Annotated in this window: 85 protein-coding genes, 2 rRNA genes and 1 pseudogene (1 of these 88 running past the window's edge); 43 read left to right on the top strand and 45 right to left on the bottom strand. The window is 32.8% G+C overall.

Annotated features, from left to right (window positions below; all coding sequences use genetic code 11):
* The 16 genes from ACFX5D_RS05780 to ACFX5D_RS05705 all read right to left on the bottom strand — a co-directional run.
* Nucleotides 1-605: the 5' portion of a glycosyltransferase family 2 protein gene (locus ACFX5D_RS05780; RefSeq protein ID WP_379857296.1), read on the bottom strand. The gene continues 559 nt to the left of window position 1, outside the view; only the first 605 of its 1,164 coding nucleotides appear in the window; the start codon lies at nt 603-605; its stop codon lies off the left edge, out of view.
* A gap of 326 nt (nt 606-931) precedes the next feature.
* Entirely contained in the window at nt 932-1,210 is a 279-nt protein-coding gene (locus ACFX5D_RS05775) for a hypothetical protein (RefSeq protein WP_379857295.1), read from the bottom strand.
* Between the two features lie 1,030 nt (nt 1,211-2,240).
* Entirely contained in the window at nt 2,241-3,317 is a 1,077-nt protein-coding gene (locus ACFX5D_RS05770; protein WP_379857294.1) for a glycosyltransferase family 4 protein, read from the bottom strand.
* Between the two features lie 2 nt (nt 3,318-3,319).
* Nucleotides 3,320-4,531, bottom strand: coding sequence for a DUF1972 domain-containing protein (locus ACFX5D_RS05765; protein WP_379857293.1), 1,212 nt, complete (start codon nt 4,529-4,531; stop codon nt 3,320-3,322).
* Nucleotides 4,532-4,651: 120 nt separating this feature from the next.
* A complete protein-coding gene (locus ACFX5D_RS05760; protein ID WP_379857292.1) occupies nt 4,652-5,722 on the bottom strand; it encodes a glycosyltransferase family 4 protein in 1,071 nt (356 codons plus the stop codon).
* 2 nt (nt 5,723-5,724) lie between these two features.
* Nucleotides 5,725-6,951 carry a glycosyltransferase gene (locus ACFX5D_RS05755; protein WP_379857291.1) on the bottom strand — a complete coding sequence of 409 codons (1,227 nt, stop codon included), beginning with the start codon at nt 6,949-6,951 and terminating at the stop codon, nt 5,725-5,727.
* Nucleotides 6,944-7,639: an acyltransferase gene (locus ACFX5D_RS05750; RefSeq protein ID WP_379857290.1), complete on the bottom strand. Its 696-nt coding sequence runs from the start codon at nt 7,637-7,639 to the stop codon at nt 6,944-6,946. The genes ACFX5D_RS05755 and ACFX5D_RS05750 overlap by 8 nt, the downstream gene beginning before the upstream one ends.
* Nucleotides 7,639-10,020, bottom strand: a complete 2,382-nt coding sequence (locus tag ACFX5D_RS05745; RefSeq protein WP_379857289.1) for a nucleoside/nucleotide kinase family protein — start codon at nt 10,018-10,020, stop codon at nt 7,639-7,641. Before ACFX5D_RS05745 ends, ACFX5D_RS05750 begins: the two co-directional genes overlap by 1 nt.
* A gap of 137 nt (nt 10,021-10,157) precedes the next feature.
* Nucleotides 10,158-11,447, bottom strand: coding sequence for an O-antigen ligase family protein (locus ACFX5D_RS05740; RefSeq protein WP_379857288.1), 1,290 nt, complete (start codon nt 11,445-11,447; stop codon nt 10,158-10,160).
* A complete protein-coding gene (locus tag ACFX5D_RS05735; RefSeq protein WP_379857287.1) occupies nt 11,447-12,562 on the bottom strand; it encodes a glycosyltransferase family 4 protein in 1,116 nt (371 codons plus the stop codon). The genes ACFX5D_RS05740 and ACFX5D_RS05735 overlap by 1 nt, the downstream gene beginning before the upstream one ends.
* Nucleotides 12,553-13,785 (bottom strand): MATE family efflux transporter, encoded by a 1,233-nt coding sequence (locus ACFX5D_RS05730; RefSeq protein WP_379857286.1) that lies wholly within the window; start codon nt 13,783-13,785, stop codon nt 12,553-12,555. The genes ACFX5D_RS05735 and ACFX5D_RS05730 overlap by 10 nt, the downstream gene beginning before the upstream one ends.
* 3 nt (nt 13,786-13,788) lie before the next feature.
* Nucleotides 13,789-15,948: a GumC family protein gene (locus ACFX5D_RS05725; protein WP_379857285.1), complete on the bottom strand. Its 2,160-nt coding sequence runs from the start codon at nt 15,946-15,948 to the stop codon at nt 13,789-13,791.
* A gap of 12 nt (nt 15,949-15,960) precedes the next feature.
* Complete coding sequence (locus tag ACFX5D_RS05720; protein ID WP_379857284.1) at nt 15,961-16,689, bottom strand: polysaccharide biosynthesis/export family protein; 729 nt, start codon at nt 16,687-16,689, stop codon at nt 15,961-15,963.
* A gap of 28 nt (nt 16,690-16,717) precedes the next feature.
* Complete coding sequence (locus tag ACFX5D_RS05715; RefSeq protein WP_379857283.1) at nt 16,718-17,152, bottom strand: response regulator; 435 nt, start codon at nt 17,150-17,152, stop codon at nt 16,718-16,720.
* A 136-nt stretch (nt 17,153-17,288) separates the two neighbouring features.
* Entirely contained in the window at nt 17,289-20,336 is a 3,048-nt protein-coding gene (locus ACFX5D_RS05710) for a PAS domain S-box protein (protein ID WP_379857282.1), read from the bottom strand.
* A 369-nt stretch (nt 20,337-20,705) separates the two neighbouring features.
* The gene (locus ACFX5D_RS05705) at nt 20,706-22,139 is read right to left on the bottom strand and encodes a sigma-54-dependent transcriptional regulator (protein WP_379857281.1); all 1,434 of its coding nucleotides are present in this window, start codon (nt 22,137-22,139) and stop codon (nt 20,706-20,708) included.
* Between the two features lie 618 nt (nt 22,140-22,757).
* Here ACFX5D_RS05705 and ACFX5D_RS05700 point away from each other — a divergent pair.
* On the top strand, nt 22,758-24,620 hold the full coding sequence (locus ACFX5D_RS05700; protein ID WP_379857662.1) for an ABC-F family ATP-binding cassette domain-containing protein: 1,863 nt from the start codon (nt 22,758-22,760) through the stop codon (nt 24,618-24,620).
* Between the two features lie 926 nt (nt 24,621-25,546).
* Here the strand turns inward: ACFX5D_RS05700 and ACFX5D_RS05695 are convergent.
* A complete protein-coding gene (locus tag ACFX5D_RS05695) occupies nt 25,547-25,852 on the bottom strand; it encodes a hypothetical protein (RefSeq protein ID WP_379857280.1) in 306 nt (101 codons plus the stop codon).
* A gap of 291 nt (nt 25,853-26,143) precedes the next feature.
* Between ACFX5D_RS05695 and ACFX5D_RS05690 the strand changes: the two genes are divergently transcribed.
* Complete coding sequence (locus ACFX5D_RS05690; protein WP_379857279.1) at nt 26,144-26,917, top strand: O-methyltransferase; 774 nt, start codon at nt 26,144-26,146, stop codon at nt 26,915-26,917.
* A gap of 51 nt (nt 26,918-26,968) precedes the next feature.
* Here ACFX5D_RS05690 and ACFX5D_RS05685 read toward each other — a convergent pair whose 3' ends face one another.
* Complete coding sequence (locus tag ACFX5D_RS05685; protein ID WP_379857278.1) at nt 26,969-27,652, bottom strand: hypothetical protein; 684 nt, start codon at nt 27,650-27,652, stop codon at nt 26,969-26,971.
* A 351-nt stretch (nt 27,653-28,003) separates the two neighbouring features.
* Between ACFX5D_RS05685 and ACFX5D_RS05680 the strand changes: the two genes are divergently transcribed.
* From ACFX5D_RS05680 to ACFX5D_RS05645, 8 genes are all read left to right on the top strand, one after another.
* On the top strand, nt 28,004-28,690 hold the full coding sequence (locus ACFX5D_RS05680) for an ABC transporter ATP-binding protein (RefSeq protein ID WP_379857277.1): 687 nt from the start codon (nt 28,004-28,006) through the stop codon (nt 28,688-28,690).
* A gap of 154 nt (nt 28,691-28,844) precedes the next feature.
* A complete protein-coding gene (locus ACFX5D_RS05675; RefSeq protein ID WP_379857276.1) occupies nt 28,845-29,702 on the top strand; it encodes an ATP-grasp domain-containing protein in 858 nt (285 codons plus the stop codon).
* Between the two features lie 54 nt (nt 29,703-29,756).
* Nucleotides 29,757-30,326 (top strand): cob(I)yrinic acid a,c-diamide adenosyltransferase, encoded by a 570-nt coding sequence (locus ACFX5D_RS05670; protein ID WP_379857275.1) that lies wholly within the window; start codon nt 29,757-29,759, stop codon nt 30,324-30,326.
* 161 nt (nt 30,327-30,487) lie between these two features.
* Nucleotides 30,488-30,709: a DUF2795 domain-containing protein gene (locus tag ACFX5D_RS05665; protein WP_007138072.1), complete on the top strand. Its 222-nt coding sequence runs from the start codon at nt 30,488-30,490 to the stop codon at nt 30,707-30,709.
* Nucleotides 30,710-30,793: 84 nt separating this feature from the next.
* Entirely contained in the window at nt 30,794-34,171 is a 3,378-nt protein-coding gene (gene secA / locus ACFX5D_RS05660) for a preprotein translocase subunit SecA (RefSeq protein WP_379857274.1), read from the top strand.
* A 312-nt stretch (nt 34,172-34,483) separates the two neighbouring features.
* The gene (locus ACFX5D_RS05655) at nt 34,484-34,738 is read left to right on the top strand and encodes a hypothetical protein (RefSeq protein WP_379857273.1); all 255 of its coding nucleotides are present in this window, start codon (nt 34,484-34,486) and stop codon (nt 34,736-34,738) included.
* A 1,180-nt stretch (nt 34,739-35,918) separates the two neighbouring features.
* Entirely contained in the window at nt 35,919-36,761 is an 843-nt protein-coding gene (locus ACFX5D_RS05650; protein ID WP_379857272.1) for a DUF4440 domain-containing protein, read from the top strand.
* 120 nt (nt 36,762-36,881) lie between these two features.
* Nucleotides 36,882-38,072 carry a BaiN/RdsA family NAD(P)/FAD-dependent oxidoreductase gene (locus ACFX5D_RS05645; RefSeq protein ID WP_379857271.1) on the top strand — a complete coding sequence of 397 codons (1,191 nt, stop codon included), beginning with the start codon at nt 36,882-36,884 and terminating at the stop codon, nt 38,070-38,072.
* Between the two features lie 336 nt (nt 38,073-38,408).
* Here the strand turns inward: ACFX5D_RS05645 and ACFX5D_RS05640 are convergent, their stop codons facing one another.
* On the bottom strand, nt 38,409-40,142 hold the full coding sequence (locus ACFX5D_RS05640) for an adenylate/guanylate cyclase domain-containing protein (RefSeq protein ID WP_379857270.1): 1,734 nt from the start codon (nt 40,140-40,142) through the stop codon (nt 38,409-38,411).
* An 86-nt stretch (nt 40,143-40,228) separates the two neighbouring features.
* Nucleotides 40,229-40,627: a hypothetical protein gene (locus ACFX5D_RS05635; protein ID WP_379857269.1), complete on the bottom strand. Its 399-nt coding sequence runs from the start codon at nt 40,625-40,627 to the stop codon at nt 40,229-40,231.
* A 176-nt stretch (nt 40,628-40,803) separates the two neighbouring features.
* Between ACFX5D_RS05635 and ACFX5D_RS05630 the strand changes: the two genes are divergently transcribed.
* The 8 genes from ACFX5D_RS05630 (at nt 40,804) to ACFX5D_RS05595 (ending at nt 52,589) form a co-directional block, all read left to right on the top strand.
* On the top strand, nt 40,804-41,694 hold the full coding sequence (locus ACFX5D_RS05630) for a YitT family protein (RefSeq protein WP_379857268.1): 891 nt from the start codon (nt 40,804-40,806) through the stop codon (nt 41,692-41,694).
* An 82-nt stretch (nt 41,695-41,776) separates the two neighbouring features.
* Nucleotides 41,777-42,376: an HD domain-containing protein gene (locus ACFX5D_RS05625; RefSeq protein WP_379857267.1), complete on the top strand. Its 600-nt coding sequence runs from the start codon at nt 41,777-41,779 to the stop codon at nt 42,374-42,376.
* Nucleotides 42,377-43,271: 895 nt separating this feature from the next.
* Entirely contained in the window at nt 43,272-45,047 is a 1,776-nt protein-coding gene (locus ACFX5D_RS05620) for an AMP-dependent synthetase/ligase (protein ID WP_379857266.1), read from the top strand.
* Nucleotides 45,048-45,069: 22 nt separating this feature from the next.
* On the top strand, nt 45,070-46,122 hold the full coding sequence (locus ACFX5D_RS05615; RefSeq protein ID WP_379857265.1) for a proline iminopeptidase-family hydrolase: 1,053 nt from the start codon (nt 45,070-45,072) through the stop codon (nt 46,120-46,122).
* Nucleotides 46,123-46,574: 452 nt separating this feature from the next.
* Complete coding sequence (locus ACFX5D_RS05610) at nt 46,575-47,066, top strand: MarR family winged helix-turn-helix transcriptional regulator (protein ID WP_379857264.1); 492 nt, start codon at nt 46,575-46,577, stop codon at nt 47,064-47,066.
* Complete coding sequence (locus tag ACFX5D_RS05605) at nt 47,063-49,453, top strand: 3-hydroxyacyl-CoA dehydrogenase/enoyl-CoA hydratase family protein (protein WP_379857263.1); 2,391 nt, start codon at nt 47,063-47,065, stop codon at nt 49,451-49,453. The genes ACFX5D_RS05610 and ACFX5D_RS05605 overlap by 4 nt, the downstream gene beginning before the upstream one ends.
* A gap of 4 nt (nt 49,454-49,457) precedes the next feature.
* Nucleotides 49,458-50,639 carry an acetyl-CoA C-acyltransferase gene (locus ACFX5D_RS05600; protein WP_379857262.1) on the top strand — a complete coding sequence of 394 codons (1,182 nt, stop codon included), beginning with the start codon at nt 49,458-49,460 and terminating at the stop codon, nt 50,637-50,639.
* 144 nt (nt 50,640-50,783) lie between these two features.
* Entirely contained in the window at nt 50,784-52,589 is a 1,806-nt protein-coding gene (locus tag ACFX5D_RS05595; RefSeq protein ID WP_379857261.1) for an acyl-CoA dehydrogenase family protein, read from the top strand.
* Between the two features lie 96 nt (nt 52,590-52,685).
* On the opposite strand, the gene ACFX5D_RS05590 is transcribed toward ACFX5D_RS05595, so the two are convergent.
* The 3 genes from ACFX5D_RS05590 to ACFX5D_RS05580 all read right to left on the bottom strand — a co-directional run bounded on the left by ACFX5D_RS05590 (nt 52,686) and on the right by ACFX5D_RS05580 (nt 54,788).
* On the bottom strand, nt 52,686-53,201 hold the full coding sequence (locus ACFX5D_RS05590; protein ID WP_379857260.1) for a DUF4251 domain-containing protein: 516 nt from the start codon (nt 53,199-53,201) through the stop codon (nt 52,686-52,688).
* A gap of 89 nt (nt 53,202-53,290) precedes the next feature.
* Nucleotides 53,291-53,722 carry an META domain-containing protein gene (locus tag ACFX5D_RS05585; protein ID WP_379857259.1) on the bottom strand — a complete coding sequence of 144 codons (432 nt, stop codon included), beginning with the start codon at nt 53,720-53,722 and terminating at the stop codon, nt 53,291-53,293.
* A gap of 151 nt (nt 53,723-53,873) precedes the next feature.
* Nucleotides 53,874-54,788 (bottom strand): YihY/virulence factor BrkB family protein, encoded by a 915-nt coding sequence (locus ACFX5D_RS05580; protein ID WP_379857258.1) that lies wholly within the window; start codon nt 54,786-54,788, stop codon nt 53,874-53,876.
* 299 nt (nt 54,789-55,087) lie between these two features.
* On the opposite strand from ACFX5D_RS05580, the gene ACFX5D_RS05575 reads away from it, so the two are divergent.
* The 3 genes and pseudogenes from ACFX5D_RS05575 to ACFX5D_RS05565 all read left to right on the top strand — a co-directional run bounded on the left by ACFX5D_RS05575 (nt 55,088) and on the right by ACFX5D_RS05565 (nt 57,470).
* Entirely contained in the window at nt 55,088-55,615 is a 528-nt protein-coding gene (locus ACFX5D_RS05575) for a superoxide dismutase family protein (protein WP_379857257.1), read from the top strand.
* Between the two features lie 458 nt (nt 55,616-56,073).
* Nucleotides 56,074-56,166, top strand: a pseudogene (locus ACFX5D_RS05570) (YdeI/OmpD-associated family protein); the annotation flags it as partial.
* A gap of 101 nt (nt 56,167-56,267) precedes the next feature.
* Nucleotides 56,268-57,470 carry an LETM1-related biofilm-associated protein gene (locus ACFX5D_RS05565; protein ID WP_379857256.1) on the top strand — a complete coding sequence of 401 codons (1,203 nt, stop codon included), beginning with the start codon at nt 56,268-56,270 and terminating at the stop codon, nt 57,468-57,470.
* Nucleotides 57,471-57,499: 29 nt separating this feature from the next.
* On the opposite strand, the gene can is transcribed toward ACFX5D_RS05565, so the two are convergent.
* The 4 genes from can to ACFX5D_RS05545 form a co-directional block, all read right to left on the bottom strand.
* Entirely contained in the window at nt 57,500-58,135 is a 636-nt protein-coding gene (can, locus tag ACFX5D_RS05560) for a carbonate dehydratase (RefSeq protein WP_379857255.1), read from the bottom strand.
* Nucleotides 58,136-58,232: 97 nt separating this feature from the next.
* Nucleotides 58,233-59,888 (bottom strand): SulP family inorganic anion transporter, encoded by a 1,656-nt coding sequence (locus ACFX5D_RS05555; RefSeq protein WP_379857254.1) that lies wholly within the window; start codon nt 59,886-59,888, stop codon nt 58,233-58,235.
* Between the two features lie 83 nt (nt 59,889-59,971).
* On the bottom strand, nt 59,972-60,253 hold the full coding sequence (locus ACFX5D_RS05550) for a hypothetical protein (RefSeq protein WP_379857253.1): 282 nt from the start codon (nt 60,251-60,253) through the stop codon (nt 59,972-59,974).
* 123 nt (nt 60,254-60,376) lie between these two features.
* The gene (locus tag ACFX5D_RS05545) at nt 60,377-60,856 is read right to left on the bottom strand and encodes a Dps family protein (protein ID WP_379857252.1); all 480 of its coding nucleotides are present in this window, start codon (nt 60,854-60,856) and stop codon (nt 60,377-60,379) included.
* A 95-nt stretch (nt 60,857-60,951) separates the two neighbouring features.
* Here ACFX5D_RS05545 and ACFX5D_RS05540 point away from each other — a divergent pair, with 95 nt between their 5' ends.
* Nucleotides 60,952-61,893, top strand: a complete 942-nt coding sequence (locus ACFX5D_RS05540; RefSeq protein ID WP_379857251.1) for a LysR substrate-binding domain-containing protein — start codon at nt 60,952-60,954, stop codon at nt 61,891-61,893.
* Between the two features lie 31 nt (nt 61,894-61,924).
* On the opposite strand, the gene ACFX5D_RS05535 is transcribed toward ACFX5D_RS05540, so the two are convergent.
* Together ACFX5D_RS05535 and mnmC2 are read right to left on the bottom strand one after the other, a co-directional pair.
* Nucleotides 61,925-62,122, bottom strand: coding sequence for a hypothetical protein (locus ACFX5D_RS05535; RefSeq protein WP_073208151.1), 198 nt, complete (start codon nt 62,120-62,122; stop codon nt 61,925-61,927).
* A 145-nt stretch (nt 62,123-62,267) separates the two neighbouring features.
* Nucleotides 62,268-62,930, bottom strand: a complete 663-nt coding sequence (gene mnmC2, locus ACFX5D_RS05530; protein WP_379857250.1) for a tRNA (5-methylaminomethyl-2-thiouridine)(34)-methyltransferase MnmC2 — start codon at nt 62,928-62,930, stop codon at nt 62,268-62,270.
* Nucleotides 62,931-63,232: 302 nt separating this feature from the next.
* On the opposite strand from mnmC2, the gene ACFX5D_RS05525 reads away from it, so the two are divergent.
* Nucleotides 63,233-64,300 (top strand): branched-chain amino acid aminotransferase, encoded by a 1,068-nt coding sequence (locus ACFX5D_RS05525; RefSeq protein ID WP_379857249.1) that lies wholly within the window; start codon nt 63,233-63,235, stop codon nt 64,298-64,300.
* 130 nt (nt 64,301-64,430) lie between these two features.
* On the opposite strand, the gene ACFX5D_RS05520 is transcribed toward ACFX5D_RS05525, so the two are convergent.
* Nucleotides 64,431-64,817, bottom strand: a complete 387-nt coding sequence (locus ACFX5D_RS05520; RefSeq protein WP_379857248.1) for a pyrophosphohydrolase domain-containing protein — start codon at nt 64,815-64,817, stop codon at nt 64,431-64,433.
* Between the two features lie 639 nt (nt 64,818-65,456).
* Between ACFX5D_RS05520 and ACFX5D_RS05515 the strand changes: the two genes are divergently transcribed.
* From ACFX5D_RS05515 to ACFX5D_RS05500, 4 genes are read left to right on the top strand one after another with little or no spacing between them, the layout of a single operon-like run.
* A complete protein-coding gene (locus ACFX5D_RS05515) occupies nt 65,457-66,707 on the top strand; it encodes an SRPBCC family protein (RefSeq protein ID WP_379857247.1) in 1,251 nt (416 codons plus the stop codon).
* Nucleotides 66,708-66,767: 60 nt separating this feature from the next.
* Nucleotides 66,768-67,310 carry an RNA polymerase sigma factor gene (locus tag ACFX5D_RS05510; RefSeq protein WP_379857661.1) on the top strand — a complete coding sequence of 181 codons (543 nt, stop codon included), beginning with the start codon at nt 66,768-66,770 and terminating at the stop codon, nt 67,308-67,310.
* Nucleotides 67,311-67,343: 33 nt separating this feature from the next.
* Nucleotides 67,344-67,757: a hypothetical protein gene (locus ACFX5D_RS05505; protein ID WP_379857246.1), complete on the top strand. Its 414-nt coding sequence runs from the start codon at nt 67,344-67,346 to the stop codon at nt 67,755-67,757.
* 30 nt (nt 67,758-67,787) lie between these two features.
* Complete coding sequence (locus ACFX5D_RS05500; RefSeq protein WP_379857245.1) at nt 67,788-68,249, top strand: sensor of ECF-type sigma factor; 462 nt, start codon at nt 67,788-67,790, stop codon at nt 68,247-68,249.
* An 8-nt stretch (nt 68,250-68,257) separates the two neighbouring features.
* Here the strand turns inward: ACFX5D_RS05500 and ACFX5D_RS05495 are convergent, their stop codons facing one another.
* Complete coding sequence (locus ACFX5D_RS05495; protein WP_379857244.1) at nt 68,258-69,322, bottom strand: WD40/YVTN/BNR-like repeat-containing protein; 1,065 nt, start codon at nt 69,320-69,322, stop codon at nt 68,258-68,260.
* A 115-nt stretch (nt 69,323-69,437) separates the two neighbouring features.
* Between ACFX5D_RS05495 and ACFX5D_RS05490 the strand changes: the two genes are divergently transcribed.
* The 3 genes from ACFX5D_RS05490 to ACFX5D_RS05480 all read left to right on the top strand — a co-directional run bounded on the left by ACFX5D_RS05490 (nt 69,438) and on the right by ACFX5D_RS05480 (nt 74,330).
* Nucleotides 69,438-70,844: a hypothetical protein gene (locus ACFX5D_RS05490; protein ID WP_379857243.1), complete on the top strand. Its 1,407-nt coding sequence runs from the start codon at nt 69,438-69,440 to the stop codon at nt 70,842-70,844.
* 125 nt (nt 70,845-70,969) lie between these two features.
* Nucleotides 70,970-72,931: a KUP/HAK/KT family potassium transporter gene (locus tag ACFX5D_RS05485; protein WP_379857242.1), complete on the top strand. Its 1,962-nt coding sequence runs from the start codon at nt 70,970-70,972 to the stop codon at nt 72,929-72,931.
* A gap of 142 nt (nt 72,932-73,073) precedes the next feature.
* Nucleotides 73,074-74,330, top strand: a complete 1,257-nt coding sequence (locus tag ACFX5D_RS05480; RefSeq protein ID WP_379857241.1) for an RsmB/NOP family class I SAM-dependent RNA methyltransferase — start codon at nt 73,074-73,076, stop codon at nt 74,328-74,330.
* An 80-nt stretch (nt 74,331-74,410) separates the two neighbouring features.
* Here the strand turns inward: ACFX5D_RS05480 and ACFX5D_RS05475 are convergent, their stop codons facing one another.
* Together ACFX5D_RS05475 and rho are read right to left on the bottom strand one after the other, a co-directional pair.
* Nucleotides 74,411-74,671: a hypothetical protein gene (locus ACFX5D_RS05475; RefSeq protein WP_379857240.1), complete on the bottom strand. Its 261-nt coding sequence runs from the start codon at nt 74,669-74,671 to the stop codon at nt 74,411-74,413.
* Nucleotides 74,672-74,729: 58 nt separating this feature from the next.
* A complete protein-coding gene (gene rho, locus ACFX5D_RS05470) occupies nt 74,730-76,532 on the bottom strand; it encodes a transcription termination factor Rho (RefSeq protein ID WP_379857239.1) in 1,803 nt (600 codons plus the stop codon).
* A 181-nt stretch (nt 76,533-76,713) separates the two neighbouring features.
* Between rho and ACFX5D_RS05465 the strand changes: the two genes are divergently transcribed.
* The 3 genes from ACFX5D_RS05465 to ACFX5D_RS05455 all read left to right on the top strand — a co-directional run bounded on the left by ACFX5D_RS05465 (nt 76,714) and on the right by ACFX5D_RS05455 (nt 79,821).
* On the top strand, nt 76,714-77,127 hold the full coding sequence (locus ACFX5D_RS05465; RefSeq protein ID WP_379857238.1) for a DUF4293 domain-containing protein: 414 nt from the start codon (nt 76,714-76,716) through the stop codon (nt 77,125-77,127).
* 158 nt (nt 77,128-77,285) lie between these two features.
* Nucleotides 77,286-77,948, top strand: a complete 663-nt coding sequence (locus ACFX5D_RS05460) for a response regulator (protein WP_379857237.1) — start codon at nt 77,286-77,288, stop codon at nt 77,946-77,948.
* Between the two features lie 166 nt (nt 77,949-78,114).
* Nucleotides 78,115-79,821, top strand: coding sequence for a tetratricopeptide repeat-containing sensor histidine kinase (locus ACFX5D_RS05455; protein WP_379857236.1), 1,707 nt, complete (start codon nt 78,115-78,117; stop codon nt 79,819-79,821).
* A 6-nt stretch (nt 79,822-79,827) separates the two neighbouring features.
* Here the strand turns inward: ACFX5D_RS05455 and ACFX5D_RS05450 are convergent, their stop codons facing one another.
* Entirely contained in the window at nt 79,828-80,325 is a 498-nt protein-coding gene (locus tag ACFX5D_RS05450) for a metallophosphoesterase family protein (protein ID WP_379857235.1), read from the bottom strand.
* 221 nt (nt 80,326-80,546) lie between these two features.
* On the opposite strand from ACFX5D_RS05450, the gene truA reads away from it, so the two are divergent.
* The 4 genes from truA (at nt 80,547) to ACFX5D_RS05430 (ending at nt 85,385) form a co-directional block, all read left to right on the top strand.
* On the top strand, nt 80,547-81,317 hold the full coding sequence (truA, locus tag ACFX5D_RS05445) for a tRNA pseudouridine(38-40) synthase TruA (protein WP_379857234.1): 771 nt from the start codon (nt 80,547-80,549) through the stop codon (nt 81,315-81,317).
* Nucleotides 81,318-81,403: 86 nt separating this feature from the next.
* On the top strand, nt 81,404-83,158 hold the full coding sequence (locus ACFX5D_RS05440) for an ABC transporter ATP-binding protein (protein ID WP_379857233.1): 1,755 nt from the start codon (nt 81,404-81,406) through the stop codon (nt 83,156-83,158).
* Between the two features lie 264 nt (nt 83,159-83,422).
* The gene (gene lpdA, locus ACFX5D_RS05435) at nt 83,423-84,811 is read left to right on the top strand and encodes a dihydrolipoyl dehydrogenase (RefSeq protein WP_379857232.1); all 1,389 of its coding nucleotides are present in this window, start codon (nt 83,423-83,425) and stop codon (nt 84,809-84,811) included.
* A gap of 283 nt (nt 84,812-85,094) precedes the next feature.
* Nucleotides 85,095-85,385 carry a hypothetical protein gene (locus tag ACFX5D_RS05430; RefSeq protein WP_379857231.1) on the top strand — a complete coding sequence of 97 codons (291 nt, stop codon included), beginning with the start codon at nt 85,095-85,097 and terminating at the stop codon, nt 85,383-85,385.
* Nucleotides 85,386-85,681: 296 nt separating this feature from the next.
* Here the strand turns inward: ACFX5D_RS05430 and ACFX5D_RS05425 are convergent, their stop codons facing one another.
* Both ACFX5D_RS05425 and sucC read right to left on the bottom strand, forming a co-directional pair.
* The gene (locus tag ACFX5D_RS05425; protein ID WP_379857230.1) at nt 85,682-87,247 is read right to left on the bottom strand and encodes a protein adenylyltransferase SelO; all 1,566 of its coding nucleotides are present in this window, start codon (nt 87,245-87,247) and stop codon (nt 85,682-85,684) included.
* 232 nt (nt 87,248-87,479) lie between these two features.
* Nucleotides 87,480-88,673 carry an ADP-forming succinate--CoA ligase subunit beta gene (gene sucC / locus ACFX5D_RS05420; protein ID WP_143388717.1) on the bottom strand — a complete coding sequence of 398 codons (1,194 nt, stop codon included), beginning with the start codon at nt 88,671-88,673 and terminating at the stop codon, nt 87,480-87,482.
* Nucleotides 88,674-89,070: 397 nt separating this feature from the next.
* On the opposite strand from sucC, the gene gltB reads away from it, so the two are divergent.
* From gltB to lysA, 3 genes are all read left to right on the top strand, one after another.
* Complete coding sequence (gltB, locus tag ACFX5D_RS05415; RefSeq protein ID WP_379857229.1) at nt 89,071-93,588, top strand: glutamate synthase large subunit; 4,518 nt, start codon at nt 89,071-89,073, stop codon at nt 93,586-93,588.
* 2 nt (nt 93,589-93,590) lie between these two features.
* Nucleotides 93,591-95,045, top strand: a complete 1,455-nt coding sequence (locus tag ACFX5D_RS05410; protein WP_379857228.1) for a glutamate synthase subunit beta — start codon at nt 93,591-93,593, stop codon at nt 95,043-95,045.
* Nucleotides 95,046-95,229: 184 nt separating this feature from the next.
* A complete protein-coding gene (gene lysA, locus ACFX5D_RS05405; RefSeq protein WP_379857660.1) occupies nt 95,230-96,456 on the top strand; it encodes a diaminopimelate decarboxylase in 1,227 nt (408 codons plus the stop codon).
* 70 nt (nt 96,457-96,526) lie between these two features.
* On the opposite strand, the gene pafA is transcribed toward lysA, so the two are convergent.
* The 7 genes from pafA to ACFX5D_RS05370 all read right to left on the bottom strand — a co-directional run bounded on the left by pafA (nt 96,527) and on the right by ACFX5D_RS05370 (nt 108,435).
* On the bottom strand, nt 96,527-98,140 hold the full coding sequence (pafA, locus tag ACFX5D_RS05400; protein WP_379857227.1) for an alkaline phosphatase PafA: 1,614 nt from the start codon (nt 98,138-98,140) through the stop codon (nt 96,527-96,529).
* 137 nt (nt 98,141-98,277) lie between these two features.
* Entirely contained in the window at nt 98,278-99,417 is a 1,140-nt protein-coding gene (locus ACFX5D_RS05395) for an aldose epimerase family protein (RefSeq protein WP_379857226.1), read from the bottom strand.
* Nucleotides 99,418-99,481: 64 nt separating this feature from the next.
* Complete coding sequence (locus ACFX5D_RS05390) at nt 99,482-101,218, bottom strand: family 43 glycosylhydrolase (protein ID WP_379857225.1); 1,737 nt, start codon at nt 101,216-101,218, stop codon at nt 99,482-99,484.
* Between the two features lie 218 nt (nt 101,219-101,436).
* On the bottom strand, nt 101,437-102,507 hold the full coding sequence (locus tag ACFX5D_RS05385; protein ID WP_379857224.1) for a glycoside hydrolase family 2 TIM barrel-domain containing protein: 1,071 nt from the start codon (nt 102,505-102,507) through the stop codon (nt 101,437-101,439).
* Nucleotides 102,508-102,648: 141 nt separating this feature from the next.
* Nucleotides 102,649-103,734 (bottom strand): glycoside hydrolase family 43 protein, encoded by a 1,086-nt coding sequence (locus ACFX5D_RS05380; RefSeq protein WP_379857223.1) that lies wholly within the window; start codon nt 103,732-103,734, stop codon nt 102,649-102,651.
* 89 nt (nt 103,735-103,823) lie between these two features.
* Nucleotides 103,824-105,335, bottom strand: coding sequence for a RagB/SusD family nutrient uptake outer membrane protein (locus ACFX5D_RS05375; protein ID WP_379857222.1), 1,512 nt, complete (start codon nt 105,333-105,335; stop codon nt 103,824-103,826).
* A gap of 25 nt (nt 105,336-105,360) precedes the next feature.
* Complete coding sequence (locus tag ACFX5D_RS05370) at nt 105,361-108,435, bottom strand: SusC/RagA family TonB-linked outer membrane protein (protein ID WP_379857221.1); 3,075 nt, start codon at nt 108,433-108,435, stop codon at nt 105,361-105,363.
* Nucleotides 108,436-108,658: 223 nt separating this feature from the next.
* Between ACFX5D_RS05370 and ACFX5D_RS05365 the strand changes: the two genes are divergently transcribed.
* The 3 genes from ACFX5D_RS05365 to ACFX5D_RS05355 all read left to right on the top strand — a co-directional run bounded on the left by ACFX5D_RS05365 (nt 108,659) and on the right by ACFX5D_RS05355 (nt 114,478).
* Nucleotides 108,659-112,624: a hybrid sensor histidine kinase/response regulator gene (locus tag ACFX5D_RS05365; RefSeq protein ID WP_379857220.1), complete on the top strand. Its 3,966-nt coding sequence runs from the start codon at nt 108,659-108,661 to the stop codon at nt 112,622-112,624.
* A 515-nt stretch (nt 112,625-113,139) separates the two neighbouring features.
* Nucleotides 113,140-113,526 carry an ISAon1 family transposase N-terminal region protein gene (locus ACFX5D_RS05360; RefSeq protein WP_379857219.1) on the top strand — a complete coding sequence of 129 codons (387 nt, stop codon included), beginning with the start codon at nt 113,140-113,142 and terminating at the stop codon, nt 113,524-113,526.
* Nucleotides 113,527-113,560: 34 nt separating this feature from the next.
* Nucleotides 113,561-114,478, top strand: coding sequence for an ISAon1 family transposase (locus ACFX5D_RS05355; RefSeq protein WP_379857218.1), 918 nt, complete (start codon nt 113,561-113,563; stop codon nt 114,476-114,478).
* Nucleotides 114,479-114,885: 407 nt separating this feature from the next.
* Here the strand turns inward: ACFX5D_RS05355 and rrf are convergent.
* Together rrf and ACFX5D_RS05345 are read right to left on the bottom strand one after the other, a co-directional pair.
* Nucleotides 114,886-114,995, bottom strand: a 5S ribosomal RNA gene (gene rrf, locus ACFX5D_RS05350).
* 146 nt (nt 114,996-115,141) lie between these two features.
* Nucleotides 115,142-115,343, bottom strand: a 23S ribosomal RNA gene (locus tag ACFX5D_RS05345); the annotation flags it as partial.

The raw sequence follows: 115,343 nt of genomic DNA, 5'->3' as shown, positions 1-115,343 counted from the left end.
TCGTCTGAATACATGAAACAATCTTCATCAAATCCGCCTATTTCCTGATATAAATCTCTTTTCATCAACATAAAAGCACCAACAAGAATGTCTATTTTCCCCGTTTCGTTTTCGCTTAAATGTTGGGCGTAATATTTCCCAAATGTTCTTGACTTGGGAAACAATTTGTACAAGGCTGTGATTTTGGTAAAAGCTACCCAAGGTGTTGGAACTCCGCGCTTACTTTCTGGCAGGAAATTTCCGATTCCATCAATAAGTTTACACCCTACAATTCCTAAGTCTTTTTGCTTATTGGCGAAGTTTAACACTTTAATGAATGTATCTTCGGCGACAACCGTATCGGGATTCAGAATGCAAACATATTCTCCTTGCGCTTGCGCTACACCGATATTATTCCCTTTTGGGAAACCTAAATTGTCTTTGTTTTGAATGAGTCTTATGTTAGGAAAACGCTGTTTCATCATTACACAACTGTCATCAGACGAATTATTATCGATTACAATAATTTCGCCGTCAATGGCTTCTAAAGCACTTTGAACGCTTAAAACACAGAGCTCCAGAAAATACCGAACGTTGTAATTGAGGATGATGACGGATAGCTGCATGAAACAAATATAAACATTAGAAATTCCAATCCCAAAGTCTCGGGACAAATACCTAATCACAATAGTTTTCGAAGTTTTTTGGGATTTTTCTTTTTGCTCCAAAAAAGAAGCAAGTCAATTTGATTTTTATTCTCCCCAATTTTATAATTGAGAGTTGTTCGCTTAGAAATTACTTTCGAGAAAAATTTAAACTTTTTATTATATATACCAATAGTTGGCTTTCTAGAAATACTTTCTATAAAGTCATAAGATCGCGAGATAAATTTTTCAACCCTTTTATATTCCTTTTTTTGATGATAAATTCAATTTCTTCAGCATAAGAAATTTCAACAGAAGTAGTCCAATGAATGCGATATTCCACTTACTATTTTTCTTTTTACTTCTTCGCTTGAATAGGTTTCTAATTTTCCATCCGCAAGTAAATTCAGTACATTATGATTAGCTGAAACATATTCTTTTTCAGTAATTAGGTTTCCATTTGCGTCATAACCAACACTGTTTACTACATCCAGAAGTTTCGCTATTTTACTAAGAATTTTATTGTCGTTACTATTTAAGATTCTTGCGTGATGTTGATTTTTAAGGTTTCTGTTTTCATAAGACAAATTTTTAACTACTTAAATTAACATTATTTACCGAAAATCAAAAAACATGTTTCTCCTTAGCCCCGATAATAGTGAAAATCCTTTGAGAGGAACGAACAAAGATTGCAACGAAAAGCGGGAACGATGTCTCCAAATAAAACCCAAATCATTCGCTCCCAATTCTGATTTTAATTCTTATAATCAATTACTTTTGACACATAAAAGCTACTAACGATTCTAATTTTAATTCCTTGAAAAAGATATTCTTATTATTATTCGTGATTTCACACGACTATTTTTGCTGTAGATACCAAAGGTATTATTCAAAATAAAATTCAACTTAAAAACGTAATTAATACCGACTGGGAATTCATTTCGTAAGACAGCGGCTACTTTTAAATTGGCGATTTTGGGAATAAAGTTTCCGTAAACAAGAAAGACCTTCATATATTACGAATTGAAAAACAATCGCTATTACAAAGCAACCCAAAAATTGACACCTTTACGTTTTCATATTCAAATCAAACGGATTTTACAAAAATGCGCTCCAATTCGACCAACTTTAATTGTGAGGCATTTAATGTTTCCACTGACAGTATTTACGTGTTCACCAAACAATGGAAAGAAAAAAGAACCAGAGGACCCCAGATGGACTTCTCTATTATTTAACCAATGAAAATTTCGTTAAAAACCAATTACAAATATCCGTCAAAAGTTACATCAATTCGATTTACGCAAATTTCTAACCAATTTATCTGAAACAATAATTGTTAATGAAAACTTAGAATCAACTAACATTCGCCGAGTATTACAATTCAAGATTTAATACCAACGGGCTAAATTTGTAGTATTAGAACTGTGTTACTGAAATTTTCAGTTTTGCTGTTAGCAGTTAAAAAGCAACAAAAATTGAGTTAAAATTATCTTTTAATTTTAACTAGTTCTCTACAAGAAATTTGTGTTTGATGCTCTAAGGATTTTCAAACTGTAACTTCCTAAAGCAAAATCAATATCAACATCAATAATGTTATTACGTGTTAAAATATACATCTTATCGTTGCTCCAACTTTTTTATAATTTCTTTCCATTTATGTAAATTATTAATCACTAATAATAACCGAACAACAATCCAAAACACAATCATAATTAACAAAATTATTATTGATATAGATTGGTAAGAGATTAATCCAAAACCTATAAAAAACAATATCATACTCAATGAAACTACTGAAACGGCTACTTTTTTATGGGTTAATCCTACACTTAATAACAAATGATGTAAATGCGAGTTGTCTGCTTTAAAAGGTGAATTTCCTTGTTTTACTCTACCCAAATAGACCCGTAATGAATCTAAAACAGGAATAGAAAATAAGGAAACCAATAACAAAAAACCATAGGCATAATTTGTATGAGCGAAACTTTGTTTTTCCATAAATTTGATTCCTAAAGTAACCAATATAAATCCTAAAAACAAAGAACCTGAATCACCCATAAAAATTTTATTTTTTGACAAATTGAATCTTAAAAAACCAATAATTGCACCTATAAAAATGATACTTATTTTACCCAAAAAATAATCGTTAAAATATATAGAATTTAAAAAAAACATTGTAAATCCTAATAAGGATAATCCTCCAACTAAGCCATCGACGCCATCCATTAAATTAAATGCATTCACAACACCAGTAATTACTATCATTGTTAGTAAATATTGAGTCCAAACTGCAATTTCATAGATACCTAATAAGCCATAAAGTGAGGAAATACGAACACCAGCTAATGCAACAATAAATGACAATAATAGTTGAATAACTAATTTATATTTGGCACTTACATCATTCTTATCATCAATAATCCCAACAATTAATAATACAAATCCAGATGAAATAATGGATAAGTATTCTATTAAAAAAGGAAGCCTGTTTCCTGAAATTAATATTAACAGCAATACAGAAAAAGCAATTGAAATACCTCCAACCAGTGGTACTGGCGTGCTATGAACTTTTCGATAATTAGGATTGTCAACCAGTTTTACTTTTACGGCATTTTTTTTAATGATTGGAATGAATATAAGGGTTAATACTAAAGACAAGATTCCAAATACAAGAAATTCTATTGTTGTTTTCATAACTATCTGTGTTCGTGAAATAAAGTGTTATTTTGTAAATGGGATAACTGATGATCTTCTAAAAATGTAGGACTAAGCTTTTTTGTCTCGGCAAAAACGCTAGTTTTATTTGCGGTCGAAAGGGCTTCTTCTATTAATAATTCATATTGTCTAGATATAGAACTCCAAGTATATCGACGCATTGCTACGGATTTCATCTCTTTGCGTAAATTTTTTAAAACATTTTCAGATATTGTATCTAAATGGTTTAGTAGCTCTTCTGTGTTAAAAAAATAGATTGCTTTGCTTTCGGTTGTAGTTTTATTATAAGAAACTCCATAAGAAATAATGGGAAGTCCTAAATACATTGCTTCAACCAGCGATGGATTTGTTCCTCCAGCGGAATGTCCGTGAATATACAAAGAAGCATTTCCTCTAATTAAATCTATTTCTCTTTGGTTGTAAATAGGGTCAAAAAGGAAAATATTTTTAATATTAGCGTACTTCTCTTTTAGTTGTTTTCCATAAACACTATTGTTCCAGTTTCCAACTAAAACTAAATTCATTCCATTTGATTTTTCAAAGGCATCCAACACTAAATGCACATTGTTTTCGGGTTCTATTCTGCATACTTTTACTGCATATTTTTGTTTCAAAAAAGGATATTTTATATAATCATTCTCTTCTGGTTTTACTTCCAAAGTGTGGTCAGCACCATATTCAATTACTCTGCTTAATGTTTCATAACGAAGTGCAGTATAATCCTGAATAGACTCATTGTCAGAAATATCTATGTGCGAATATTTAACGGCTAATTTTTCGGCCCACCATAAATATAGTTTTGCAAAGAGTGGCCATTTGTCTCTTTTCCATTCGATACCATCTATAGAAATGATTATTTTTTTATTGGTAAAAAACTTTATAAAAGGTAAAATCCAAGCACCCGCAACTCCTAGAATTAACAATACATCATTTTTTGTTATAGCGTGAAGTATTGAAAGTGTATCATAAGGAATACTTTGTACGCCGTTTGCATCTAACGGAATATATGTCAGCGAAGCACCTTTGTATGTTGAAATTCGCTCTTCCTTACTGTATTTTTTTTTTGAACAGTAAACCGTGAAATTATATTTATCGGATAAATGTGTCACCAAGTGATCTGCAAGAGTTTCAAATCCACCGTATTTTGCAGGTAAACCTACAGTGCCAATGATGGCTATTTTTTTCTTTTCCATATTTTTATATTTATTTTTAATGACTATGCCAAAAACAATGCTGAAAAATAAAAACACTGATAATCATCACTATATGTTTGTTTCAATACTGAAAATGTTCCGTATTTTGGAATATTCTCATTAGTTGGAAAGAATTCTGGTGGATTCATTTTCAAAATAATCTTCACAAAAGAATTTGCTTTTCTCCAAAGCATCTTTGCTCATTTGATTGTAAATTTTTTCGTTTTGGAGTAAAAAATTCAATTTTTCAGAAATTAGATTGATGTTTTTACTGTCTATTAAAAATCCGTTTTCCCCTTCTTTAACTATTTCAACTACACCGCCAACTGGTGGGACAATTGTAGGTAAACCATACGCCATCGCTTCAAGAATGGTCAATCCAAAAGTTTCTACCCAGAGTTTAGTGTCTGATAAATTTAAAACCATACTGGCTTCTTGATAAAAGAGATCCGTATTTTTTTGAGTTGGATATACTATTAAATTTGATGGTAGGATTTCACTTTTGAAATAGTCATCAATTTCATTTTGAGAAGCATTCACAACGAGTTTAAAAGTAAATTCCGAATTCATTTGTGCCAGTTTTACAAATTGGTTTACTCCTTTGTAGGCTTTTAAGGAGCATATCATCAGAACAATTTTTTCGTTTTTTTCTTTATTTAAATGCAAACGAGACTGTTTCACAAATCTTTCTTCGAGAACATTATAAATAACATTTTTTCTACTATTTAAAGGTTCTTGAGCGGCTAAAAAATTGGAAACATAAACCACTTCTGATGCGGACCATTTTCCTACTCCAAAAAGAAATTGTTTTAAAATTTTTGGTTTCATTGAGGTTTCGTGTATGTGATAAATCACCTTGCATCCTTTTAATTTTCCAATAATTCCGGCACCAAAAGGCAAAACGGTATTTACATATAAAACATCCTCTTTTTTTAAAATAAATAATAATTGAATGGCTAAAAGAAACTGACTTGTGAATAAAAAAATCAATCTTGCAAACCTATTTTCCATAAAACGATACCAGTAATAATGATTGTGTACTTTAGGAATATTCGATAAAAAACCATCTCTTCCGCTGCAAGTATATAAATGGGTTTCGATGTTTTTTTTAGTCCAGCCTTTAAGTAATTGCATTAAAACTTTCGGGCTTCCGCTATAATCGTTTAATAAATGTATGGCTATAACTCTCATAATTACAGTTGGTTGTAAATAAATTTTAAATGTTCGCCACGGCTATTCCAGGTAAACTTATCTTCATATTGTTTTCGGGCTCCAATGCTCATTTGATTCAAAAGATTGCGATCAGAATGTAGTTTTATGAGCGCTTCACTCAATAGAGAGATAGTGTTTTCATAATCTATTTGAGAAATCGCAAACCCACAATGGGAGTTTATGAATTCTCCCGGACCTTCGTTATTTAGACATATAACCGGCAATCCAAAAGACAAAGCTTCTGCAACCACCATTCCTGCACCTTCGTGAGATGGAAAGAGAAAAACTGACGAATTTTCATAAAGTTCCATTAACTCTTTTCGGTCAATCCATTCTATAACTTCGACATAAGATTCTACGTTATAGTTATTAATTATTTGTTTATAAAATTCCTTTTCTGGACCAGAACCTACAAGAGTTAGTTTGCAGTTTTTCCTTTCGAGAACTGGTACTGAATTGATGAATTTTAGAAAAGAAAGTAATGTCAAATCGAATCCTTTTAACGGAACAAATCGTCCAACACTTATGATGTTAAAATTTTTATTTTCTGCTCTGGTGCTTATTGAAAAATCCTCTGTCGCAACCGATGGTAAAACTGAAAATGATTGCTCCTTTAGTTTCAATATTGTGGGAACTCCGGAATTCATACACCAAATATGAGCTGCATTTTTTACGGTTTTTTTCAAAGAAAAAGAACATTTCCAAAAATAATTTTTCACCATCCATGTTACTCTATCTTTCAATAAATATTTCATAGAATAGGGTTTTAAATACTGTTTTGGTATTAACGGATGATGACCAATAGGTCCCCAAACCATAGGTTTATTTAGTTTCCATAAAAAACTTGGTGTCCAATCATTATGGAAATTTACGTTGTGGGTAATATCAAAATTCAGGTTTTGTTTTCGAATAAAATTTACAATTCCTCTTTGCCACATATAATAATATAGCATTGCACCACGGCCTCCTTTTTTCCAAAAACGCATCCAATATGGCAAATCAAAATATAAAAATGTAATATTATCATAAACACAATTGGGGTTCTCGTTCATATATTTTTCAATAGCCGTTTTGTTATTTTCTCTTGTTATTGCATACACTTTATTGAACCGTGCGATTTGATTTATAAAATTCCAACCCATTGCATCTTCCGAACCTTTGTATGGGTTTACGGCGTAACAAGTTGCTAAAATAGTTTTGTTAGTCATTTTTTCTGTTTTTTAAGAGTTTGGCGGGAACACCACCAATAATACTATTTTTAGCAAATGATTTTGTAACAACGCATCCTGCGGCAATGATACATCCATTGCCTATTGTAACTCCATCAAGGATTGTAACTTTACTTCCAATCCAGCAGTTTTTACCAATTATGATTCCTTTTCTGGAAACACCTTGATGTCTGATGGCAATTTCTAAAACCTCATAATTATGGTTTTCAGGATGACAACTCAAATATTGTCCAACGATACATTCATCTCCAATTTCTAAACCACCGGCTCCTCCCAAATAGGCAAATTCACCTATGCCAACATTGTTGCCTATCACGATTTTATTTCCAATATTGTTTAGCGAAGTTGATACAACAATTCGGCTAAAAGCTCCAATGCTAACATTATCGCCAAAATGAATTCCGTTTTTGCTCAATGCAGAAACAGAAACCTGATTGCCTAAGCGGAGAAATTTCCCCCATTTTATTTTAGATAAATTAAAAAATGAAACTCCTTTTCCAAGCATCATCCCTTTTGGTTTTCTAAAACAAAAAAAAACTCTAAAACCACGAATCAAATAGATGATTTGAATCAAAACAAACTGAAATAAGGCAGCTGTATTCAGTGCTTCATCCAATTTAAAAGCAGGATTTCGTAGTTGAATTATTTTTATAATTAATTTTTTCATTATTTTGAAAGTACTACGATTTTTATGACTTGATTTAGGGTTACTTCAATATCAATATTATTTATTGATTGATAAACCGAAGCTTTACTTTTAGATTGAAGCGATTCAAATAAACCGTAATAATCGGCTGTTAATTTTTCGATTGTAGCTTTGCTAAGTTCTTTTTTTCTTTTTAAAATGACATCAGCATCGGCAAAAAGAAAGAAATTAAATTTAGGTTTCAGAAGAAATCGGTATAAAAAAGAAGTAAATTTTTTTGGCAAAACGATATTACTTCTCCTACTATCATTGATAAAATCAAAATAGTAACGGTCATATATAACCACTTTGCCTCTGAAAACATATTTGAAATATATTACAAACTGACCAAATAAATAATCGAAATAGTAATAGGAAAACCGAATGAACGAGGATAAAGAACTTTTGTTTTTTCCTTGTCTTGGCAGACCTTCAATGACATCGCGATGTGCTTGTTCTTTTCCTTTTGACCATACACTTAATATGGGCAAAATCGAAGGTCTATGTCTTAAAACCACAACAGGTTTTCTAAGTTGTTTATCTATTCTTAAAGCGATATTTTCAATTACTGTCGATTTTCCTGCACCGTCAACTCCACTGAAAGTGATAATAAACCCCTTGTTGTTAAGGCCATTTTTCATACTATCCGCATAATAATTTAAAATATTTTTAAGACGTGAAATACTCTTGTTATTTTTGTGGTCTTTTATGAAATTAAGTAAGTTTTGCTTGTTTTTTTTTGTTTTTCCAAAATGGTCTTTAAGGATCAAATCTAATTTTTGATTTGAGTTTTGAATGTCAAGCTCATAATCTAAATATTTATCGGGGATTTCTGAATTGTTAAGGTTGTAAAATAGCACAATGTATCTGGCGGTATCAATTGGAGAAACATTTTTAACGCCATAAATATTTTCGAAACTATCGGTTATAATTTTTTTTGCATCCAGAATTTCAAGGTTTTTTATTTTTAATTGCCAAATCAAATCCAAAGACAATAACGTTCCATCGTTTAGAAATACTTGAACAGTATTCATAAATGATTTTTTATTGGTTGTAATTTTCGAAACCAAAGCGTGATTTTTTAAAAATGGAACAATCAATTGGTTCGATTTTTTATGGATTACCATATCAATATCAGAATCAACACTTAATTGTTCCGGAAATTGATTTTGGAATTTTAATGCAGCATAATCTTGGTTTTGCAATAAATCAAATACATCCATTATGACCAATTCTCTCGATGATTTCTCATCGACCATAAAAATATTTAAGGCTTCGTTCCAAACCTGTAAAAGCCAATCTATTTGAACGTGCCATTTTCCTTGATCAGAATATATTTTTAAATAATGCATACAATTAATGATTAAATACCATTTTAGATATTCATTTAATTTTTCTAAATCATTATTAAACAGCTGTTTTCCAAAGTCATTAATACATTCTCTTTTTATATCCCTGTAAATTGTTGCCCAAGATTTATGATCTACCAAAACACCTTGTTGAATTATAAAATGGAAATAATCAAATCCTTTTGATCTTTCGAAACTTGCTAATTCCCAGTCGTATAGTGCAATTTTTCCGTTTCTTTCATACATATTCCATTGGGTGAAATCGCCGTGTGAAAGTGAAAGTGTCACTTTTTCGTCTTCGTTAGTTTTTTGAATTATCGAATTGATTTTCCGAACCATATTGTTTGGAATTCTTAAATCTTCAATATTTTTAAAATCTTTTTTTAGAGAGTTTAGCAATCCCCATTCGCTCAATTTTACGGTATGAGGCTTAATAATACTCATTTCTAAAAGAGTATTCAAATGGCTAGAAGTTATTTCTTTTTGTCTTGTCCCATTTTCTGAAACATTCGATAACTGAATAATTTCATTCGAAATTTGTATTGATTTTGGAATAATGAATAAATTAGTTTGACTATTTATTTTCTCTAAAATAGTGTGTTCTCTGTTAATTAATTCTTGAGCATTTAATGTAGTTGCAATTTTATAAAAAGAATTATTGGCATATAAAATTACTTTATTATTCGGACCAATAGTTCCAGTAAATAATGCCCAATTTTTTGTATAATCTAAGATTGGATTATTATTTTGTATGGCGAAAAATGTTTTTTTGCTAAATGCAATTTTTTGCAATTTTAAAACAAAAACAGTTTTTATTGCCGTAGCAAACAACCAAGCTCTAAAACTTCCAATATTATAGAATTTTAAAAATAAGGGTTTGTCACAATTGGTATTCCAAATCCATCTTGGAGAACCGTCAGGATTTTTGATAAATAGAATATCAAAAACAATATCATTCGAATTGTTTCTTGTTGAAGATAGAGAATAGCCTATTCTGACGAAAATCTTTTCCATTGTAAAATATTTTATTTTCTTTTCCTATTTACAGAATCGTGCCAAATTAAAAAACAAACTGATCTTCAGTAAGTTACAGTATTTTTGAATTGTAATTTTTTCCAAATTTTAGAACAATGCTATTTTTTGGAACAATTTTAAAACGAGAGTTCAGGTCTTCGCTTCTTTAAGTGAAGTTTTTGTACAGACGTTAAAAGAGCTTTATTCTTGAAGGAGACAGAGAAAATAATCATTTGATAGAACAAAATCCCATAATTACTCTCGCCAAAAATGCCAAATTCAGTAAAAGAATTAATTAAAACCGGAATGAATATCCCAATCAACATTAACCGACTTTCCTTATTCTCCGTAAAAAAAGCATGCAAAGTAAAAAACAGCTGAAAAATAACAATGCACAATCCTATAAAACCCAAATTCATTAAGACTTGTATAAAGGTATTGTGAGTCATTTTACCAGGATAAGTATGAACGCTTTGAAAAAATTCTTTGTAATCAATTCTCATATATCCAAAACCTAGAAGAGGTTCCCTTGGTAATCCTTCAGTGATGAGTGCTTTCCAAAAAGGTAATCTTCCGGTCAAAGTCAAAATTTCTTCCATTCTTTCTTTATCGCCACCTTTAAGGATAATTTGGTTAATGGCAAAAGGAATGACCAATAAAACCCCTCCCATAATGGCCATTTTTAAGCCTCGTTTTTTGGTTTGATTAATATGGAAAAAGATAATTATAAAGACTCCAATCAAGGAAGATCGAGAACCCGTCATAAATAAGGCATAAAAAATAATCAGAATTTTGATAATGGTCCAAGTTTTGTTTTGCTTCCTGTATAAATCAAAAATTAAGCAAGCCACACCAACGCCAGCGAGCATTCCCAGTTCATTTGGGTTCATCATCACGCCACCTAACCGGGCTTCTTCACCACCATTTGTCAACCGGAAAAAAGTATCTGGGTCAATCCACATTCCAATTACAAATATCAACTGCAATACAAAAACGGAATTGCCCAACAAATGATACAATCGAATGTTGTGTCCTTCAAAGAAACTGTCTAAAACTTTGATGCTTTTGATGAAAAAATAGGCAAAGACTAAACTTTGAAAAGTCATAAACCATTGCAAAATACTGAATCCTGGATTAGTACTCCACGTAAAAGATAAAAATCCCAATCCCATATAAGCTAAATAAAACAAGGGTGAAAAGATGTTTTTGTAGCCCATTGTATTTGCTGATCCATAGCGAATTATTTTGTAATAAATCCCAATTGAAGAGAGCATTAAACCCATTCGGCCCACGACTTTAATCGCTCTTGTGATGTGGATGTTTTCGCTCCAGGTAAAAAAACAAGCAACCATCAATAACAAGACAATAAACATATATTTGTCTGTTTTTTTTAAAAACACTTCGTGATTAGTTGTAGTTGAATTCATTATATGGTGTATAGATCGGTGTTGAATTGTGTAATTAATTTTTTCCAATTGTAATTTTCTTCCACCATTTTAATTGCATTTTCTTGCATTTTTTTAAATTCAACAGGATTTTTCCAAACTGAAAACAACTTTTTCATTGCTTCATAAAGTTGGGTACTGCTTTGGGAATAAATGGTAATTCCTACTTGACAATTAAGTATTTGAGTGCCTATATTTGTTGCATCCGTTACAATACACGGTTTGCCAAAACTGGCAGCTTCGATAACAGATAATGGCAAGCCTTCGTTTCTTGACGGATGAACAAAAACATCCATTTTTTGTAATAATCCCTCTTTTTCAGCTCCAAATTTACTTCCGTAAAGGATAATATTTTTATCGAGGGATTTTGCTTTAATCTTTTTTTCTAAAAGTATTTTTTCGCTACTGTCTCCAACAATCCAAAGCTGTGCTTCGGGTTGATTTTTTTTAAATTTTGCAAATGCATTTATTAAAGTGTCAAGTCCTTTTGTATAAATATCTAATCGTCCAATAAATCCAAAAACTATATTTTTATTAGCGGTATTCCCGATAGTTACCGTTTTATCGTTTTCATATCCGTAAGGCAATAAAATAGATTTTTTGTTTTCGAATATCTTCATTAATCCATTAACTTCACTTTTTCCGATACAATGAATTTTTGAAGTTCTATTGAGTAATTTTTTTTCAAAAAGCGAAAAATAGAATTTCTTGCTCCAAGAACTTCTCTTCATTGCAATGATGTTGTATGCTCCGTGAGGTGTTAAAACAAACTTGATCTGATGTTTATCCAGCAATTTTGCCAAGGAATAATACACTGGAATCCAGCCTCCATGAAGGTGAAAAATTGCGGTATCATTTTTTTCTAATATTGCCTGCTTCAATTCCTTGGAAATAGCAAAAGGATTACGCTGTTTCAAAAACAATTGCGTTTCAAAATTGCGCTCCCCATAATTATTTTCTTTATCTTTTGTAATACCCCAAACAGATGCTTTCACACCGAAATTCACTTGTTTTGTGGCCAATTGATACACTACTTTATTCACGCCATTCATTCTTTCAGGATTGGCTTTTCCTAGAACAATATGAATTATTTCCATAATTGAAATTGATTTTTTTTAAGTTGATTTTGCCAATACAAAATCATAATTATTTGATTGATGACAAGCCCGGAAACAGCTCCGTAAAGTCCTGAATATTTTAGTAAAAAATGAAAAGAAATTATGGAAAATGCAAATGAAAGTAAATACCCAATAAAGAAAATTTTATTCAGAACCAGCACTCTCACGGCAATTCTAATAGGGTAACTCAAGAATATAAAGAAATACAAAATTGCAATTATTTTTACTACATAGGCGTAGTTTTGATATTTTTCGCCTCCTGCCAAAACAATAATTTTTGTTGAAAAAACGAATAATATGGAAAGGAAAATCCCGCAAAATATTGCTCCAAATAAGGTTATTTCTAGAAGGTATTTTTTGGCTTTAGCCGCACTTTCATTATAAAGCAATGCTACTTTTGGTAAAAAATAATTCTCAACTGTAGCTAATGCAATATTGATGACTCCAAAAAAAGATTGAACTAATCGTAAAGCGCCAAGCGCTTCAATGCCTAAATAGACTCCTGAAACCAAAACAAAAAAATTGCTCGAAGACCATTGTAAAACGGCTGTACTTAACAACCATTTTCCTTGAATAATATGCTTTTCTGCAAATGATTTCCAAGAAGCTGGCTTTTCATAATTTTTTATAATAAAATACAAACCAGGAATAGAGGATATTAGATTTGATATGCCAATTATCCAAAGTGTAGTTGTTAAGGTGATCTCATTTTTAAGGAAATAAAATAATGCTATAACTAATATCAAAAAAGCTATGTCCACAATAATTACATATAGTATTAGACCAATTCCTAAAAGTAATTTTCTAAAAAAATCTTGTACCAGATATCCAATTGTAAAGCATAAAAAAGTGTTTGTTAGTATTTTATAAACTATTGGAATAGGGATAAAAAAAACAATTGTTTTAATCAATAGAATTAAAATAAATAGCAAAGACATTTGTCCAAGGAATAAAAACACGTAGTATTCTTTTTTTTGTAAAATTTTACCAATAGAAACCTGAAATGGTTGAATGATTAAGGCATTAGTAATACTCATTCCTAAATAAGTGATAAGAATGATAGTAGAAAACAAGCCAAAGCTTTTTATATCCAGTTTTTGAGCTATAAACAATGTTAATATAAAATTTGTTCCACTAAAAACGGCTTGGTCAAACAGAACCAAAACAGAAGGTGAAAACACTATTTTTTTTAGAAAATTCATTAACTAACGAATTGTTTTTTGGAAGTATTTATTCCAAAGTTTTTTGATTTCAACTAAAACACTTGGATTATAACCTGCTTTATTTAGTACGAACCAAACATTAGGCAATTGGAATTCGTCTTTCAATAATTCCATTTTTATGATTGTTTTTTCGGCTGTTTTTCTACTGTCTAAAACAATCAGATTTTGGGTTGCCAAACTCATAAAAAGCAATGCCAACTTGTCTTCTTTTATGGATTGATTGTGAATGACACATAAATCGTAGTTTTTCATTTTTTCCTGGATTTCTTTTTGAAAAACGGATTGAGTATGACTTAGATATTTTGAATCTGAAAAATTGAGATAATCGTTATTGTCAAATTTATTTTCCAGTTGTCCGGTGGCATCAATAATCAGTACTTTTCTTCCTTGATTTTTGAAAGCATCAGCCACGTTTTTAGAATGAAACAGATGGTCTTTAGACTTGTCATTTGAGCTAATAACTAAAACACATTCATCTTGTATCATCCCTTTTATCTCCATTTGTATGGCTTCTTTTAAAAAATTATCTTTTATGCTTTCAGTTGATTTTATAAATGGAGTTGTAATAGCTACTGGAATTGTACTGTTTTTTTCGATTGTGTATATATCATTAACCTTTGCTTTTGCAAAGTGAACCGCATAAATAAGTAGAATAGATCCAAGCATTGCTAAAACCGCTGCGACCACAATTATGATAGAACGAATAGGGGAAACCGGAGTTTTTGAAATTTCTGCGGGTGTAATTATTTTGTGAAAAGAAATTTTTGCCGCTTTGGCTATTTCTGCATCAATTCTTTTTTCGTTCAAAAAGTTGTAATTTGTTTCATAGAGATTAAACTCCCTATTTAAAACAGTTAATTCTTTTTCTTTTTCGGGTAGACCAATAAACACTTTCTCGGCCTCGGTAATGTCATAAGAAAGTTGATCGTATTTTACTTGTAAATTTTTCTCTGTATTTTTTATACTTTCAATTTGATAATCCTCGTAATCTTTTAATTTAGCATCAACGATTTTTACCTTTTCATTTTCGGGTGTATATATTAATAATAAGTCTTTTTTATCAGTCTGTAATCTTTTAACATTTTTCACCATTTCGGTGGAAAGCAGATCAGTAAATGCTTCAAAATTAGGTGCTAATTCAAGATATTTCCCTTTTCCGGAAGCCATATATTTATTTAAGCTTTTTATTGCATCCAGATTCATTTTTATATTGGTTTGCTGAATTTTGAGCTCGGAAATTTTACGTAAATCGGTTTCAGTTTCTTGTGTTATGTTGATAATATTTTTCTTATCCCTGAAATTTTGAATGTTATTTTCTGAGGCTGAAAGTTTTTTACTGGAATTGTTAATTTCTTCTTTTAAAAAATCAACGGTTGTATTTGCTGCTCTAAATTTACTTTCGATATAATCTTTAATGTACACTTCGGCAAGTTTATTTACAAAAAGAGCCGCTTTTTCTGGCACATTGCTTTTAAAATTTATACGTATTACGGGAACATCTTTATCAACTGGAACGATGTCAATATTTTTATCAATTTTGTCCCTTAATTTTTGAGTGCTTAGAAACTCAAATTCGTAGGTGTCAATGATTTTTGCGTCTTTTTTGGATTGAATATAAAGTTCGTTTAGACCTATTAATAGTGTTCCTCCCTTAATTTTTATTGGTTTTCCGAATTTTCCCTGAATTCCGTTTTTAGAATCCGGATAAAAAAATTGGTATTCATTTTTCGAAATGACATTCAAACCATAGCGTTTGTCTAATGCTTTTTCTGATTGGAAACTGCCTTCAACAGTAATTGGGGAATTCCTGAATAATTCAACCGCTAACACATCGCCTTTTCTGTATATTTCTTTGTTGAAAGACAATTCAGTAAGCGTTTTGTTTATTAAATTGGATGATTTCAAAACTTCGATTTCAGTGGTTATTTTATTTGCAGAGGCAAACACATCTAAATCTTTAAACAAATTAGCGCTTGTAACACCTTTATCTGTATCTGCCAATTTTAGTTTTGCTGTGCTTTCATACATTGGAGTGACATAATTCAGGTATTTTTTAGCTGATAAAACTGCCAAAACCATTACCAAAATAATTATGGGAAATCCTCTGAAAAAGGTTTTAATTAATCTAACGTTTTCATTCATAACTAAATTTATTTAGAATAATCCAATTATAATTGCTGCAGCAGTAATTGCCGTGGTGAAAGGAATTATTATAGATATCCTCTTGTCGAACTCTTTGTTCTTTTTGGATGGAACTATTACAACATCCCCAGGATGGAGCTGAATAGTTGCGTTAAAAATAGTACTGTCTGTTGTTAAGTCAAGATTGGTAACCTTAACATTTGCGCCTTCTTGCCGTAATATTTTTACGTATTTTATATTTGCATAAGCATCAAAGCCACCTGCTTTACTAATTATATGTAGAAGATTGACGTTGTCAACATCAACTTTAATGGCACTTGGAGTTCTTACTTCGCCCAAAACAGTAATTTCTTTATTAAGCACCTTAATATCAAGTACGGGGTTTACTAACCATTTTTTTAGTTCAATTTTAATTTCCTCTTTTAGTTCTGCAACGGTTTTATTTAACACGTTTTTTGTACCTATTTTTGGAATTTCAATATTTCCATAAGCATCGACCAGGAGCCATTTTCCATAGACTTCGTTAGAGTTATAAATTCCATAAATAGAACCTACACTCAGATCATCTTCACCCCAAACTGAAATTGATATTTTATCATCTTTTCTTATTTTGTATTGATAATTAGCATCATATAAAAAAGCTGATTTATCATTTGTTCCTTTTTTACTTTCAAAAATATTTTGTGTTTTACACGAAGTAATAAGAAGAGATATCAATAGTAATTTTAAAAATAATTTCATATTTTTATGTTTGGGGGATTTTAAAAGATTAAAAAAAGTGCAGTAATCGTTTAATTATGGTTGGTTTCGATTTTTTAAGTTCTTCTTTTACCATATTAATTTTATTGATAATAAGTTCCATCTTATCAATCACTGTATTGTCTTTAATTATGTAATCAAAAGCACCATATTTAAGCGCATCAACAGCTGTTTTAATATTTTCTTGTCCTGAAACCATAACTACATAGATGTTCGGGTTATAGCGTTTTATTTTTTTTAAAACTTCGAATCCTGTTATATCTTCCATATTGTGATCTAAGAAAATGATATCTGGTTTTTGATCTAGATTACTTAAACAGTCAGTGCCATTATTAAAATATGTAATGTCGTTGAATCCCAAGTTTTTTAGATCCTGTCCATACATCTTGGCACAAAAAACATCGTCATCAACGATAAAAAATTTGAATTGATTTTGATTTTCCATAATAAATATATTTATTTTTGAAAAGGAGATACCAAAGTCGAGCCAAAAAATTAAAATGTTTATCTACAGTAACTTGTATTATTTACTCGGTTTTATTTTTCCGGATTTTGGAAAAAAACCCCATATAAAAATGGAATTATAGATTCAATTCATTCTTTTGAAGTTGAAAAATCACTTCTTCTAAAGTCTTTTTGACTCTGGAATAAACAATTATAATTTGATCTTTGTCATTGTAATTTAATTCAGTTGCTTTTTCGAGGTATTTAATATCCGGAACTATAGAGACTATGGCTAAATTTTCGACACTAGGTTTAATTTTGTGCATCAATCTACCCAATTCATTAAAATTATTTCCAATAATTGCTTTATCTATTATTGCTAAGCTTGCAACTATTTGTTCAACAAAAATAGTAACCATCCTTGTTACAAAATCTTTATTTCCTCTACTCATAGTGTGTAGCGAGTGCAAATTATAAAGTTGATTAGCAACAGAATTATCCGTTTTGCTGGCAGTTTTTGTTTTATTAATTGTGTGTCTGGCAATTGTTTTTATTAGTATTAAATCGTCAAATGGTTTCGTTACATAATCATTCATACCTGCATTTTGGCATTTGTCGATTTCAGTTTTAAAGGCATTAGCGGTTAGTGCAATTATTGGAGTAGTAAGTTTTAGTTTGTCTCTTATAATTTTAGTAGTTTCTATACCATCCATATCTGGCATTTGAATATCCATAAGAATAACATCAAATGTTTCCTTTTTTAGTATTTTCAATGCTTCCATTCCATTTTCGGCTTCAGTTACTTTACAATTGAAATCTGACAGCGAATTTTGAGCAACTATTCTGTTCATCTCATTATCTTCTACCAACAGGATGGATAAGTTGTCGATCTGAATTAATTTTTTCCCTATTTGTAAGTTTTTCAAATTCTTTGAATCACCTTTTTTTAAATTAAGATTAATATGAATTGTCGTTCCTTCATTCTTTTCACTTTCTACTTCAATTTCTCCATTCAAAAGTACAATCAATTCCTTGGTTATGGCCATTCCCAAACCAGTTCCTCCAAACTTTCGGGTTATAGCTTTATCTTCTTGAGAAAACTTTTTAAAGATGGAATCCAAGAAAATTTTATCCATTCCTATACCCGTATCTGAAATTGAAATACGTAATTTTTGAGAAAAAATATCATCAAATACAACTTCACAGTCTATAGCTACCTGTCCTTTATGGGTAAACTTCAATGCATTTCCAATAAGATTAAATAATATTTGTTCTATTTTTAAGGTGTCTCCTATCAATACTTTATGAATTTTATTTGAAATAGTTGTACTAAGAGTTAACCCTTTTTGTTCAGCTTTTGTTTTAAGTACTGTAATAACATTTTTCAATGAATTTTCAAAAACAAAATCTCTATTTTCAATCGGCATTTCACCGGACTCTATTTTAGAAATATCTAGAATATTATTGATAACAGCTAATAAGTGTTTGGAGGCTATTGAGCTGTTTTCTAAATATTTTTGTTGTAACTCTGTATGTTCTCGTTTTTGTAATTCTCTCAAAAATCCAATTATAGCATTTAGGGGCGTACGTATTTCATGACTCATATTGGCTAAGAAAGCTTCTTTAGCTATTGAGGCGTTTTCTGCTTTGGTTTTTTCGTTTTCAAGCTCAATTTCTAACTGTTTTTGATTGGTTATATCCAAATGAGTTTCTATTGAGCCTACCAACTTTCCGTTATCATCAAAATTTAGCGCACGACTTATTGCCCACCATCTTAATTCTCCACTTTTATTAGTTATCGGAAATTGAAATAGTTCTGAAACGGTCTTGTTTTTTACATTAACCCTTGATTTCATGACATCAAAGTCTTTACCGAAATCAAAAAAATCAGTTGTCTTTTTTCCTAATAATTCCTCAATTTCATAACCTGACATCAATACAAACGTATGATTGACATACCGTATGATATCGTTAGTGTCAATTTCAATCAACCCCAAATTTACATTTGCAATAATGTTTCGGTATTTTTCTTCTTGATGTTTTAGACTTAACTCTGAATTTTTTCTTTCGGAAATATCTTGAATAAAGGAACAAAAAAATATTTCGTCACCCTGTTTTATTGGAATTACAGCAATTTCTATAGGAAATTCTTCTCCAAATCTATTCAATGCAGACAGCTCAATTTGCTTGTTTAATGCAGAAATATCTCCTGTTTCCAAATATTTTTCAATTGCATTGACATGAAAATCGATATCCTGATTTGAAAATATTGTTTTGGATAAATTTTTACCTAAAACGTCTTCTTTTTTCCATCCGAAAATAATTTCTGCCTGACTATTCCAAAATATAATTTTTCCATGACTATTAACATTTATTATGCTATGTAAGGATGAGTTCATGATTAGATTGCTTCTAATTTCACTTTGTTCTAAAAGGTTTTGTGTTTTTATTCTTTGAGTTACATCAGTATATTTCCAAAGGTGTCCTTTGTGTTCAGAATTGATAAAAATTGGAATGTAGTCTCTTTCTAAAAAACGATTATCAACAGTTTCTAGAAGTTCATTAGTCACTATAACTCGATTCTCTATTATTTTTTTTATTCTGTTTTTAAATGACACAGGATTTTTAAATAAATCCCCTGAAACTTCTGATAAATTTGAAAGACCACTGTTAACGACTGTTTCGGGTTGATAAAAAAGTAAAAATGTATTGCAATATAATTGGTTGGTAAATATTGGTTTTTGATTTTCATTTTCTACTAAAATTGAAGATTGTAAATTGCTTAATAATGTTTTTAATAATTCAATATTTCGAGAGAAATTCTTTTTTATTTTTTTTCCTTTTGATATTTTTTTTTTCAAATAGTTAGAAATTAAAAACATATCGTCATTATCTCCTTTATTCTTTATTCCTTCATAACTGGTGTCTAATTCTTGAAGACTTTTGTCTAGATTTTTAATGGATTCCTTTTTTTGATCAAGCTCTGTTTTTAATTTTTGATATGCTAATTCATATTCATTTTTTCTTTCATTAAATGTATTACGCAATATTTTTTTCTCCTTTTCAAAATTTGAATAGGTTTCATTAACGGCTTGAAAAAAATTTGTAAAGGAAGGAGTCTTTATACAATCAACTGTTAAGTGGGTATGTATTTGTTTTTGTAAAAGTTCATGAAAGTTATTCATTCATCGTATTTATTAAAAAATATTATTAACAATTAATCGTTTTTTTTGTAAATCAATTGTTTAAACTGTATGTGCTGAATTTTATTTGTTTATGTCTGGAGGAATTTCATTTTATACATAAGGAGGGAGCTATTATTTGTTTTTTTAAGTAATATGAAATCGTTATTTTTCATTCAAGCTTTATATCATAATATATAAATATCTTGAATAGGAATAAAATTTCACTTTTTAGGAACACGGATGGTAATGATTCCTTACTTATTAGCTATAAAGATTTTTATTTATTTAAAGTTGGATAGAGTAAATAAAGTGGTTTTGTTACTGGGAAATGATGGCACGCCCAATGTCTACTTTAACAGTTTTATCTCTTTAAATTACTTTAGATTGAATTAGATTATAAATAGTAGATTTTCCTATATCTAATTTTTTTGCCGTTTTAACGACATCATTATTATTTATTTTTAGGTAATGTAAAACTATTTCATTTGTATACTCTTTTAATGTTTTTTCTTCCGAAAGAAAAAAATCAGTATTATTTATACTTATAAAGGTAAGATCATCTAATAGAATTTCATTTCCTTCACACATAACACATGCCAAATCAATCACAGATTTTAGCTCTCTAATATTTCCATAAAAAGGATATTTTATTAGTTTTTGTTTGGCATCTTTTGATATAACGATGGGCTTGGTTTTATTATCTTTTACAAATAAATCGATAAAGTGTTTTGCTAATAATAACGTATCATTTCCTCTGTCTCGAAGGGGGGGTAAGACTATTGGTAAACCAATTATTCTATAAAATAAATCTTCCCTAAAATTTCCTTTCTTTACTTCCTGAGATAAATCTTTATGAGTTGCTATGATTAATCGCGTATTAAATTTTATAGCATTTGTACCCCCCAAGCGAACTACTTCTCTTTCTTGAAGAACACGTAATAACTTACTTTGAAGATTTAAATCTAATTCAGCAATCTCATCTAAAAAAATAGTTCCGCCATCAGCTTGTTCAAACTTTCCGATGCTCCTTTCGGTTGCTCCGGTAAATGCTCCTTTTTCGTGTCCAAAAAATTCACTTTCAATCAAATATTTAGGGATAGCAGCCATATTTACAGCTATAAAAGGTTTGTTTTTTCTATCAGAGTTATAATGAATAGCTTTGGCAACAACTTCCTTGCCTGTTCCTGTTTCTCCACTAATCGAAACATTTATATTAGTATTGATGGCTTTATTAATTTTATTAAAAACACCTTTAATTCCATCACTTTGACCAATTATTATTTTTTCAAAACTAAATTTTTGTTCTAATTTTTCTTTTAATTCTTCAACTTCTTGAACTAATTTTAGGTTTTCTTTAATTTTAATTATCGAATTCCAAAGTAAATCTTTGGTATGTGAATTTTTGACTATGTAATCAAGAACACCAGATTTCAAAAAATTCACGGCGACTTCAATCTCTTCCTGTCCACTAATTATAATAATTGGAATTTTATCATTAGTTTCTTGAATTTGTTTTAATAGTATATCTCCAGTTATATCAGGCAATCCGATATCTAAGCAAATCACATCTGGTTTTTGATATAAATTACTAATGCATTGTTTTCCTGTTTGAAATAGATTTACATCAAAATCAGGATTTAATTTTAGATGGTATTTTAGTGTTTCTCCAAAAAAAAGATCGTCTTCAACGATAAAAATTTTTAGTATGGACATTGGTTTTATTTGAATAAAATTATTATTCAAATAAACACTAAAAATAATACATGAAGTTTTTTTTTTATTTTTTTTTATTATAAATTTCATAAAATTAGTTAAATTTCTTACTATAAAATATTTTTTTATGTTAAATATTTTTTATTTAAATATAATTTTCTGCCGGTTTAATAGTTCTAAGTTTGTCTCCATTATTTTTACTACTGCAAAACATTATGATAACCAGTTGTATTAAATTTATTTAAAATAATAAACAAGTGTATATACTATTCCAAAAATTCCCGGCAACTGTATTGCACAGCTGAAAGAATCCTAATTATGTGAAGGAATGAATACCTCAGCAACCCACTTACCTCAAAAAAAACTACTAGTTCTTGCTGGCTACAGTAAATGTTTATCTTCATTTATCTATTTTACCATTATCAGAATTCCGGTTTCTTTTCCGGAAATAAGAGAAAAATTAATATTGCACTTCCATTTCATCAGATGGAAGGCATCAGGACCCCAGCCGGACTTCTCTATTATTTGACCAATGAAAATTTAGTAAGAAAACCAATTATAAATATCCGTCAAAAGTTGCATCAATTCGATTTAAGCACATTTCTAACCAATTTATCTGAAACAATAATTGTTAATGAAAACTTAGAATCAACTAAACAATTGGCGAATGGACATTTAATAGCTTACTTTTGCAAAAAATTTAGCCCTGTGAATTACTTATCTGTTGAAAATATCTCGAAATCTTTTGGTGAGAGAACGCTTTTTGAAAATATTTCTTTTGGAATTAATAAAGACCAAAAAATAGCTTTTATAGCCAAAAATGGCTCTGGAAAAACCACTATTATGAGTATCATTAATGGTTTAGAAGAGTCCGATACCGGTCAAGTTGTTTTGAGAAAAGGCATCAAAATGGCATTCTTGTCGCAAAATAATAATTTGCAGGAAGAATTGACAATTGAAGAAAGCATTTTCGCTTCGGATAATGAGACTTTGAAAGTGATTGAAGCGTATGAAAAAGCATTAGAAAATCCGGAGGATGAAGAAGCTTACCAAAAAGCTTTTGACGGAATGGATCAGCACAATGCGTGGGATTTTGAAACGCAGTACAAGCAAATTTTGTTCAAATTGAAGTTGGAAGATTTCAAATTGAAAGTAAAAAATCTTTCTGGTGGACAGAAAAAACGTTTGTCGCTAGCTATCATTTTGATTAATCGTCCTGATTTATTGATTTTGGATGAACCTACGAATCACTTGGATTTAGAGATGATTGAATGGCTGGAAAGCTATTTTGCCAAAGAAAACATTACGTTGTTTATGGTGACGCACGACCGTTTCTTCCTGGAGCGTGTTTGTAATGAAATCATTGAATTAGACAACGGAAAATTATACCAATACAAAGGAAATTACTCCTATTATTTAGAGAAAAAAGAAGAACGCATCGCATCTGAAAATTCGAGTGTGGATAAAGCGCAAAATCTTTTTGTAAAAGAATTGGAGTGGATGCGCCGTCAGCCAAAAGCGAGAACGACAAAATCGAAATCGCGTCAGGATGATTTTTATGATATAAAAGAAAAAGCGCAAAGCCGCCGTCGCGAAAACAAAGTAGAACTGGAAATTAATATGGAACGCATGGGAAGCAAGATTATCGAGCTTCACAAAATCTCCAAAAAATTCAAGGATCATGTGATCATGGATAATTTCAGTTTTGATTTTCAACGTGGTGAGCGTATTGGAATCATTGGGAAAAATGGAACCGGAAAATCTACTTTCTTAAATTTATTGACCGGAACTATTCCACTTGATGGTGGAAAAGTGGTGATTGGTGAAACGATAAAAGTAGGTTACTATACACAAAGCGGAATCAACCCAAAACCAGGTCAACGTGTTATTGATGTGATTAAGGAATACGGAGAATTTATTCCGTTGATGAAAGGAAAATTGATTTCGGCTTCGCAATTGTTAGAGCGTTTCTTGTTTGATGCTAAAAAACAATACGATTTTGTGGATAGATTGAGCGGAGGAGAATTGAAACGCTTGTACTTGTGTACGGTTTTGATTCAAAATCCAAACTTTTTGATTCTGGATGAGCCAACGAATGATTTAGATATTGTAACGCTGAATGTTTTAGAAAGCTTCCTTTTGGATTATCCAGGTTGTTTGGTAGTGGTTTCACATGACCGATATTTCATGGATAAAATTGTAGATCATTTATTCATTTTTAGAGGTGATGGTGTGGTGGAAGATTTTCCAGGAAACTATTCTGATTTTAGAGCCTATGAAGACAGTGTTGACGTTGCTCAAAAAGAGGACAACAAAGCGGACAAAAAAGACTGGAAACAAAATAATCCAACAGGAAACCTGACTTTCAACGAGCAAAAAGAATTCCAGAAAACGGAAAGAGAAATCAAGGATTTAGAAATTCAAAAAATAGCCATTGAGCAATTATTCTCAGAAGGAAAAATTGGGGAAAGTGACATTGAAAAGAAAGCAAATGAATTGAAAAATATCATCAATAAAATCGAAGATAAAGAGGAAAGATGGTTTGAGCTGAGTGCGAAAATAGAAGGATAGAGTTTCATTGTGACTAGCTTGTCATTTCGACGAAGGAGAAATCACATTAGTTGCTCTCGTTATGTAATTTCTCCTTCGTCGAAATGACATAAGCGCTACGAATTATTTTATTGAACAGCCCTAACATTTTTAGCGTTACCGCTAAAAATGTTAGGGCTGTTTTAGGAACTTAAACTGTTTACCAAGAAATAGTACAGCAATATTTTAAACAATTTTGTAAACTACTATTTTGTAGTTTTATTATTTTTTTTACTCCCAAAAAGACAAGCAAATATTAGGATGTACGGATTCTTGTCATTAATTTGAATTAATAATCAATAGTATCTTTATTATTCTAAAAAACCTACCTGCTAAACAATACTTAATAATTTGATAAAACAACAATAGGAATAATCAATTCTCAGTAAATTTTAATAGCTTCACTTGATAATTTTTAAATTAATAAAAATGTTAAAAAAATTTACATTATCTGATAAGCTGCTATTTGTAGCAGCCTTTCTTTCATTGATTTTCTCAGAAATTTTATACTTTCAGGGAAATAAAGAGCAAGCCATCTTTATTGGAATTTGGGTTCCTTCCATATTAGCGTTCGGCATTTATTTAAAACTGATACAAAACAATAAAGATGTCTGACTTAATCCCATATTTCGCAGGACTTATAACATTGTTGTTTGGCCTTGGATTTGCATATGCACTTCAGTCCCCTAAAAAGGGAAAATAATACTTATTATTCTTTAGCGTAAGCATGGACGCTTATTGATTAATTAAACTAAAGTCAGATTTTATTCTTATTAAAAGTTTAAAATTGACATATTTACTAAAACTGAATTCCAAAAATTAAAATTTAGTTGTAAAAGCAAACAAAAACCACAACAAAATCTAATTCTGTTGTGGCTTTTTTTATAAACTTGTCCTTTACATATGGCTTATGCCATAAACAAGGTATGTTTGTGGTAGTTGTATAAAATCGAATCGTAAATTGTTAATTTTGGCGCTACTTTTTCAGTAGTAGCGTCAAACTTGATACCGTTATGTTTACGAAACAAGTACACTTCTTTCAAACAGTTTGACAACCTCTTATGAATTAAGGTCTTAAAAGTTGGCAATTGCTTGTCTCCTACCAGAAAATCAATTTGGTAATTAGAACTCGTTTTCGATAGATTATTCCCGATGATTCTTATAGTAAATTTTGTCTGAATTCCGTTTTGTTCCCCTTGATACTCTATTACCATCGTATTTAAAATTAAAATGTGATTAAATTAAAATTTATGCTCAACTTTTATAGTTGCTGAATTCAAAATTAAAGATAACAAAAAAAAAGAAAACTGCAGAATAACAGCCCTTAAATTATTAATTACTGGCAAAATTAATTAGTATAATGATACCAAGGCCCCTCCTATTTCTTTTAAGTTTAAATAAAAAAGAAGCAAAATACCGTTTTAAATATATAATTATAATTCCTCTTTTGTAAAATCGCTTTGTATCTTCGTGCCCACTTTGTGTAACACTGTCTCCTAAACGCTATGCTATTCCAGATCAAAACGTACCTACAATTTCTTTGGCATTCTAAAAACGAACATGCAGTGCACTCCCCTTTTGTATTCACCTTGATTACAAAATGTTTTTATGACACAAAAACAAAACCGGAATATCCTATTCTAAAAAAGTATCGAAATTCACTGTTAAAAAAACACAATACAATTGAAGTCACTGATTTCGGTGCAGGATCAAAAGTTTTTAAATCTAGTACAAGAGAAATTTCCAAGATTGCAAAAACTGCTGGAATTAGCCTGAAACGAGCTGAATTGCTGTTTAGAATTGTCAATTATTTCCAGCCTGAAAATATTTTAGAAATTGGAACTTCATTAGGGTTGGCCACTTCCGCGCTTTCTCTAGGAAATTTAAATGCAAAAATAACTACTTTAGAAGGTTGTCCGGAGACGGCAAAAATAGCTCAAACCCAATTTATACAATTTGCTTTAACTAATATAAATTCGGAAGTAACATCATTCAACGCTTATTTCCGTAAATGTCAAACTTTAAACTTTAAGCTCATTTACTTCGACGGCAACCATCAAAAACAAGCCACTTTAGACTATTTTAAATTTTTATTGCCCACAATTACGAACGAAACCGTTTGGATTTTCGATGACATTCATTGGTCGTCAGAAATGGAAGAATCGTGGGAAATCATAAAAAAACATCCGGCAGTTACCGTTACCATCGATACATTTCAATGGGGATTAGTATTTTTTAGAAAAGAGCAGCCAAAAGAGCATTTTACAATTCGGGTATAAAAAAATGATCGCCATTACTGACAATCATTTCTTACTTAAACCAACAATTATTTATTGTTTTGCTTCTTTCATTTCTTCAGATTTTGCTCCCATTCTATTTACTTTTAACATTGGAGCAAATTTAAATTTCAAACCAGCAATTTTTCTATTGTCTTCAGAAGAAAGTCCTTCTTTTTCAACTGTATTTTTTCTACTGTCTAACGCTTCATACATTAATTTTATCTCGTCCCAATCCTCACGAGAATAACTGTCTTTATTGTCTTCAGCAGTATGAATAAACTGTTGGTAAACACTATGAATATTGTCTTTATTTACCCAATTAAAATTCATATCATCTCCAATTTTTCCTTGTCCAAACAAAGCATTTCTCAATTTTTGTTTTGAGTTAACTGGAGCAGGTGTTGAAGAAACTTCTTCTTTTACTTCCATATCAGCTTGCATTTTAGCTCTTAACACAGCATACTTAGCTTTACTTGCATCTATTCTTTCCTGCGCTTTTTCTTTATCTTTTAAATTTTCTAAAGCAGCTTCTGCATCATTAATTCTCATTTGGTATGAAGCATCAATTGCTTCCCAATTTGTTTTAGCATCGGCTTCAGCAACATTTCCAATTGAATCGACATAAACAACATAGGTATCAACTTTTTTCTCTGCTTCTGTTGCTTTTTCGTCTTTACATGATGTAAATCCTAATGCGATTACTGCTGCTCCTAATAATAAATTTCTACTTTTCATAATTTAGTGATTTAATTAAAAATATTTCTTGTACAAATGTATTGCAATTTACAAAAAACTCAATAATTAACCAAAAATTATGAAAATAATAAAATAAATTATGAAATAAACAAAAATATAGTGATAATTATATAACTTTTTAATAAAATTATATAAAACATTAAATTGTCATTATACTTATTAAAATTAAACAAAAACTTAAAAAAATAATTTAAGCACATATTAAACCCATTTTGAATTCCAATTTTTAAGCAATACTGTAACAAATTAAAAAAACAACTACTTATTTGTAATCCAAAAGTCTTTTGTACTTTTAAAATCTCAACAGCATCCATAAAATCTAAAACCACAATGGCCAATCCATTAATTAAAATATCCAATATAAAACGGGATTTTGTTCTCGGAAACGAAATCGTTTATGTCCTCAAGGGCATTGATTTAGAAATAAACAAAGGGGAATATGTTGCGTTAATGGGACCTTCCGGTTCCGGAAAATCAACTTTGATGAATCTTTTGGGTTGTTTGGACACGCCAACTTCAGGAACGTATGTTTTGAACGGAAAAGATGTCAGCAAAATGAAAGATGACGAATTAGCCGAAATCCGTAACAAAGAAATAGGCTTCGTTTTCCAGACTTTCAATCTTTTACCCAGAACAACAGCACTGGATAATGTGGCTTTACCGATGATCTACGCAGGATTTTCTAAATCAGAGAGAAATAAACGAGCTTCCGAAGTATTAGACCAAGTAAATCTTGCCGATAGAATGGATCACCAACCCAATCAACTTTCGGGTGGACAACGCCAGCGCGTGGCAATTGCACGTGCTTTGGTCAACAAACCGTCAATTATCCTTGCCGATGAGCCTACAGGAAATCTAGACAGCAAAACATCGCTTGAAATCATGAAACTTTTTGGCGATATACACGCTAACGGAAACACCGTGATTTTAGTAACTCACGAAGAAGAGATTGCCGCTTACGCACACCGAATTATCCGTTTAAGAGATGGCATAATCGAAAGCGATACTGTTAAATAGTTTTTTTAGGAGCTATTTCCGGCTATACGTTACAATCTTTTTCTTGTAATTCTTTCTTCGCAAGAATTACAAGAAAAAGGATTTCCACTTCTATCCGGGCTAAACAATCCAAATCACAACAACAATTAAAATTCAAAATAATACATCTCTTAAAATGAAAATCGCTTTATTAACCTGCGAAAAACTTCCTGAATTAACTGCTGCAGACCAACTTTTAATTCCAGAATTAGCCAAACATAATATTGTGGCAAAACCTGTAATTTGGAGTGACAAAACCATCAATTGGAGCAATTTTGACTATCTAATTTTTCGTAATACCTGGGATTATTTCGAAAAAGAAACCGAGTTCAATCTTTGGCTTGACCATATAGAAAAATTAGGAATTAAAACCCTTAATCCAATTGAAATAATCAAGCAAAACAAACATAAATTTTATTTGCGTGAAATGGAAAAGCAGGGAATCCCAATCCTTCCTACTGTTTTCATCGACAAAACAAATTCGCTTAATCTTGCTGAACTCATCCCTTCACATTGGAAAAAAGCGGTTATAAAACCAGCTTTTTCCGCCGGTTCCTATCTCACCGAAGTCTTTGAAGTAGCCGATATTCAAAAAATAAACGCTGATTACAAAAATTTAGCACAAGAAAAAGAATTGCTTTTGCAGGAATTCATGCCAGAAATTCAAACATTGGGTGAAACTTCCTTTATCTTTTTTAATAAAAAATTCTCTCATTGCGTTAATAAAAAACCGGTAGATGGCGATTTTAGGGTGCAATCACAATTTGGCGGAAAATACAGTTTGGTTCTACCTAGCCAGGAATTAATTGAAAAAGCACAAAATATCGTGAATACCTTCGCTGAAAAATTATTATATGCCAGAGTCGACGGAATTATAATAAACAACGAATTATACTTAATGGAAATTGAATGTATCGAGCCCGATTTATATTTTGATATCGCTGACGGTGCACTGGAACGATTTGTATCTTCTATAGTCGAATTAATAGCCTAAATTTGTTGTTTACATTTTATAAGTTGATCTAAAGAATAAACTGATATCGCATAAATGAAAGTATATACAAAAACGGGAGATAAAGGGACAACGTCACTTTTTGGAGGAACTCGAGTTCCAAAAGACCACGCTCGAATAGAAAGTTACGGAACTGTTGACGAATTAAATTCGCATATTGGATTAATTCGGGATCAGGAAATGAATATTCATTACAAAGAAATTTTAATTGAAATTCAAGATCGGTTATTTACCGTTGGAGCAATTCTTGCAACACCTCCTGAAAAAGAAGTACTGAAAAACGGGGAACTTCGTTTAAAAAAATTAGGTATTGTTGAAACTGATATTGAGTTGCTGGAAAACGAAATCGATGCCATGGAAAATGAGTTACCACAAATGACTCATTTTGTCTTACCTGGCGGACACACTACTGTGTCATATTGTCATATAGCACGTTGTGTTTGTCGTCGAGCTGAGCGGTTAGCAGTGCATTTAAGCCATAACGAACCCGTTGCCGAGATTGCAATCAAGTACCTCAACCGACTTTCTGACTATCTTTTTGTGTTGGCACGAAAGTTGTCCCGTGATTTGGATGCGGAGGAAGTTCAATGGATTCCGAGAAAATAATATACAGTTTTCAGTCGCAGTTTTCAAGTCTGAAACCTGAAAAGTGAAACCTGAAACATTAAACAAAAAAAACGTTCTTAACTTTTTATTAAAATAAATGATTTTTTACTTGTCTTTTTCAGTAAAAAATTTATTTTTGCACAAAACTAAATCGACAAAAGATGTATTGGACATTAGAATTAGCCTCCTATTTAAGTGATGCACCATGGCCTGCTAACAAAGACGAACTTATTGATTACGCTATTAGAGCGGGAGCTCCATTAGAAGTAGTAGAAAACCTTCAATCTATAGAGGATGAAGGCGAGATATATGAATCAATGGAAGAAATTTGGCCCGATTATCCTACAGACGAAGATTATCTTTGGAATGAGGATGAATATTAAAAAGTAAACCAAGAAAAAGTCTCAAAAGAGGCTTTTTTTTTGGTTAAATTTACACAACTTTACAAACAGAAATAAAATCATATCATGAGTTTCATAAACAGTATCATTAAAGTCTTTGTTGGAGATAAATCGCAAAAAGATGTCAAAGCTTTACAACCGTATCTAAACAAAATTAAAACTTTTGAAACGAGCTTAATGTCATTGTCTAATGATGACTTAAGAGCGCGTACCACTTTTTTTAAAGATAGAATAAAAGAAGCTCGCGTTGATAAAGATGCGAAAATAGCTTTATTAAAACAAGAAGTTGAAAGCATTGAAGATATTGACAAAAGAGAAGATATCTATGTTGCTATTGACACTCTTGAAAAAGAAGCATACGATATTTCGGAAAAAACGTTGATGGAAATTCTTCCTGAAGCTTTTGCCGTTGTAAAAGAAACAGCAAGACGATTTAAAGACAACACTCAAATAGAAGTAACTGCAACTTCTCAAGACCGTGAACTTTCTGCTACAAAAAGTTATATAACCCTTGATGGTGATAAAGCGATTTGGGCTAATTCATGGAGTGCTGCGGGTAAAGAAATTACTTGGGACATGATTCACTATGATGTTCAATTAATTGGTGGAATGGTTTTGCATGAAGGAAAAGTAGCCGAAATGCAGACGGGTGAGGGAAAAACGTTGGTGGCAACTTTACCTCTTTATTTAAATGCCTTGACTGGAAACGGTGTGCACTTAGTTACTGTAAATGATTATTTGGCTAAACGTGATAGCACATGGAAAGCGCCATTATTCGAATTTCATGGTATGACAGTAGAATGTATAGATAATTACCAACCAAGTTCTGAAGGACGAAAAAAAGCATATAATGCTGACATTACTTACGGAACAAATAACGAGTTTGGTTTTGACTACTTAAGAGATAATATGGCGCACACGCCAGATGAATTAGTTCAAAGAAAACATAATTATGCCATTGTTGATGAGGTCGATTCTGTTTTGATTGACGATGCCCGTACACCATTGATTATTTCAGGTCCGGTTCCACAAGGAGATCGTCATGAATTCATGGAAATGAAACCAAAAATTGAAAACTTGGTTAGTTTACAAAGACAATTGGCTAACGGTTTCTTATCTGAAGCTAAAAAATTAATCAAGGAAGGAAACACTAAAGAAGGTGGATTCAACTTATTAAGAGCGTACAGAGCATTGCCGAAAAACAAAGCACTTATCAAATTTTTAAGTGAAGAAGGAATTAAACAATTACTTCAAAAAACCGAAAATCAATACATGCAGGATAACAATCGTGAAATGCACAAAATTGATGAAGGTATGTACTTTGTAATTGAGGAAAAAAATAATCAAGTTGAATTGACTGACAACGGAATTAAATACTTGTCCTCTGATTCTGATGATACCAACTTTTTTGTTCTTCCAGATATTGGAACTGAAATTGCAGCAATCGAAAAGAAAAAACTAGACAAAGATACTGAGGCAGAAGAAAAAGAAAGATTATTTCAGGATTTTGGTGTAAAAAGTGAACGTATTCATACATTAACACAACTTTTGAAAGCTTATGCTTTATTTGAGAAAGATGTAGAATATGTAATCATGGATAATAAAATCATGATTGTAGATGAACAAACGGGTCGTATCATGGACGGTCGTCGTTACTCTGACGGATTACATCAAGCAATTGAGGCCAAAGAAAACGTAAAAATCGAAGCAGCTACACAAACATTTGCTACGGTAACTTTACAGAATTATTTCAGAATGTACAACAAACTGGGCGGTATGACTGGAACAGCGTCAACTGAAGCTGGTGAATTATGGCAAATTTACAAACTGGATGTGGTAGAAATTCCTACTAACAGAGGAATGGCCAGATTAGATAAAGAAGATTTCATTTATAAAACGACTCGGGAAAAATTCAATGCGGTAATTGAGGATGTAACTCAATTATCAAATGCAGGAAGACCTGTACTTATTGGAACAACTTCTGTGGAGATTTCGGAATTATTAAGCCGAATGCTTAAAATGAGAGGTGTTACGCATAATGTATTAAATGCAAAAATGCACAAACAAGAAGCTCAGATTGTTGAAGAAGCGGGGAAACCAGGTGTTGTAACAATTGCTACGAACATGGCTGGTCGTGGTACTGATATCAAATTATCTGCCGAAGTAAAAGCGGCAGGTGGATTAGCGATTGTAGGTACGGAACGTCATGATTCACGTCGTGTTGACCGTCAGTTACGTGGACGTGCCGGTCGTCAAGGTGATCCGGGAAGTTCTCAGTTTTACGTTTCTCTTGAAGACAACCTAATGCGTTTGTTTGGTTCTGAAAGAGTGGCTAAAGTAATGGACAGAATGGGATTGCAAGAAGGTGAAGTGATTCAACATTCGATGATGACAAAATCTATCGAACGTGCTCAGAAAAAAGTAGAAGAAAATAATTTTGGTGTTCGTAAACGTTTATTGGAATACGATGATGTTATGAATGCACAACGTGAAGTAGTTTACAAACGTCGTCGTCATGCTTTATTTGGAGAGCGTTTAAAATTGGATATTGCCAATATGCTATATGATACTTGCGAATTAATCGTAGATGAAAATAAAGCGACAAACGATTTTAAAAATTTCGAATTCGAATTGATACGTTATTTCTCTATTACTTCTCCGGTTACTCAAGCAGAGTTTAGTAAATTGACAGAAATAGAATTGACAGGTAAAATTTACAAAGCGACGCTGGAATTTTATACAGAAAAAACAGAAAGAAGCGCCAGAGAAGCATTTCCTATAATAAAAGATGTTTACGAAGATAAAAACAATCAGTTTGAACGTATTGTAGTTCCATTTACGGATGGCATCAAAACCTTGAATGTGGTTACTGATTTGAAGAAAGCATACGATACAAAAGGAAATCAATTAGTTGCTGATTTCGAAAAAAACATCACTTTGTCTATTGTTGATGAAGCCTGGAAAAAACATTTACGTAAAATGGACGAGTTGAAACAATCGGTTCAACTTGCCGTTCACGAACAAAAAGATCCATTACTTATTTACAAATTGGAAGCATTCAATTTGTTTAGAGGAATGCTTGACAATGTAAATAAAGAAGTGATTTCATTCTTATTTAAAGGTGATTTACCGGCTCAACAAAATCAACAAATTCAGGAAGCGAAAGAAGTTCGTCAAAAAGAAGACTATAAATTGAGTAAAGATGAAATTGCTTCGCCTGATCGGTCTTCAACTTCGGGTCCAAATAGCGAAAATGAAAATCGTAACGCTGGAGAAACGCAACAACGACAAGTAACAGAAACTATCGTAAGAGATATGCCAAAAATCAATCGCAATGATAATGTTACCATTCAAAACGTGGCTAACGGACAAACGCAAGAAATGAAATACAAAAAAGCCGAAAGCTTAATCACTTCAGGACAATGGGTTATTGTGAATAAATAATATTTTACACACTATCCTTAAATAATAAAATCCTCAATTGTAAAAAAACAGTTGGGGATTTTTTTATATTTACGAATAAATCATTACTGATTCTTATTTATAAGATTTTTTAACGATTAATTTATATATTAGTTAAATAAAAAAGACTGAAATTTACCAAGCTAATCTTCTCAATTTTGGGGCGATAATTCTGATATCGTCAGTAGTGAATGCAAGGTTTACGACATACTAAAAAAAGGAATAAATTAAATAACCTAATACTACCATTTTTAAAGTTTTCACGTTTATATAAGAAAAAATCTATTTACAATTATGAAATTAAAACAATTACTTCTTTGTCTATTAATCTTTTCTGTTTCAATCTCTAAAGCACAAACAAAACTCCAAACTGAATTTAATAAATTTTTGATTAAGCAAGACAGTCTATTATCCTTAGCGTCTAAAAAAAATGATGCCAAAACTTACAAAAAACTTTTGGATGAAGTTTTTACAAAATATGAAAAATTACCTAATAATTATAAGAATGCATTTTCATCTTACAAATCATACAAATACAATTATTTATAAAATTTAAGTTGTATTTACTTACTAAAAAAGAACGATAAAAGGCTTGCCATATTTAGAAAAATCAATAAAAGCTGGATATTTTGATTATGAACATCTTAAAAATAACATAGATTTCGATAATATCTGCAATAAAAAAAAATTAAAGCTCTTGAAGAACCTTTAAAAAAATATGATTTACAATTCTTAAAAAGGCTGAAAAATAAAATTTTGAAGATAATAGAGAGGTTCCAAAATTCACTTATAAATCTAAAGAAAATCAAAAATTAGCTAGTTTACTAAAAAAATATACGTTAGATTCCATTCCTGGAAATGACACTGAAACTTCAAAAATTTTAAATTTAATGTATTGGGTTCACAATATCGTAAGAACGATGGTTCAAGTAAAAATCCAAAAGTACGAAATGCGACAAACATAATATCTGTATGTAAAATCGCAAATAGAGGCGTAAATTGCAGAATGATGACAACAGTTTTAAATGAATGTTGCTCAGCAATGCGAATAAAATCAAGATATATTACTTGCATGCCAGGAGAAGAAAATTTTGATGATTGTCACGCAATTAATATCGCTTACTTAAGAGACTTAAAAAAAATAGCGATGCATTGACCCAACGTTTAATGCGTATATTATAAACGAAAATGGTGAAATGTTACGTATTCAAGAAGTTCGAGAAAGTTTGGTGTTAAACAAATCGTTAGTAATTAATCCTGCTACAAATTGCAATAACAAAATAAACCAGAAATTACAAACAACCAAAAAGAGATATTAAGTGTTAACTATGTAACAAACAATACAAATTTATTTGGGGTAGATCCAACAAAATAAAAAGTACGAGTGCACAACAACTTTTCCGCTTCTGATTTTGCAAACCAACTACCTGCACATGTAAATCATCTAAATAGAGGTTGAAACAAATTTCTCAAAAAACGACTACTCAAACAATAAGCGGATGAATAATTCAAGAAGCCAACACAAAGAGGTATTGTGGTAATTCCAAAATCGGTAAGAATAGTAGAAAATTATAATATATTTAATTTCACGTTGAAAGAAGAAGGTATGAAAGAAATAAAAAGTTTGGATATTAAACAAAGTCTGTTTTTTGACCATCGCAATCCCGAAATGATAATATAGATGGGAAGCAGAAAATTAGAACTTTAAAAAACGAAAATAAATAACAGTATGAAAAAAGCAGCATCCCTTTTAATTCTATTTTTTACTTTAATTGTAAATAAATCTATAGCGCAAGAAACTTCTATTTTCCCAAAAGGCGAAAAAGCTCCAAATGTTCATCATGTGGGTACGGTATGGCTGAGTGAATTGAGTAAACCTGATAGTATATTTACCAGTAGCATTGCTGTAGCTGTCTTTGAAGCTGATGCCAGATTAAATTGGCATTTGCATCCTGGAGGACAAATTCTACTTATTACAGAAGGAATTGGTTATTATCAAGAACGAAATAAACCAAAACAGATTTTAAGAAAGGGTGGTATTATCAAATGTCTTCCAAATGTGGAACACTGGCATGGCGCGTCACCTGACACGGGAGTTACTTATCTTGCACTTTCTCCTTCTCAAAAGGGGAAAACGGTTTGGCTAGAAAAAGTTACTGATGAGCAATACTCCGATAAAAATTCATCTCACAAAACGCAACAGAATGAAGAGCAAGAAATTATCAATCTTTCAAAGAAAAAATGGCTATGGATGGCTGACAAAAATATTGATTCGTTGAATACATTATTCAATGAGAAATCGGTCTTCGCACACATGGGCGGAAGTTGGGGCAAAGAACAAGAAATCAATACCATAAAAAGTGGCGAAATTTGGTATAAACGAGCCGATATTCAAGAAACATCTATTCAAATTATTGGAAACACAGCCATACTTTTGAGCAAAATTAAATTAACTGCAATTGTTGGTGGTAATGAGGTTGTAAATCCATTTATGGTTACCGAAGTGTATATTGAGGAAAATAACAAATGGTCATTAGGTTCACTATCTTTCACGAAATTACTCACGCCATAGCTTTTTAATTTGTAGAAATACCGTTGTTTTACCCAGATCATATCGCATTCGGTTCTCGCAAAATAATTAATAAAAATTCTATAACCCGTTTAATACTTAAACATAGCGTATTTTTGCAGGGTGAAGAAATCAGTCTCAATTATTGGAGGAGGACCTGCAGCACTCTTACTCGCCGCATTTCTCGATCCGCAGCCATTTAATGTTACCATTTACGAAAAAAACAAAACGCTTGGAAGGAAGTTTCTTGTAGCTGGAAAAGGAGGATTCAACCTTACCCATTCCGAACCAATTGCGCAACTGATAGAGCGCTACACGCCATCCCATTTTTTAAAGGAATCCCTACTCAATTTTGACAACCAAGATTTTCAAAAATGGATTGATCTCATGGGAATCCCGACGTACATCGGCAGTAGTAAACGTGTATACCCGGAAAGCGGAATTAAACCTATCGAAGTGCTCAACGCAATTCTTGATGTCCTTAATAAGCGCAGTGTTGCCATTCAATATCAACATACCTGGACGGGTTGGAATATTAACAAAGATCTTGTGTTCAATACTGATATCGAAGTCAAATCTGACTATACGATTTTTGCATTGGGCGGTGGCAGCTGGAAAGTAACCGGATCCGATGGGACTTGGCTAGATTTATTCAAAACTCAAGGAATAGATGTTGTTCCTTTCAAGGCCTCAAATTGCGCTTATGGTGTAAACTGGCGCGATGATTTCATCGATTTATATGAAGGAAACCCGCTTAAAAACATAACCATTAGCTGCGGCAATAAAAGTCAAAAAGGTGAAGTGGTGATTACTCGTTTTGGTTTAGAAGGCAATGCTATTTATGCAATCAGCCCCCAAATTCGGCAGGAGCTCAATGTCAATCAAAGGGCTACTATATTCTTGGATTTAAAACCAACATTAAGCCAGGAGGATTTGCTACAAAAGATCAAAAAATCAAACCTAAAAAAGACGAGTGAAAAATTACAAAAAGAGCTTAAAATGAGTCCGGCACAAATTGGACTTTTGAAAACCTATCTTTCAAAAGAAACCTACCTGAATTCGAAACTTTTGGCGCAAAACATCAAACATCTACGTATCGAAATCACCGGTTCTACCCTATTGGACGAAGCCATATCCACCACTGGAGGGATTAATTTGAATTCCTTGGATGAAAATTTCGAATTAAAAATGATGAAAAATAACTATTGCATTGGTGAAATGATTGATCTAGATGCACCTACTGGCGGCTATCTTCTTCAATCTTGCTTTAGTATGGGTGTTTATCTTGCTCGTCACCTGAATGTTATTTCTTAATAGTTTAGTTAATTCAGGTAGCTTTATATTTCATTAATTATAAGTCACATAAAAACAATTCTGTTTAGAAATACGGTTTTATAATCTAATCAATGGGTATCAAACTCGTGTACCATTTCGTTGGTCATAGACGGAAGGTTGGAAAACCTCTATGTATTTGATGCCATTTCGCCAACCTATCAAACTAGTAACCGCACTACTAAACAGAATTGATAACATTACAAAGATAGGTTATCTCATGCTTTTGGCTTTTGCATAGTTTTTTAATTAATTTTCAAAATTCACAGTTTGTAGAAGACTTACAAAAACAAGTAAATTATTTTAAGTTAGCTCACATTAATTTATAGAATCATTTACGAAGTACATTTTCATCATTCCTCTATTTTTTACTTCAATTTCTCCTCTATATTCACAATTAAAAGTTTCTCTAATCAACTCGTAGGTATTTTGAGAGATATTAATTTTGCCTGGTTCTGAATTAGTTTCCATGCGCGATGCTATGTTTACAGTGTCTCCCCAAATGTCATACGCAAATTTCTTCGTCCCAACGACTCCGGCTACTACCGGTCCGGAATTAATTCCGATGCGAATTTCAAAACGGGTATGATTTAGAGGATTCCTATTTTTTGAATCCGTTACAAATTGGGCAATTTCAAAAGCCGCATGAATCATTTTAAAAGCATGATCGTCTGTTGGAAAAGGTAATCCTCCCGCACACATATAACAATCCCCGACCGTTTTTATTTTTTCTAAGTCATATTTCGCCATAATTTCATCAAATTTCGAAAAATAATAGTCTACACTCTCTACTAATTTCTCTGGTGATAACTCTTCCGCATAATGCGTAAATCCCTCGAAATCTGTAAATAACACGGTAACCGATTCGAACTTTTTAGCTAATACTTTCCCATTTTGTTTTAACTCATGTGCTGTTTCCTCAGGAAGAATATTAAGCAATAAGTGGTCTGACCGATTCTTTTCTTCTTCAATAATAACATTAGTTTTCTTTATGAATTTATAACGTCTGTACATTCCGAAGGCCAATAAAAAAACAAGTGCCGCTGAAACAGCAGATGAAATTGCCATAATCTCTCGGTTTTTTTTTCCTTGGTTTAGTAAATCGACTTCAGACTGTTTCTGGGAAACTTCATAATCCGTTCGCAAATCAGCCATTTGCTGAACAGATTTGAGATTAGTAACGCTATCTCTATAAACAATATGATTTTTATAATATTTAAAGGATTCAGCAGTATTACCGGCTTTTAGATACAGCTCAGAAAGTTTGAGATTTGAGTTACTGATTTGATCTTTCAACCCATATCTTTGGGCAAGTTCCAGACTTCTTTCTGCATAATTGAGTGCTGTAGTCCAATCATTCTGTTTTAAATAAATATCCGACATGTACGTCAGATAATCTGAAATGGCATAGTAATCCTTTAATTCTTCCAGCATTTTTATGGATTGACTAATATAATTCTTTGCCAATACATCCTTTCCTTGCTCTGCATATACCATTCCTATATTTCCTAAGTTATAAGCTGTACCACTTAAATAATCAGCCTTCTTGAAAATTTCTCCTGATTCATTAAAATAACGTAACGCTAAATCATATTTCTTATTTTTTGAATATTCATCACCTGCGTTGAGTAAAGCTGACGCTAAACCAATAGAATTGTCTGTTTTTCTTAATAATTTGATTGCTTTTTCGTAGTATATTTGGGCATTTTTAGAATTTCCCAGCACTGAATATACATCCGCGATTGAAGAATATGCGGTCCCTTCTCCAATATTGTATTTCGCTTTAGTTGCTGCCTCTTCACTTTTGAAAAAAGCATCCAGCGATTTATTCAAATCTCCTAAGAGTCTGAGTTTATTCCCTTTTTGAAAATACCCACGATGCAGATATAAATAGTTTTTTTCTAATTTGGAAAGTGCGATAAGTTCTTCGGCGTATTTTAAGGATAATTTGAGATTATTTACTTCATTAAAAGATAAATTCCTTAGTAATTCTAATTTTTTAGAATTATCAAGATTCCCTTCCTGATAAATTTTCACTAGGCTATCTGCCACTTTTTGCTCTTGGGCTGATATACTTAAATGAAAAAAAAACACAAAAAGAGAAACCGTAAAATAATATTTAAAAAAGTGTACATCCATTATGGATTTATTGCTAATTTCGGATCAATGCTAAAAATGCCAGGTCGTCTAATGCCATTATTGAAAACGTTAAACATTATGGTATATTTTTCCGTTTCCCCACGGGCATTGTTTCGAACAGCGCCGGAAACTTTTTCCGGATGCTGCCCATTTCCAGATAAATTATCATGACTAAAAACACTATTACCACTACTATGATTTATATTGGTAATATTTACTGCATCTAGCGGTGTTACACTGGACACGCCTTGCCAGATGACGGTATCGCCAGCATTTACCCTAGTTAAAAAATCTTCATTAGTAATCCCTGGACCTTGCCCAAAATTACAAAAAAGATCGACATTTTGTACGGAAATTTGACTTGTGTCAACGTTTAGATTGACGATTACATCTGCCATAATTGATATATTTAAAAGGTTAATAAAATCTAATTTAGAAAACTATTAATTTAAAAATGGCTGGGGAAACCAATGAATCAAAATCGAAGGTAATACACTAATTATAAGGTAAATATAATCAATATTTATTAAAATAAAGTAGTATATTTAAAGGATTTTAATCCAAATTCATCCTTATGAATATTGAACATCAACCTATTGACTGGAAGGAAATATTTCATCCTAAAAATATTGTTTTAAATTTAGTGGGTGTCGCATTTATTACATTGGCATTAAAAGGGTTTATGATACCCAATAAATTTTTGGACGGAGGGATTATAGGTATTTCAATACTTATGCATGAAATCACCCATTTGCCTTTTGGAATTCTGGTGCTCAGCTTAAACTTACCGTTCTTGTTTTTAGGAAAAAGGTTGCTGGGGAAAACATTTGCTATACAAAGTTTGATCACTTTTTTATTGATAGCCGGTGCTATGACCTTTATACATATTGATGCCGTTACTACAGATCGCCTTTTAATTGCCTTGTTTGGTGGTTGTCTTATAGGTATCGGGATGGGTTTGTGTATTCGAAGTGGTTCAACCGCAGATGGTGTAGAAATTCTTGCCTTATTAACTACCCGAAAAATTGGGCTTAATGTGTCAGAAGTCATTTTTGCTATGAACACCTTATTATTTCTAGCAGCTGCTTGGTATTTTGGAATTGCGACTGCATTATATTCGATAGTTACGTATTTTTCGGCTATAAAATCACTTGATTATATCGCGCACGGATTAGAACAATACACTTCCTTAAATATCATTTCATCCAAAAGTGAAGACATTAAGGCTCTAATCGTAAAAAAATTCGGAAAAGGAATTACCGTAATTAAAGGCGAGCGCGGCTATTTACCTGATACTTTCGATATGAAAACAGACTGTGATATCATTGTCACGGTAGTGACCCGACTTGAATTACTAAGAATCAAAGATGAAATAAGAAAATTAGACCCTAAAGCTTTTATGTTTATTCAGTACATCAAAGAAGCGAGTGGAGGAATTCTAAGAAATAAGCAAAAACATTCTTAAATGAAATAATTACGAAAGGAAATTCAATGAACAAAATGAGCGCAATTGATCTATCCTATTAAAAAAATTTAATAGTATTTATATGAAAAACTGGAATGTATTGTACCGAGATGTCTTGGATTGCTTAAAATCACGGTTGTCTCCATTTCTTATTTATCACCATTGGAAACATATACAACATGTGGTAGAAATAGCAGAATATATTGCTCAACAAGAACATTTAAATGAAAATGAAATACTACTAGTTAAAACTGCTGCACTATTTCATGATGCTGGATTTATCAACACCGGTACGGAGGGACATGAAGAAGAAAGCGTTCGACTGGCTGAAAAAAAATTACCAAAATGTGGATACACCAAGAAAGAAATCGAAATCATTTCTGGCATGATCAGAGCCACTGTAATACCTCAAAAACCAAAAACCAAACTAGAATGCATTCTTGCAGATGCCGATCTCGAATATCTGGGAACGGATAATTTTGAGCATATTGGGAACAAACTATTCTTGGAATTGAAACATTACAATCCAAATCTCAGCTTGGAGGAATGGATCGAAATACAAATAAATTTTTTGCAATCGCACTTTTATCATACTGCCTACTGCATTCAAAATAGAACTGATGGAAAAATAAAGAACCTCAAAGGACTGATTCAACACAAAAAAAGTTTAGAAAGGCTGTGAAACTTACGAAATTTGAAGTCTATTAATTTATCGCTGTAATTTTATTTTAAATACATATCTAAAAACAATTTTGAACGAATGTTAAAATTAGCTGACGAAGCCTTTTGTGTCAAAAGTGATCCTGACCAGCTTGATGTAACTCAGAAAATGCTCGAGCGATTAATGAAAATACATCTAGCAAAAGTTTTAGAATAGATGCATTAAATGGTCCAGCGGCATACGTTTTACTAATTCCTACAACACTTCCGGGTAAGCTCTTGTTGAACGTTTGACACTTAAATAATCAATATTATCTTTCCAATACTTCACTCCCTTTAAAAAGGAGGCCTTATCTCCTGCTTTTTCATTCATGTCAGTGCCTTTGAATGATTAGAAATCATCAGCTAAAAAAACTGGTTACTTTGTCAGCATCTCCCCCAACAAAAGCTTTAATCATCGATTCAATCACATTAATTGCTAGATGATCCACATAAATAGTTCCATTCGTTTTTTTTGTAAATACATGATGCAAGTAAAAACCACCATCACAATTAGTAATGCTTTTTTCATTTTAAGACTATTTTTAGTAAATACCGCTATAAATAAAGTTACTTTTAGTTTAAATCTTAACAATCAATATTGTAAAAATTAATTTTATTTAATTAAATTAGAACTAACTATAATCAGGCAAAAGGATATCAGGTCATTTTAAAAAACACAGTACCAGTAGCAATAAAGTTTGCATCGGAGCTGTTATTGATTTTTTTCTTTATAACATTCAGTCCATAATTCCTATTTAAAGAAAACGTTTTCGCTGAATATCAGCGTCGTTGTTTAATTTTTCCATTTAATTTTTGAAAAACAAAAATTATCGTTAATTTTTATTTAATTTGCGATAAAATTCAATTATTTTATAATGATAACTATCACTCGCCTTTTTGATTTCCCTTATTATCAGCAAGAAAAATACACTAACATCGCGGATGCTTTAGTAAGTAAGCAGAACGGTGTTTGGGTAAAAACTTCTACGCAGGAATACATAGCCAAAGCTAATGCGGTTTCCAGGGCACTCTTGAGAATGGGCATTCAAAAAGACGATAAAATTGCCATTATTTCCTCTAATAATAGAACCGAATGGAATATTATGGATATTGGTACTTTGCAAACGGGAGCGCAAACCGTTCCTATTTATCCCACCATTTCTGAGGATGATTATGAATACATCCTGAATCATTCCGGTGCTATATACTGCTTTGTATCTGACGCTGAGGTACTTCGCAAAGTGAATTTAATTAGAGATAAAGTTACGCATCTAAAAGAAGTATACTCCTTTAATGAGATTGAAGGTTGTAAAAGCTGGAATGAGTTATTGATTCTTGGTGTAGACACGGGCAATCAAAATGATGTTGAATACCGAAAAATCAATGTTAAAACAGAAGATTTAGCGACTATTATTTATACTTCAGGAACAACAGGAAGACCAAAAGGCGTTATGCTTTCTCACAGAAATATTGTATCAAATGTGTTGGACAGCGCGGTAAGAATTCCTTTTGAAGCAGGGAAAAGTCGTGCTTTGAGTTTCCTTCCTATCTGTCATATTTTTGAAAGAATGATTTTATATTTATACCAATATTATGGTGTTTCGGTATATTTTGGGGAATCTATTGATAAAATTAGTGATAATCTTAAAGAAGTAAAACCAACGGTAATTACTGCTGTACCAAGACTTCTGGAGAAAGTGTATGATAAAATTTATGCAAAAGGAACTGAACTAACAGGAATTAAAAAGAATCTTTTCTTTTGGGCTATTGATTTAGGACTGAAATACGAGCCTTATGGAGCCAATGGCTTTTGGTACGAAATGCAACTTAAAATTGCCAGAAAATTAATTTTCAGTAAATGGAAAGACGGTTTAGGCGGGAATTTAGATTTGATGGTCTCCGGAAGTGCCGCTTTACAACCCCGATTAGCCAGAGTTTTTGCTGCTGCAGAAATCCCTGTAATGGAAGGTTATGGCTTGACTGAAACGTCACCCGTAATATCTGTAAACGATATGAGAAACAAAGGTTTCAGAGTGGGAACTGTAGGGAAAGTAATTGATAATGTAGAGGTAATAATTGCCGAAGACGGCGAAATCCTTTGCAAAGGACCTAACGTGATGATGGGGTATTTTAAAGATGAAAAATTAACCAATGAAGTAATCACGGACGGTTATTTCCATACGGGTGATATTGGAATTTTTGATGCTGATGGTTTCTTGAAAATTACCGATCGCAAAAAAGAAATGTTCAAAACCTCAGGAGGAAAATACATTGCTCCACAACTGATTGAAAATACGATGAAGCAATCCCGTTTCATTGAGCAAATCATGGTTATTGGTGACGGACAGAAAATGCCGGCCGCCTTCATTCAACCTAATTTTGAGTTTTTAAAAGAATGGGCTGTTATTCACGGACTAGATATTGGAAAAAGAAATGAAGAAATTATCTCAAACGAAAAAGTTATAGAACGAATTCAAGGAGAGATTGATACTTTAAATGAAAAATTTGGGAATTGGGAGAAAATCAAACGTTTTGAATTGACTCCTGATGTTTGGTCTATAGAAGGTGGACAATTGACTCCAACTTTAAAACTGAAACGAAAAATAGTAATGGAAAAATACATCGATTTATTCTATAAAATATATAACTAACATTTTGTAAAACACTCCCGTTATGAAACTAAAATTCCTAATTTGTTCAATTATATGTGTATTCTTGTTCCCTAACTGCCAAGAAAAACCAAAGGAAGATTCGATAAAAGCAAATTATTTAGATTTCTCTAAACGGGACGATCAGCTGACGGGCGGTATCAAAATGATTCCAATAAAAACGCCAAAAGGCACTTTTAAAGTCTGGACAAAAACCGTAGGCAATAATCCAAAAATAAAAGTGCTATTGCTTCACGGCGGTCCTGGATTGACGCATGAATTGTATGAATGCTTCGACGGATATTTCCCTAGCGAAAGTGTTGAATACATTTATTACGATCAGTTGGGTTCGTATTACAGTGACCAGCCGAATGACAACAGTTTGTGGACAAACGAACGCTTTGTAGAAGAAGTGGAACAGGTCCGTAAAGCATTAGGTTGTGATAATAACAACTTTTATATTTTGGGGCAATCCTGGGGCGGCATCCTAGCGATGGAATACGCTCTGAAATACCAAAAGAACCTCAAAGGGCTAATTATTTCCAATATGATGGCGAGCGCACCTGCTTACAACAAATACGCCGAAGAAGTTCTTGGCCCAAAGCTTCCAAAAGCAGTTTTTGATCAAATAAAAACATTTGAAAAAAACAAAGATTATACCAATCCAAAATACACCGAACTGCTTTTTAAATACTATTATACAGAACACATTTTAAGAATGCCTGTTGATCAATGGCCAGAATCCATAAACAGAGCTTTCAAACACATCAACTCAAATGTGTATGTGTTTATGCAAGGACCGAGTGAATTTGGAATTACAGGAAATGCTTCTTTAAAAAATTGGGATATCACTACCAGACTTAAAACGATTAGCGTTCCCACACTTGTTATTGGTTCCAAATATGACACGATGGATCCCAAGCACATGGAATGGATGTCTAAAGAAGTACAAAACGGACGATTCTTGTTATGTCCTAACGGAAGCCACCTTTCGCAATACGATGACCCTACAACCTATTTTCCGGGTGTGATCAAGTTCTTGAAAGATGTGGATAGTGGGGCGTTTAAGAAGGCTTAGAAAAAATATTATAAAAGTAAAACCACGAATGATGCTCGTGGTTTTTTGGTTTTAGCTTTGCAAGTACAATCTTCCCTAAACAGTAGCAATACTACACAATCTTGTCATGCTGACGAAGGAAGTATCTCATCAACCAATATTACAATTAATCCCACAAATTAAACTACAGCCAACATTTTATCCAATAGCAAGATTTGCGCGAGGGATGGAAGTGGCATCCTTTTATGAAGCCTAGTGGAATAAAAGATACAACGTACAGCCCGACCCGCAGTTGCGAGGAGGAACGACAAAGCAAAACGGAGAGGCGCGCCCAAAAATTACGTTAAAAAACCAGTTAATTTACTCAAATTCATTGGTATTTATTTATATTTAATACTTTTTAACAAAAAATATTTTAATTTATTATGCGTGCATAGTATTTTTTATTATATTTGAAATCGATACAGTTCCCTATGAAAGACAAAACAATAGATTACATACTACGAGCTACCTGGCAAGCGGTTGCCAGAATGTATAATGAAGAAGCTTCTAAATATGATGCGAGCATGGCCACCGGTTTTGCTTTATTGAGTATTGACAAGGAAGGGGGAACGCCCTCTACGGCTTTGGGTCCAAAAATGGGAATGGAAGCCACAAGCCTGACCAGAACCTTGAAATCTATGGAGGAAAAGGGTTTAATTATCCGCAAGAAAAACCCTGAAGATGGCCGCGGTGTTTTGATCTACCTGACTGATTTTGGTAAAGAAAAAAGAGAATTATCTAAGAATACCGTTTTGAAATTTAATGAAACCGTGAAACAACATATCGCTGAGGAGAAATTACAGCATTTTATTGAAGTGGCCGAAACCATCAACGAATTAATTCTGGACAAAAACATATTTAATCACACGAGCGTCAGCGAACTGGCGGAGCAAACTGAAAAAACAAATATAAACGAAGTATGAAACGCACAATTAAAAAAGTTGCAGTGATAGGATCCGGAATTATGGGTTCAGGAATTGCCTGCCATTTTGCCAACATTGGAGTTGAAGTTGTACTGTTGGACATCGTTCCAAGGGAACTTACCGAAGCGGAAGCCAAAAAAGGGCTGACTCTGGAAAACAAAATCGTAAGAAACAGATTAGTGAATGAGCATTTAGCTAATTCATTAAAATCGAAACCATCGCCTATTTACAGTCAGAAATTTGCCAGCAGAATCACAACTGGAAATACGACTGATGACATGGCGAAAATCGCTGCTGTTGATTGGATTATTGAGGTTGTAGTGGAACGTTTGGACATCAAGAAACTTGTTTTTGAACAAATTGAAAAATTCAGAAAACCGGGAACTTTAGTAACTTCAAACACCTCTGGAATTCCAATTCACTTTATGAGTGAAGGAAGAAGCGACGATTTCCAGAAACACTTCTGTGGGACACACTTTTTTAACCCTGCGCGTTATTTAAAATTATTCGAAATCATTCCTGGCCCACAGACTTCAACAGAAGTGTTGGACTTCCTTACTATATACGGCGAGAAATTCTTGGGTAAAACTTCAGTTGTTGCCAAAGATACTCCAGCATTTATTGGCAATAGAGTCGGGATTTATGGGATTCAGAGTTTGTTTCATTTGGTTAAAGAATTAGGACTTACGATTGAAGAAGTGGATAAATTGACTGGTCCGGTTATTGGTCGTCCAAAATCGGCTACTTTCAGAACCGTTGACGTAGTTGGATTGGATACTTTGGTACATGTTGCTAATGGAATCTATGAAAACTGCCCGAATGACGAGCAACACGAGTTGTTCAAATTACCGGATTTCGTCAACAAAATGATGGAAAACAAATGGTTGGGCAGCAAAACGGGTCAAGGTTTTTATAAAAAAGTAGATAAGGATATTTTGTCTTTAGACTTAGATACTTTAGAATACCGTCCGGCTAAAAGAGCTTCTTTTGCAACTCTGGAACTGACAAAAACGATTGATAAACCAATTGATCGTTTTAAAGTTTTGGTGAAAGGAAAAGACAAAGCAGGCGAATTTTACCGTAAAAGTTTTGCGGGAATGTTTGGGTACGTTTCGAACAGAATTCCTGAAATATCAGACGAATTATACAAGATTGACGATGCTATGAAAGCCGGTTTTGGATGGGAAAATGGTCCTTTCGAAATTTGGGATGCCATTGGTGTCGAAAAAGGAATTGAAATGATGAAAGCAGAAGGTTTAGCACCAGCTGCTTGGGTAAATGACATGTTGGCTTCTGGAAGTTCTAGTTTTTATTCTATTAAAGAAGGAGCTACTTTTTTCTACAATATCCCTACAAAATCACAAACTAAAGTTCCAGGTCAGGATTCATTTATCATCCTGAACAACATTCGCGAAAGCAAAAAAGTGTGGAGCAATAGCGGAGCGATTATACAAGACTTAGGAGACGGAATCTTGAATTTAGAATTCCAGTCTAAAATGAATACTATTGGTGGCGATGTTTTAGCAGCTGTCAATAAAGCAATTGATTTATCTGAAAAAGAATATCATGGTTTAGTTATTGGAAATCAAGCAGCTAATTTCTCTGTTGGAGCTAATATCGGAATGATATTCATGATGGCAGTTGAGCAAGAATACGACGAATTGAACATGGCCATCAAAATGTTCCAAGACACGATGATGCGCGTGCGTTACTCTGGAATTCCTGTTGTAGTTGCGCCACACGGAATGACTTTTGGCGGTGGTTGCGAAATGAGTTTGCATGCCGATAAAGTAGTTGCTGCCGCGGAAACATATATGGGATTAGTGGAGTTTGGCGTTGGAGTAATTCCAGGTGGTGGAGGTTCGAAAGAATTAGCATTGCGTGCATCTGATCTATTCCATAAAAATGATGTTGAGTTGAATGTTCTTCAAGAATATTTCTTGACGATCGCTATGGCAAAAGTGTCTACCTCTGGTTACGAAGCTTTTGATACCGGACTTTTACAACAAGGGAAAGATATCATCGTGGTAAACAAAGACCGTCAGATTGCTGAAGCGAAGAAACACGCTTTACTAATGGCCGAAGCAGGTTACACACAACCAATACGAAGAAGCGATGTTAAAGTCCTTGGAAAACAAGCCTTGGGAATGTTCCTTGTAGGAACGGATCAAATGGAAGCCGGAAAATACATCTCGGAACACGACAAAAAAATCGCTAACAAACTGGCTTATGTAATGGCTGGTGGTGATTTATCGGAACCAACATTAGTAACGGAACAATATTTATTGGATTTAGAACGTGAAGCTTTCTTGTCATTGTGTACAGAAAGAAAAACATTAGAAAGAATCCAATTTATGTTAACCAAAGGAAAACCTTTAAGAAACTAAAAAAATGAAAACAGCCTATATAGTTAAAGCATACAGAACAGCCGTGGGGAAAGCCCCTAAAGGGGTGTTTAGATTTAAACGTCCTGATGAATTGGCGGCAGAAACGATTCAGTTTATGATGAATGAGTTGCCTGATTTCGACAAGAAACGTATTGATGACGTGATGGTAGGAAATGCGATGCCGGAAGCAGAACAAGGACTAAACGTGGGACGATTGATCTCTTTGATGGGATTAAAAATCGAAGACGTTCCTGGTGTAACAGTTAATCGTTATTGCGCGTCAGGTTTAGAAACAATTGGTATGGCTACAGCCAAAATCCAATCTGGAATGGCAGATTGTATCATTGCCGGTGGTGCCGAAAGCATGAGTTTCATTCCAATGGGAGGTTACAAACCTACTCCGGATTATGCTGTTGCAAAAGCTGGAAACGAAGATTACTATTGGGGAATGGGATTAACTGCGGAAGCGGTTGCCCAACAATTCAATGTATCTCGTGCGGACCAAGATGAGTTTGCGTATCAATCACATATGAAAGCCTTAAAAGCGCAGGCCGAAGGTAAATTTGACAAACAAATTGTCCCTATTACAGTGGAACAAACGTTTATCAATGAAAATGGTAAAAAAGAAACTAAATCGTATATCGTAAATAAAGATGAAGGTCCTAGAGCAGGAACTACTATAGAAGCTTTGGCAGGTTTAAGACCAGTTTTTGAAGCTGGCGGAAGTGTAACTGCAGGAAACTCTTCTCAAATGAGTGATGGAGCAGCATTTGTTCTAATCATGAGCGAAGAAATGGTAAAAGAATTGAACCTTACTCCTATCGCCCGTTTGGTAAACTTTGCATCAGCTGGAGTTGAACCAAGAATCATGGGAATTGGACCTGTAAAAGCAATTCCAAAAGCATTGAAACAAGCGGGATTAACGTTGAATGATATTGATTTAATTGAGTTGAACGAAGCTTTTGCATCACAAGCATTAGCAGTAACTAGAGAATTAAACCTAAATCCTGATATTATCAATGTAAATGGTGGAGCGATTGCATTAGGTCACCCACTGGGTTGTACCGGAGCAAAATTATCTGTTCAATTATTTGACGAAATGAAACGCAGAGGTAGCAAATACGGAATTGTGAGTATGTGTGTGGGAACCGGTCAAGGTTCAGCAGGAATTTACGAACTTTTGTAGTCATAGATTTTCATACGTTTGTCATTCAGACCAAGGAGGAATCTTTACCAGTCTTGCAGCATTAGCGATTGAGATTCCTCCTTCATCAAAATGACAATATGGAGGATATAGATTATAAAAAAAACATATTAAAAAAATAAAAAAATGGCAGATACAATTGAAAAAAACGTAACCCGTGGCGGTCAGTTTTTAGTTAAAGAAACAAAGTGCGAAGATATCTTTACTCCTGAAGATTTTTCGGAAGAGCAATTAATGATGCGTGACTCTGTAAAAGAGTTTGTAGACAAAGAATTATGGGCGCATAAAGATCGTTTTGAGAAAAAGGATTACGCTTATACACAAGAAACCATGAAAAAAGCGGGAGAGTTAGGACTTTTAGGAGTTGCTGTACCTGAAGCTTATGGTGGACTAGGAATGGGATTTGTATCAACCATGTTGGTTTGTGATTATATCTCGGGAGCAACAGGATCCTTCTCAACTGCTTTCGGAGCACACACAGGTATTGGAACAATGCCAATCACTTTATACGGTACAGAAGAACAGAAACAAAAATACGTTCCTAAATTAGCTTCTGGCGAATGGTTTGGCGCGTATTGCTTGACAGAACCAGGCGCAGGATCTGATGCTAATTCTGGAAAAACAAAAGCAGTTTTATCTGAAGATGGAAAATATTATTCTATCACAGGACAAAAAATGTGGATTTCGAATGCAGGATTTTGCTCCGTTTTCATCGTTTTTGCCCGTATTGGAGATGATAAAAACATCACTGGATTTATCCTTGAAAACACCCCTGATAATGGAATTTCAATGGGTGAAGAAGAGCATAAACTAGGTATCCGTGCTTCTTCGACGCGTCAGGTTTTCTTCAATGAAACTAAAGTTCCGGTTGAAAACATGCTTTCTGAAAGAGGAAACGGTTTTAAAATTGCGATGAATGCTTTGAATGTGGGTCGTATCAAATTGGCAGCAGCTTGTTTGGACGCACAAAGGAGAGTAATTTCTGGAGCTGTGCAATATGCTAACGAAAGAATTCAGTTTAACACTCCAATTTCTCAGTTTGGTGCGATTCGTGCTAAATTAGCGGAAATGGCAACGAGCTGTTATGCTGGTGAAAGTGCATCCTATAGAGCAGCAAAAAATATTGAAGATAGAATTACAGCTCGTGAAGCTGAAGGTACTACACATCAAGAAGCAGAATTGAAAGGTGTTGAGGAATTTGCTATCGAATGTTCTATTCTAAAAGTAGCTGTTTCTGAAGATGTTCAAAATTGCGCTGATGAAGGAATTCAAATTTTTGGTGGTATGGGATTCTCTGAAGACACACCAATGGAAAGTGCTTGGAGAGATGCACGTATTGCTCGTATCTACGAAGGAACTAACGAAATCAACAGAATGCTTTCTGTAGGGATGTTGATTAAAAAAGCGATGAAAGGCCATGTTGATTTACTCGGACCTGCATCAAAAGTACAAGAAGAATTAATGGGAATTCCATCTTTTGATACGCCTGACTATTCTGAATTGTTTGCTGAGGAAAAAGAAATGATTGGCAAATTGAAAAAAGCATTCTTAATGGTTGCTGGTGGAGCGGTTCAAAAATATGGTCCGGATTTAGATTCACACCAACAATTATTAATGGCGGCTTCTGATATATTAATCGAAATCTACATGGCCGAAAGTACTATTCTTAGAACAGAGAAATTAGCAAAAAAAGAAGGAGAAGCTAAAGTAAAAGAGCAAATTGCCATGGCAAAATTATACTTATACAAAGCGGTAGATATCGTTACTCAAAAAGGGAAAGAAAGTGTTATTTCTTTTGCCGAAGGAGATGAGCAACGTATGATGTTAATGGGTTTACGCCGTTTCACAAAATATACCAATATGCCAAATATCGTAGCATTAAGAGAGGTAATTACTGCAAAATTAGTAGAGAAAAATCATTACTGTTACTAATTAGAAAATAATTTTTAGTTGAATTTCTTTGTGTAAAGAACCGTCTCGCTTTAGCTTGACGGTTTTTTTATGACTCGACAAATATTCAAAATCAATTCATTTCTTTTTTTCAATTGCACTTATTTCTCCATTATAGGAGATTGTACTGCGATTATTTGAATTAATGGAAAGTGAAGCGCTACTATCAAAAAAAACGGAGAGATACATCGTATACACATCATATTGCCCTTTAACTACCGCTTTTATTTGATAAGCTTTCTTTTCTTTTTTAATAGTATATTCTTGTGCTTTTCCTTCAAAGTTTAAACCGTCATCCCCACGATAGCCAACACCACTGTAGGCTCTACCAAAAAAGGGCATCTCACTTTTGATAAAATCAGGTTGAAATTTTATACAATTGGGATTAGACGTTAAATCTATGTTTCTAAATCCCTGAGGCGAAGCATTTCTGGCCACAAAAACAAATTCTCTCGAATTGACCAAGATATCTGTTTGTTTTTGTTTTTCAATTTTGCGAGCTTCTCTTAACAGTTTTCTCGTTTTTTCCTGAGCAAAACTCATCGTAACAATAAGTGAAAGCAACAATACTAAAACGATATTTTTTGTTTTCATGATTTCTATTTATTTTGATTTAAATCAATCTTTAAGCACATAATAAATAATAAGATACATTAAAAGAGCTACAACAATAAATTCCTAGCTTATTTTTTATCGAAACGCATCATGGAAGTATTACCCATGATAAAATTCAAAGTTTTTCCATCTTTGGAAATAGAATAAGAATCTATTTTTTGAAGTGCTGCCATATATACCTCTTCATCTTTAATATCCAGACACATCATTTTAGTCATTGCAATCGGTTCTTTGAAACTGATTTTATTTCCTTCAACATTTAATTTTCCGCTATACCTATTGCAAATCGCATTGCCCGAAATTCTGTTTTCTTTCAAATCAAAAATAATCGTTGGTTTTTTGTTTGGAAACAATCCCCCAAAAGCAATTCTTGGTCCTGTAATATAATTCAATTCCCACGTTCCTTCAAGCAAAGCCGTTTTAGCATTTGATGTTTTAATTGAATTGCAGGAAATAAACATTAAGCATAAAATAGTTAGCGCTAAAATTATTTTTTTCATAAGTTTGTTTTTTATTGAAATAAAATATTAAAAAATATGATCAATAATGCTGCGAATATTAAATTTTAGAAGGATATTTAGTACTAAAAAAACGTTTCAAAAAAGTAAATTTATAATTTCCTCAAACTAAGGAAATCGAAAAGACATTTTCTTATTTTTTAACTTCGATGACTTCTACTTTTATTCCAACTGCGTATGCATTAGGAACAATTTTATCGCCATGTACGTTGGCATAAACTTTGGTGAATTCCGCTCCAAAATACAAAATGATAGCAGAATAATATACCCATATTAAAATGATAATTACGGAACCGGCAGCGCCATAAACGGTTGCCACAGTTGAACTTCCTAAATAAAAACCAATAGCAAATTTACCAAACATAAAGAAAAAGGAAGTGAAACTAGAGCCAATTATTGCGTCCTTCCAAGCAATGTAACCATCCGGTAGTGTTTTAAAAATAATAGAGAACAGTATAGTGGTTGTGAAAAATAAAATCAGAATATTAAATACATAAAATAAATAAACGGTTAAGTCCGGGAAATATCGCAACAATCGTTCGTTGATAACATCCATAACGGTATTGACCATTAAACTGACCAATAATAAAAATCCTACAGACGCAATCATAGAAAATGACATGATTCGATTCTTGATAAACTTCATAATACCCTTATTTGGTTTTGCTTTTAATCCCCAAATAAAGTTAATTGAACTTTGTATCTCAGCAAATACACCCGAAGCACCTATTAATAACATAATTCCACCAAATATCGCGGCAAAGGTATTGCTTTCTGTCAACTCTATATTTCTAATGGTTGCCTGAATTTGCAGGGCCGCCTGATTCCCAACCATTCCGTTAATCTGACCAAAAAACCTTCCTGTAACGGCTTCACGACCAAAGAAAAAACTGAAAATTGACAAAATAATGATTAACAATGGCGGCAATGAAAATATTGTGTAATAAGATAAAGAAGCACTTAATTTAATAGCATTGTCATCATCAAATTCTTTATAAGTTCTCTTTAACAATTCCCAACCAGATTTTGCTGCTTCTTTACGATTCATAATGAAAAATATTTTGTCTTTATCAAAAGAAAAAAATCGATTTTCTTTCTCAATATCTATTCTTTGGCAAATTGTATGTTGACCAACTAAGAATGGCAACACAATAAACTGTTATCAAAACTACAAACTTTATGCATTGAAATTAAAAATTATTTTTGTAAAATTCACAGCAGAAAGTGACGCTATAAAACAATAAAAAAGCAATACGCTTAAATTGCAATTTTATGTTTTCATTCGGGTATTTTCGTTAAAAATCGAGTAACTTTACGTAATAAATTTTTTTATAATAAAAACTCAATATGAAAAAAATAAAACTTTCAATTGCGCTAGTTTTATCTGTTATGATTGGATGCAAAACGAGCAGTAGTTCAAATGATTCTAAAAAATTAGACCTTACCTTTGAACCAAAAAGCAATAGTGCTGTTTCTGGAACAGCAACTTTTACAGAAAAAAACGGCAAAGTCACTTTCGTCGCCAAATTAGCAGGACTTACTCCCGGAGCGCATGCGATACATATTCATGAAAAATCAGATTGTTCAGCTGCCGATGGAAGTTCAGCAGGAGGTCATTGGAACCCAACTTTCAAAAAACATGGAAAATGGGGAGTTGGCGAGCATCATAAAGGAGATATAGGAAACTTTACAGCAGATGAAAAAGGAAATGGAACGATTACTTTAACAACGGATGAATGGTGTATTGGCTGTGGAGATGCAACCAAAGATATCATAGGAAAAGGGCTTATCGTTCATCAAGGGACAGATGATTTCGTTACACAACCCACTGGAAACGCTGGAGGAAGAGTAGCATGTTCCGCTATTATTAAATAGTTTTTAAAAATTTTAATTGGAAGATAAAGAACACTATTCTTTCAAAAAATATAAAAGAATGGCGCGATTGCTTAAATAAAAATCATCAATCCTCAAAAGGCATGTATCTAATTTTTTATAAAGTTGGGAGTGAATTAAAAGTATGCGATGGGAAGAGGTAATACAAGTTGCCGTTTGTCTGGGGTGGATCGATTCGACAATTAGAAAAAAGGACGAAGAACGGCGTAAACTGGTATTTTGACCCAGAAAAGATAAAAGTGTTTGTCGTAAGCTCAATAAAACATATATAGAAAACTCATCCAGAAAAATTTGATGCACGAAAGTGGAGTAGCAAAAATTGAAATACCTAAAAAAATGGCTCGTGGAACTCATTAGTTGCTGTAGAGGATTTGATTATTCAGTAAGATTTAGACACAGCATTTAACAACAATAGTTTTGCCTTCGAAAACTATAAAAATTTTAGTCCGTCCTATAGAAAAAGTTATTTCTATTGGCTCAGTCAAGCCAAGGGAGAAGAAACAATAAATTATGTATCTCTGCTCCAAAAATAAAAAAGCCCGAGATTAATATTTCCAATAAGTAATTAAAACTTAACCTAAACTATTCTACAAAACCATAAAAAAACATAGCTTTGTAGCTTCAAATTAAACCAATGATTAACCCTTCGGCGTCCGGTTGGATAGATAAATTTTTTATAGAACAAAAATTTTCATTAGAGAATGCTTCTCATACCACTGATACCTTTTACCATCAGGTTAGAGATACAGGATTTATTTATGGACACATAATCTCTTTTGAAACTAAAAGTCCTATTGAAACCAAAGGCTGGTTCAAGCAAGAGATTTCTAAAGTTGCCTTATTAAATACCTTGTACGCTACTTTTTGTACTACGGAAAAAGAAATTAGTCCAGAAAATTTCATCAAACAAACTGTTGCTTTTTACAATCAAATGAATCCTCAGGGATTTAACATCTTTAAGAAAATATTACCGAAAAATTCTCCTTCGCTTACTCTCGAAAAAATTATTGATGAACGCGTTCAAACTAATGACACAATCATCAGTAAAAACTTTTCCCATCTGGTAACAAATGCCTTATTGTTTATTGATGTACTGGCGTTTCGCCAATATTTAATTCATGGATCAATCCCTGAAAAATATCTAAAAAAAATTGAGGAAACAGTTGTTAATATTGTAACACTGGCATTGAAAGTAAAGTCCAATAAAACACAATATGATGACTTATTGATTAAGCTTTTTGAAGCTTCCATACGTTACAGTAAATTTTCGAAGAATTCAGTTCAAAATTTAGAAACAATCCAATTGGATTATTTTACTAATGACCTTGAGAAATACTATCTTATTGATGTTGCCGGAATGGCTTTATGGAGCGATGGAAAGATAGAAAATAACGAAGCTTATTTTTTACATTCTTTAGCCAATGTACTATCCATTTCAGAAGATTTTGTTGATCGTAGTATTAGCAGTACCAATCTCTTTATTACAAAACACAAAAAGGATATTCCTTACTTTAATTATTCGAATCCAGTTAAGCATTTTTACGACCATACCACCCAAAGTGTTGTCACCTTAATCAGTCGCAATAAAAAGCGATTAGTCAAAGAAATAGTCCAAAGCAAAGAATTAATGGTATTACTGGCCTATTCCACCCGAAGAGATTTAAACGAAAAAGAAAAGAAAAAAGTTAAGAAACAAATATTGGATATTTGTAAAACTATCCCTTCATTGACTATATTTTTACTTCCAGGGGGAACTTTATTATTGCCTATTTTAATTAAATTTATTCCCACACTTTTACCTTCTGCTTTTAATGAAAATCTGGAAGAAATAGAATAATAAAAAAGCCGCTCGAGAGCGGCTTACGTTTAAAATTTCAATTGATAAACCTCATCCAAATCTTTATTTGAACTAATATTGACTTCTAAGTCAGTAACAAAACCTGAATTTAGACCATAAGCCCATCCATGTAAAGTCAATTCTTGACCGTTTTTCCAAGCCGATTGTACAATCGAAGTTTTAGCCAAATTAAAAACTTGTTCTTTTACGCTGATTTCAACAAAAGTGTTAAAACGTTCCGTTTCGTCTTCGATAGAATCTAAGTAGGAATTATGCAAACGATAAACGTCTTTTATATGACGAATCCAGTTATCTATAATTCCAATTGAATCATTTCCCATAGCCGCTTTTACACCACCACAACCGTAATGACCACAAACTAAGACATGTTTTACTTTCAAAACATTAACGGCATAATCCAGAACACTCAACATATTCATATCAGAATGTACGACCATATTGGCAATATTTCTGTGAACGAAAACTTCACCAGGTTTAGCACCCACTATTTCGTTCGCCGGAACTCTGCTATCTGAACAACCTATCCATAATAAAGGTGGTGTTTGTCCCTTGGCTAAATCTTGAAAATAATTTGGATCACTCGCTAATGAAGTTTCGACCCATTGCTTATTATTATCTAATATTTTTTTATAAAAATCATCCATTATTTTAGGTTTTAATATTTTGAAAAAATTTAAAAATCATATTTTAACAGTGTAAAGTAACAGTATTTAAACATTTATACATAATTAGTTTACATTTTTATTCTGGAAAAAATTCTGTCTTAATTTCCTTTTTTACCAACGTTCTTTTAGCAACATCATAATAATGTTCAATACTAACATGATTTTGTGTCTCCAAACTATTTTCTAATTGATATGCTTTTTTAAACCCTTTAAGCTTGACTTTTATATTTTCATCAATAGCCCTTGTGGTTTTAAATTCATGGATTAAATCTAAAATATCATGAGCAATATAAACGGTATCTTTTGCATCAATAACTACCTTTGAATTTTCTGGAATATCTTTTAAAGTTAATTTTATGGCCGCTTTGTTTAAAAATGAAACTTCTTGAGCCAAGTCTATATGAATTACATCGCCATCTGCATATTCTTCTTTTCGAAAACTATAAGCACGCTTAAGATTTCCTTTTAAAACGAAAATAATACTGATAACAATTCCTAAGGCTACACCTTTCAATAAATCAGTAAATACAATAGCTAATAGTGTTGCAATAAAAGGAACAAATTGGTATTTTCCTTTTTCCCAAAAATGTTTAAATGTTGCTGGTTTGGCTAATTTATATCCAACCAATAAAAGAATTGCCGCTAAGGTAGCCAATGGTATTTTATTCAAAACTAACGGAATTGTAACCACACTAATTAGTAAAAGAAGACCATGAATAATCGTTGACATTTTTGATTTAGCACCACTATTACTATTTGCTGACGTACGTACAATTACTGATGTCAGCGGTAAACCTCCTAACAGAGAACTTATCATATTTCCAATTCCTTGGGCTTTAAGTTCCACATTGGTATCTGTATATCGTTTTTGGGCATCCATTCTATCGGCAGCTTCAATACTCAATAAAGTTTCAATCGAAGCAACTATGGCAATAGTAAAAGCAACTACCCAGACTTTAGGATTTGTTATTCCTGAGAAATTCGGCGTAACTATAATGGCTTTAAATTCTTCAAAACTAGTAGGTACCGGCAATGAAACTAAATGCTCTTTTGAAATAGCTAATGCACTCTGTGCAGCAGTGAAAATTTCATTTAAAATTACCCCAACGATTACCGCTACAAGAGCCCCGGGAATTAATTTTAATTTTTTCAGGAAAGGAATTTTGTCCCACGCAATCAGTATGAGTAGTGATACTATTGTAATAATTATTGAACCAAACTGAATATAATTAAAAATGCCCAATAATGAAGATAATGTATCGCTCCCATTCAACTGCAAAAAAGATTGATCCCCTTCAAAATCGCTATCATAACCAAAAGCGTGAGGCAATTGTTTCATAATAATAATAATTCCGATACCGGCTAACATTCCTTCAATAACATTCGTTGGAAAATAATTAGAAATACTTCCTGCTTTGATATATCCTAAGGCTAATTGTATAAAACCTGCAATAAAAACTGCTGTCAGAAAGACATCAAAAGCACCCAAATCAGTAATTGCTGTTAATACAATTGCTGTTAGACCCGCTGCTGGACCAGAGACACTTATATGCGACTTACTTAAATATCCAACCACTATTCCCCCAATAATTCCTGCAATAATTCCAGAAAATAAAGGAGCACCTGAAGCCATTGCAATACCTAAACACAATGGAAGAGCCACCAAAAAAACCACTAAACCAGATGCAAAATCGGATTTAAGGTTAGCAAAAAGATTCGTTTTTTTTGTCATAATACCTTACTAAAATTTAATACAGAAGCTTGTCACATTGAAGAATGTAAAGATTTGATTTCATACTAAAAATCAAAATGGTATTAAACCTGATTAGGTGGGGGAATAAATATCTGCGAGGTTATTTTATCTTGCTTTGATAAATTCTCAGAAAAAATAAGACTTGAATTATAACTCAAGTACCGTTCAACTTCAAATGAAACAATAGAAATAAAAACGGCTTTAATTTCTTTATGTGCTTTTTCGTCTTCAGAAAAGCTATCCAAGATGGACGTATCATTATCTTCCGCTATTAAACTCACAATTGCAGGTGTTAACAGAAAACTAATAAAAACCAACAGTAATATGTAAATAGCTATTTTCATTAACGCAAAAATAGATTAAAGTTTATTAAAAGAGTAAAAAATATAGCGAATTTTAAAAAAATTAACATAAAAAAAACCAGAAAAAATCGCTTCATCTGGTTTTCCATTTTAAATCTAAACGTTTTACAAACCCTCTTCCAACCAAGCTTGCATCATCCATATTACTTTTTCTTGTTCTGCAATAAAATCGCTCATCATTGAATTAGTTCCCTCATCACTAATTTCTGAAGATTTATATAGAATTTCCCTTTCAATTTTTAACAAATGAGATAATGAATTTACAATAAGGTGAATTGCTTTTTCATCAATAGAAATGTTTTTACCCACTGGTAACTGGCTATTTTTAATATAATCCTCAAAAGTATGAAACGGCGTACCTCCCAAAGTAAGCACTCGTTCTGCAATCATATCGATTTTTAACTGGGAATCATTATACAATTCTTCAAACTTTACATGCAAGTCAAAGAAACGCTTTCCACGAATATTCCAATGAATTCCGCGCAGATTCTGGTAGTAAACTTGAAAATTTGATAACAATATGTTTAATTCTTTTACAATTAATTCTGATTCTTTTACCGGTAATCCTAAAATATTAATTTTCATATTTTTTTATTTCTTACAAATTTATGGAAAAAATAAAAATTGCACTATAAATTAAATTGATTGTTTTTATCTTTACATTAGAAAATACTATAAAAATGACAATTACCCAACTAAAATATGTTTTGGCTGTCGCCGAACACAAAAATTTCACACTTGCCGCCGAAAAATGTTTTGTCACTCAACCAACTTTGAGCATGCAAATTCAAAAAATAGAAGAAGAATTAAGTATTCAAATATTCGATCGATCCAAAAAACCAATTCAACTTACGGATATTGGACAAAAAATTGTAAATCAAGCCAAAAATATTGTCAATGAAGCGGATCGGATTCAAGATATTGTTGAGCAGCAAAAAGGATTTATCGGAGGCGAATTTCGGTTAGGAATCATTCCTACCATTATGCCTACATTGTTACCTATGTTTTTGAATAATTTCATAAAAAAATATCCAAAAGTCAAACTCATAATCGAAGAGTTAAACACGGAAGAGATTATAATAAAACTCAATAACGGTCACTTGGATGCCGCAATTGCCGCAACTCCATTATTGGAAGAAAAAATCAAAGAAATTGTTTTGTACTTTGAACCCTTTGTAGCTTATATACCAGAGAGTCATCAAAATTTTCAAAAAGAAGAAATTGAAGTATCTGACTTAAATCTGGATGAAATCTTGCTATTGCAAGACGGACACTGTTTTAGAGATGGCATTTTGAATTTATGCAAAAGTAAGGGTGAAAATGATTTTAATCATTTTCAAATTGAAAGCGGTAGTTTTGAAACATTAATAAAACTAGCTGATGAGGGTTTAGGAACGACACTCCTGCCCTATCTTCACACTTTAGATTTGAAAGAGTCAGACAAACTGAAGCTGCGTCATTTTAAGGAACCTAAACCTGCACGTGAAGTCAGTTTGATTTTCCCAAAAAGCGAGTTAAAAATACAAATAATTGATGCACTACGAAGCACAATTGCCGGAGTTATAAAAGGAGCAATTGTTTTTCAAAATGTTCAAATTGTAAGTCCAATTCAGAAAAAATAAAAAAAGGAGCCGATTAAGGTTCCTTTTTTATTTATGAATTTACGATAAGCAAGCATTGTTTCAATTCTGGTTTTTCGATTGTGAAATTTAATAACCATTCTCTTAATTGTTCCATTTCAAACGGCAATAAGGTTTTTATGGCTTTTTCTAATTCTTTACAAAAAAGTATTGGATCAAAACTTACTCTTTCTAGTATTGATTTTGTGTAATCAAACATGATTTTTGACATATTAAAATAATATTATAGATTAGATTTTGATTTTTATCTACTGTAAAAATACATTTTATATAGATAGAATATTACATATTAACATTCTTTTTGATTATTTATTTTAGCGGGGAAAAAAATATCTTTTTCCATCCCATTTTATTTCCTATGTTTTTCGAGCACGAAACATCTCTCTTTTACCAGGAGGCCCTTCAAGCTTTTCAACGCTAAAACCAACTTCGATCATGCTTCGCTTCACTACTCCTCTCGCTGCATAAGTAACAAGAACGCTATTTGGTTTAAGTGCATTATACATTTTTTGAAAAATTTCGGTGCTCCATAATTCTGGCTGTACTCGGTAACCAAAAGCATCGAAGTATATTAAATCAAATTTCTCAATATCTTCAACTGCTTCAAAAAATTGCTTTCTTTTCGTCAATGAAAAATCTTTGCTTAAAATGATTTCTTCCCCCCAGTTACTTTCATGCATGGTTTTAAAAATGTCGCTTTCATTAACTGCATTCAATTGCGCAACATAATTCATGGAAAGAACTTCATCAGCAGAAATAGGGTATGCCTCAACTCCAACATAGTCAATCGTCTGATTTAGTTTTTTCAATTCTAAAAAAGTGATAAATGCATTTAACCCGGTTCCAAAACCAATTTCTAAAATAGAAACGTGCTTATCCGCAAATAAGGACAATCCATTTTTGATAAAAACGTGTCGTGCTTCTTGAATTGCGCCGTGCTTCGAGTGATAACATTCGTCCCATTCTTCTATGTGAATAGTTGTAGAACCGTCAAGAGTTTGGATAATTTCTCTTTTCAAAATTATAAATTGAGTTTATTAGTAGTTTTTATGCGATGATCAGGCCAAATTTAGTCAAAACTAAAACGTATCATCTAAAAAAATCGATATTTTTGTCTATTTGATATAAATTAAGTCAAATTATTTCGATTTTTTAAAATATAAATAGATCTCAATTAAATGCTATAATTAATAGTTTTATCACAAGGATTTCGATGATTTTTATTTAATTTTGCAAATAACAATGTTCACTTTGTGAAAAAATTAAAGATTTTAATATTCGTGTTCATCAGTTATAAAAATATAAAAAATACTATCATATTATGAGTACAACTCAATCTAGCAAAATTGAAATAATAAAAGCAGCTACTACAAAAATTAATGAAGTAGACTTTGAAAACTTAAGCTTTGGTTCTGTTTTTACAGATCATTTATTTGAATGTGATTTTAAAAACGGAGCGTGGCAAAAACCTATTATTAAGCCTTATGCGCCCTTTTTGTTAGACCCTTCGTCAAGAGTTTTCCATTATGGTCAAGCTATTTTTGAAGGTATGAAAGCTTACAAAGATGAGGATGATGCAATCTGGTTATTTAGACCTGATGAGAACTATAAACGTTTCAATAAATCAGCTGTTAGAATGGCCATGCAGGAAGTTCCAGAAGACATATTTATGAGCGGTTTGAAGGAATTACTTAAATTAGATGAAGCGTGGATAAAAAGAGGTAAAGGAAATTCCATGTATATTAGACCATTTATGATTGCTACGGGAACTGGTGTAATTGCAAACCCATCTGATGATTATAAATTTATGATTATTTTATCACCGGTAAGCGCTTATTATGCAGGTGAAGTTAAGGTTCTTATCGCTGAGCATTACAGTAGAGCGGCAAATGGTGGAATTGGAGCTGCAAAAGCTGCCGGAAATTATGCTGCACAATTTTACCCTACTAGTTTAGCTAACAAACAAGGTTTCCAGCAAGTGATTTGGACCGATGATGCCACACATACCAAAATGGAAGAAGCTGGGACAATGAATGTGTTTTTTAGAATAAACGACACTTTATTTACCGCGCCTGTGAGTGAAAGAATTCTTGATGGTGTGACTAGAAAGACTTTGATTGATTTAGCTAAAAGTGAAGAAATTACTGTAGATGTACGTCCTGTTTTAGTTTCTGAACTTGTTGAAGCCTTTAAAAATGGAACCCTGAAAGAAATTTTTGGTGCTGGAACAGCTGCTGTAGTTAGTCCTATCTCTGGATTTTCATATCAAGATGTTTATTATGAATTACCTAAAAATGAGAATTCAATGGCATTGCAACTAAAAGATAAGTTAACTAATATTCAAAACAAACTAGCTGAAGATACTTTTGGTTGGACTGTTAAAGTATAGATTTTAGATTTTAAGTATAAAAAAGCGATTTTCTTAATGAAAATCGCTTTTTTTGTATTGCTAGAAATCGCGTAATCCAATATAAATAACATCTTTATTTTTCCTAATATAAACAATATTAAACCGTTGCCTATTCTTTAAGTATTTTTGAAAAATTTGGTTTAAAATAGTTAGGACCTTTCATGACCTTGCCGTCTTCACGATAAATAGGATTTCCATCTTCTCCTAACTTACTCATATTGCTGCGTTGAATTTCGTCGAAAACGGCTTCAATTTTGTGTTGCAGACCATGCTCAATTATAGTCCCACATAGAATATACATCATATCTCCAAGGGCATCAGCAATTTCTACCAAATCATTATTTTGAACTGCTTCAAGATATTCCTCGTTTTCTTCTTTCATTAAATTATAACGAAGGGTGTGTTTGCTTTCTCCCAAATCAGCTGTTGGAATTTCGCTATGTCCTATCTTAAATGCAGTATGAAATACCTTAACCGAATCAATTTGTTTTTGCACCTTTTTTATTTTTTAAATGAAAAGGCAAATTAGCAACTATTTCTAAACTATTAACTATTTTTGTTGCAAATAATTTAAACTATGTTTAGTCAAGGACAATTGATATTTGCAGGCTGTTTTTTTGTTGCTTTTATTATTGCAATGGTAATTGCTTACCGAAAAGATGTAAAAATGCACAAAATATTTTACGAAGGAAATTACAAGATATTAATCGGTTTTTTAATTTTTATTGGAATTCTATTTATGATAAAAATATTTTTCAAGCGTTAGCATCTTTATTTTAGAACAAAAAAATGTCCACTAAAAAAAAGGTCACTGAAAAAGTCTTTTTTAAGAATATAATGTTAATAAAAAGGAGTAGAAATCAAAGTTTTCTGCTCCTTTTTTTGTTTGTTCAATTGTAACCATAAGGCTTTTTAGATGTTAGTACTAACGAAAAGTAGCAATGTTCTATTCCAAAGTGTTTTTTTGTTGCTTGTTAACTTTAAACGAATTCTAGTAGCAATTATGTTGCCCATTTTAAGTTGCTATTACACCTACTCCGGATTCAGATTGGACTACCAATTTTATTATTATTTATAGTTCCTTTAGTTTATTAATAAAATTTATAACTTTACGGGATATAACTCCCCATTTATCATGAAGATTTTAAAATATTTATTTCTTTTAGTTTTACTTAGTTTAGTAGCGTTATCAATTTTCGTGGCAACGCAAAAAGGAGATTATAAAGTAGAAAGAAGTAAAGTTATTAATTCGCCTAAAGCAGCTGTTTATAATTATGTAAATGACTACAAGAACTGGGCTAATTTTGGTTCGTGGATAGCTCAAGATCTCGAAATGAAAATATATTATCCGCAAAATACTGTTGGAAAAGGAGCATCTTATTCCTGGCAAGGAAAAGAGGGTAATGGAAACATGAAAACCATTTTCGTAAAAGAGAACGATAGTATAACGCAAAAAATGAATTATCAAGGAACCACTTCCAATGTGTTCTGGAGTTTCAAAGACACTTTAGGTGGAACAAAAGTAACTTGGAAAACTACTGGTAAAATGAGTTTCCTTTTTAAGATTTACACCGCTTTTACTGGTGGCGTTGATAAAGTTATTGGCGGAATCTACGAAAAAAGCCTTGCTAATTTAGATAAAACGCTAGATTATGAAATAAACACTTATTCCATAAAAGTAGATGGTTTGGTAAAAATGCCTGAAACCTTTTATTTGCATCAAACATTCACCAGTGAAATTTCAAAAGTTATTAAAAATTTCAGAATCGTTACTCCAAAAATAATTACTTTTTGCAAAAAAAATAACCTTCCTTTAGCCGGAAAACCGTTTGTAATATACCATACTTATGATCTTGTAAATGGCCTCACGAGAATATCTATTTGCGTTCCAATCAAAAATCAGATATATACGAGTGCAGGAAGCGACCTCTTAACCGGAAAATTAGAAGCGTATGAAGCCATAAAAACAACTTTGACCGGAGACTATTCACACCTTACAAAAACACTTGATAAAGGCAAAGCATATAGCAATGCAAAACAAATTTTCGCTGATCCTTCTTTATCTCATATTGAAGTTTACATCACTAGTAAAACTGAAAAAGAAAGCCCTTCAAAATGGGTAACTGAAATTTATTACCCTACAAAACCAAAACTTGTGGTTAATAAAATTAATGTTATTACAAAAAAAGTAGAAACTGTGCCAACTATAACAGAGGTTCTAACACCAGATACGGAGGTTTCTGCACCTAAAGCAAAAACGAATGTTACCGTAACAAAAACTAAAAGCGACGTTATTGTACCAAAAGCAAAAAAAGAGGCTGTTGTGCCAAAAGCAAAAAAGACTGCCCCTCCGGTTAAAGAAGTAGAGATTCCATCTGAATTTTAATTATTTTTTTGATTCAATTAAACCTATTTGATAAATTCTATTCTAAACAGAAAAAAAACCTTGCAAGAAGAAAGGGAATTCATTAAAAAGTTATTGAACCCTAAAACGCAAAATGAAGCGTTTAAAGAACTCTTGATGGAATATCAAAGACCGTTGTACCATCATATTCGAAATATTGTATTAAACCATGACGATGCTGATGATGTCTTGCAAAATACGTTTGTGAAAGTGTTTCAGTATTTAAAAAATTTCAAAGGTGAAAGTAAATTATTTTCGTGGATGTATCGTATTGCCACTAATGAAGCGCTGAGCTTTTTAAATAAGAAATCAAAAATTAACGAAATTTCATCAGAGGAATTACAAAATAAAACTATTGATAATTTACGAGCAGATGTATTTTTTGACGGAAACGAAATCCAACTTAAATTACAAAAAGCAATTGCTAATTTACCTGAAAAACAACAATTAGTTTTCAAAATGAAATATTTTGAAGAACTTAAATATGAAGAAATTTCAGAAATCCTGGGAACTTCCGTCGGTGCTTTAAAAGCGTCATATCACCATGCAGTAAAAAAGATTGAAGCCTTTGTAACGGTAAATTAAACCTTTTATATTAAATTAAGTCTAACGAGTATTATGAAAGAATTTAAATTAGAAAACGAACCTAAAATTGAGTCAGGATTCAAAACTCCCGACCATTATTTTGATCATTTTTCGGCTAAAGTTTTACAGCAATTACCCGAAAGTGAACCAAAAGTGATTTCGATTTTTCAAAAAAGAAAAGCGATAATCATTATGGTTGCTGCGCTTTTAGTACTCGCATTAATGATTCCAATTTATACTAGTATTTCAACAATTCCAAAAGAATTAGACCAAACGACTTTGGAAAATTATCTGACCTACCAATCTAACTTAAATCAATATGATTTAGTTAGTGAGTTAGAAACGGAAGATATTATTAAAATGCAGCCGGCACATTCGACTGAAGACCAAGTTATTGAAGACATTCTAACTACAGATACTGACATGCAACATTTACTTATCGAATAAAAATTAAAATTGAACTTGAAAAATAAAACAATGAAACTTAAAAAATTATTTCCAATCCTATTATTATTAATCTCCTCCATTTTTTATGGCCAGGGCGAAGGAATGAGAGAAAAAAAAGAACAAATTAAAGCTATGAAAATCGCTTTTTTAACAACGGAATTAAAATTAAACTCTAGTGAAGCAGAGAAATTTTGGCCTGTCTACAACACTTTTGATGATAAACAATTTGAATTAAGACATCAAAAAATGAAATCATTCATGAGGAGAATGAATGACGAAACTTTAGATAAAATGACCGAAAAAGAAGCTAGTACTTTCTTGAATCAAATGGAAAGCACAGAGGAAGAATTATTCGTTTTGCGAAAAAATTTCATTGCAACACTGAAAGGAATTATTCCAGCTACAAAAATCATTAAACTCCGAAAATCAGAAGAGAATTTCAATAGAAAACTTTTACAACAATACAGAGATAAAGGTCCGAGAAGAGATTAAATTCTTTGCTAATTTTTAAAAATGATGCGAACCATTTTATTTTTACCTGCTGCTATTGCGGTATAATTATCAATAAATCGAATCGTGAAAAGATTGGAATCATTAGAAAATTGCTTCCAGGTATTTCCGCGATCGCCGGAGTAAAAGAGCCCTGTTGCACCTACAACAACAAGTGCTTTACTTTTACTCCCCGGTACATATTGCACACAGGAAGCATATCCAAATCCTTGATTTTCAGCACGTAAATTCCAAGTTTTCCCTCCATCTTCTGTCGATGCTTTGTTTCCGAAATTTTGGTTTAGCAATTCATAATTTCCTCCGGCAATAAATCCGTTTTGACAATCATAGAAATCGGCGGTAAAAATCCCAGTCATTGTTTTTCCTTGAATTATTGGCGTGTCAAAAACTTTCCAAGAATTTCCTTTATTTGGCGAATAAAAAACTCTTGCTTTCTTTCCTCCGGAAACAATCCATGTCCTATTTCCCTTCACAACAATATTAGTGTTGCTTGCCGCAAATGCTGCTTCACCCTCACTAAGTTGCGGTAATTTATCACATACAATCTTATTCCATGAATTACCACCGTCTCGCGTCGTTATTATATTAAAACAATTAGTTAGCGGATCTCCTGTAGCAATTCCTTCTGAATCATTCCAAAATTGCATACTATCATAAAAAACTTTCTCGCCATTTTCTTGATAAACTAATTTTGCTTTTGAGCCATCTTTAGGAATCTTATACAGTAAAGCAGGATTGGAAACATTTAAAATAAAAATATTATTTGTCGTTTGAGAAATACTTCTAAATTCTGCTTTTAATTTATCAGTAGCAATGGTGCTTTCCGTCTTTTTATTTTGTTCCAAATCAAAAAAACCGAATCTTGAGTTATCAGCTGCGTACCAAACTTTATTTTTATCTATCGCTATGGCCCTAATGCTGATTTTATCTTGAAAAAGAGTATCAATTTGGATCGATTGAAAGTTAGCATTTATACTTTTTTTATCTCTATAACTAACTGTTTTACAAGACCATAAACAGAAAAAAATCAATACTGTTAAAAAAAAATTATTCATTTTGATACAATTATTTAGGCTAATTTACGATATAATATGGTATTACCATATGTCTTTAAATTTATTGGCACAGTAATTGGATATTGGAAAAATAATAAATTTAATACCATTAATTATGAAAACGAAACTACTACTATTGAGTCTATTGACTACTGTTTTCGCAACACAAATACAAGCGCAAGGCAGGACTTCAATAAACGCAATCAATTCAGAAATTAGCGATAACTTAGATCTAAGAGCTATTGCATCAATTTTTGGTGATTCTCGAAATCTTCAAGATTTTGAAAGACGATTGAATGATCCTAAACTTCAAATATCAAATTTAGATTTGAATAATGATAATGAAGTTGATTATTTACGAGTTATTGAATCCGTTGAAAATAGAACGCACGTTATTATTATACAATCCGTTATTGACCAAGATTTGTATCAGGATGTCGCAACTATCGATGTTGAAAAAGACAGATACAACAATGTTCATGTTCAAGTAATTGGCGATGAATTCCTATACGGTGAAAATTACATTTATGAGCCTGTTTATTATACAACGCCATTCTTTTACGCTTCTTTTTGGTCTTTTAATTACCGTCCTTATTATTCTACCTGGAATTGGAATTACTACCCTAGCTATTATTATGCTTGGAATCCATACCCAATATATCGATACAGAAGCAACATTAATATTTGTTTAAATGTAAATAACAATTACAATTATGTAAGCTCTCGAAGAAGTAATATAGCAATTAACCTATATAGTTCACAACGTTCTAATGGCTATGAAAGACAACATCCTAACTATGCATTTTCAAGAAGAAATACACAAGTAACAAATCGTTACGAACTGGATCAAAGAAGAGGTGACAGAAATTTGGGTTCCCGAAATGAAATGGTAAATTCTAGAAACAGAACTAATCCTTCCAGAGAAGCTGGTGCGCAAAGACAAGGACAACAAAGAGACTATTCTCAAAACAGAACTAATCCTTCAAGAGAAGCTACTGAGCAAAGACAAGGGCAACAACGAGACTATTCTCAGAACAGGTCCAATCCTTCCAGTGAAGCTGCTGCGCAAAGACAAGGGCAACAAAGGGATTATTCTCAAAACAGATCCAATCCTTCCAGCGAAGCTGCTCCGCAAAGACAAGGTCAACAAAGAGATTATTCCCAAAACAGATCCAATCCTTCTGGTGAAGCTCCTCCGCAAAGACAAGGTCAACAAAGGGATTATTCCCAAAACAGATCCAATCCTTCTGGTGAAGCTGCTCCGCAAAGACAAGGACAACAAAGGGATTATTCTCAAAACCGATCCAATTCCTCTGGTGAAGCTGCTCCGCAAAGACAAGGACAACAAAGAGACTATTTTCAAAACAAATCCAATCCTTCAGATCAAGCTTTTCCGCAAAGAGCAGAATCACAAAGAGGTAATTCTGAAAACAGAAATAATTTATCTCGTGAAGCCGCTCCACAAAGACCTGAATCTCAAAGAGACAATTCATCTTCAAGGAACAATAACAGAAGATCATAAACAAGTAAAATTAGATTACAAAAACACGGTTCAAACGACCGTGTTTTTTTTTACGTCTTTTTTTAAATAAACCGCTCTAATATCTTTTAAAAGAGTAAATTTGACGAGTTTTTTAAAAAATATACATGAGCGCATCGCACAAAGACTTGCACAGTAAATTGACATTAGGCGGGTTATTAATTTCTTTAGGAATAATTTACGGTGACATTGGAACCTCACCTTTATATGTTATGAAAGCCATACTTGGCGATCATATTATCAATGCAGATATTGTTTTAGGAGGCATTTCAGCAGTATTTTGGACCCTTACCTTACAGACTACAATCAAGTATGTGATTATCACCTTGAGTGCTGATAATCATGGCGAAGGAGGAATTTTTGCTTTGTACGCCTTAGTCAAAAAAACGAAAATTCAATGGCTGATTGTCCCCGCAATTATTGGAGGAAGTGCCTTATTGGCTGATGGAATAATAACACCTCCAATTTCAGTATCTTCTGCTGTTGAAGGAATTAGAACATACTACCCTCATATGAATACAATACCAATTGTAATAGGTATTTTATTTGTATTGTTTACCATTCAACAATTTGGAACCAAGTTAGTTGGGAAATTTTTTGCACCAATGATGATGATTTGGTTTATGATGCTTGCTGTGCTTGGTGTAATACAGATCGCACAGCATACGGAAGTTTTCAAAGCAATAAATCCATATTATGCTTATCATTTACTGTCTATTCACCCGGATGGATTTTTTGTGCTTGGTTTTGTATTTCTATGCACCACGGGTGCAGAAGCTTTATATTCAGACATGGGTCATTGCGGCCGAAAAAACATTAGAATCAGTTGGATTTTTGTAAAAACAGCCTTAGTACTGAACTATTTTGGACAAGGGGCTTATTTAATTCATCATGAAGGACAATCGTTACTAACATTAGGCGGAAAAAATGGAAATCCATTCTATCTTATTATGCCAGATTGGTTTCAACCAATAGGGATTGTTATTGCAACACTTGCTGCCGTAATTGCCTCACAAGCATTAATTAGTGGATCATTTACATTAATAAATGAGGCTATGCGTTTGAATTTCTGGCCAAAAGTAAAAATTAAGTACCCAACTGAATTAAAAGGACAACTTTACATTCCTTCTATAAACTGGCTGTTATTTTTTGGATGTGTTGGTATCGTATTGCATTTTGAAGAATCTAGCAATATGGAACATGCCTACGGATTGGCTATTATATTATGCATGATAATGACTACCATTCTACTTAATTATTATTTGATAATGAAAAGAGTTAAATTATACTTCATTATTCCTGTAATTACTACCTACTTAATAATCGAATTTAGTTTCCTTATCGCTAATATCACTAAATTTGCAGAAGGTGGCTACGTAACACTTTTTATAGCGATAGTACTGATTTCGATTATGACGATTTGGTATTTGGCTAAAAAAATTAACAAAAACTACACAAAAATTGTAAAAATAGAAGATTACAAAAAAGTATTGATTGAATTAAGTACTGATTTATCTATTCCCAAATACGCAACGCATCTTGTTTATATGACAAATGCAGGAAGAGTCGATGAAATAGAAGAAAAAGTGATGTATTCTATTTTACAAAAAAGACCAAAAAGAGCTGATATTTATTGGTTTGTACACGTTAATATCTTAACAGAACCTTACAAAACAGATTATAGGGTAACCGAAATAGTTAAAGATGACATCTATCGAATTGACTTTAATCTGGGCTTTAGAGAACCTACTAAAATAAATTTAATGTTTAGAGAGGTTATTAGAGATATGGTAAAAAAAGGAGAAGTGGATATTACAAGTAGATACGAATCTTTGAATAAAAACAACATCATTGGTGATTTCAAATTTGTTTTGTCTGAAAAATTTCTTTCTAATGATAGCGACTTGATATGGCATGAAAAAATAATTATGAACTCCTATTTCTTCATAAAAAAACTAAGCTTATCCGAAGAAAGAGCATTTGGTTTGGATAGTAGCTCTGTAAAAGTAGAGAAATTCCCAATGGTCCTTCATGCACCTCAAAATATAGGTTTAACAAGAATTAAATAAGTGTTTTTTTTACATAAAATTCATAAAAAGCACTGTTTTATAAACAGTGCTTTTTTTTTATTAAAAAATTAAAAACAACATTCATTATTAAAAATATAACATTTGGTCAATTAATAGTACCTTTGCACCTCAATTATTTAAAATGAGATTACACAGAAATTTAGTTTATACTACCATCGATGCTTTAAACGCCATTTTTAATGAAGGCGAATATGCTGATAAAGTGGTAGCAAGGTCCTTAAAGAAAGACAAAAGATGGGGAAGTTCCGATAGAAAATTTGTTGCCGAAACCATCTACGAAATCGTACGTTGGAAAAGATTATATGCAGAAATAGCCGAAGTAAAAGAACCTTTTGACAGAGATAATCTTTGGAGAATGTTTTCGGTGTGGGCCGTTTTAAGAGGCTATCCTATTCCTGATTGGCGTCAGCTGGAAGGAACTCCCGAAAGAAAAATAAAAGGACGTTTTGACGAATTATCCAAAGTACGAGCCTTAAAAGAATCTATTCCGGACTGGATGGATGAATTAGGAGTTAAAGAATTAGGCGAAAAGGTTTGGGCTACGGAACTAACGGCTCAAAATCAGCCTGCAAAGGTTATCCTAAGAGTTAATACGCTCAAGACAACCAGAGAAGCGCTTCGTGCTATTTTAATGGATTTAAACATTGAAACGGAAACGTTAAAAAATCAGCCAGATGCTTTAGTGTTAAAAGAAAGAGCTAATGTTTTCTTGACTGATGCTTTCAAACAAGGTTTCTTTGAAGTACAAGATGCCAATTCACAATTAGTGGCTGCTTTTCTTGATGTAAAACCAGGAATGCGTGTAGTTGATACCTGCGCTGGTGCGGGAGGAAAAACATTGCACATTGCTTCTTTAATGGAAAATAAAGGGCAATTAATCGCGATGGATTTGTATGAAAGCAAATTGAAGCAATTAAAAATCAGAGCCAAAAGAGACGGTGCTTTTAATATTGAATACCGAATTATTGATTCTACAAAAATCATCAAAAAACTACACGAAAAAGCAGACCGTGTTTTAATTGACGCGCCATGTAGTGGTTTAGGAGTTTTGAAAAGAAATCCCGATGCTAAATGGAAATTAAAACCGGAATTCATTGATAACATTCGTAAAGTCCAATCGGAAGTTTTAGAAAGTTATTCTAAAATTGTAAAACCAGGAGGAAAATTAGTGTACGCAACTTGTTCTATATTACCATCTGAAAATCAAGAACAAATTGCTCGTTTCTTAAGTACTGATATTGGTCAACAATTCAACTTTATAAAAGACCAAAAAATTCTGGCCTCCGAGTCTGGTTTTGACGGATTCTACATGGCATTATTAGAACGTAAAGAAAACTTTGAACAGAAAGAAAAAAGAGTACAAAAAGAAGTAGAATAGAATATAAAATTTAGATTCCAAAATTCACAAAAAAAGGTTCTCAAATTTGAGAACCTTTTTTAATTTATTTATAGGATTTATTAAATATATTTTATTAATTCAGTATCATTAAGAATTAATATTTGTTCAAAACCTTCGTCAAATAATTTTCCACGAACTTTAAGAATGTTTTTTCCATCAAGCAAAACTTCATCACGTTTGTTTTTAAAGAGAATAATCATTCTTCTAACTTTTCCGTTTTGAATTATTTCAGTTGATGCATATTTGTGTCCGCCATCTGCACCCGTAGACAAAACATCATATTCAGATAATTCGAGTTCAAAATTTTCATCAGAATCCATATAGCGTTTTTTATGATTATGTGCAAAGAAAAGCAAAAAACTAAGTTTACATAAATTCTTAATCATTCATAGAAATCAAAAACTCTTCATTATTTTTTGTTTTCTTGAAACGGTCATTAATAAAATCCATCGCTTCCACCGGGTTCATATCCGAAAGATATTTTCTCATAATCCACATGCGTTGCAATGTTTTTTGATCCAATAATAAATCATCTCGTCTTGTACTTGAAGAGGTTAAATCTATAGCTGGAAAGATTCGTTTGTTTGCAATTTTTCTGTCTAATTGCAATTCCATATTTCCCGTACCTTTAAATTCTTCAAAAATAACTTCATCCATTTTCGAACCTGTCTCCGTCAAAGCAGTTGCAATAATACTCAATGAACCTCCATTTTCAACGTTACGTGCTGCTCCAAAGAAACGTTTTGGTTTTTGTAATGCATTAGCATCAACACCTCCACTCAAGACTTTTCCTGACGCAGGTTGTACGGTATTATAAGCTCGTGCTAAACGAGTAATAGAATCTAACAGAATTACTACATCATGACCACATTCTACCAAACGTTTTGCTTTTTCAAGAACAATATTTGCTATTTTTACATGTTCCTGTGGCTCTCTGTCAAAAGTAGAAGCAATTACTTCCCCACGAACACTGCGTTGCATATCAGTAACCTCCTCCGGACGTTCGTCTATCAATAAAACGATTAAATAAACTTCTGGATGATTCGCTGCAATTGCATTTGCAATATCTTTAAGCAACATGGTTTTACCTGTCTTAGGTTGCGCCACAATCATACCACGTTGGCCTTTACCTATCGGTGAAAATAAATCGATAATTCGCGTCGAGATAGTACTTTGCTTTTCAGCCAATTTAAATTTTTCAGATGGAAAAACAGGAGTTAAATGCTCGAATGAAACTCTATCACGAACTACTTGAGGATCGTGTCCGTTTATTTTTAAAACTCTTACAAGAGGAAAAAATTTCTCCCCTTCTTTTGGAGGACGAACCACTCCTTTTACGGTGTCTCCGGTTTTAAGACCGAATAATCTAATTTGTGATGTCGATAAATAAATATCATCTGGCGAAGCCAAATAATTGTAATCGGAAGAACGCAAGAAACCATAACCGTCAGGCATCATTTCTAATACCCCTTCACTTTCAATAATCCCGTCAAATTCAAAATCAGAATCTTTAAAATTACTTTTCTTATTTTTAAAATTCGGGTTTTGATTCCCGTTCCCATTCCCGTTAGTATTTTGACTGAGGCTCTGTTTATGTAATTGATTTGGATTTATCTTTTTTATTGGTGCCGGGACTTCACTATTTTCCTCAGTTACTGAATCGGTAATTCCTTCAGTTTCTTTAGCTGTTTCCTTTACTTCCTCTTTATCTTTTTTTAAAGCAATTTTCTTCTCGTAAGCTGATTTACTGAATTTAACAATTTTAGGTGCTTTATTTTCAGTTTCCGTTGGTACACTACTTTCAGAACTATCCGTCGCAGTGTTATTAGCTTCGGGAGTGCTTACTTCAACAAGCGCTGTATATTCGTTTGGAGTTGCTTCCGGTTCTGTACTAGAGGTTGTTGGATTTCTTTGAATAGCTACTTTTTTTACAGGAACAATTCGCACTCTTTTTGGCTTATCATCCTCCACTGTCTCTTCTTGCCTTTTAACAACAATTGAAACAACGTTGCTTTCCTTATTTTTTTCTAATGTTGTATCAACGCTAGCGGTCTGATGCTCTAAAATATGACTAATTAAAGTCTCTTTTTTCACACCGTTAAACTTTATGGTTTTAGCTGATTTAGCTATTTCTTGAAGCTCAGATAGCTTCATTTCTTTTAATGCAGAAATATCAAACATGAATGTTCTTTGAATTTAATTAATTTGGAAAATCTAAAGATAGGTAGTAAACTATTTTATTTTGAATCAACCGCAGTATGAAGTGCTTACGGTATTGTTATGCAATAATACGAATAAAATTTAATCATGCAATAGTATTTATTAAAAAGAAAAATATATTTTTGTAAAACAAATTGAAATCATGATACAAAGAATTCAGACCATCTATTTATTTATCGCTTTCATAGTTACGGGAATACTACCGTTTTTTATTCCTCTATGGACAATGAAGGATGGCGGTAATTATTATTTTATGCAAAACCAGTTTTATGTTATAATATTGGGGCTAAGTACTACGCTTTCTGTATTAAGTATTGTTTCCTATAAAAAAAGACAAAATCAATTTGTTATTGGCAGATTGAACATCATATTAAATTTGATTTTATTAGGATTGTTTGTATATCGTTCGCTAAATCTATCTGGAGAAACACAAGTGGTTTCGGAGAAAGGTATTGGGATGTTTCTACCTATCTTGACTATCGTGTTATTAGTTTTAGCTAATAAAGCCATCAAGAAGGATGAAGATCTTGTAAAATCTGTGGACAGATTGAGGTAAACCTATAAACTTAGTTTATTAGTGCGAAGGAAACCCGAATGTAACAATTCGGGTTTTTTTGTGTAATATAATAAATCTTGCCGTTTTAAAAATAATAAAAATCTTATTAAATGAAATGTTAATTATTTTTTTATAAATTTGATAATAGCAAAAAAAATATGATGCCAAAAATAAGAATCCATCTGGCCGACGACCATAAAATACTAATACACGGTATTAGCTCGTTGCTACAAACCATTCCAAACTTTGAAGTGGTTGGGTTCTCTTTAAATGGCGCTACCCTTTTTGACGAAGTCACTCAAAATAAAACTGACGTTCTTATTCTGGACATAAACATGCCACAGAGAGACGGCATAGCAGTCATTAAAGAATTTGCCGAAAAAGGTTTCCCCTGCAAAGTAATAATTCTCTCCAGTTACGATGATTTAAAGCTTATAAAGGAAATTATGAAATTGGGCGCAAGCAGCTATCTTACGAAGCAATGTGCCGGAGAAAATATTGTCGAAGCAATTCTGGCTGTCTACAGAGGTGAGGAATATTTCAGTGAAATCGTAAGAGAAAAAATATTCAGTAATGTAACCAAAGACAATCCAAAATTAAACAATTTAATTCCTACCATAAATTCTCTTTTGACTGGACGAGAAGTAGAAATCATTACATTAATTTCATTAGAATACAGTGGCAAAGAAATCAGTGAACAATTGTATATCAGTATAAATACAGTAGAAACCCATCGCAAAAATATAATGAAAAAACTAAAACTAAAAAATACAATCAGCTTAGTAAAATACGCTATTAAAAACAACTTGATCAAATCGTAAGCTCTCATTTTACCTGTTTTTTATCTTCAAAAACACATTTCTTTTCAAATAAAAAAAACATGATAGTTATACGATTTTAAGTCAGATTCGAATTATTAGAAAAAATTATTTATTTTTAATTTAAAAAATAAGAAGTTTGAACTATAACTAACATACTTGCAGATAGATGTACCTTTTTATACCACAACAACACCGAATCATTTTTTTGTTTTTTTTAGTACTAAATCTTTTCAGTACTTGCATAGAGGCTAAAGAAAAAATCCCCTCTAAAGAAAAAATTACTTTTTTAGCAAAAGAGGCCTGTCAATACATGAAAGATGACAAGTTTGAAAAATCTCTGGTTAAATCCAGAATTGCGTTGCATTATGCTATTGCCATTAAAGATGATGATCTAATTGCCACGATCTACAATACTATTGGGGCTAATTTCGATGAAATGTCTGAATTTGACAAAGCTTTTTTTTACTATAATGTGGGCCTAGTGTACGCGAATAAAACCAAAAATTACCAACTAAGAAATTGGCTCTGTAATAATCTGGGAAATATATATTGTTTTGACAAAAAACAGTATGAAAAAGGAATTTTTTATTATAAAAAAGCTCTGGAATACAGTACAAAAATAAAGGATTCAAGTCAAATTGTTTTTATAAAACTTAACATCACTTGGGCCTATTTTGATATTGGACGTTTTAATAATGGTTACCCCTATTTACAATTCATTAATAAACATCATAAAAAACATGGTGACAACAGCACAATAGTAGCCTTAAACATGCTCAACGGAATGTATTACGGGCATAAAATGGAACGTGAAAAAGCGAGTCTTTTTTTTGAAAATGCCATTAGATTAGGAAATAAAGGACAAGAGAAATCTGATTTGTCATTTTCACATCTTGAGTATTCTAAATTTTTATTAAAAAATGGTCAGTACCAAAAAGCTTATGAAAACCTTGCAACTTACAATACCATTTCTGCTGAGCTCAATAATGAAGAAAAGATTAAAAAAGTAAATGTAGCCGGCATAAATCTCGAATTAGATCAATATAAAAGAGAGATCAATAATATCGAAGCTAAATATCAGACAAGCCAACAAGTATTGATCGAAAGACAATACAAAAATAAACAAATAAGCGTTATAATAATAGCTTCTTTAATTTTGATAATCATTCTCTTTTACTTTTTCTTTCAAAATACAAGACTAAAACAATACAATAAACTTAAAGATATTCAAAGTAAAATTCAGGAAAATATCATCAACGCCTCAATTAACGGCCAAGAAACGGAGCGAAAAAAAATTGCCTCCTTTTTACATGATAATATTAGCGCTTTATTGTCTTCCGCAGGATTGCACTTAACTGTTTTCACTTCACAAAACCAAACACCACCTGATGAAATAGTAAAAACTAAAGTACTATTAAAAGAAGCACATGATAAAGTACGGGATTTATCTCACGAGCTAATGCCGACACTTTTGGCACGATTTGGTTTATTTTATGCACTCGAGGATTTATGCGAAAAAAATTCAAACTCTGCAATAGATTTTATATATACCAGTACATTACCCACAAAAATTAGGTACAATGAAGATTTCGAAATGAAAATGTATTTTATTGTTTCTGAACTCTTAAACAATATAACTAAACACAGTCAGGCAAAAAAAGGTACGGTGACTATTCACGAACATAATGAATCAATCCACATTCACATCCATGACAACGGAAAAGGTTTCGACACCGATAAGTTCGAAATTATTGAAGGTTTTGGCCTTAACCAAACTAGGTCACGGATTAATAATTTACAAGGAAACTTGACCATTAATTCAAAACTAAATTCTGGCACATCAGTTTCTATTTTAGTTCCCGTAGTACATTAAAATGGATTACGACTTTTTTTCGATTTCAATAATCTCTAAATCTTTTATTTTATCGCCTTCAATCACAAAACGCAACATGGTACGCACTTGGTGATAGCCACTTTTCCCTGCTGCTCCTGGATTCATGTGTAGGAGATTATTTTTTTTATCGAATATTACTTTAAGAATATGTGAGTGTCCGCAAATAAATAATTTTGGAGGATTTGTAACCATCTCCGCTTTAATATTGGGACTGTATTTCCCCGGATAACCGCCAATATGGGTAATCCACACGTCAACTCCTTCGCACATAAAACGGTTGTGCAACGGAAATTCTAACCGCGCTTTGGCATCATCAATATTGCCATAAACACATCGCAACGGTTTTAGTTTTTTTATTCTGTCAGTCACAGCCAAATCGCCAATATCTCCCGCATGCCAAACTTCGTCAGACTGCGCCACATATTTCAAAATCGTATCGTCAATATAACTGTGCGTATCGGAAAGCAAGAGGATTTTTTTCAAACTAGTTTTATTTGGAGCTATTTCCTGCTATACGTTACAATCTTTTCTATTTTCAAGGAAAAACAGAAAAGGATTTTCACTGCTATCAGGGCTAGGATTTTGTGGTAAAATTAAACATTCCAATTTCAAATAAAAAATAAGTTTCAAACTAAAAAACATTACTCCTTTGCCTCTTCGAGAGAAAAATTTATAAGTATCTTTGTACCTACAAAAAAATTGACTTGAGGTATTTTATAAAGTTAGCATACAACGGAACCCATTATCATGGCTGGCAATACCAACCTAATGCTTCGTCAGTGCAGGAAACGATGAACAAAGCCGTCTCTACTATATTGAACACTGAGATTAATCTCATGGGAGCCGGACGAACGGATACTGGCGTTCATGCCAAAGAAATGTATGCCCATTTTGATTTTGAACCTTCCTTTGATATTCCTACTTTAGTACATAAACTCAACTCCTACCTGCCAAAGGACATTGCTGTTTATGATATTATTCTAGTTCACGAGGAAGCGCATACTCGTTTTGATGCTACAAAAAGAACGTACGAATACCACATCAACACTTTTAAAGATCCTTTTTTGCAAGAACAAAGTTGGTATTTTCATCAGCCGTTAGATGTAGATTTGATGAATGAAGCTGCTGAGTTATTATTTAACTACACCGACTTCCAATGTTTCTCTAAAGTAAATACGGATGTGAACACATTTGATTGCTCAATTTTTGAAGCCAACTGGACGCGAGGCACAGCCAAACAGGGCTTAGAAAAACAAGAAAACGAAATACTGATTTTTACCATTTCGGCGAATCGTTTCTTGCGAAATATGGTTCGCGCCATTGTGGGAACATTAATAAACATTGGTTTGCACAAGATTACATTAGCTGATTTTAACGCTATCATAAAAAGCAAAAACAGAGATAATGCTGGTTTTTCGGTTCCGGCGCATGGTTTGTATTTAACCAAAATAGAATATGATTACATTACGAAATAGCCCTGATAGCAGTGGAAATCCTTTTCTATTTTTCCTTTAAAATAGAAAAGATTGCAACGTATAGCAGGAAATAGCTCTAAAAAAACATGAAAGCAAAAGCATTTGATACCCGATTATTCAAACGAATATTACAATACACCAAACCTTACCAATGGCGTTTTAATGGCGTGATTATTTTTGCCATATCGCTTTCGGTATTTGCGGCATTGCGTCCTTATTTATTAAAGCAAACCGTCGATGGCTACATAAAAACGCAAGATCAGCATGGATTATTACTTTATGTAATCTTGATGGGAATTGTGCTTTTGATGGAAGTATTTTCGCAATTTTTCTTTGTGTACTGGGCCAACTGGCTTGGGCAGGACATTGTAAAAGACATTAGAACCAAGCTATTTCGTCATATTCTAAGTTTCAGAATGAAATATTTTGATCTTGTTCCTGTGGGACAATTGGTAACACGTTCGGTCTCGGATATTGAATCGATTGCACGAATTTTCAGTCAGGGATTATTTATGATTATCAGTGACTTGATGAAAATGCTCGTCGTTCTTATTTTTATGTTTTACATGAACTGGACCTTGACCTGGATTGTGATTGTTGCCATGCCAATTCTGGTTTTCATCACCCGAATTTTCCAAAAGAAAATGCAGGTCGCTTTTGAGGAAGTGCGCACCCAAATTGCTAATATGAACTCCTTTGTTCAGGAACGAGTGACGGGAATGAAAATCGTCCAACTCTTTAACAGGGAAGATATTGAGATCGAAAAATTTAAAGAAATTAATGAAAAACACAATAGAGCATGGATAAAAACGATTCTTTATAACTCCATTTTCTTTCCAATTGCTGATATTATTTCGTCATTAACGTTAGGCTTTATCGTTTTATACGGCGGAATGAAAATCTTAAACGGTGATCATTTTACCACTTTTGGAGATTTATTTTCTTATACGATGTTCATAGGAATGCTTTTTAATCCATTGCGCCAAATCGCAGATAAATTTAACGAGATGCAACTGGGGATGATTTCCGCCAATCGAGTTTTTGATATTTTGGACACTGAAGATCAGATTCAAGATACAGGAACAATTGAAGCGCCACTTTTTAAAGGCGATATCAGATTTGAAAATGTACGTTTTGGCTATATCCCTGAAGAAGATGTAATAAAAGGAATAGACCTTGACGTAAATGCCGGTCAAACTATCGCCATTGTAGGTTCTACGGGTGCAGGAAAATCAACGATTATAAACTTATTAAACCGTTTTTACGAAATCAACAGTGGTTCTATTTATATTGACAATCACAACATCGAGAATTATACTTTAAGTACGCTACGAAATCAAATTGCGGTAGTTTTACAGGATGTTTTCCTTTTTGCTGATACTATTTTCAATAATATCACATTAAATAACCCCGCTATTTCTCGTGAACAAGTTTTGGCGGCAGCCAAAAAAATTGGGGTGCACGATTTCATCATGAGTTTGCCAGATAATTATGATTTTGACGTAAAAGAACGTGGTGTAATGCTATCATCGGGACAACGCCAATTGATTGCGTTTTTGAGAGCCTATGTGAGTAATCCAAGTATCCTTATTCTGGATGAAGCCACTTCATCGATTGATACGTATTCTGAGGAACTGATTCAACGAGCCACCGAAACTATAACTACAGGACGAACTTCCATAATTATTGCTCATCGTCTCGCAACCATTGTAAATGCTGATAAAATTGTGGTTATGGACAAAGGATTAATTGTAGAACAAGGAACGCATCAGGAATTAATCAACCGCGAAAATGGGTATTACAAGAACTTGTATGACTCCCAGTTTTCAGTAGCGAATTAACTGTTGATTCGATTTTTTGTTTAAGTAAAAAGAGCACAAAGTTTTAATTGATAAGGTTTCATAGCCGTTAGTTCAAGTAATTTCGTTTAAAATAGCTTTGATTTTCTGAAAATTTGTTAGTTTACTACTTTATTACTTTGAAACTTTCTCAAAACAGAATAAATCCTTAAATTCGCCCAGTCAATTAAATAAGAAAAACACACAAAATCAAATGAGTTTTTACGAATTCATTTTACCAATAAAAAACAAATAAAAAACTTTGCAATGAAATACGATATTATAGTTTTAGGAAGTGGTCCTGGAGGATATGTTACCGCCATAAGAGCATCACAATTAGGCTTTAAAGTGGCCGTAATTGAAAAAGAAAACTTAGGTGGAGTTTGTCTAAATTGGGGTTGTATCCCAACAAAAGCATTACTGAAATCAGCTCAGGTTTTTGATTATCTAAAACACGCTTCGGATTATGGATTGACTGTTTCATCATTTGACAAAGATTTTACTGCGGTAGTACAACGCAGCAGAACCGTTGCTGACGGAATGAGCAAAGGAGTTCAATTCTTGATGAAAAAAAATAAAATCGACGTCATCGATGGTTTTGGAAAGGTAAAACCAGGAAAAAAAATTGATGTTACTGATAAAGATTCAAAAGTTACTGAATATGAAGCAGACCATATCATCATTGCTACTGGTGCACGCTCTCGTGAGTTGCCTAACTTACCCCAAGATGGTGTAAAAGTAATAGGATACCGTCAAGCGATGACTTTGGCTACTCAACCAAAATCGATGATAATCGTAGGTTCTGGAGCAATTGGAGTAGAATTTGCACATTTCTATAATTCTATGGGAACTGATGTTACCATCGTTGAATTCATGCCAAATGTAGTTCCTGTTGAAGACGAAGACATTTCGAAACAAATGGAACGTTCTTTGAAAAAAGCGGGAATCAAAATCATGACCAGTTCTTCTGTAGAAAGAATTGACACAACCGGAGCAGGTGTGCAAGCATTTGTGAAAACAGAAAAAGGAGAAGTAGTTCTGGAAGCAGAAATCTTGCTTTCGGCAGTTGGAATCAAAACTAATATTGAGAACATTGGTCTTGAAGAAGTAGGTATTGCTACTGACAAAGATAAAATTTTAGTAAACGATTATAGCCAAACTAACATTCCGGGTTATTACGCCATTGGTGATGTTACACCAGGACAAGCATTAGCTCACGTAGCTTCTGCCGAAGGAATCAATTGTGTGGAAAAAATTGCAGGATTACACGTAGAACCTATCGATTACGGAAACGTACCGGGTTGTACTTACGCTACTCCTGAAATTGCGTCCGTTGGTTTAACTGAAAAACAAGCTAAAGAAAAAGGATACGAATTAAAGATTGGTAAATTCCCATTCTCTGCTTCTGGAAAAGCAAAAGCTGCCGGAACACCAGATGGTTTTGTAAAAGTAATTTTTGATGCCAAATATGGCGAATGGTTGGGTTGTCACATGATTGGAGCGGGAGTTACGGATATGATTGCTGAGGCAGTTGTAGCGCGTAAACTGGAAACTACAGGACATGAAATCCTAAAATCAATTCACCCACACCCTACAATGAGTGAAGCTGTTATGGAAGCTGTAGCAGATGCCTATGGTGAAGTAATCCACTTATAGACATATACTTGTAACGATGCGCAGCAGTCCGTATCGATAGTACGTTTCAAAAAATGAATTCAGAATCCGATTTGTGAAAGCAAATCGGATTTTTTTATGGATTATTCTACTATTAAAACTCAACTACGTAGTATAACTACTCCTACTAATCAATTAATTACGAAATTTTTCTAAAGAATTACGTTATACAATTTTCATACCTAATTCCGTATTTTAAGTAAATCAAAATAGTTAAAATAAATAAAGCCTTTGGTCTTTTTCTAATTATTTAAAAGTACGTCCAATGAAAAATATTTATCTTTATACCGGAACTATAAATGAAGTTAAAAACTCGTTTAAAGGGATTTTAAATTCAAACAATAACGAATTTAAATTAGCCGTAGATTCCAATTTCTTTGAGGAAAATATAGATGGAGTACCTTTTATAAATTGCATCACCTCTATTCAGGCGAGTATTACTTTTTCTGATGAGACCCTGCTAAGTATTGAACTATTAAGTAAATCTTCCATTTTATTTGCGTACTGCACTGAAGAATCCATCGAACATAGCTTTAGTGTATCTGGACAGAAATAAATCCTTAGAAAACATCATTCGGCAGAAGTAACTAGTACCCGTAAAACAATCAGTAATATAAATGGAAAATTCATAAAAGAGAATATTGAAATTATAAAATTAGACCGAAACTATATCATAGATGACGAAGTTTCCTATTCAACCGACGGTAGCAATTAAAGAAACAGTGATACCAAATTTGACATCATAAACATTTTTATGAAAACCAAGGTTAATTTAAATTCAAAAAACAAGATTTTAATATAAGGTGATTGGTATTAAATAGGTTTCATTTTTAATGGTGTTTAAATCCCATTTTAAGAACTACAGCTTAACATCGAACATCCTACTTTTTCCCTGGCCCAATCGGGTCTTTTGGCAAACCATTTTTGAAAATTTGGTTGTTCATCGTAAGGGTTTTTTAGCATTTCGAATAATTCGTTTAGCAACGCATAGTCACCCTTATCTACTTCATCAATACACAATTGCGCCATAAAATTTCGTAATACATATTTTGGATTCACTTCATTCATTTGCTCTTTTCTTTCAGCATCCGAAAGTGTTTCTTCATTGATTCTAATAATATACTTCTCAAACCAGTCGTGCCAATCTTTCAAGATAGTTTCATCTAAGTCCTTTTCGTTGTAAAACGCATCTTTTATTGTATGGAAAGCTGGTGTTGCATCATCTGCTTTAGTAACATTACCCAGATTTCTAAAGAAAATAGTCATATCCGTTTCTACACCTTCCAGCAATTGGATCAAACTCTGAATCAAAACTACATCTTGTTCTTTTTTAATTTGGAACCCGAGTTTATTTTGCATCATATTCAAATACTCCTTTTCGTATTCCGTACTAAAAGCGTCCAAAATAGTTTCCAGCGGTTTAGCATCTTTAATTAAAGGATATAAAGCATTGGCCAATTGATACAAATTCCATAACGCAATTTCAGGTTGATTACCAAAACGGTATCTTTTATGTTGGCTATCCGTTGTGTTAGGCGTCCAACTGGAATTATAATCTTCCAACCAACCGTAAGGTCCATAATCAATGGTAATACCGTGAATGGACATGTTGTCGGTATTCATAACTCCATGAACAAAACCTACACGTTGCCAGTCAACAATCATTTTAAGTGTAGTTCGGGTTACTTCTTGAAAAAAGGCGAGATATTTCCCGACACCTTCCACTTGAATGTGAGGAAAATGATGTTTGATGGTGAAATCAGATAATAATTTGAGATTAACGTAGTCTTTTCGAGACGAAAACAGCTCGAAGCTACCAAACCGTATAAAAGATGGAGCCACTCTGCAAACAATTGCTCCTTTTTCATAGGCAGGATTTCCATTATACAATACATCACGCAATACTTGATCGCCAGAAATCATTAATGAAAGTGAACGTGTTGTTGGAACACCCAAATAATGCATCGCTTCAGCGCACAAATGCTCCCGAATAGAAGAACGTAAAACTGCAAAACCATCTGCTGTTCTTGAATATGGAGTTGGACCTGCTCCTTTCAATTGCAAAGTATACGCCTTATTTTCATGAACCACTTCAGTAAGATTAATTGCCCGACCGTCACCTAATTGCCCAGCCCAATTCCCAAATTGATGTCCCGCATAACATAAGGCAAAAGGTTTTGTTTCCGGATAAACGGTGCTTCCTGAAAAAATGTGTAAAAAATCAGCTGAAAGTAGGTCTTCATCAGTAATACCAATGGCATGAGCCACTTCATTTGAAGCATGAATTAGTGATGGATTAGATGGTTTTTTGGGCAACACAAACGAATATGCCGATTGCTCAACCTGTCTTGGTGTATTGATATCAATTGGGTCAGCAGGTAATTCGGTTGTAAAATTATTTTGTATGTGAAGTTTCATTTGGTAACAGATTTATATAAACTAGAAATAATTAAGAGTAGTATAATGTAAAGGTATTCGATACCGCACACATAATTGAATACTTATGATAACTTTATTATATAACCAAAGTCATTTAATTTATAACCACTAAAACCTTAATTTATAGTATCGTCAACATTATAAATTTATTACATAAAAAAATCCTGAGCTTTCACTCAGGATCCTTTAAAATATATAACTATTTTCTAAATTAAGAAAGTGCTGCTTTTACTTGGTCAGCTGCTTCTTGAAATTCAACAGCAGATAAAATTGGCATTCCTGAATTATCAATTAATTCTTTTGCTATAGCTGCATTTGTACCTTGCAAACGAACAATAATTGGTACTTTAATTGCATCACCCATATTTTTGTAAGCATCAACAACTCCTTGCGCTACACGGTCACAACGAACGATTCCACCAAAAATATTAATCAAAATTGCTTTTACGTTTTGATCTTTTAAGATAATACGGAAAGCAGTTTCAACACGTTTAGCATCAGCAGTTCCACCTACGTCAAGGAAGTTAGCCGGTTCAAAACCAGCATATTTAATTAAATCCATCGTTGCCATCGCTAAACCAGCTCCGTTCACCATACATCCTACTGTACCGTCAAGATCAACATAGTTCAAACCTACTTCTTTTGCTTCAACTTCGATTGGGTTTTCCTCACGAACGTCACGCATATCAGCATATTTCTTTTGTCTGTATAAAGCATTATCATCGATATTAACTTTAGCATCTACAGCCATAATTTTATTATCTGATGTTTTCAAAACTGGGTTGATTTCAAACATCGAAGCATCAGATCCAATATAAGCATTGTATAAAGAATCGATGAATTTCACCATTTCTTTGAACGCATTTCCAGAAAGACCTAAGTTAAAAGCAATTCTTCTTGCTTGAAAACCTTGTAATCCAACAGAAGGATCAATTTCTTCGGTAAAAATTAAATGTGGTGTGTGCTCCGCAACTTCTTCAATATCCATTCCACCTTCAGTAGAATACATAATCATGTTACGACCTGTAGCTCTATTCAATAAAACAGAAACATAAAACTCAGAAGTTTCACTTTCACCAGGATAATAAACATCTTCAGCGATTAAAACTTTATGTACTTTCTTACCTTCCGCAGAAGTTTGAGGTGTAACTAATTGCATTCCGATGATTTGTTCTGCAATTTCTTCTACTTGCTGTAAGTTTTTTGCTAGTTTAACTCCACCACCTTTTCCACGTCCACCTGCATGAACTTGGGCTTTTACAACATACCAACTTGTACCAGTTTCGGTAGTTAATTGTTTAGCAGCAGCAACCGCTTCTACTGGACTATTAGCAACGATTCCGCGTTGAATGCGAACCCCGTAACTAGCTAAAATCTCTTTTCCTTGATATTCGTGTATGTTCATAATATAGAATTTGTCTGGATTCTGAATTTATTTCAGAATAAAAGTGGCACAAAAATAGCAAAATTAAACTTAACTGCTATTTTTTTTTATTAAATGTAACGCCTCAAATTGTATATTTCTAGCTTATCATTAGACGATTCAAAAAATATAGAAAATAACAAACATTTTGTTATAATTCTAAAACAAAATTCCTCAGTAAAATAATTCTTTCAAAATAATTGACACAAGTCCTTTTAATAGGTTTTCTTTTTATAGAAAAATCAATTCAACTCTCTTTAAATACAATTATTGTGAGTTATCGTACCTTTTTCTACTATTACTGTAAAAATACATTCAATTTGGCTTTTACACTCATTATATGTTACTAAATCTTTAATTTTGTAAAAAAATATTAAGCATGAAAGTTAAAGAACAAGGCCTTTATTTGCCCGAATTTGAACACGACAACTGCGGCGCAGGATTTATTTGCAATTTAAATGGAATTAAGTCCAATGATATTATTCATAAAGCATTAGATATTTTAATAAAATTAGAGCACCGTGGAGCGGTTAGTGCTGATGGTAGAACTGGCGATGGAGCAGGAATTTTATTTGACATTCCCCATGATTTTTTTAAGAAAGTTTGTGATTTCGAATTACCTGAAACTAGACAATATGCCGTAGGAATGGTTTTTATGCCGAAAAGCACAAATCAGGTTGTCTTTTGCAAAACAACTTTTGAAACGGCCATACAAGATCAAAATTTAGAAATCTTAGGATGGAGAGATGTTCCAGTTGATGTTTCTAATTTAGGACAAATTGCAGCCGAAAAAGAACCAACCGTAAAACAAGTGTTTGTTGGTAAAAATGGACTGGATCTTACCGAACAACAATTTAATGCGAAAATGTTTGCTGCAAGAAAAATTGCAGAACATACTATTAGAAATTCAAGAACTTCGGAAAGTCATATGTTCTATTTTTCTAGTTTTTCAACAACTACCATTATCTATAAAGGTTTGTTGATGCCGGAAGACATTAGTAGATACTACAGTGATTTGTCTGATACTGACTTAGTTACTAGATTAGCTTTGGTTCACCAGCGCTTTTCAACTAATACATTCCCTTCATGGGAATTAGCACAACCATTTAGATACATGTGTCATAATGGAGAAATCAATACGCTTCGTGGAAACATTAGCCGAATGCGTGCTCGTGAAGAATTGATGCAAAGTGATGTTTTTGGTGATGATTTGAAAAAATTATTCCCTATTATATTAGAAGGAAAATCAGATTCAGCTTCTATGGATATGGTTGTCGAATTGTTATTGATGACCGGACGTTCTTTACCGGAAGCAATGATGATGGTAGTTCCTGAAGCTTGGGAAAAACACCAAACCATGTCTGAAGAGAAAAAAGCATTTTACGAATACAATGCTTGTATCATGGAACCTTGGGATGGTCCAGCTTCTATTCCTTTTACTGATGGTAACGTTATTGGAGCCTTATTGGATAGAAATGGATTGAGACCTTCTCGTTATACTTTGACAAAAAGTGGTTTTGTAATTATGTCTTCCGAAATTGGTGTTCTAGATATTAAACCAGAAGATGTTATTCAACACGGTCGTTTGGAGCCAGGAAAAATGTTCTTGGTAGACATGAACGAAGGTAGAATCATTGAAGATGATGAGATCAAAAATGCTATTGCTACTAAACGTCCCTATAAAAAATGGTTAGATGAGAATTTATTGCAATTAGCTCAAATTCCTTATACCAATAATCCGATACCAACCGAAAACGTAGACTTTGAAACAAGACAACGTTTATTTGGTTATACTATCGAGGATTTAAAAACAATTATAAACCCAATGGGAGCTCAAGGTAATGAAGCTTTAAGTTCTATGGGTAATGATACTCCGTTAGCGGTTTTATCGGATCAACCACAACTTTTATACAACTATTTCAAACAATTATTTGCTCAGGTTACTAATCCACCATTGGATGGTATTCGTGAAGAAATCATTACGGATATCAGTCTAGCAATTGGTGGTGATTATAATATTTTTGATGTTGATCCTAAACATTGTAAAAAATTAAAGATTCAAAATCCAGTTATCTCGAATGAAGATTTGGATAAAATAAGAAATATTGATCATGTTGATTTCAAATCGGTGACTATTTCTACATTATATGATATTGAAAAAGGTGTAAATGGATTGGAACGCGCTATGGAAAGAGCAGTTCAAGCTACTTTTAAAGCTGTTTCTGAAGGTTGCAATATCGTAATCATTTCTGATAGAGGTGTAAGCGAAAAAATGGCTCCAATACCAATGTTATTGGCTTGCTCTTACATTCACCATTCCTTAAACATTCTAAAAGTTCGTTCGAAATTTGGAATCATAATTGAATCAGCTGAACCACGCGAACCACATCATTTTGCCTTATTATTTGGTTATGGTGCCAGCGCAATAAATCCTTACATGGTCAATGAAATTATTCATGACCAAGTTAACCAAGGTTTTATTACTGGTATAAAAGCGGATTATGCAATTAAAAATTACAATAAAGCGATTGCAAAAGGGATCCTTAAAATCATGAACAAAATTGGTATCTCTACCTTACATTCGTATAGAGCTGCTCAGATTTTCGAAATTTTAGGATTAAATAAAACTTTCACTTCTAAATATTTTCCTTACACCCCTTCTAGAATTGAAGGAATTGGTCTGATCGAAGTAGAAAAAGAAATCAAAAAAAGATATCAAAAAGCTTTCCCTAATTCAAAAGTGGCTAATTTATTACCGCTTGAAATTGGAGGTGTCTACAGATGGAGAAGAACTGGTGAAAAACACATGTTCAACCCAACAACGATTTCTAAATTACAACAGGCTGTTCGATTAAACAGTCCGGAAAGTTACAAGGAATACTCCAATATGGTTAATGACCAAAGTAAAAATCTAATGACTATTAGAGGTTTATTTGAATTCAATAATTTGGATCCAATTTCAATTGACGAAGTAGAGCCTTGGACCGAAATTGTAAAAAAATTCAAAACTGGAGCCATGTCTTATGGATCAATCAGCCAGGAAGCCCATGAAAACTTGGCAATTGCCATGAATAGAATTGGAGGAAAAAGTAATTCTGGAGAAGGTGGAGAAGATACTAACCGTTTCCAAAAAGACTTAAATGGTGATTCTAGAAATAGTGCTATTAAACAAGTTGCTTCAGGAAGATTTGGTGTATCTATCAATTATTTGACAAGTGCCAAAGAGATTCAAATAAAAATGGCTCAAGGTGCAAAACCGGGAGAAGGTGGTCAATTACCTGGAGAAAAAGTAGTGCCTTGGATTGCAAAAGTAAGAAATTCAACGCCTTATGTTGGACTTATTTCTCCGCCGCCACATCACGATATTTACTCCATTGAAGATTTATCACAATTGATTTTTGATTTAAAAAATGCCAATCGTGAAGCAAGGATTAATGTGAAATTAGTTTCTGAAGTGGGTGTTGGAACAATCGCTGCCGGTGTTGCTAAAGCAAAAGCCGATGTAATCTTGATTTCGGGATACGATGGAGGAACGGGTGCCGCACCATTAACATCATTACAACATACAGGTATTCCTTGGGAATTGGGACTTGCCGAAGCACAACAAACACTAATCTTAAATGATTTAAGAAGCCGTGTCGTTTTAGAATGTGACGGACAATTAAAAACAGGACGTGATGTAGCTATTGCTGCTTTACTTGGAGCTGAAGAATTTGGTTTTGCAACAGCACCGTTAGTTGCGTCGGGTTGTATTATGATGCGAGCTTGTCACTTGAATACTTGCCCAGTTGGTATCGCAACGCAAGATCCTGAATTGAGAAAAAATTTCAAAGGAACTCCGGAGCATATCATTAACTTCATGTATTTTATTGCTGAGGAGTTAAGAGAAATCATGGCACAATTAGGTTTTAGAACACTTAAAGAAATGGTGGGACAATCTCAAAAATTGAATGTCAACAAAGCCATCAAACATTATAAAGCGAGTGGATTAGATTTATCTACTATTTTATACAAACCAGAAAAAGCTAAAGTAGTTCCAAATCACAACACAACTACTCAAGATCATGCTTTAGATAATGTACTTGATTTTGAAATTATAAAAGCTGCAATTCCTTCTATTTATAGAAAGGAAAAAACAAGAGTGACTTTTGATATCAAAAATACAGATCGTTCAGTTGGTGCGATATTAAGTAATGAAATTTCAAAAATATATGGCGCTCAAGGATTACCTGAGGACACCATATTAGTCGACTTTACAGGTTCTGCAGGACAAAGTTTTGGTGCTTTTGCAACAAATGGTTTGTCATTCAAAATTCATGGAAACTGTAATGATTATTTAGGAAAAGGACTTTCAGGCGCTAAATTAATTATCAAAGTCCCTCCTACTGCAACATTCAAGCCTGAAGAAAACATTATCATTGGTAACGTGGCACTTTACGGAGCAATTACGGGTGAGGCTTATATTAATGGTATGGCTGGAGAACGTTTTTGTGTGAGAAATTCTGGAGCAACAGCAGTTGTAGAAGGAATTGGAGATCACGGATGCGAATACATGACCGGAGGAACTGTAGTAGTTTTAGGAAAAACAGGACGAAATTTTGCTGCCGGAATGAGTGGCGGTATTGCTTATGTTTTTGATCCAAATAAAAAATTCGATGCTACCTTATGTAATATGGAGATGGTCGCTTTTGAAACATTGGAAGAGGATGACTTAACTAAACTGAGACGCTTGATAAAAAATCATTCTATGTATACCAATAGCCCGTTAGCTAAAAGAATTTTAGAAGATTGGGAAAATCAACGCAACCATTTTGTCAAAGTAATGCCAACAGATTATAAAAAAGCATTACAGAGATTAGCAGAAGAAAAAAAAATTGAAGAACTAATAGCACTATAGTTATGGGAAAGATAGGTGGATTTAAAGAATATAATAGAACTGACGAAAGTACTATAGTTGTAGAAGAGCGTGTATCAAATTATAATGAATTTACGATTCCGTTAGTCAAAGATAAAATAAAAGAACAAGGTTCAAGATGCATGGATTGTGGTATTCCTTTTTGTCACAGTGCTTGTCCATTAGGAAATTTAATTCCTGATTTTAATGACATGGTGCATCAAGAGGAATGGGAAAGTGCATTGGAGATTTTACAATCAACAAACAATTTTCCTGAATTCACAGGAAGATTATGTCCTGCTCCATGCGAAAAATCATGTGTTTTGGGTATAATCAGTGAGCCTGTCGCTATTGAAAATATCGAAAAAAATATTATCGAAAGAGGTTTTGCGGAAGGATGGATAAAACCACAAATTCCAGTGACGAGAACAGGCAAAACTGTAGCTGTCATAGGTTCAGGCCCCGCCGGCTTAGCGGCTGCACAACAATTAAATCGTGCAGGACATACCGTTACCGTTTTTGAAAGAGACAATGCTATTGGTGGTTTATTACGTTACGGAATTCCAAATTTCAAATTAGAAAAAGGAATTATCGACAGACGTGTAGCTATTCTAGAAGCTGAAGGAATTGTATTTAAAACCAATGTAAACGTTGGTGTAAATTTCAGTATTGAAGAATTAAATTCTTTTGATTCCATCGTATTATGTGGCGGCGCAACGGAAAGAAGAAGCTTACCTACAAAAGGAATTGAAAGCAAAGGAGTTGTTCAAGCTATGGACTTTTTAACACAACAAACTAAAGTGGTATTCGGAGAATCAATTCCGGATCAAATTAAAGCAACTGGTAAAGATGTTATCGTTATTGGTGGTGGTGATACAGGTTCAGATTGTGTTGGAACTTCAAACAGACACGGTGCAAAATCGGTTACTAATTTTGAGATTTTACCCAAACCACCCGTTGGTAGAAGTGAAACTACTCCATGGCCTTTTTGGCCATTACAATTAAAAACTTCCTCTTCTCATGAAGAAGGTTGTGACAGAAACTGGTTGATCAATACAAAAGAATTCATTTCTAATGAAAAAGGCGAATTAACAGGATTGAAAACTGTTGAAGTAGCTTGGAAAATGACACCTGGACAGAGACCAGAACTAATCGAAAAAGAAGGATCAGAAAAAATATGGCCTTGTGATTTAGCTTTATTAGCTTTAGGATTTACAGGTCCTGAAAGTACATTAAGCGATCAATTGGGGTTAGATGTAGATTTTAGAACCAATTATAAAGCAACTAATTATCAAACGAATGTTTCTCACATATTTACTGCTGGTGATATGAGAAGAGGTCAATCTCTAATTGTTTGGGCAATTTCTGAAGGTCGTGAAGCCGCTCGAGAAGTAGATAATTATTTGATGGGATTTACTAATTTACCAACTAAAGGTAGTGGTGACCTACCTAGTTTATAATTAAAAATAATTTTATTAAATCCCTTGATATTTTTTTATCAAGGGATTTTTATTTTTAGAATAGTTACAAGAAATAAAAACACATCCTATTTGTTGTAATAATAACATTTTGTTATAATTTGTTAAAACCTGTATTTTTATTTGTTTGTATTGATAAAGAGTAATAAATTTGCGTAAAAATACAATCAAAATGCAAGGAAAAGACTTATTACAATTAGCAGAACAATTCGGAAGTCCGTTATATGTTTATGATGCCGAGAAAATACAATCTCAATACAACAGATTATCAAAAGCTTTTTCTAAGGTAAATAAGTTGCGTATTAACTATGCAGTGAAAGCATTGTCTAATATTGCAATCCTTCAATTACTAAAAGAAATGGGATCTGGTTTAGACACTGTTTCAATTCAAGAAGTATTATTAGGGCTTCATGCAGGATATGAGCCTGAAAAAATATTCTACACACCCAATGGAGTTTCTTTGGAAGAAATTGAAGAAGTTACAGCAATGGGAGTTCAAATCAACATTGATAACTTATCTATATTAGAGCAATTTGGCACAAAATATCCAAATGTTCCTGTATGTATTAGAATAAATCCACATGTAATGGCAGGTGGAAATGCAAACATATCTGTTGGTCATATTGATAGTAAATTTGGTATTTCTGTTCATCAATTACCACATTTAGTTCGTATCGTTGAAAACACAAAAATGAATATTGTAGGGATACACATGCATACTGGTTCTGATATTCTTGATATCGAAGTATTTTTATACGCTGCAGAAATATTATTCGACGCTGCAAAAAACTTCAAAAATCTTGAATTTCTTGACTTTGGAAGTGGATTTAAAGTACCCTACAAGAAAGATGACATTGAAACTGATATTGAAGAATTAGGAAAGAAACTTTCGAAAAGATTCAATGCTTTTTGTACAGAATACGGAAAAGAATTAACCTTGATATTTGAGCCAGGAAAATTTTTGGTCAGTGAAGCTGGATTCTTTTTAGCGAAAGTTAATGTCGTAAAACAAACTACATCAACAGTTTTTGCAGGAATAGATAGTGGTTTTAATCACTTAATACGACCAATGTTTTATGGTTCACAACATCATATTGAAAACATTTCACACCCAAAAGGGAAAGAACGTTTTTACTCTGTAGTTGGATACATTTGCGAAACAGACACATTTGCAAATAATAGAAAAATTTCCGAAATCAAAGAAGGTGATATTTTATGTTTTAGAAATGCGGGTGCCTATTGTTTTTCTATGGCATCTAATTATAATTCACGATACAAACCAGCTGAAGTATTGTGGTTAAAAGGAGAAGGGCATTTAATTAGAGCTCATGAAACCTTTGAAGATTTATTAAAAAACCAAATTCCATTACCACTAGAAATTGCTACAGTATAAGCTAAAACACAAATCCCATCTCTTTAAAAAGATGGGATTTTTTTTATTCACTACGACTATCGAAAATACTCTATTTTTCTAAAACTTCCTCTAAAACATTAGCGTCAGTTCCATTTGGAAAAGGAATTTTAATTTTTTGAGCGATTGTAGGTGCAATCTGTGTGATATATTTCTTTGCAAATGATTCTCCTTTCTTAACATGCCAGCCGTAAAAAATTACTGGTACATGGGTATCATAACTATAAGGAGTTCCGTGAGAAGTTCCAGTACCTTGGTATTCGATGTAAGCCGCTTTGTCAAGGATAACAAGATCTCCATTTTGTGATGGATCGTATCCTTTCGTTATAAAATTAAGGTAATAATCATTTCCAGTCGAACCTAGAATTTCTTCTTCAGTATAAACTCTTTTAACCTGCTCCTGTGTCATTAAATAATCTTTAAAAGACTGCTTAACCTTATTCAAATCAAGCCCTTTAGAATTAATAATTTCTTTATTAAAGAAAAGATTGAAATTAGAATAATTTAAAACTAAATCTACTCCAAAAGTAGCAACCGAAAAATCTTTTAATCCTTTGATAATATTTTGCGGATTTACACTTTTTACATTGTACTTATTATCTCTGAGATAGTTTGCATTTTCAGCTCCCGCATGATCTGCAGTAAGAAAAAGCAAATAATTATCTTTCCCCACAGTTTTGTCCAAATACTTAAGAAATTCAGCAATAGTTTGGTCCAAACGTAAATAAGTATCTTGCAATTCCATAGACCTTGGACCAAGTAAATGTCCAACATAATCAGTAGAAGAAAAGCTAACTGTCAGGAAGTCCGTAATATTATCTTTTCCTAATTCTTCTTTTTCAATTGCTTCCATAGCAAATTCTGCCAAAAGGTTATTACCAAATGGTGTAGAACGTATAACTCCTGCATCATTTTTCTCATACATATCTTTTAAATTATACGGAAATACTGGTGCCGAACTATTATATAATTTCCCCTCGTATGGATTATTATCTGCTAGACTCTCGTTATAAGTTGCTGCAGGTTTGAATAAATCCCAACCTTTAGTAATATAAGGCATGAATCTTTTCTCTTGGTTAAATTCGGCAACCCACCCTGGTAGTTTTTCGCCGTAAAAGGAGCTAGAAATAAAAGCTCCTGTTTTACTAAACCAAAAAGCCCAATCAGCAAAATGTCCCGCAGGTAAAATAGCACCACGATCTTTTAGACTTATTCCAATAACCTTCCCTTTAAAATTGGTTGCTAACTTAAGTTCATCTGTAATAGTAGTACTTAACAAATTCTTTGGAGACATTTCACCCTCTATAACAGTACCATCTCCCACTGTTTTAACCGATGCGTCATCTGTACAGTACATAAACTTACCCAAACTTCTACTAAACCATTCGTTCCCCACAATTCCATGAGTTGATGGTGTTGTACCTGTATATATTGATGCATGGCCTGGACCTGTATAAGTTGGCATATAATTAAAATGCATGTTTTGAAAAGTATATCCATTAGCCATTAATCTTTTAAAACCATTAGGTGAAAAATCATCAGCAAAACGATATAAATATTCCATCTTCATTTGATCTACAACAATACCAACAACTAATTTTGGTCGTTCTTGAGCCTGCATATTTAAAGACATTAAAAATGCCAAAAACAAAATAATTTTTTTCATATTGTATTTTTATATAGTTCAACAAAAATACAATTTAATGTTATAAAATAGGTATTAACAAAACTTAAGTATTACAAATTAATCATTTCTTATTCCTGTCTAAAAAATGTTTTTATGAAAAAGGTTTGGACTTCACTCTACAGTTTGGAAACTGAAAACTTGTAAATGCATATGGAATAGTATTCTTCTTTTGGATTTAATTTAGTTGTTGGGAAATGATTTTTATTAGGGCTATCCGGAAAATGTTGGGTCTCAAGACAAAAAGCTGTTCTATACTCATATGCTTTCCTATTTTTTCCTATTTCAGTTCCATTCAAAAAATTGCCTCCGTAAAACTGCAATCCAGGCTCATTTGTGTAGATTTCCATAGTTCTTCCGGACACCGGTTCTATAACCTTTGCGGCATAGTTTAAACCTTCCAATTTTTGATTAAGGACAAAATTATGATCGTAACCAAGTCCATATTTTAGTTGCGGATTTTCAGTATTAACCCTTTCTCCAATCGCAGTTATTTTTTGGAAGTCGAAAGCGGAATTTTCTACACTAGCGATCTCTCCTGTAGGAATCAATCCATTGTCAACAGGTGTGTAATAAGCTGCATTAATCTGTAAAAGATGGTTGTTAATTGTTCCGTTCCCTGCTCCTTTTAAATTAAAAAATGAATGATGAGTTAAGTTCACTACCGTTGGCGCATCAGTAGATGCCCAATACTCAATTTTTAATTCATTATTGTTTGTAAGTTTGTAAACAACTTTTACAACAAGATTGCCAGGATAACCCTCTTCCATATTTTTAGATACATACCGTAATTCTAAAGTTTGACCGTCAACTTGTTTTGCATCCCAAACAACGGATTCAAAACCTTTATTTCCTCCATGAAGATGGTTAAGGCCATTGTTTTTGGCCAAATCATATTCTTTACCATTTAGTGTGAATTTTCCGTTAGCAATACGATTTCCATATCTTCCGATTAAAGCACCAAAATATTTTTCTTTAGAATTTAAATAATCATTAATATTGGGATATCCCAAAACCATGTCCTCATAATGACCTTTTCTATCTGGCGCCCATAACGAAACCACTTTACCTCCGTAATTGGTAATTTCCGAAATCATTCCTGAATGATTCTTTAAGGTATACAATCGTACTTGTTTACCGTCAATTTCCCTTTCAAAATCACTTTTTTTAAGTAATACAATGGACATATTTTTTTTGTTTTGTCCCACTGTTACAAGGGATGTAAATAATAATGAGATAATTAAAATCGCTTTTTTCATTGTTGTTTTTTTAATGTTTTTTGACTCAATTCTGCAAGTTTTTATATACTCTTCAACTGTAGCCCTAATCAATAATTATTTTTTCGTAAACCGTATTTCCTTCATTGGCGATATGAAGAAAATATAATCCTGATTTTAAAGACGAAACATCAACCTTACATTCCGCCTCAGTAGTATTAATTTTTTTTACAGTCTTACCAGCACTATCAATAATTTTGATTTGTACGTAGCTTTCATGATTATTTAAGCCAACAATTATAAATTCATCTTTGGCTGGATTTGGATAAATTTTCACCGTGTTGGGTATATCCACATTTGCCGTGTTCAAAGTAGCTCTTACAAATTCAAGTTTAAACTTTTGATTATCTGTTCCAATGGAAGTATTTTGTTGCACATTTCCCCCATTAACATCAATATCAGCAGCATCAATCTCAATTGTTTTACCACTATTTTTATTTATGATACTATAATTTCCCGCATTAAGGTCTGTTATAGCCCACATTTGACAAGAAGCTCCATTTGGTGTCCAAATAGTAACACTAGCAAAATTAGAAACGCTACAAGCTCCAATTTCCATTGCTAGACCACTCAATGCAGATATAATAGTGTAATGACCATCTCCAGTAGCTTGAATCCACCATTTTTGTCCCAAGCCATCATTATCCTCCCATTGTATAATGTTTGCAGGATTACCATAAACAGTCCCTCCAATTCCCACTAATTTAGTGGTGTTCTTTTGCTTTATTTTATACAGCCCATTTGCCAAGCCTTGAAAAGGCAATGTAGGTTCTCCACTAGGAGCAGTTATTGGTTCTCCTATAACGGAAGGCTTTCCAAATTGTGGAATTCCGTTTCCATCAAAAGTTATTTTTTGAGCTCTTGTTGTTCTTGTATTTCCGCAATCACCACTAGAATTTGGCGTTGCATGATATGCAAACCAATCTTCAATTCCATCGGGAGATTTAAAGAAACAATTGTGTCCCGGTCCATAGCTATGGGTTAACGCATTTGATGCAAAAACAGCATCAGGTATTTTTGTCCAAGAAGATGGAAGTAATGGATTAGCGGTATCATTCATATACATCATCCCCATTTTATAGTCTGGTGTCCAACAACCATTTGCAGAATAGGTCATAAACACCTTGTCGTTTTTTATAAGTATTTCTGGCGCTTCATTCACATCACCAAAATTACCTCCTGACAATTCTCCTGGACTCGACAGCAATGATCTCGTACCAGTCAAAGTCCAAGGATTACTCATTAAAGACACATAAATTTTTTGGGGTTTATCTCTTCCAAGTGCATTTGTTGTTGCATCGACACCAGACCAGATAAAATAACGATTACCTAAAATCTCCATAATTGTTCCATCTATGGCATAATAATCTGAACCGGTCGAAGAGAGCTTTCCTCTAAAATTCCAATTGTTTGACATCGGATCACCTGTACTGTTTTCAATCACAAATGATTTTTGAAGATTTGACTCTGTTTCTTTTGCAGTATAATAGATATACCACTTTCCATCAAGTTGGTGTAATTCAGGTGCCCAGTAATCCCCCATCTGAGCACCGACATTCCCCGGCCCAAATAACTTTGTTAGCCTCACTTGTTTTAAGCCTTCTAGAGTTGTTGCCTTTTTTATAGAAATGTCTCCACCCGTAGTTCCAGTGTAGTAATAGTACCCATTTACATAAGTAATATGGGGATCTGCTAAATCTGCAATAGGTTGGGTAAATGTCTGAGACATTCCTAATTGAAAACAACAAATACAAAGAACTAAAAACAATTTATTTAATTTCATGAATTTTATTTTTTATTTTTCAATATATTCAGGCAGCTTATCAGCCTCTATTGCTTATTGCTATTTCTATAAACTCCTGGTATTCCATCAAGTAGGTTGAGTGTCATTTTTTTTATAGTATTTTTTTTTTGTTGCAACAAGAAGTGTACAAAGAATGTTATTTTATGAAAAAATAGCGCAGCGATTGGTATCAGGAAATAGAAAGTTCTCTTGTATCATTATTTTTTTTCAGTCAATTTTTTTATCAGATTAACTTCATCTTGACGATATGGCGTACCCTCTTTTTTAAACACATCGTGAAACCATTCATTAGGCTCTTCCCCATTTACCATAGGAGTGTCCCATTGATAAATAGTATTTGACTTCCCTGCTACCAAGCCCCAATTAATTGCTCCAATATTTTCTTTTTTTAATAATGGCAGAATATTTGAAAACCTGCTATTTCTAGTTCGAGCCATATATTCTGTACAAATCATGGGTCTGCCATGTGATTTTAATAAATTAATTACTTGTTGATGCTCTGCAACATCACCATAATGGTGGTACGTAATAATGTCAGAATTTAAAGCCTGGAAAGCATTAAGTTCTTGAAAACTCCAAGTCCACAATCCAGCGGTTAAAGGTTGATTTGGGTTAATTTCTCGAGCCCATTCAAAAACTTTAGAAAGAAGATTCATTGAAGTATTCATTTTTTCACTATTGCCGGGTTCATTGTACAAATCCCACATCAGAACACGATTATCATTGGAAAAAGTTTTGATGATATCTTGAACATAAATCTTTAGTTCCGGAAAGTTTTTATCTTCTTTATAAGCAGGATCGCCCGGATCTTGTACCCAACCAGAATTATGTATTCCTGGTTTAGGACTTGGCTGTAAACCTATTTTGGGATTTTTATCCCACACGTCATCAAATATTACAAAAATAGTTTTAATACTGTGTTTATCTGCTATTTTTAAATATGTTTTCATCCGATTTTTAAACCCTTCTGGATTATCTTTATAGACTAAACTATGCAGGTATACACGCATCGTGTTCATGCCAATACTTTGAGCATACCCTAATTCTTTGTCTATTGTCTCAGGATCAAATGTATCTTCTTGCCACATCTCCAGTTGATTGATGGCAGTACTTGGGATAAAATTAGCTCCTACCAACCAGTTATTTTGAACATACCAATTTTCTGCTTTTTTAATAGACCATTTGTGCTGATTGTACTGATTGTTTTCTTGGGCCGATCCTACATTTATAGTAAGAATTAAAAACAGGTTTAAGATGTATTTTTTCATTTTAGCATTATTGAAATTTAATTATTTATTTTTTTCGTCTTTGAAAAACTACCGTTTTAATAAAAAAACGGTAGTTTAATTAACTAAATCAAACCATTAATCCTATGAATATTAATACATTAAGGATTAAATGTCTTTAAATTATTCCTCTGCAGGTCTAATCAATTCTTTACCTAGTTGTTCCGGAATGCCAAAAACTGGCAAGCCATCTTTGTCCCACGAAAATTGCTCCATTCTCATTGATCTATTTTCGCTACATCCTTGTCCAGGCTGTGGGTTGGCATGATACAGAATCCAATCCTCTTTGCCGTTTAAAGATTTAAAGAAAGAATTGTGACCGGGCCCAAAGGTGTTTCCAGTTGTATTAGATTTAAAAAGAGGATTGTTTTCGCTTCTTGTCCATGAGTTTACATCTAAAGGATTTTTGGATAATTCCATCAATATCATTCCAATGCTGTATCCATCTGTCCAACAGCCTCCTGCCGAATAGAATAAGAATACCTTGTTGTCTCTTATTAAAAATTGGGGTGCTTCTGCTACCAAAGGATTGGTATTATTAGTTTCCCAAGTTGCGGTTGGTTTCAATAAACAAACTCTTTCCGTTGAAACTTTAAAGGGGGTTTCTAATTTGACTATGTATAAATTTTGACTGACATTAGTATCACCAGACCATCCAGACCAAGCAAAGTAATGCTCGTTGTTAATCTCGACATGGGTTCCATCGATTGCCCATTTATCATCGGGCAGTTTTAATTCCCCCTTATCTACCCATGTTCCTAGAAATGGATCTTGTGACGTATTTTCAAGAACCCACATTTTGTGATTTTTATTATCGCCATCACTTGCAGCGTAATAGACATACCATTTTCCATTAATTTTATGTAATTCGGGTGCCCATATTTCTTTCGAATTAAAACCAGACGAGGGTGGGGTCCAAATTATTTTTTTTGTACCATTTTTAAGTTCAGACATTTTCTCTGTTCGTATCAATGTGATATTATTTCCGGTAGTAAATGTCACAATATATTCATTGCCATTTTTATAAACCCAAGGGTCAGCACCAGAGCTGAGAATTGGATTTTTAAACGTAGTAGCAGTAGACATTGCATCAATTTTTGGACTTTCACTGCTAATTTGGCTACTATTGCAAGAAATAAATACACTTATGGTAAGACAAACAATTGAAATGGCTCCATATATTCTCAATTTTATTTTTAGTAATTCCATGCTTGTAGTTCTTAAATTAAATATTTAGGATAAAACCCGTTGGGTTCCGATGATTAAAAAACAGCACCAACGGGTTTTTACGCTGTATTTTACCAATTAGGATTCTGTGTCATATTTGGATTAATATCCAAGTCTCTTTGTGGAATAGGCAGTAATTCGTGTTTGCCTTTTACAAAATTATTAAATGCTGGGTCTTTACTTTTTAAATCCGGGCCTAAATCACCCCATCTTTTCAAATCGTTGAATCTGTGACCTTCACCTGATAATTCCAGAAGTCTTTCGTGCTTAATTTGAGTTAAAAATGCTTGTTGGGACATACCAGTTGCTAAGGGAGCTAGCTCCGCTCTTGACCGTACTCGATTAACATATTGATAGGCGTCATTGGTTTTTCCAGTTGCGTTTAAACATTCGGCATACATTAAAAGTACATCGGCATACCTAATAAATCTGTAGTTGTTGATACCTCTAAACCCTTCATAATTTCTAGCATGGTCATGAAGAAACTTTCTGAATGATACCCGTTTATTGTTGCCATATCTTTGCAAAAATGTTTCGCCATATACCATCGTGGCAGCTGGACCCGCTTCGTTAGTAAAATTGTATAAAAATGTTGCCGGCAGTCTAGGATCTCTTTGGTTTGAAACCGTTTTTTCAATTTCAAATTCACCAACGACCCATCTTAATGCTTCAGCATCTGAAAACCCTACTCCGGGTGGTGCATAGAATTGACCTATAGATGTACCATAATTATGGTTAGCGGTTTGTACGTCATTATCCGTTCCTTCTGTAGGGTTTTCAATATAACTCCACTCAATAACAGATTCTACATTAAATTCGGAAGTAATCTTAAAATTATCGGCATAATTAGATACTAAATTATAGACGCTTGCTCCATCCCCAATCACTAAATAATCAAGCGCTTTTTTTGCTGATTCATAATCGCCTATTTGCATATACGCTTTTGCTAATAAAGCATTGGCGCCTCCTTTAGTAATTCTTCCCTGATCCTTAGGATCGGCATAATTTTTAGGTAAACGTGCAACGGCCTCCGTTAAGTCTTTAACAACTTGAGCCCAAACTTGAGTCTCGGTAGAAGTTGCCGGTAAATCCGTGGGCGCAGATGGCTTTAATTGCAAAACAACATTACCCCACAAACTAGCTAAATGATAATAATGCATTCCTCTAAAAAAATAGGCTTCCCCCAATACTCTCTCTTTTAGGCTGGAATTCATATCAATATTTGACACATTTGCAAGGACAGCATTTGCTCTATTGATTCCAACATAATTATCAAAATAAACATCAACCATTGGTCCAAAATTAGAGTCTGGCTGTATGAAATTATTCATCGCATTGGCCAAATCACTCCAGGGGCTATAACTTACACCCACATCAGATCGCAAATCATAAAGCATAGGTTGCCATCTTGAAAACCCTCCTCTGTGCAAGGTACTATAACAGGCATTAATACCTTTTACGGCATCTTTTTCATTCTGCCAAAAACTTTGGTTCGTTACTTCGTTAGGGTTAACTTTATCTAACTCATCACTGCAGGAAGAAAAAATAGTTAACAGCACAAATAATATTAATATGTTTTTCATAATTTTTTACTTTAGTTTTTTGTTTTTAAAATTCTAGATTTACTCCAAATGCAAGAATTCGATTTGAAGGCCAGTTTCCGTTGTCCACACCTCTTTCGAGAATACCATTACCTTGAACGTCAGGATCAAGTCCAGAATATTTCGTAATTGTAAATAAATTTTGTCCAGTTGCATATACACGCAATCCCGTCATTTTTAATTTTTTAAGAAGGCTGTCTTCAAACGAATATCCTAATTGAATATTTCTTAATCTGAGGTATGAACCATCTTCCAGCCATCTATCGGAACTAAATCTACCATTATCAACCAAACCTTGGTCGTTTGTCGCCACACCAATTCTCGGGTCACTTGTATTAGTATTTGTTGGAGTCCAAGGATTTACATCACTTCTAAAGTTTGTATTTTGATAGGAATCTAACTGTTGTCTCACACTATTAAATATTTCATTTCCAAAGACCCCCACAAACTGCGCACTTAAATCAAAATTCTTATAATTAGCTGCAAGTTGCAATCCTGTTTGTAAAGTTGGCCATGATGAAGATCCACTAAAGTCTCTGTCTGTGTCCGATATTCTACCATCCCCATTGATGTCTACAAATTTGACATCTCCAGGTTTTGCAAAAGGCTGAATCAGAATGCCATTTAACGAGTGAGCATCTATTTCAGATTGATTTTGAAAAATACCATCTGTTTTTAACAAATACCATTGACCTAAAGGTTGTCCCACCTTAGATCTTGTCAATCCAGTTTGTATGTAATCTATGCCTTCTCCACGGTTTCCAACTTTCTCAACACGGTTTTTTATGGTTGTAAAATTTAAACCAACATTCCATTTAAATTCATTGTCATTGTTCCTATATGAAGCTTCAAGTTCAAATCCAGTATTTCTAATTGAACCAGCATTTACTGGAGGAGTGCCACCTAAATTGCCTAAATAAACAGCAATAGGCAAATTCGTAACTAAGGCATCTTCAGACAATGAATTGTAATATGCCGCGGACAGTTTTACTGTATTTTTAAATAATGATGTTTCTAGACCATAATTTTGCGTTTTTCTATTTTCCCAACGTAAATCAGGGTTTACCAATGTTGCTTGATAAGAACCCACTTGAGGCATACCGCCTAGAATCGCTCTTGTATTGTTATTTATTGTTCCTTGCCAATCAAAAGATCCTAAGGTTACGATTCCCAACTCCCCATAGGATGCATTTACTTTCAAATCATTAATCCAAGGAACATTGAAAAAATCTTCTTTACTAATTCTCCAAGCTCCCGCTATTGAAGGGAAATTTCCAGTTCTATTATCTTTGCTAAAACGGCTGTCTTTATCAATTCTCCCAGTAAGAGTTACATAATATTTATTGTCATAATCATAGTTAAGCCTTCCTAGATAACCAAAAGTTCTATAATCATCAGTGATTGCACCTTCGCTAATCGATGTTCCTGTTGTTGAATTTATTTGGGTAAATATTTGATCTCCCAATTCCGTAATGTCACTTCTCACAGCTAAAGAGAAATCTCTTTTTGTTTGTTGGTCAGAAATTCCTACAACTCCATTTAGATTATGTTTTCCTACTTTTTTATTGAAATTAAGAGTATGCTCCATCAAAACACTGCTAAATCTAGATCTATTGTCGGCAATGAAACTAGGGCGAACTGCAGCATTAAATTGGGTAACTCCATTTCGTCTTATTCCTTTTGAAAAGTCATAACTTGCTTCAACCCCCACATTGAATTTATAGCTTAAACCTTCCATTATATCTACATTTACGAAAGCATTACCAACCAACTTTGCAAAATTGATTTTTTCACGTAAAAGATTTGTTACAGCAACCTGATTCTTAGAAAATGAAACGGCATTTACAGTTCCTATTCCCCAACCACCTGGGTTATTAGCATTTATATATTCATCCCCTTTAACAGGTATAACAGGCAACATAGTCACCATATCGAAAAAAGGATTACCCGTATCAAAAGATCCTAAAGGTTGTTTTGTGTTTGAATTAGATAATAATAAGTTTTCTCCAATAGTAACTATACCTTTTTTCATTTGGGTATTAACTCTAAAAGATGTTCGTTGAAAAGACCTGCCAATTAGCACTCCTTTGTTTTCAAACTGACTTGCAGAAAGAAAGTAGGATGAGTTTTTACTACCGCCAGAGGCGCCAATGTTTAAATCTAAAGTATTTCCAGTTCTTGTAACTTCATCCTGCCAATTTGTATTAATATTAGGGTTGAAATTTGCTCCAACTGATGATGGGGGAGTCAATCCGGAATTTGTATAACTTGTTTTTTGTAATTCAGCATATTGGGTGTTGTTCATTACATCCCATGTTTGAGGAATCTTTTGTACGCCAGTGTTAAACGTAACGGAAATTTTAAGTGGTCCTTCTTTTCCTGATTTAGTTTTTATAATAATAACTCCATTGGCAGCTCGTGAACCGTATATCGCTGCTGCAGATGCATCTTTTAAAATTTGGATGGATTCAATATCATTATTATTTACTGTTTGATTTGCGTCTGCAATCATTCCGTCAATAATGTATAATGGATTAGAATTAACAAAGCTCGCTGAACCTCTAATCTCTATTTGAGAATTTTGTCCTGGCTGTCCACCATTTCTAACAGTAACACCTGCTGCTAATCCTTGCAAAGATTCCGCAAGAGAATTCGAGAAGTTTTTATTTGCTTTTACTGGATCTATAACAGCAATAGCACCTGTTAAATCTTTCTTTTTTATAGATTGATATCCAATTATAACTATCTCGTCTAAATTGTTGCTGTCCATGATTAAAACAACATTAATTGTAGTGCGACCATTGACTTGAATCGATTGGCCTTGAAAACCAATATAACTGAAATCTAACACTGCATTGGAAGGAACGTTTTTTAATGTAAATTTTCCATCAAAATCAGCAGTAGATCCTATCTGGGTCCCTGGAATTGAGACATTGGCACCCGGTAATGGGGTTCCATCACTTCCTTTAATTACACCACTAATGCTTAATTGGCCTTGTGAATAAGCGTTGTTTAGGAACGTAAATAAGCAAAATGTTAGGGTAATGACTAATTTAATTAATTTTGGTACATTTTTTTTCATTTTGTAATAGTTTTATTTGGTTATTTTCAAACAAAAAAAGTTTAAAAAAAATCATAAATCTATCTTTAATGTGTCATTCTTTATACAAATCATTTAAAGTAATTATTTTATTAGTAATATTATCATTTATGGAATGAATTGTATAATTTTAGGATGATTTGAATTGAAAATTGGCATTCTATTTATTTACTTTTATTCACAAAAATAGTATCACGTTTAAAAAATGAAAAAACACATCGTTCACCTCCTAATAATCTTTTTTTCGACCATTTCTTCATTTGGGCAAGAGTTTTATTTTAAAAAGTATAAAAGCGAAAATGGATTATCACATAATACAGTGCTTACCTCTCTTCAAGATAAAAAAGGGTTTATGTGGTTTGGAACCAAAGATGGATTAAACAGATTTGATGGCTACACTTTTAAAACTTTTCGAAATGACACCAATAATCCCAAAAGCATAGGGAGTAATTTTATTGAATGTCTTCACGAATATAATGGTCAATTATGGGTGGGAACTAATAATGGGTTATTTACATACAATGAAAAAGCGGAAGATTTCAGCCTTTTAAACAGGTCTTTAAACAAACCCATCGTTGACATTGAGAATGACAATGACGGTAACCTTTGGTACATTGCAGACTTAACTTTATTCAAGTATACTGTAGCGACAAAAAAAACAGTTAGTTATAAAAATAAACTATTGTTTAACGTAGAAGAAATTACCAGAACACCTGATGGAAGAATTTGGGTAGCCTTTAATAATAATTTATACAGCTATCGTAAAGAAACAAATTCATTTAAAAAAATTAGTATTAATATCTCTACAAAAAATAAACTTCCCATAAGAATTAGTAAAATAATATGTGAAGATGAAAACAGCATTTACATCGGAACACAAAATAATGGTGTGCTAGTTTATCATATTCGGAATAATACTATCACACGATTGCGTCTGAATAACAGTGAACCTTTATACATTAGAGATTTTTTAAAAATTAATACAAACGAGTTGTGGATTGCAACAGAATCAGGTTTAGTTATCTATAATTTGAAAAGTTCCAGTTATAAAAATTTAACTAAAAACTATAATAATCCTTATTCAATTTCCGATAATGCAGTTTATTCCTTGACTTCTGATTCCGAAGGAGGCGTTTGGATTGGTACTTATTTTGGGGGTATTAATTATTACCCAAAACAATACATACAATTCAAAAAATATTTCCCAAAACTTGGAGAAAATTCAATTAGCGGTAATGCAGTTCGTGAAATTCGTTCTGATCAAAATGGAAATTTATGGATTGGAACCGAAGACGCTGGACTTAATAAGTTTAATCCAAAGACGGGAATTTTTACTAATTACAATCTTTTCAATAATACTAACTTATTGACCCATAACAATATTCATGGGCTGTTAATCAAAGAAAACAAACTTTGGATAGGCACGTTTGATCGTGGTATTGACATAATGGATACCGATACTGGAAATGTTATCAAACATTACAGTGTAGGAGATGGTCATGGTCTTTCCAGTAATTTTGTATATACACTTTATCAAAATAAATCAAAACAAATTTTTGTCATTACTTCAACGGGGATACAAACTTACGATGCTGAAAAAGATAAATTCATCACGCACAGAGGGTTTTCAGAACGGGTTTTTTATACTTCGTTTATGGAAGATAAAAAAGGCATTCTTTGGGCTGGTACTTATTGGGGTGGTTTAATTAGTTATAATCCACGGACTAATAAACGCATTGTTTTTAAACAAAATAAAAACAATTCAAAAAGCATAAGCAATAATGCAATAAACGGCATCTTCCAAGACTATAAAAACGATTTATGGATCGCAACTGAAAATGGGCTTAATGTTTATAATTATAAAAGCAATGAATTTAAAAATTACACTACGAAAGATGGATTTCCCAGCAATGTATTTTACTCTATTATTTGTGGTGAAAAAAATATTCTTTGGATAAGTACTTCAAAAGGTTTGGTTGAATTCGATCAAGAATCAAAAAAAATTAAAGTGTACACTGAAGACAATGGCCTTTTAAACAATCAATTCAACTATAATTCAGCTTACAAAGACAAAAACGGTATGATCTATTTTGGCAGCACGAGTGGTATGGTCGCTTTTAATCCAAAAAAGTTTAGAAAAAACACTTTTCGTCCCTCTATTTTTTTAACCGACATAGAAATAATTGGTAAAGAATCATCTGAAAACACTACTATCTCTGCTTTAAATAATTCTATTACTAACAACAAGGAGATTACATTACATCCAGATGAGAATTCTTTTAATCTTGATTTTACTTCTTTAAGTTATACTGCGCCAGAGATGGTGAAGTATTGGTATAAGCTTGATGGATCCACAAATGATTGGATCTCGTTAGGAAAAAGACATAAGGTTTATTTTTCTGGTTTATCTTCTGGTAAATATATTTTTAAAGTGAAAGCACTCAACGTTAACGGTATTTGGAGTAAGTCGTCACCAGTACAAATTACGATCTTACCACCTTTATGGAAAAGTAATTTGGCCTTTGTCTTTTATTTTTGTATCCTAATTATTTTAAGTTTTATGGGTTTTAGATTTTATCACAACAGAATAAAAATAAAAAATTCGTATTTATTAACGGAACTAAATAACAAAAAGGAAAAAGAATTATACAATGCCAAGATCGAATTTTTTACCAATATTTCTCACGAGATTCGTACGCCATTAAGTTTAATAAAAGGTCCTTTAGAAAAGTTACTTACTAAAGTCGATCCAAACAGTGATATAAAAGAGAACCTCTCTATTATGGATAAAAATGTAAGTCGCTTGCTTACTTTAGTTAGCCAATTATTAGATTTTAGAAAGACTGAATTAGAGAACGTTAGCCTAACATTTGTCAAAACAAATATTACAAATTTAGTACGAGAAACCTATACACAATTCAGTCAGATAATCAAGAGCAAGAACATTGATTTTGAACTTAAATTGGAAACAGATGATTTAATTGCTTTTGTTGATGCTGAAGTATTGACTAAAATATTAAGTAATCTGTTTAATAATGCGATAAAATATTCAAAATCCAACGTTATTCTTTCCTTATCAAAAAAGGAAGGATATTTTAAATTAACAATAAAAAATGATGGTAAACTAATTCCATCCCAACTCAGAAACAAGATATTCGAACCTTTTTTCAGGGCGCCAGGAACCGAAAATCAGTCTGGAACTGGCATAGGTCTTGCGCTTGCCTACTCTCTCGTCACGCTACACAAAGGAAAGTTAAAATTAGACACAAGTGATGCTGCAATGAATAGTTTTGTGCTCAAACTTCCCATACATCAAGACAAAGAATTCGATTTTGACGATTCAAAGACATCAGACATAAAAATAGAAGCCCAGTTCTCTGTTCATAAATTAAAAATAGAAAACAATAAACCCACTGTCCTTTTAATAGAAGACAATGAGGATTTACTAGATTTTATTGCTAAGGACTTAATGGATACTTATACAATAATAAAATCATCAAATGCAATACAAGCCTTAGATATTGTTGACAATGAGAGTATTCAATTAATAATAAGTGATGTCATGATGCCAGAAATGGATGGGTTTACATTCTGTGAAAAAATGAAAACTACTATAAATACAAGCCATATTCCCATTATTCTGCTAACTGCCAAAACATCCATTGGAGCTAGGATAGAGGGGCTAGAATCTGGTGCGGACGCCTACATTGACAAGCCTTTTTCAATGGAATATCTAAAAGTTCAAGTGTCTAATTTATTAGATAATAGAAGAAATATCATAGACCATTATTCAAGTTCTCCTCTAGCTCACATCAGAACAATGGCTCATACTAATGTCGACGAAAAATTTATAAAAAGATTGGACGGAATTATTATCAGTAATATTTCAGAATCCAATTTAAGTGTTGACACCTTGGCAGAGAACATGAATATGAGTCGATCCACTTTGTATAGAAAAATTAATAATATCACTAATTTAAGTCCCAATGACTTAATAAATATTACTAGACTTAAAAAAGCTGCCGAATTATTGAAAACAGGTGATTATAAAATCTATCAAGTGGCCGAAATGGTCGGTTTTAATTCACAAGTAAGTTTCGGCAGAAGTTTTCAAAGGCAATTTAATATGACCCCATCTAAATATGTGAAGTTTGAGATAAAAAAGAAATAACTCCCGAGTTTTGAATTTTCTTTTTATTTACTGTTAGTTTACACTCCCTAACTTTTTTTTTAAATATCTTATTTTAAAAAAAACCGTATTACTAATGGCATGACTTTTTAGTTTTCCATTTTTTGTCTGTTTCCAGAGAGAGATGAAATTTATCTTGAATTAATTTCGATCGTCTTTTTTTGTAAGTCATCCAATTAGTGTTTTAACGGCTCACTTAAAAAAATATGGCCAGAAGTCGTAACTTCGGATAAAAAAAATGAATTTTTCAATATTTTTATCCTTTCTACCTGAAGCATTATTATCTCATTTTGACATTGTTGATTTAAAGGAACTGGGGGATTAATTAACCAAAAAAGATTGCTTTTATATCTCTTTAGACAAGAAAAATATTTTCTAAAAGAATATAGCTCCATTGAATATGAATCTAAAGGGTTCTATGAGCGAACCATAATACAAGATTTTCCGGGTCACAGAAAAAAGTTGGGGAGAATTTATAAATTTGCATAAAAAAGCAAATGGATATTTCGATATTTTCTTCGTTTCTACCAGAAGGACTGTTGTCTCATTTTGACGTTGTTGATTTCAAGGAGTTGGGTGACTTACAAACCAATAAAGACTGTTTATATATCTATTTAGACGAGAAAAATATTCTTCCAAAAGGATTTAACTCAATTGAATTTCAATCAAAAGGGTTTTATGAGCGAACCATAATACAAGAATTTCCTATACGAGGGAAAGCTGTTTATTTAGGTATAAGAAGACGTAGGTGGCGTAATAAAACAGACAAATCTATTGAAGTAAAAAGTGATTATTCATTTATAGCTGAAGGTTCAAAATTAACGGTTGAGCTTTCAGATTTTTTAAAAGATACAGGTCGAGACCCGAGAAGATACGATAAGTAATATCGTCAGTTATTATGGTGTTAAGGCTAATTTATTGCAACGTCATTACAAGAAAAAAATCAGTGGTTTTAAAGATTGGAAACAGTTAAATCACTCCCAAGATTATTTGATTTATCCTGAAAATATTGGCGAACATTTAAGTATTGACGAGTTGAGTTTATCAAAAGGAGAACTCTATACTTTTGTTACAAATAAAAATGGAAGAGGAAAGAAAAAGACACTCGTAGCGATTATCAAAGGAACTAAAAGTCACGATATTATTGATGTTCTAAACAAAATTTCGTTAGAAAAAAGAAAATCGGTAAAAGAAATAACCCTTGATATGGCAAACAACATGCAATTAGCTTCAAGAATGTGTTTTCCTGAAAGTTATCACGTAACAGACCGTTTCCACGTTGTAAAACTAATAATGGAAGCCTTGCAACACTTAAGAATAAAATATCGATGGGAGGAAATTGAAAAAGAAAATCAAGCCATCAAAATAGCAAAAGAACAAAGCTTAAAATACATTCCATTTACTTTTGAAAACGACGATACTCCAAAACAATTACTAGCTCGCAGCCGCAATATTATTGCTAAAAAACCAAATGATTGGACCCAAAACCAAAAGATAAGAGCTGAATTACTATTCAAGAATTATCCTCTTTTACATAAAGCATATAATCATACTCTTGAGTTTAGAAATATTTATGAAGAAACATTAAGAAAACTCGCCAAAGAAAAAATATTAAACTGGATAGAGAAAACCAAACTATTAGAAATGACCGTTTTTAATACCGCGGCAAACAGTTTGAAATATCATTTGGAAACCATTTTGAACTTCTTTATAAAACGACATACAAATGCAAATGCAGAATCATTTAACTCGAAAATAAAACTCTTCAGAGCCAACCAAAGAGGTGTCGTAGATATCAAATTCTTTCTCTTTAGAATGGAAAAACTTTTTGCCTAATCCCCAGAAAATTTATGTGACCCGATTTTCCCATAAGAGGCTAGGCTGTTTATTTAGGCATAACGCGACGAAGTATGCTAAAATTAAAGCTTTTAGATCCCAATTCAGAGCGGTCAGAAATATAGGATTCTTTCATTTTAGAGTAACCGAAATTTATGCTTAATTTTTATCGCTCCACAGGTTTTGGAATTGATCCCAAATCAAAGAGGTGCAGTAGATGTGGAATTTTTTCCCTTTAGAATCCAAAAATTTACAACGAAAAAAATCCCCATCAAATGAATGATGAGGATTTAATAGAATCTGAAACTAATTCAGATTAAAGAAAGGCGACGAACCGAGGCATTAGCCAAACACGTCGTACCTATAAAAAAAAGAACCCCAGCTTTTTCAAGCTGGGGTTCCACAAAGAAAGGCGACGACATACTCTCCCACATAACTGCAGTACCATCTGCGCAGGCGGGCTTAACTACTCTGTTCGGGATGGGAAGAGGTGAGCCCCGCCGCAATAACCACCTTAAGAGGTTATAATTGCTTTGGGCAATTATCTATAACTAACAATTGATAATTTATCAATTCATAATTATAGTAATATCTTAACATACTGAGATAAAGAAAATAAAAAGTATTAGAAAGTTTCTTCCCCGGGTTACCCCGGGGAAAAGCGTACATAAGCTTACGGGTTATTAGTACTACTCGACTATGACATTACTGCCTTTACATCTATAGCCTATCAACGTGGTCATCTCCCACGACCCTTAAAAGAAATCTCATCTTGTGGTGGGTTTCGCGCTTATATGCTTTCAGCGCTTATCCCTTCCAAACGTAGCTACTCTGCGATGCCACTGGCGTGACAACAGATACACTA

It is taken from the genome of Flavobacterium fructosi, from assembly GCF_042787335.1.
Classification (GTDB): Bacteria; Bacteroidota; Bacteroidia; order Flavobacteriales; family Flavobacteriaceae; genus Flavobacterium; species Flavobacterium fructosi.
Note: the sequence above shows the minus strand (reverse complement) of the source record. Positions and strands in the feature narration are given on the sequence as shown.

Excerpts from the sequence above, each read along its gene's own strand:
- ACFX5D_RS05525 (WP_379857249.1), top strand. The coding sequence starts at position 63,233 with ATGAGTACAACTCAATCTAGCAAAATTGAAATAATAAAAGCAGCTACT.
- ACFX5D_RS05490 (WP_379857243.1), top strand. The coding sequence starts at position 69,438 with ATGAAAACGAAACTACTACTATTGAGTCTATTGACTACTGTTTTCGCA.
- ACFX5D_RS05565 (WP_379857256.1), top strand. The coding sequence starts at position 56,268 with ATGATTAACCCTTCGGCGTCCGGTTGGATAGATAAATTTTTTATAGAA.
- ACFX5D_RS05705 (WP_379857281.1), bottom strand. The coding sequence starts at position 22,139 with ATGAAATTTATAATAAAAAAAAATAAAAAAAAAACTTCATGTATTATT.
- ACFX5D_RS05375 (WP_379857222.1), bottom strand. The coding sequence starts at position 105,335 with ATGAAAAACATATTAATATTATTTGTGCTGTTAACTATTTTTTCTTCC.
- ACFX5D_RS05615 (WP_379857265.1), top strand. The coding sequence starts at position 45,070 with ATGAAACTAAAATTCCTAATTTGTTCAATTATATGTGTATTCTTGTTC.
- pafA (WP_379857227.1), bottom strand. The coding sequence starts at position 98,140 with ATGAAAAAAATTATTTTGTTTTTGGCATTTTTAATGTCTTTAAATATG.
- ACFX5D_RS05465 (WP_379857238.1), top strand. The coding sequence starts at position 76,714 with ATGATACAAAGAATTCAGACCATCTATTTATTTATCGCTTTCATAGTT.
- ACFX5D_RS05690 (WP_379857279.1), top strand. The coding sequence starts at position 26,144 with ATGCTATTCCAGATCAAAACGTACCTACAATTTCTTTGGCATTCTAAA.
- lpdA (WP_379857232.1), top strand. The coding sequence starts at position 83,423 with ATGAAATACGATATTATAGTTTTAGGAAGTGGTCCTGGAGGATATGTT.
- ACFX5D_RS05630 (WP_379857268.1), top strand. The coding sequence starts at position 40,804 with ATGAATATTGAACATCAACCTATTGACTGGAAGGAAATATTTCATCCT.
- ACFX5D_RS05680 (WP_379857277.1), top strand. The coding sequence starts at position 28,004 with ATGGCCAATCCATTAATTAAAATATCCAATATAAAACGGGATTTTGTT.
- ACFX5D_RS05735 (WP_379857287.1), bottom strand. The coding sequence starts at position 12,562 with ATGGAAATAATTCATATTGTTCTAGGAAAAGCCAATCCTGAAAGAATG.
- ACFX5D_RS05395 (WP_379857226.1), bottom strand. The coding sequence starts at position 99,417 with ATGAAAAAAGCGATTTTAATTATCTCATTATTATTTACATCCCTTGTA.
- ACFX5D_RS05430 (WP_379857231.1), top strand. The coding sequence starts at position 85,095 with ATGAAAAATATTTATCTTTATACCGGAACTATAAATGAAGTTAAAAAC.
- ACFX5D_RS05610 (WP_379857264.1), top strand. The coding sequence starts at position 46,575 with ATGAAAGACAAAACAATAGATTACATACTACGAGCTACCTGGCAAGCG.
- ACFX5D_RS05480 (WP_379857241.1), top strand. The coding sequence starts at position 73,074 with ATGAGATTACACAGAAATTTAGTTTATACTACCATCGATGCTTTAAAC.
- ACFX5D_RS05760 (WP_379857292.1), bottom strand. The coding sequence starts at position 5,722 with ATGAGAGTTATAGCCATACATTTATTAAACGATTATAGCGGAAGCCCG.
- ACFX5D_RS05720 (WP_379857284.1), bottom strand. The coding sequence starts at position 16,689 with ATGAAATTATTTTTAAAATTACTATTGATATCTCTTCTTATTACTTCG.
- ACFX5D_RS05585 (WP_379857259.1), bottom strand. The coding sequence starts at position 53,722 with ATGAAAAAAATAATTTTAGCGCTAACTATTTTATGCTTAATGTTTATT.
- ACFX5D_RS05550 (WP_379857253.1), bottom strand. The coding sequence starts at position 60,253 with ATGAAAATAGCTATTTACATATTACTGTTGGTTTTTATTAGTTTTCTG.
- ACFX5D_RS05365 (WP_379857220.1), top strand. The coding sequence starts at position 108,659 with ATGAAAAAACACATCGTTCACCTCCTAATAATCTTTTTTTCGACCATT.
- ACFX5D_RS05460 (WP_379857237.1), top strand. The coding sequence starts at position 77,286 with ATGATGCCAAAAATAAGAATCCATCTGGCCGACGACCATAAAATACTA.
- ACFX5D_RS05655 (WP_379857273.1), top strand. The coding sequence starts at position 34,484 with ATGAAATTAAAACAATTACTTCTTTGTCTATTAATCTTTTCTGTTTCA.
- ACFX5D_RS05670 (WP_379857275.1), top strand. The coding sequence starts at position 29,757 with ATGAAAGTATATACAAAAACGGGAGATAAAGGGACAACGTCACTTTTT.
- ACFX5D_RS05505 (WP_379857246.1), top strand. The coding sequence starts at position 67,344 with ATGAAAGAATTTAAATTAGAAAACGAACCTAAAATTGAGTCAGGATTC.
- ACFX5D_RS05750 (WP_379857290.1), bottom strand. The coding sequence starts at position 7,639 with ATGAAAAAATTAATTATAAAAATAATTCAACTACGAAATCCTGCTTTT.
- ACFX5D_RS05685 (WP_379857278.1), bottom strand. The coding sequence starts at position 27,652 with ATGAAAAGTAGAAATTTATTATTAGGAGCAGCAGTAATCGCATTAGGA.
- ACFX5D_RS05620 (WP_379857266.1), top strand. The coding sequence starts at position 43,272 with ATGATAACTATCACTCGCCTTTTTGATTTCCCTTATTATCAGCAAGAA.
- ACFX5D_RS05595 (WP_379857261.1), top strand. The coding sequence starts at position 50,784 with ATGGCAGATACAATTGAAAAAAACGTAACCCGTGGCGGTCAGTTTTTA.
- ACFX5D_RS05455 (WP_379857236.1), top strand. The coding sequence starts at position 78,115 with ATGTACCTTTTTATACCACAACAACACCGAATCATTTTTTTGTTTTTT.
- ACFX5D_RS05745 (WP_379857289.1), bottom strand. The coding sequence starts at position 10,020 with ATGGAAAAGATTTTCGTCAGAATAGGCTATTCTCTATCTTCAACAAGA.
- ACFX5D_RS05385 (WP_379857224.1), bottom strand. The coding sequence starts at position 102,507 with ATGAAAAAATACATCTTAAACCTGTTTTTAATTCTTACTATAAATGTA.
- ACFX5D_RS05410 (WP_379857228.1), top strand. The coding sequence starts at position 93,591 with ATGGGAAAGATAGGTGGATTTAAAGAATATAATAGAACTGACGAAAGT.
- ACFX5D_RS05540 (WP_379857251.1), top strand. The coding sequence starts at position 60,952 with ATGACAATTACCCAACTAAAATATGTTTTGGCTGTCGCCGAACACAAA.
- ACFX5D_RS05500 (WP_379857245.1), top strand. The coding sequence starts at position 67,788 with ATGAAACTTAAAAAATTATTTCCAATCCTATTATTATTAATCTCCTCC.
- gltB (WP_379857229.1), top strand. The coding sequence starts at position 89,071 with ATGAAAGTTAAAGAACAAGGCCTTTATTTGCCCGAATTTGAACACGAC.
- ACFX5D_RS05730 (WP_379857286.1), bottom strand. The coding sequence starts at position 13,785 with ATGAATTTTCTAAAAAAAATAGTGTTTTCACCTTCTGTTTTGGTTCTG.
- ACFX5D_RS05380 (WP_379857223.1), bottom strand. The coding sequence starts at position 103,734 with ATGGAATTACTAAAAATAAAATTGAGAATATATGGAGCCATTTCAATT.
- ACFX5D_RS05440 (WP_379857233.1), top strand. The coding sequence starts at position 81,404 with ATGAAAGCAAAAGCATTTGATACCCGATTATTCAAACGAATATTACAA.
- ACFX5D_RS05765 (WP_379857293.1), bottom strand. The coding sequence starts at position 4,531 with ATGGAAAAGAAAAAAATAGCCATCATTGGCACTGTAGGTTTACCTGCA.
- ACFX5D_RS05425 (WP_379857230.1), bottom strand. The coding sequence starts at position 87,247 with ATGAAACTTCACATACAAAATAATTTTACAACCGAATTACCTGCTGAC.
- ACFX5D_RS05535 (WP_073208151.1), bottom strand. The coding sequence starts at position 62,122 with ATGTCAAAAATCATGTTTGATTACACAAAATCAATACTAGAAAGAGTA.
- ACFX5D_RS05545 (WP_379857252.1), bottom strand. The coding sequence starts at position 60,856 with ATGAAAATTAATATTTTAGGATTACCGGTAAAAGAATCAGAATTAATT.
- ACFX5D_RS05495 (WP_379857244.1), bottom strand. The coding sequence starts at position 69,322 with ATGAATAATTTTTTTTTAACAGTATTGATTTTTTTCTGTTTATGGTCT.
- ACFX5D_RS05580 (WP_379857258.1), bottom strand. The coding sequence starts at position 54,788 with ATGAATCGTAAAGAAGCAGCAAAATCTGGTTGGGAATTGTTAAAGAGA.
- ACFX5D_RS05755 (WP_379857291.1), bottom strand. The coding sequence starts at position 6,951 with ATGACTAACAAAACTATTTTAGCAACTTGTTACGCCGTAAACCCATAC.
- sucC (WP_143388717.1), bottom strand. The coding sequence starts at position 88,673 with ATGAACATACACGAATATCAAGGAAAAGAGATTTTAGCTAGTTACGGG.
- ACFX5D_RS05475 (WP_379857240.1), bottom strand. The coding sequence starts at position 74,671 with ATGGATTCTGATGAAAATTTTGAACTCGAATTATCTGAATATGATGTT.
- ACFX5D_RS05370 (WP_379857221.1), bottom strand. The coding sequence starts at position 108,435 with ATGAAAAAAAATGTACCAAAATTAATTAAATTAGTCATTACCCTAACA.
- secA (WP_379857274.1), top strand. The coding sequence starts at position 30,794 with ATGAGTTTCATAAACAGTATCATTAAAGTCTTTGTTGGAGATAAATCG.
- ACFX5D_RS05625 (WP_379857267.1), top strand. The coding sequence starts at position 41,777 with ATGAAAAACTGGAATGTATTGTACCGAGATGTCTTGGATTGCTTAAAA.
- ACFX5D_RS05555 (WP_379857254.1), bottom strand. The coding sequence starts at position 59,888 with ATGACAAAAAAAACGAATCTTTTTGCTAACCTTAAATCCGATTTTGCA.
- ACFX5D_RS05600 (WP_379857262.1), top strand. The coding sequence starts at position 49,458 with ATGAAAACAGCCTATATAGTTAAAGCATACAGAACAGCCGTGGGGAAA.
- ACFX5D_RS05725 (WP_379857285.1), bottom strand. The coding sequence starts at position 15,948 with ATGAATGAAAACGTTAGATTAATTAAAACCTTTTTCAGAGGATTTCCC.
- ACFX5D_RS05360 (WP_379857219.1), top strand. The coding sequence starts at position 113,140 with ATGGATATTTCGATATTTTCTTCGTTTCTACCAGAAGGACTGTTGTCT.
- ACFX5D_RS05390 (WP_379857225.1), bottom strand. The coding sequence starts at position 101,218 with ATGAAATTAAATAAATTGTTTTTAGTTCTTTGTATTTGTTGTTTTCAA.
- ACFX5D_RS05770 (WP_379857294.1), bottom strand. The coding sequence starts at position 3,317 with ATGAAAACAACAATAGAATTTCTTGTATTTGGAATCTTGTCTTTAGTA.
- ACFX5D_RS05715 (WP_379857283.1), bottom strand. The coding sequence starts at position 17,152 with ATGGAAAATCAAAATCAATTCAAATTTTTTATCGTTGATGACGATGTT.
- ACFX5D_RS05710 (WP_379857282.1), bottom strand. The coding sequence starts at position 20,336 with ATGAATAACTTTCATGAACTTTTACAAAAACAAATACATACCCACTTA.
- ACFX5D_RS05485 (WP_379857242.1), top strand. The coding sequence starts at position 70,970 with ATGAGCGCATCGCACAAAGACTTGCACAGTAAATTGACATTAGGCGGG.
- ACFX5D_RS05605 (WP_379857263.1), top strand. The coding sequence starts at position 47,063 with ATGAAACGCACAATTAAAAAAGTTGCAGTGATAGGATCCGGAATTATG.
- ACFX5D_RS05575 (WP_379857257.1), top strand. The coding sequence starts at position 55,088 with ATGAAAAAAATAAAACTTTCAATTGCGCTAGTTTTATCTGTTATGATT.
- ACFX5D_RS05590 (WP_379857260.1), bottom strand. The coding sequence starts at position 53,201 with ATGAAAACAAAAAATATCGTTTTAGTATTGTTGCTTTCACTTATTGTT.
- ACFX5D_RS05695 (WP_379857280.1), bottom strand. The coding sequence starts at position 25,852 with ATGGTAATAGAGTATCAAGGGGAACAAAACGGAATTCAGACAAAATTT.
- ACFX5D_RS05635 (WP_379857269.1), bottom strand. The coding sequence starts at position 40,627 with ATGGCAGATGTAATCGTCAATCTAAACGTTGACACAAGTCAAATTTCC.
- can (WP_379857255.1), bottom strand. The coding sequence starts at position 58,135 with ATGGATGATTTTTATAAAAAAATATTAGATAATAATAAGCAATGGGTC.
- ACFX5D_RS05515 (WP_379857247.1), top strand. The coding sequence starts at position 65,457 with ATGAAGATTTTAAAATATTTATTTCTTTTAGTTTTACTTAGTTTAGTA.
- ACFX5D_RS05740 (WP_379857288.1), bottom strand. The coding sequence starts at position 11,447 with ATGAATTCAACTACAACTAATCACGAAGTGTTTTTAAAAAAAACAGAC.
- ACFX5D_RS05675 (WP_379857276.1), top strand. The coding sequence starts at position 28,845 with ATGAAAATCGCTTTATTAACCTGCGAAAAACTTCCTGAATTAACTGCT.
- ACFX5D_RS05665 (WP_007138072.1), top strand. The coding sequence starts at position 30,488 with ATGTATTGGACATTAGAATTAGCCTCCTATTTAAGTGATGCACCATGG.
- rho (WP_379857239.1), bottom strand. The coding sequence starts at position 76,532 with ATGTTTGATATTTCTGCATTAAAAGAAATGAAGCTATCTGAGCTTCAA.
- ACFX5D_RS05650 (WP_379857272.1), top strand. The coding sequence starts at position 35,919 with ATGAAAAAAGCAGCATCCCTTTTAATTCTATTTTTTACTTTAATTGTA.